We start from the raw sequence: 115343 nt of genomic DNA, 5'->3' as shown, positions 1-115343 counted from the left end.
GATTATTTTGTGGATTAGGAGTGTTTGTATGAATAAAAATGGCGAATGGAGCGCCGCACGTCGACTATTTATTATTTTGATGGACGTGATCGTTTATAATGTCTCCATCTACTTTAGTTTTTTGCTAAAATTTGGTGGAGAAATTCCAGTAAGAAACTTTCAAACGTTTGAAAGTTCTGCATTGTTTATTTCTCTTTTCTTTATTATATTGAATGTTTTACTAGGTGCTTATGTTTTCTATAATCGTATTGTGAGTGACATTGTCTTTGTAACAGTTATTGGCCAATTTCTTATGTCATTAGGGATTATGATCATTACCTTTGCGGGGCGGTGGTTTGCTTTTCCGAGAACTGTGATCTTGATTTCTTTTCTTTTAGGAACGATATTATTGATCATTTATCGTACGATTATCTATAAAGCGTATATGAAGCTAAGTTCAGATAAGAAAATTACTATCTTGGGATTCGAGAAGGATGTCGCACCGGCAATTCAAAATTTTGGCTCACAAAAAAACAATAAACATAAAGTGCAATCTATCGTGATAGATCATTTTTATGAGAATTTGGTTGAAATTATTGACGATGTAGATATCGTTTATCTAGCTTCGGATATTGAAGAATTAGAGAAGCTGAAAGTCTATCAGTTAGTCACTAAAAAAGAAAAGAAGCTATTCTTAAATACGACGTTTGAAAATTTAGTGACGATCAATCCTAACATCATGAACTTTGAAGATGAAAGCATCATTGAATCATCTGGCTTTAGAATCCCTTCTGAAGATGCGATGTTTAAGCGTATTTTTGATATTTTAGTTTCACTGATTTTACTAGTAATAGCCTCTCCATTCATGTTGGTTACTGCAATTTTAGTTAAAGTAACATCGCCTGGTCCAATTATTTATAAGCAAATACGAATTACTCAAGATCAAAGAGAATTTCCAATCTACAAATTTCGGTCAATGAGCGCGACGGCTGAATCAAAATCGGGTCCTGTTTTAGCTAAAAGTAACGATGCTCGGGTAACTCCGGTGGGCAAATTTATTCGTGCAGTACGTTTCGATGAATTACCTCAGTTGATCAATGTTCTTAAAGGGGATATGTCCATTGTCGGGCCTCGGCCGGAACGCCCATTTTTTGTGGAGCAATTTAATAAAGAGAATCCTTACTACTATTTACGCCATAACGTTCGTGCAGGAATCACGGGGTACGCTCAGGTTTATGGAAAGTATGCTTCGGACTACAACAGCAAATTAAAATTTGACTTGTTGTATATCAAGAAGTATTCTTTTATGCTGGATTTAAAAATTCTATTACAGACGATTAAGATTCTGTTCGATAAAGTTTCTTCGCAAGGATTAGAAGAAGAGGAAATATGTACATCATTAGATAAAATGGATTTTCCTAGAGAGAAGATCTTTAAATAAAAGGAGTGTTCTTTTTTGAAAAGCGTTGATATTAGTTTACTGATGTCCGTATATATAAAAGAAAAGCCTGAATATTTTAGGCAGTCATTGAAAAGCGCCTTAAATCAAACTGTTAATGTAAATGAAATAGTCCTAATTTTGGACGGGCCAATTACAGATGAGTTACAAGAGGTAATCATTGATTTTAAAAAAGATAATTTAGAAAAGCTAAAAGTTGTTCCTTTAGAAAGTAATGTTGGGTTAGGAAAAGCTTTAGCTGTAGGTGTTGAAGTATGTAAGTATGATTTGATCGCTAGGATGGATACTGATGATATAATGCTTCCAACAAGAATTGAAAAACAATATCTTGAATTTGTTAACGATCCTGAGCTAGCGATTATTGGTTCTAACATTGATGAGTTTTATGAATCACCAGGGAGTATTATCGGTAGAAGAGTAGTACCAGAATCTAATCTAGAAATTCGTAATTTCTCAAAAAAACGAAACCCTTTTAATCATATGACGGTAATGTTTAAGAAAAAGGCAGTATTAGATGTGGGAAATTATCAACCAATGGTGGGATTTGAAGATTACTATCTTTGGGTGAGGTTGCTAAAAGCTGGTTATAAAGGTAAAAATATTCAGGAATCTCTTGTTTATGCAAGAACAGGAGAGAATATGTACGCTCGTCGAGGCGGAAAAAAATACTTTTTAGATGGTTTGAAAGGTAGAAAAGCTATTTATCATTCTGGGTTAGGCTCTATTACAGATTTTCTAATTTCTTGTTCTGCACATATCGTAATTAGTCTTTTACCTAATAAAATTAGAGGACGAATATATGAAAGTAAGCTTAGAAAATAAAGTGAAGCTCTCTATAGTGATTCCAGTTTATAATGTTGAAACCACATTGGAAAGAGCTGTTAAGAGTTTGTTTGATAATAAATTTGGAAATATAGAAGTGTTACTTATTGATGATGGTTCAACTGATAACAGTGGTCAAATCTGTGAATCGCTGTCGAAAAAGTCAGAAAAAATCTATTGCTATCACAAGAAAAATGGAGGCTTATCCTCCGCGAGAAATTATGGATTAAAAAAAGCCACGGGTAATCTCATAGCTTTTTTAGATAGCGATGATTACTATTTGCCAGGCTGTATAGATGCGGTTATAAACGATTTTCAAGAACATAAACCCGATATAATTTGCTTTGGTTTAAAAAAAGGAAAAACTGAAGAAGACTCTGTTAGCTTGTCACACGAAGAATATATAGGATGTAGTAACATAGAAGCTATCAAGTTACTTTTTAAAAGTAAAGCAATTGATTTTTACGCTTGGAATAAAGTTTTTAAAAAAGAAATTATTGGTAACATTGAATTTCCAGAGGGGAAATTGTATGAAGATATGGTACCTATCTACAATGCATTCAAAATAGCGAAATCCGTGGATGTTCTAAATTTTTTAGGAATCTTCTATTTTCAAAATATAAATAGTATTGTGTATCAAAATTTCAATCCTAAACAATATGATAATATTATCCAAAGGGAAATTTTACTGGAAAATATAAAAGTAGATTTTCCTGAATTTTTAGATCTTGCCATGTCTAGATTAGTAGATGGATACCTATCTACAGGATTTAAAATAGGTCTTTCAAATAAAGAAAATACTGATCAAAAAAAGTATTATGAAATTTCAAAATTAGAAATCAAAAAATTGCTAATAGACATCAGGGGAAATAACGAGATTCCTATTACAAAAAAAATAGCATTACATTTATACCTAATTAATTCAAGCCTATACTCTATTTTATATAAGCAAATTTTAAGAAAATAAGGGAGTTGAATAGTATGATAACTGCAGTGATTATTGCCGGCGGAGTTGGTAAACGAATGGGTCAATCAATACCTAAACAATTTATTATGATAAATAATAAGCCAATTATCATTTATACTTTGGAGTCTTTTGAGCATCATCCATTAGTAGATAGAATTTTAGTTGTTTGTAAATCGGGATGGGAAGATACTCTTCAAGGATATATCAATGAGTTTGGTCTAAAAAAAGTTAAATGGATAATCGAGGGTGGGAGCATCGGTCAGGAGTCTATAAATAAAGGAGTTCAATTTTTAGATGAATTTTCTGAAGCAAATGATACAATTATTATACATGATGGAATTAGACCTTTAGTAGATGAGATAGTTTTATCAGATGTAATTGTTAAATGTCAAGAGTATGGAAATGCTGTAACTTCTTTACCATATAATGAGCAGATTTTTATCAAAGATACGGAAACAACTACCACCTCGTATATCGATAGAAATACTATTAGAAGAGTCTCAACTCCACAAGCATATAAATATGAAACTTTATTGTCTTCTTATAATCGAGCTATCGAAGAAAATATAGGTATGACTGATTCTTCCTATACTAATACAATGATGGTTGAATTAGGTGAAACACTATATTTTGCTGCAGGATCTGATAAAAATATTAAATTAACCACTACTGATGATTTAGAACTCTTTAAAGCTTATCTTAAAATGAATGATTAGGAGTTGAATTAAAATTGTTTCAATCCAATAAAGATTACACAAATGATATTTCAATAGTCTCTGAAGATTTTGCCAATTTGAATATAAGAAATAAGCGCTTTTTAATTTTTGGTGCCTCAGGATTGATTGGTCGTTTTCTAATAGATGTGTTAATGTATGCTAATAAAAAATACGACTTAAATAATATTGTGATTGGTGTGGGGCGAAATAGAGAAAAATTAGTAAAAATTTTTTCTAACTACGTTTTTGAAAATTCTTTTAGTATTTTAGAAATGGATATTAATCAAGAAATTTCAGACAAGATAACATGTGATTATATTTTACAAGCTGCAAGTAACACACATCCTAAACTATACGCTACAGATCCAGTTGGAACTATTACTACTAATATTATTGGTACTCAAAATATTTTAGAGTTTGCTCGAAAGAAAAAAGTTGAAAGAACAATTTTCTTCTCCAGCGTTGAAATATATGGAGAAAATAGGCAAGATGTTAAATATTTTGATGAAAGTTACATGGGATATATAGACTGCAATACTTTAAGAGCTGGATACAGTGAAGCCAAAAGAACTAGCGAGGCTTTGTGTCAAGCTTATATCTCGAAACATAATCTTGATATTGTTATCGCTAGAATTAGTCGAGTATTCGGTCCTACAGTTGATAGAGGGGATTCAAAGGCCTCAACTCAATTTATTTTTAATGGTGTAAACAATCAGAATGTCATTCTTAAAAGTAAAGGTGATCAGTTATTTTCATATAGCTATGTTGCTGATGTTGCGTCTGCATTATTGATGTTGATAGTAAAAGGAATCAGGGGTGAGGCCTATAATATTAAAGGTCTTAACGGCGATGTGACTCTGAAACAATTTGCTGAAAGTATTGCGTCCTACTCGAAAACAAAGGTTATATTTGAATTACCTGATGAGTTAGAAAAAAAGGGCTTTTCGACTGCTACTTTAGCTTTATTAGATGATAAAAAAATTAGAAGTCTCGGCTGGACGCCTAAATTCGACTTTAACGAGTCTTTAGAAAAGACAGTTATGATATTGAAAGAGGAGCTTTTTTAAATGGTTGTAGATACTAAGATTCAGTCATATATTGAACGATTTCGTTCATTCTATATTATTTATTTCGGGACGATTTTAATTTTGAAAGAATTTGGGCCATATGATTTCATACCCAAAATTTTAAATACAATTCTTGTTGTACCTGCTGGATTAGTTGGTGTACTTTTCATAGCATATGACTTATTTCAAATGCTTAAGGCAAGAAAATTTACATACAATATCCTCTTATTCCTATTTTTGATCATTATGGGAATCTCGAGTTTAATAAACTATCATTATGGTTTGAGTTCAAATATCAAGATTTTACTAAATGAAAGCATATATTTACTTGTAATATATGAATTTAGTCATTATAAGGATTCTTCTAAACGGATAATTGAATTGTTCGCTAAAATTCTAATTGCAATTTGGTTTTTATTAGTAACTATCTCAAATATCATGTTTGTTTTTCAGATTCAATACAGTATTAAATTACCAAATAGATTTCATCCTTTAAGACTTGGATTTTTAGAGAATAGACTTTTTGGGGTATTTTCAGACCCAAACTTTGCTTCAACAATCTGTTTAGTATCAATAATATTTTCATTTATGTTTTTATTCCAAAAACAAATAAAAGGTAAGATTCTAAGGATTTTCCTTTATGTAAATAGTTTTTTTTGCCTAAGTTTCATTTTGTTATCTGGCTCTAGAACTGGTTTAGTTGAAACATTGGCAGTTGTTTTTATTGCTGGATTTACTATAGTAAATCAATATTTAGTAAAAAAAGGGAAATCTATACCTTTAAGTTTATTGTTAAGTATTATATTTAGTATGACTGTTACAGGAATATTCTTTGTTTTTTTGAATATTTTAAAACAAGGACTGACTTTAATTCCGGATTTTATTTATGGTTTGAGAACAGAAACGACTAAGAAAAGTATTAATGCCAGCAATAAAGAAAAAGCAGTTAATTTGACTAGAAACGATGTATCAGATTCTGATGATTTATCAAATGGGCGTTTTGGGATTTGGAAAGCAGGATTTTTAATGTTTAAACAAAACTTTCTGTTTGGTGTGGGACCATCACGTGAAGGTATTGTGAGCTACGCTAAAGCATTTCTTCCTGAATCATATGTTGCTAAGACAGGGCTCTCACTTCATAGTTTTATAGTTCATACGCTTGCTGGAACAGGTATCATGGGCTTTATTACATTTTTTTCTTTCTATGTGACTAAAATTTTTGCAGCTATAAAGTCTGTTTTATTAGATAGAGATCTTTATAAGACAGTCTATTTTTATGACATTCTAATCATTGCAGCAATTAGCATCAATGCTGTTTTGTCATCAGAAATCATTTTGGTTAATAAGATTGGAGCTTTCATCTTCTGGTTATTATTGGGTCAATTGGTTCATCAATATTTTCCTAAAAAGAGGCCTAAGCATAGATTTACATAAGAAAGAAGTGTTTTTTTGGAATTAAAACTGAAATTAATTAGAACAGTCTTTTTAAGGATTTTTGATTATTCAATTTTCTATTTATGCTACCCTATTTTTATCTTTTTTCCTGTCAAAAAAAATAAAATAGTTGTGTCTAATTTTTGGGGAAAATCGTATGGAGAAAATCCAAAATATATTGTTAATTATTTACTGGAAAATTTTTCTAATTTAGATATAGTTTGGTTGTGTAAGACAGAAGTTATAGAGAATAAGCGAACTGAATTTCCAAGTGAGGTCCGTTTAATTGAGAATAATTCTTTTAAAGCATTATTAGAACTGCATACTGCAAAAATTTGGATTGATAATTGTCGAAAAAATTTTCATCCTAAGAAACGAAAAAACCAATTTTATATTCAAACCTGGCACGCGGGGTTTGGATTAAAGAGAATTGAACATGATATCGAGAGTTCTCTTAGTAAAAGATATGTAAGAATAGCAAAAAAAGATTCCCAAATGTGTGATTTGTTAGTTTTTGAACATTCAAGCCTATTTAGAAATTTACAGTATACATTTTGGTATTCGGGAGAATTTTATAGAAATGGAATTCCCAAGAACGACATTATTGTAAAAAATGATCTTTCAGTGATTGAAAAAGTCTATAGCTACTATGAAATTGATAAACAGAAAAAAATTTTACTATATGCTCCTACTTTTAGAGAGGATGGCAGCCTTAAAATTCAACCAGAAGTTCTAAAAAATATAAAAGAGACATCCGAGGCTAAGTTCAAAAATGAGATTATTATTTTGTTAAGGCTTCACCCTAATGACGTTAAGAAACACGCACCCTTAATTAACGAATTGACACAAATAGATTATATAATAAACGCAAATGACTATCCGGATACTCAAGAGTTATTGTGCGCATTAGAAATTTTAATTACCGATTATTCGTCTATTTTTGGAGAGATGTTAGTTTCGAAGAAGAAGTGTTTTTTATATGCTTACGATTATGATGAGTATATGAAAAGTCGTGGATTAGTGTTAGATTTAGAAGACTTACCATTCCCCGTTTCAAAAAATAGCAATCAGCTTATTCAACAAATTAGAACTTTCGATGAGCAAGATTATTTTACTTCAATTGAAAGATTCAATAAGAGGCTTGGAATTTTTGAATCAGGTATGGCTAGTAAAGAACTTGGTGATCGAATTATTATGGAAATGGACAATTAAAATTTTATAAGATAGGTTTGAAAATAATGGAATTAGCAAAACTAATTGAGAAAATAGCTCTCGGTACAATTGTATATCGTCCCAGACTTAAATACTCTAAATCTTTGGATGCAGATAGGCGAGCTTATAATGCATATAATTATTTAGTTAGAAGATACAAGCCTCAATATAAAAAAGAAGAAATGGAAATTAGTAATTATGTTTGGATTTGTTGGTTACAAGGTATCGAACAATCACCTGAATTAGTACGTACTTGTCTTCATTCTGTTAAAGAAAATTGCGAAGACAAAGATATTATTTTTCTGGATGAAAAAAATCTAGATAATTTTCTTCATCTTCCGGATTATATTATGAAAAAGTGGAAAAAAGGGATCATTTCAAATGCACAATTTTCAGATATTGTTCGTGCGGACTTACTATCTAATTATGGAGGTATTTGGATTGATGCGACGGTCTTATTAACAGGGCCTATAGAAAAGCATATTACTGATGCGGATTTATTTGCATTCAGGACTACTTTTAATGATAGTCAAGAGAGCCCCATTTTAATATCAAGTTGGTTTTTATCAGCAAAAAAAAATAACCCAGTTATTACTGAAACAAGGAGGTTACTTTTGGATTACTGGAAAGACCACAATATTTTAGTTAATTATTATCTTTTTCATATCTTCTTTAGTATAGTTGTAAGATGTTACAAGAGCGAGTGGAAAAAAGTACCCTTGCAAACCAACGGAAATTCGCATCTTCTTCAATTTCAGTTAAATGAGATGTACGAAGAAAATGAATTTTTACATTTATGTGAACTGACTAATATTCATAAGTTAACTTATAAAGAAGTTCAATATAGCTCAGGAACATATAGTGATTTTCTTGTAAAATCGTTCAACGGTTTAGGAGATGAAGAGTAATATGAAAAATATTGCAAAGAATTTTTTCTCAAATGCATTTTATCAAGTGTTCTCTATTATTTTCCCATTGCTAACAATGCCTTATATTGCTCGAATTCTCGGAGCAGAAAAGATTGGTATTTATAACTACACTTATTCTATTGCAATTTATTTTGCTCTAGTAGTCAAGTTAGGAGTAGACCATTATGGAAATCGATCTATAGCTAAGGTCGGAGAGAATATTGAAAAGCGAAGCATACTGTTTTTCGAAATTTTTGGGATACAATTGCTTAGTGGAATTTTATGTATAATTCTTTACTTTGTATATGTTTCCAATTTTGCTCGACAGTATCAAGATATTGCTTTACTTCAAGTATTTCTCATTGTTAGCTATATGTTAGATATAAACTGGTTTTTTTATGGAATTCAGCAATTTAATATTGTTATCGTTAGAAATATTTTGGTCAAGTTGTCAACTTTAATATTTATATTTCTTCTTGTTAAAAATCAGAGCGACCTTTGGATATATACTTTAATCATGAATGGAAGTGCGATTGTAGGCTTCTTGATTACTTGGTTTCAAATAAAAAATTATATTTTTTATAAAAAAATTAAGTTATCAGATGTAGCTAAACATTTTAAACCCTCTGCTATCTTATTCATTCCTATTGTCTCCGCAACCATATACACTAGTTTCACTTCAGTTTTCTTAGGAAATCTAAGTAGCATAAAAGACGTAGGATTTTATAATGCAGGTAGTCAAGTTTTGTCAATGCCTAAGGGAATAATAGCGGCGTTAGGAACAGTAATGCTACCTCAGATGGCAGCGATCTATGAAAAAAAGGACTCAAAAGATCAAGCTACAAAATATCTTAATTACTCTATAATTTTTGCGTTGTTTCTCTCAATAGCATTTGCTTTTGGTATTTTAGGTATTTCAAAAGACTTTATCCCATTATTTTATGGGAGAGACTTCAGTGCAAGTATATTAGTTCTTAATGGTTTGGCTTTGTATTTGCCATTCTATGCACTTGGAAATGTAATCAGGACCCAATATCTGATTCCACAATCCAAAGATAGGCCGTTTGTAGTGTCTGTTTTGCTAGGTGCCATAACCAGTATCATTGTTAACTTATTGTTAGTTAAACCTTTAGGCCTACTAGGTGCTACTGTAGCGACTTTTTTATCAGAAAGTGTGCTTGCAATTTATCAAATATATGCGGCTCGAAAAGAAATATCTTTTAAAATATTTGTCAGTCCATTTGTTGTATTTTTTGTATCAGGGATAGCAATGATGATTATGCTAAATAGTCTACCATTGGAAGCATTGTCAATATTTTTTAGACTTATAATAAAGATAGGTATAGGGATAATTTTCTATTTAGCCATAACTCTATTTTACTTTAGATATTCTAAAAATGAGATTATTCAGAGTTCAAGAAAATGGATTTTAAAAAGAGTTAAATAAAAGGGGGACTGTTTGTTGCATAACTATTTAATCACAGGCGGTGCCGGATTCATCGGCTCCACATTAGCGAATCATTTATCGAAAGAAAATTCAGTTACTGTAGTTGATGATTTATCTATGGGAAAAGAGGAGAACCTAATTAAAGGGGAAAACCTTACATTCATTAATGGATCTGTAACAGATGGCGAATTAATGGCAGATATCCTCTCAAATGATACGTTTGATTACATCTTTCATTTAGCGGCGATTGCTAGCGTTGCTGATTCAGTTGAGCGCCCAGTAGAAACACACCAGATTAACTTTGAAAGTGTTCTAATGTTGTTGGAATTCGTTCGAAAATATCAAAAAAATTTGAAGCGATTGGTTTTTAGTTCTTCAGCTGCAGTATATGGCGATGAACCAACGCTGCCAAAAAAAGAAGAATCGGTCATTCGTCCCTTAACACCGTATGCAGTCGATAAGTTCGCTGCGGAGCAGTATGTTTTGGATTATTATCGTCTATATGGCGTTAATACTAGTGCAGTGCGTTTCTTTAATGTTTACGGGCCCAATCAGAATCCCGAATCTCCTTATAGCGGTGTAATCTCAATTTTGGTTGATCGCTATAAGAAAATGCAACTTGGAGAGAATGCGCCGTTCACATTATTTGGTGACGGTTCTCAATCTCGTGACTTTGTATTTGTTGAAGATGTTGTCCAAGCGTTATTACTTGTCGCAAATAAAGAGGAAGCTCTAGGCAAGCAGTTTAATGTTGGAACAGGTGACGCGATTACTTTGAATGACTTGATTGAAGTCATTGATGAGGCATTAGGAATTGAGTTGACTGTGAAACATGAAGCTGAGAGGGACGGCGACATCAGAGACTCTGTTGCTGATATTTCTAGATTGAACGGATTAGGATATAAACCGTGCTTCAGTGTAAAAGAAGGCATGAAAAAATATTTAGTATCAGAAAAATTGGTTTAAATTAGAGACATTAACTAGAGAAATTTAAGTTAATGTCTTTTTGATGTCTTAAAATATTCAGTTAAATTTAGATTCCATTTTTAATTTATTTTTGGAAGGAATGGAAAAGCAGTAGAAAAAATTTTTCAACTCTTGTATTCTTGTATTAGTATTTATTTTTAAGGAGATTAGTGAAATGGAAAACAAAATAGCAGTACTGCTCCCATGTTACAATGAAGAAATGACAATAAAAAAGGTAATTAATGATTTTCAGAGAGAATTACCTGATGCGGACATTTATGTATACGATAATAATTCAACAGATGATACTTATCTAGTTGCAAAGGAGGAAGGTGCAATTGTACGGAGAGAACCTAGACAAGGTAAAGGGAATGTGATTCGTCAAATGTTCTTTGATATTGAAGCTGATTTTTATTTAATGGTGGATGGTGATGACACTTATCCTGCGGAATCATGCCATGAATTAATAAAAGCATTAGAGGAAAAACGTGCGGATATGGTTATTGGAGACAGACTCTCAAACGGGACATACTTTAGTGAAAATAAAAGAGCTTTCCATGACTTCGGAAATAACTTAGTCAAGAATTCGATAAATTGGCTTTATAAAGCAAATATAAAAGATGTTATGACAGGATATAGGGGATTTAATAGATTATTTGTAAAAAGCTTTCCCGTTATGAGTAGTGGATTTCAGATTGAAACTGAGTTTACAATCCATGCTTTAGATAAAAGATTCAAGCTAGTCGAAATACCCATAGATTATAGAGATCGTCCAGAAGGGAGCGAATCAAAGTTGGATACGTTCTCTGATGGTATAAAAGTATTGATGACTATCTTTAAAATGTGCAAAGATTATAAGCCGCTTTTCTTTTTTTCAATGTGGTTTGCTTTATTTTTTTTACTAGGATTGGTAGCAGGTATACCAGTAATTAGCGAGTTTATTCGTACGGGATTTATTGCTAAAATACCTTCTGCAATATTAGCTACAGGCCTTATGACATTGTCTTTATTATTGCTTGTAACAGGCTTAATCTTAGATACAGTTGTAACAGATGATAAGAAAAGTTATGAGTTGAATTTATACAAAATTTATGGTGAAAAAAATGTTAAAGATAAAGGGATTTAAGCATGAAGGAGTATTAATCCTACTATTGTCAATACTTACAGCTATTTCTTTTCCTTATATGCTTCCAGTATCAGATATTTCAATTATTAAATCTTCATTTATATGGATTCTTATAGTCATACCTATTTTTTTTTGGTATAGGTTTTCCATTAGAAAAGTAGAGAGAAAAGATTTCTTATTTTGTGTTTTTCCTGCAATACTTTTTTCTGTTTTTCTGAAGACTGGTAGAGATCTTTCTATTTATGGAGAACTTTCATATGGATTTCTAAGTTTATTAAAAAATTTGGTTGCAATCACGGGTATTTTTATTTTGATTTACTCATTATTAATTAGTCTATTAAAATTTAAGCCCCTTAAAACAAAACGGTATTTACTAAACAGACAGTATAATTTTCTTTTTCTATTTATTGTTTTTTTGATTGCATGGCTTCCTATATTATTAATTTTTTGGCCAGGTATTTATACTTATGATTCTGCGATGCAAATATATCAGCTACTAAATAATAGTATCACTGAACATCATCCAGTAATTCATACATTACTTCTTAACATGATAATTCTAGTAGGCAAATTAACTGGAAGCTATTATATTGGTACTATAGTTCAAACAGTTTTTCAAATGCTAATCTGTCTTAGCGTAAATGCATATATCTGTAGTAGACTCTCAAGTTTTAAAATAAATAAACTCTTATATTTTTCAATCATCGTTTACTATGCTTTATTCCCATTGAATATGTTAACGCCAATTTATATTACAAAGGATACTCTGTTCTCTACGTTTTTCTTCCTTTTGATTTTTAAGTTTTGTGAATACTACACATTAGAGAAGAAGGAATTGAGTAAAAATAAAGCAATTGAATTAATTATTATAATCGTCCTAGTGGGACTATTTAGGAATAATGCAATTTATGCTCTATTAGCTACAATTCCATTCTTGCTATTTATTAAAAATAAAAAAGTGCGAAGTAACTTAATTTTTATTTTTGCTTTAGGTAGCTTTTTTACTCTTGTTACTGATCAAGTGTTAGTAGTAATTACTAAAGCACAGCCTGGAATGCAAGGACAAATGTATAGTGTTCCATTACAGCAATTAGCGAGAAGTTATAATAATAATCAAAATTCTTTTACATTAAATGAAAAAAAGGAGCTTTTTAATTATGTTCCTGAAAAAAATATCAAGAATTACAACCCTAGAATATCCGATTACGTTAAAGGGCCGTTTACTTTAAAAAAATCTGGTAATTCAACTGGAGATTTTATCAAGTTATGGTGTAAAGTGGGCATAAAAAATAAAAAAAATTATACTGATGCTTTTTTGATGATGACTCAAGGTTATTGGGATCCAAATTTTCAATTTCCTGATAATTATTATAAAATTCCTATCGTAGAGGTAAACAGCAGAGAATCAGAAATATATGGGGAATTTGACAAAAGCAGTCGTTTTCCTAAAACGAGGCAAAAAATAATTAACGCGTTTTATAAAAATCATTTCTATAAAAATTTTTCCATTCTGTCATTGCTGTTTTCTCCAGGATTTACTGTTTGGATGTATATAATTTTATTCCTTTATTCTAAACATAAAAATTTAAGATCTAGCTACTTCATTTATATATTTTTATCCATGTATTACGGAACTTTGATTTTGGGTCCAGTAGCCTTAGTAAGATATATTTATCCATTTATGCTTTCATTTCCAATTATGCTTGTGTTCGTTCTTGATAGAACTAAAAGTCAAAATAAACTTTAACTATTCAATAAATACATTTCACTCCTCTTTTATTTCATGTATAATGGTTTAAGTTATGACATGAAGTAAGGAGGAGTTGTTTTTTGTCTGAGGATCAAAACCAACACTCAGAAGAAGGATCTTTTAAAGAGCAGATTATGCGGGCTTTAGAAGAGGGCAGAAAAAATCGTGAGACAGCGTCTCCACCAAAAAAAAGCACGAAACCTGAAGCTTCGAAAGCAAAAAAAGATACTCACGATGATGATGATTTGGCTTCATCCTATGAGCGCTTATTTGGCAATAGACAAAATAAGAAAGATACATCTCCCTCTGCGCAGAAGACTGAACCGACTGAGAAAGAAATTAAAAAAGAAGAAACGAAAAATAAAGCAGAAAAAGCTGAAACGACCCCATCAAATAATGAGAAAAAATCAGGGATACGTAAAGCAAGCACCGCTTCATCTCAAAGCATAGTTGATGAAGAAAAAGCGATTGAAAAGAAAGATCAAAAGACAGACCCTTCAAAAAAGGACACAATAACAACTTCAACGAAACATCCAAACTCTAAAAAGAGTTCGACGAAAGTAATTTCATCTATAACGGATAATCCGAAAGTTGAAAAAGAGTTAACACATGATAAAGAGGTTGAAGAAGAACCGTCGATCTTCCATAGAATCGGTGAGAAATTTGATGAACTTCGTCATATGGACGAAGAATTTGAAGGGGACCTAAGTGAGGAGAGCAACTTGAAACGAGCAGAACGTCGCAAAGAGGATCGAGTCGTCCGTAAAATTGTTTATATATTGACGATCGGTATTTTGATCGTTGCCGGGATTTTAGCCATCTCAGGATATAATTACGTGAGCGCTGGCTTAAAACCATTAGATAGAAATGACAAGAAACTAGTACAGGTTGAAGTGCCAAGCGGCTCATCGAATCGCCAAATTGGAGATATCTTAGAAGATGGAGATGTTATCCGAGATGGTATGGTCTTTAACTTCTATACAAAATTTAAGAATTTGACGAATTTCCAAGCGGGCTATTATCAATTTTCACCAAACATGACTTTGGACCAAATTAGTAAAGAGTTGCAGCAAGGCGGAAGCGCAGAACCATTGGATGATGCATCGAAATTGACGGTTCCAGAAGGTTACGATGTTGATAAAATTGCTAGTCTGATAGCTAAGAAGACGGACTTCAAGAAGGAAGACTTCATCAAAGTAATGAAAGATGAGAAATTCTTTGACCAATTGAAGAATCAGTACCCAGAGCTGTTAACAGACGCAGGAAACGCCAAGGATGTACGCTATCGATTAGAGGGATACTTGTTCCCAGCAACCTATAATGTTCACAAAAATAGAAGTCTGGAAGATTTAGTTACTCAAATGGTGGATACAACGAACCAAGTATTGACGCCTTACTATAGTAAGATCAAAGAAAAAGGATTGAATGTACAAGAAGTAATGACGCTGGCTTCCTTAGTTGAAAAAGAAGGGGTTACACAATCCGACCGCAAGAAAATTGCGCAAGTCTTCTTTAACCGGATCGATCAACAGATGCCGTTGCAATCGGATATCTCAATTCTTTATGCATTAGGTGAACACAAAGAAGTAGTTACGATCAAAGATACACAGGTGGATTCACCGTATAACCTATACACGAACGCTGGGTATGGTCCTGGTCCATTTGATAATCCGAGTCAAGAAGCGATCCTTGCTGTTCTTGATCCAACGGAGAATGATTACATTTATTTTGTTGCAGATATTTCGACAGGAAAAGTGTATTATGCGAAAACGTACGAAGAGCATATGGAGCTGGTCGAAAAATATGTGAATAAAGAGAAATAAACAATTTACATTATAGTCATTACGTGGTAATCTTTTGTGGATTAAATCTATAAAAGATTACCTTTCGTAATTTTGTTGATTGAAGGAGAAGAAAAATGGTAGAAAAGACTTATCCTATGACTCTAGAAGGAAAAGAAAAACTAGAGCAGGAATTAGAACAATTGAAAACAGTAAAACGTGGCGAAATCATTGAAAGAATTAAAATCGCTCGAAGCTTTGGCGACTTATCTGAAAACTCTGAGTATGAATCTGCGAAGGATGAACAAGCCTTTGTGGAAGGTCGTATCAATACATTAGAAAATATGATTCGCTTCGCTCAAATCATTGACAATGAAAATGTTGATTCTGATGAAATCTCAATCGGGAAAACGGTGACATTCGTTGAATTGCCGGATGACGAAGAAGAGGAATACACGATTGTTGGGAAAGCGGAAGCTGATCCTTTAACTGGGAAGATCTCAAATGATTCCCCCATTGCTCAAGCGTTAATTGGGAAAGTCGTTGGAGATGTCGTAACGATTGCGACGCCTGGCGGCAATATGCAAGTTAAAATTGTGAATGTAAAACAGAACTAAAAACACGAAAGAGGCGCTGGTCGCCTCTTTTCTTTTACGTTCGGAAGAAAAAAGGTTGCGACCTTAGACCGATAGTATTCAACGTATAAAAAAAGTAGAATAAGGTATAAATTAAAAATAAGTTGGGAGGAAAGATAAATGAAAAGTCCATGGCGCTTTTTCATTGTCATTGAAGCCTTACTTGCAATTTTCTTATTGTGGCAACTATCTTCAAATCCAGCGATGCTGATCATGTTGCTTTTTGGGGTATTAAATATCTATTGGGCGATGCATAAGCATCGGCGTGGGAAATTTCAGTTGATTTTAGGTTCTGTCATCTTGATCATTTGTCTGGTGAATAGTCCTGCAACGTGGCTGATGTTGATTTTTGCTGTGATCTTTCTTGGCCTTAAGGGCTTTGAGATTGCTGGTATTTCTATACCGAATCATTCCCTAAAGAATAAGAAAAGCATAGTAATGGTAGAAACGACAGATCCAACGAGCCACAATGGTGAGCGAAAAAAACAGAACTGGATCGGCAATGATCGAATCGGAACACAGGTTTTTGAATGGGACGATATCAATGTAGCGATTTTAGCTGGCGATACGATTGTTGATTTAGGCAATACATTGTTACCAAAAGAAGACAGTGTCGTAATCGTTCGTAAAGGATTTGGCCGCACGCGAATTTTAGTTCCCTATGGGATCGGAATTCTTTTTGAGCATGCGACATTATACGGAAAAGTGGATTTTGATGAAGATACACAAGTTCTTCGGAATGAAACGATTAAGATCTATAGTGAGGATTATGATGAAAGCCCCCGAAGATTGAAGATAGTGACCAATACATTGGTTGGGGACGTCGAGGTGATTCGTGTATGATGGGAAAATATTCTCGGTTACAAATATCCCTTTATTCAGGACTCATCTCTTTTTTATTGATTCTTACAACGCTGTTCTTATACATGTACGCGATCGGGAAAAAGCAAATGTTTGCGCAATTATTTGTCGCACGAATTTTTTATATTCCATTGTTCTTTCATATCCTTGTGATTTCTCTGACAGTAAGTGCAGTGGTTTATTTTTTGGTGACTATTTTAGAAAAGCGCCAATTAGGAAAGATTGAAGGGAAATTACAAAGTCTGGCTTCTGGAAACTATGATCAGCCATCTTTGGATGTGGCGATCTCACAAAATAAGGAAATGCTTTTAGTAGATCATGACATCAGACGGATCAAAGAAAAGCTGGTGAGTATGTCACGAGAGCTGCAGCAGCTAAGCAGTCTGCCGCAGATGGTCGATGGCACTGCTAAGGAGAAAATACTAGAAGAAGAGCGGCATCGTCTCGCAAGGGAACTTCATGATTCGGTCTCTCAACAGCTTTTTGCGGCGATGATGATGATGTCTGCGTTAAATGAGCAATCTCAACATTCAGAAGAGCTAGAGCCTTATAAGAAGCAGTTAGCCATGGTGGCGGATATCATCAATGCGGCACAATCAGAAATGCGGGCGTTGCTGCTTCATCTGCGACCAATCAGTTTGGAAGGCAAGAGCCTGCGTCAAGGAATCGAGCAATTATTAAAAGAACTGCAAACAAAAATTCAGATTCAATTGAAATGGGATGTGCAAGACATTCAAGTTTCCCCTAGTATTGAAGATCAATTATTTAGAGTAGTTCAAGAACTGTTATCAAATACATTGCGGCATGCCAAAGCGAATGAACTAGAAGTGTATTTAAAGATTGTTGGACAGAATATTCTGTTGCGCGTGATCGATGACGGTGTTGGATTTGAGGAAAAGGATGAACATGCAGGAAGCTACGGATTACGCAATATTCGTGAGCGGATTGCTGGAGTTGGCGGCTCCACTAAGATTATTAGCTTTAAGGGCCAAGGAACCAGCATTGAGATAAAAGTTCCAGTTGTAAAGGAAACGTCGCCAGCAGTAGAATGATAAAGTAAAGGCAAGCGCCAGTTTGAAGTATTTGATGTTATTAAAAAGGTGCTGTAAATGCCGATCATATTAAAATAGAAGCTAGGAGGCAGAAGATGATACGAGTGTTATTAGTTGATGATCATGAAATGGTTCGTTTGGGTGTTTCTTCCTACCTATCCATTCAATCAGATGTAGAAGTAGTAGGTGAGGCTGAGAATGGTGAGGAGGGCTATGAGAAGGCGATGGCGCTTCGACCAGACGTGATCTTGATGGATCTAGTCATGGAGGTCATGGATGGAATTGAATCAACGAAGAAGATTTTGAAGGAATGGCCTGAGGCAAGAATTTTGATTGTGACTAGCTTTATAGATGATGAAAAAGTGTATCCTGCCATTGAAGCGGGAGCATCGGGGTATTTATTAAAAACCTCTACCGCGCATGAAATTGCTAATGCCATTCGCAAGACCTACAATGGGGAGCGTGTGCTGGAACCTGAAGTGACGACAAAAATGATGGAGCAATTATCGAATCGAAACCGACATGTTCTTCATGAGGAATTGACGAATCGTGAACAGGAAATCTTATTGTTGATCGCTCAGGGAATGAGCAATCAAGAAATCGCAGATGAACTTTTCATTACATTGAAGACAGTGAAGACGCATGTGTCAAATATTTTAGCGAAATTGGAAGTCGAAGATCGTACACAAGCTGCTATATATGCCTTTAAACACGGGTTGATAAAATAGAGAGTCATTCTCTGTTTTATTAACCCGCTCTTTGTTATACTGAGAATGGGAGTTTTAATAACAAAATCAAGGTTTTTTATAAGAAATTACACTAGCAATACATGAGGAGAGACTATGAAACAAAGTTTTGTCATTATTGGTTTAGGGAGATTCGGCGGAAGTATTTGCCGCACATTAGTTGAATCAGGGCAGGAAGTCTTAGCAATTGATAGTAGTGAAGACCGTGTGAATGAGTACATGAACATTGCGACTCATGCGGTGGTCGCTAATGCACAGGACGAGATGACGTTGCGTTCTTTAGGTATACGGAATTTTGACCATGTGATTGTCGCAATTGGTGAGGATATCCAGGCGAGTATCTTAGTTACTCTCATGGTGAAGGAGATGGGTGTTCCAAACATTCTAGCAAAGGCCCAAAATGAATACCATGCTCGCGTGCTGGATAAAATCGGTGCGGACCGCGTGGTTCACCCTGAGCGTGATATGGGTCAACGGATCGCCCATAATCTCGTGTCTAAAAATATTTTGGATTACCTTGAGCTTTCTGATGAGTTCTCTCTGGCGGAAGTCAATGTGACCAATCGAAAGTTTTACGGGAAGACATTGGAGGAACTAGATTTTCGCCAGCGCTTTGGCTTGAACGTTGTAGCGATCCGGCGGGATAAACAAGACCCAATCGTGACACCTTCGGCAGAAGAAGTCGTACAAAAAAATGATCATTTAGTAGTGATTGGCCGCGATGAAGATGTCGATTACCTCGATGAGAAAATGAATGGATAGGAGACATTTAGATGAAATTAACAATAACACCCAAAGCACAAGAATGGTTCAAAAAGGAACTTGAATTAGCAGAGGGTCAAGGAATCAAATTTTATGGAAAAGTATACGGGAAAACACAAGTCCATGATGGCTTTTCAGTAGGAATGTCTGTTGACACACCAGACATTCCACTTGTAAAAACAAAAGGAGAGGATCAGCTCTTTTATATTGAAGAATCCGACGAATGGTTTTTCAAAGGGTATGATCTTGTTGTTGATTACGATACTGAACTGGACGAACCAAAGTATGATTTTAAGTAAGTTTAGGAGTGGATCGAATGATATCAGTGATTGTTCCTTGTTTTAACGAAGAGGAAGCGATTCCTCTTTTTTTTGTAGAAATGGAAGAAGTGAAAAAGAAAGTTTCTTATGATTTCGAATATATATTTATTAATGACGGTTCTGAGGACCAAACGTTGGACGTATTACGAAAGTTAGCTAGAGAATATAGTTTTGTACGATACCTTTCTTTCTCTAGAAATTTTGGCAAGGAGGCAGCTCTATATGCTGGTTTACAGGCTGCTAAAGGGAAACTTGTGGCTGTAATGGACGTGGATCTGCAAGACCCGCCGGAATTATTGCCGCAGATGATCGAAATGATTGAAACCACAGATGTTGACTGTGTAGGGACTCGTCGTGCTGATCGTAAAGGAGAACCAGCAATTCGTAGTTTCTTCGCGAAGAAATTCTATCAGTTGATAAATCGCATCAGTGAGACAGAGATGGTGGATGGTGCCCGTGATTATCGCTTAATGACGCGACAAATGGTGGATGCCGTATTGGAACTGACGGAGCATAATCGTTTTTCTAAGGGATTATTCAGCTGGGTTGGTTTTAAGACGGAGTATATCTCGTTTGAAAATCAGGAGCGTGTGGCTGGAGAAACATCGTGGTCTTTTTGGAATTTATTCAATTATTCAATTGACGGCATTGTCAATTTTTCGGATGCTCCGTTGAATATTGCTTCATTTGTCGGCGCATTTTCATGTGTAGTATCGGGAATTGCAATGCTGTTCATCATTGTGAGGGCCTTATTGTTTGGTGATCCTACTGCTGGCTGGCCTTCCTTGGTAACGATTATTCTTTTTATCGGTGGGGTACAATTGCTTTGCATCGGAATAATTGGTAAATATATTGGTAAAATTTTTATGGAAACAAAAAAGCGTCCCGTTTATATAATCAAAGAGACAGAAAAAAAGCTGGAGCAATAAGCTCCAGTCAAACTGTAGACAAAAGACGTCCCAAACTCGCAAGTTGAGTTTGGGACGTTTTTTTATCAATACCCGCGATCCAATTCTACTTGATTTACAGAGAGCTCTTTAGAGGCCACGTAACTTTTTAAATTTGCTAAAAAGATGTCCATGAATTTGCGTTGAAAGTCTACGGTCATTCCTGAAATATGAGGCGTGATCAAGACGTTTTCCATTTTCCATAAGGGATTATCGGTTGGTAAGGGTTCTTCCTCAAAAACATCGAGGGCAGCAAAAGCGAAATCTTTATTCTCGAGTGCTTGAGTCAATTCTTTGGTATGGACAGTGTCTCCGCGACCGACATTGATAAAAACAGCGGTTTTTTTCATATTTTCAAAAATATCGTTGTTAAAAATGTGATAGGTCTCATGGGTGCCTGGCAAGATACCCACGACGATGTCCATTTCATGAACGATTTTGGCTAAGTTTTTGATCGAATAGGTTTCGACAAATCCGTTTGCAGGATGGCCAGTAGTATTAATGCCGTAGACATTTACGCCGAGACTGCGAATGGATTTAGAAAGCTGCTGTCCAATGTGACCAGTGCCCACGACCAACAGATTTTTACCGGAGAGTTGATCATAGTGAATCGATTCTTGCCCCCAGATTTTCTTTTCTTGGTTTTTGACAGATTGGTTTAACCCGCGGTAATAGCCGAGCAAGACACCAATAATATGTTCACTGATTGAAAGGGCGTGGATGCCGCTGCCATTTGATAATAAAATATTTTGATTGGAGAAATCCTTTAATGGAAGATAATCGACACCTGCTGAGATCGACTGCACCCATTTTAATTGACTAGAAGAACGTAAGGACTCAGCCAGTTCTTTCGACCAGCCTACGGAGACTTCGACAGAGGATACCTCTTCATCTGTCAATTCTGTTTTGACTTGGTAATCTAGAGCAATCGCTTGAATGTTGTCGATAAATTCATCGCGAAAGGTTCGTTGTAAAAAGATAATTGGTTTTGTCATAAGAATCTCCTCTTTTCGATTTTTTCTAGGAATCTTCGCTTCATTCTAACAAAAATAGCAGAAAAAAACTGCTTACAGACTCGTAAGCAGTTACTTAGTAGGCAACTCGATTTTAGGGAAATACTGAGTAATACGTAAAAAGATGAATAAGCTGATAAAAGTAATCAAGATACTTGAATCAAAATTTGGCTGGAAGGGCAATATAAGGGTAGCCAATATTGTAGGGATCGTGGCGCAAAAGATCATTGTTTTGAAGCATTCAAAAAAGGTGATTCGTCGTAAGCGTAATTTAGCGACGATCATCCCTGCGATAGCTGCGAAGAGCAGGGTGACAAATAAATTGATAAAGGATGGGTATACACCGGCTAAGAGCATAACGAGCGGCGTCCAAACAGGCATCTTCAAATCTTTTAGGCCGGTCCGCAATTTATCACCAGTCAGTCCTTTTAGCGGTTCCTGTTTATAAGAGAATTTCAATACATTATCACCAAACATAGCGGAGCTGACACCGCCATAGTCAGGTAAGACGACTAAAGCCTGATCTTTTAGCATTCCGATACTGAAATAATTTCCAACGAGGTCCTTCTCGACGTCTTGCTGGGTGCGTTTGCCTTCAGGATCGAAAGTCAAAATGATAGAGTTTGTTTGATAAATGAATCCTTTTTCTGGTTTCGTTGTTTTGATCTCGCCATCTTCCACCTTAAAATCTGGAATTTTGTCTACGATTTTCAAACTGTCTGTTTTAATTTGATTCATTACTTGCAATGCTTGATAGACAGTTGGAATTGCTAGAAGGAGACTTAACCCGATGAGGTAGACGATAGACTTCCAAAAGGGGGTAGTTCTGGCATTTTTTAGATCCTCGAAACGAAAAAGTGATCCTTTGATTAATTGACGAAAAGTCATGTGATCGCTCCAATCTTTATATACAAGAGCCATTGTAGCGAAGTAAGCTTGAAATAACAAGATGAACTCTAAAAATGTAGAAAGAAAAAAAGAAAGAATTGACTATTAATAGCAGCTTCGCTATCTTACAATAGGTAGAGAAGAATAAGAAAGTGAGTCCTCATGAAAATTTATCGGATATTTAGAAATTATTTAGAACAAAAAAACCTTTGGGAAGTATTCATTTACTTGTTTTTCGGCGGATTAGCAACGATTGTAAACATCGTCAGCTTCACATTGGCTTATCAAGCATTTCATCTGAGCTGGCCGATCTCAAATGCGATTTCTTGGATATGTTCGGTTCTTTTTGCTTTTGTAACAAATAAAATCTGGGTCTTTCATTCAAAAACAGAAGGCATTTTAGCCTTGAGCTGGGAATTTGGGAAATTCTTTTTGGCACGGGTGGTTTCTTTTGGAATGGATATGGCTTGCATGTATCTGTTTATCGACATGCTGCATACAGGCAATTTGGTCGCTAAAATCATTACGCAAGTGGTCGTCGTGATCGCCAATTACATTTTCAGCAAGGTGTTCATCTTCAAAAAGGTTGAAATTATTGAAGATGAGGAAACGAATTCTTCGTCACACTAGGCATATGTTTTGAAGAACCGTGCATTGTTTGTTACTATTTTTATGTAAGAAAATTTAAGGAGGAATTTGAATTATGGCTTATACTTTACCAGATTTACCTTATGGCTACGACGCGTTGGAGCCTTATATTGATGTTGAAACGATGCACTTGCATCATGACAAGCACCATAACACCTACGTAACCAACTTAAACGCTGCAATTGAGAAATATCCTGAATTAGCAGAACAATCAGTAGAAGAGTTAGTATCTAACTTGAATGAACTTCCTGAAGACATTCGTACGGCTGTTCGTAATAACGGTGGAGGACATGCCAACCACAGTTTCTTCTGGAAAATCATGGCACCTAATGCAGGTGGCGAACCTACTGGCGCAATCAAAGAAGCAATCGACGACGCTTTCGGCAGCTTTGAAAAAATGAAAGAAGAATTCAAAACAGCAGCTACTGGTCGTTTTGGTTCTGGCTGGGCTTGGCTAGTGATGGCAAATGGCAAATTGGAAATCACTTCAACACCTAACCAAGATAGCCCATTAACAGACGGTAAAACACCGATTATCGGTTTAGATGTTTGGGAGCATGCGTATTACTTAAAATACAAAAATGTTCGTCCTGACTACATCGCAGCTTTCTGGGATGTTGTAAACTGGGATCAAGCAAACGAAAATTTAGCAGCTGCTAAATAAACTAGCGAAGCAATGAAACGGGAAAAACTGGTTTAATCAGTTTTTTCCGTTTTTTTTGATTTGTTAAATTCCTTCTCTCCTTCTGAAAAAATTCATAATTTTGTGATATAAATCAGGAAGTATGGGACAATTGGAATTATTATTTTTTTAAGTTTCTATTATATGAAATTAATTATTTTTGTGAGTGGTTGAACCCACGGCGAAACTATGAGAAAATGGAAAAACGTAAAAAACGTTGATAGAGGTGTGCTATGAGTCGGGGAAAGAAAATTTTCATAGGGTTATTGGTTTTGCTGAACTTGTTTATTGGCGGAATCACTTATTACGCTGTTCAAGTGACCAATGATGCCAGTAAAATGGTTGACAATATCCGTCAAACCGTGAAGCGAACAAGCTTGAAGAGAAAAGACGGAGAGCAGCCCAATATCGATAACGCAGAGCCTTTCTCCATTTTGCTCGCCGGAGTTGACACTGGTGACCTTGGTCGTTCAGATCAAGGCCGTTCAGATAGTATGATGGTGGTTACCATCAATCCGAAACAAAAGAAATCAACAATCGTCAGTTTGGACCGGGATATTTTAGCAAATATCGTCGGATATGGCACGGATGATAAGCTAAATCACGCATATGCCTTCGGTGGTGTTAAGATGTCGATGGATACGATCGAGACATTGCTAGACATTCCGATCGATCATTATGTCTCCATTAATATGCGCGGCTTGAAAGATCTGATCGATGCCGTTGGCGGAGTTGAAGTGAATAACAAAATTGATTTTACCTTGGACGGGATTCATGTTCCTAAGGGAAAACAAAAGTTGAATGGTGAAACGGGATTAGCCTATGCGCGTATGCGCTACGAAGATCCAGAAGGAGACGTAGGCAGACAGCGTCGTCAACGAGAAGTAGTTACGAAGATTTTACGCAAGGCGATGTCTATCAACGGTGTCGGGAATTATAAGAAAATCCTGAAAGCCGTTGAAAAGAACATGAAGACGGATCTAAGCTGGGATGACATGATGGATATCGGAACCAATTACTTGCCGGCTTTTGACACCATCAAGCAGAAACAACTGGTTGGTAAGAGTCAAATGATCGATGAAATCTATTATCAAATTCTAGGGACCCGCGAATTATTGGATATTCAAAATGTGTTGAAGAAACAGTTGGGCAAACCAACTGCGGAAACATTGCCGAACCTAAAAGAACAAAATGCCGACAGCTTGTTCTACGATGATTCTGATGGAAAAGCCAGCGAGGACACGAGCCAATTCGCACCAGGATATGACAACCCGAACAACTATGATACGAGCGGTGTATACGGAGATTCCTCAAATACTGGAAATGGCTATCCGCAGCAAAATGACGGATCGATTCAAAATAATCCAGGCAACACCGATCAAAATCAAAATGACCAGGGCTATATAGATCCAAATCAAGGGTATGGCGGAGCGACGGACCCGAATGCAGCACAGCAAAGTGATGCTTACGGACAGCCGGCAGCAGGATATTAATGCAATCAAAAGGCGTGACCATTTTCGGTCACGCCTTTTTCTTATTTTTTCGATAGTTTTACGACCACTTCACAGCGAGCTGTTTGCGGGAACATGTCCACCGATTGTAAATAGTCGACCCGGTATATTTTCGCCAGACTGACGAGGTCTCGTGCCAGTGTCGATACGTTGCACGAAATATAAACCATTTGTGGGCTAGGGGCCATTTGAATTGCTTTTAACAAGTGATCATCCAAGCCAGTGCGAGGTGGATCAACGATGATCGCATCTGGCGCAAAGCCTTCCTTCAACCATTTAGGTAATAAGCTTTCTGCCGTACCTACCTCATAGCGAGTATTTGTGAGCGCCATTGCTTCAGCGTTCTTCTTCGCGTCCTCAATGGCTTGCGGAATGATGTCCATTCCACGAACCTCTTTTGCTTGTTTCGCTAAAGAAAGTCCGATCGTTCCTACACCACAATAGGCGTCTACGATCGTTTTTGGTGTGGATAAATCCAATGCATCAATGGCTTCTTGATACAGAATTTTTGTTTGCTGAGGATTCAACTGGAAGAAGGCACGAGGAGAAAGCTCAAAGCTCACCTCATTTATTTTTTCAGTGATGACTTCTTTTCCCCAAAGATGTGTTGTCTCATCTCCCATGATTACCGATGTTTTCTTGTCTTGGACATTTTGCATGATTGACACGACTTCTGGCAGGCGACTGGTGATCTCGCGGATCAATGCATTTCCTTGCGGTAATTTTTTTGTTTTTGTGATCAAGACCAATTGAACCTCACCAGTTTCAATGCCGATCCGTACCATCAATGTACGGAGGATGCCTGAGTTGGTTCGTTCATCATAGATCGGCATATCGTATTTGGTTAATAAGTTCGTGACAGTGTTGATCACTTTTTGAGTCGTCGGTTCTTGGACTAAGCACTCTTTAATAGGAACAAGCTGATGCGACTCTGCTTGATAAAGGCCAGCCTCAACTTGATTTGTTTTTCTGTTTTTACGCAATTGAAATTGTGCCTTGTTTCGGTAATGCCAAGGATCATCCATACCGATCGTTTCTCTCAAGTCAAAGTGCTGATAGCCCTCAGGCTTGTATTTTTCTAGTGATTGCCGCAATAAATCTTTTTTAAAGTCTAATTGTTTACTATAGACAAGGTGTTGCAGCTGGCAGCCGCCGCATTCTTCGTACACTGGGCAAGGAGGGGTTATACGGTCAGGACTTTTTTTCGTAATTTTTACTAATCGTGCTTCAGCAAAACGAGGAGTGGCCTTCGTGATTTGCGCGACAACAGTTTCGCCAGGTAGCGCACCTGTAACGAAAATAATCAAGCGTTTATAATAAGCAATTCCTTCGCCATTAATGCCAAGGCGCTTAATTTTTAACGTTAAAGTTTGTTTGGGTGTAAGTTGAACAGCCATAATGAGCCTCTTTCTTAAATTAGTATTTTCGGCGCAATTCATTTTAGCATATTTTTATCGGTAGGTTGATTATCTATGATAGAATTAATTTTTGTGAAGGCAGTTTGAGCGTTGAGAATACTATACATACATGAATCGTAGCGAGATAAGGGGGAGTTCGTATGCTGACGGTAGTGAAGATCAGTCAGGGCCGCGGCCCATTTTATAAAGTAGAGTTTTCTAATGGGGAAAAATTACGCTTATCTGAAGATACAGTCGTTCGTCACCGGCTGCTGAAGGGGCAGGAACTAGAAGAGAAAACGTTAAACGAGATCAAACAAGAAGGCAAAGAAGATCTTGGGTTTCAGATGGCGTTAAATTATTTGAGTTATCAATTGCGCACGGAAAAGGAAATCCGTACTTATTTAAAGGACAATGAGATTGAAAGCGGGGACCGGCATAAAATCGTCGCGCGACTGAAGGAACTGAATTTGGTGGATGATCTTGTTTACAGTGAAAGTTACATTCGCACACAGATGCGTCTAGGGGATAAAGGGCCGCGTATTTTACAGCAAAAGTTGAAGCAAAAAGGTGTGAAAGAGCCCGAGATTGAACAAGCGTTGTATCTCTATGAATCCAATGATCAGTTTCAGGTAGCCCTGCATACAGCTCAAAAGGCTTTAAGAAAATACCATCATAGCAGTCAGCGGGAAGTTCGGCAGAAAATCCAGCAATTACTAATGACTAAAGGTTTCAACAGTGACATTAGCAAAGGGGTATTGGCTGAACTGGATTTTTCGGACATCCAAGAGCAAGAAACAGATGCGTTAACGATGCAAGGAAATAAATTATGGCGAAAGAATCAGCGGTTTGAACCAGCAAAGCGTCGGCAAAAGGTCAAACAAAGCCTCTATCAGAAAGGGTTTCAATTAGATCAGATAGATGCCTTTATCCAAGGGAAAGAGGATGAACATGAGTAAGCGTTGGGAACAATGGTCCGATTCAGAGATCAATCAATTCCAAGAAGATTTTCTTACTTGGTATCAACAGGAAAAACGAAATCTTCCTTGGCGGTATAATCAAGATCCTTACCGTATTTGGATTTCGGAAATCATGCTGCAGCAAACGCGAGTGGATACAGTGATTGATTACTTTTATCGGTTTATGGATCAGTTTCCGACGATCCAAGATCTGGCGAATGCACCGGAGGATAAGCTTCTGAAAGTATGGGAAGGGTTAGGCTACTATTCCCGTGCGCGGAATCTGCAAGCTGCCGCAAAACAAGTCATGGAAGAATTTAACGGAAAATTTCCGACAACGGTGGAAGACATCCGTACATTGAAGGGTGTGGGGCCTTATACCGCTGGGGCTATCAGCAGTATCGCTTTTGAGATTCCTGAACCAGCGATTGATGGGAATGTGATGCGGGTAGTCAGTCGTTTGTTTTGTATTGAAGCGGATATCGCCAAAGCCAGCAGTCGCAATACGTTTGATGAGGCAATGCGAAAAATCATCAGTCACGATCATCCTGGAGATTTCAATCAAGCAATGATGGATCTTGGCTCCAGTATCTGTACGCCAACCAGTCCACAATGTGAAATTTGCCCGATTCAACAATACTGTCAGGCATATAGTGAAAATCGACAGACAGATTTTCCAGTGAAATCAAAGAAGCAAAAACCTAAAGATGTGTATTACGTGGCAGGGATCATTGAAAATAACCAACAAGAGATCTTTCTTCAACAACGCCCCAAAACAGGCTTGTTAGCTAGTATGTGGTTATTTCCATTAGAGGAGATCAGTGCTGCGAGATTCAAAGAACTTCAGGAGCAATACGATGCGAGCCATTGGGATCTATTTTCAAGTTCACTGGTCGCTGAAGACAGTCCCGATTTTTTCTCGGGACAAGAGGTTGTATGGCAGAAAAAAATAGTTGGACAAGTGAAACATGTATTCAGCCATTTGCGTTGGCACATTCTAGTCTTTTATGGAAGAAACACGTCTCAGCTGACGTTAGAGGGACAGTGGGTAAATCCGAAAGAATTTCCAAACTATGTTTTTCCAAAACCACAGCAAAAAATGTTGGAAGTTTTTGAAAATAATGTCTCTGACGACAAAGATTAGTAGGCAATCTTTCATTTTATTGCTATAATAATTCTGATGTCGGTGTGATAACACCCAAACAAATGCGAAATTAGTTTCGCTGAGGGAAGGGTAGCTATGGGAGTTCCAAAAGAAGGAGAGTTTGTGACGATCAAAAGTTACAAACACGACGGCAGTTTGCATCGAACGTGGCGCGATACCATGGTATTAAAAACAAGCGAGTGTTCACTGATCGGCTTAAATGACCACACATTGGTCACAGAATCAGATGGCAGAAGATGGGTCACTCGTGAACCAGCGATCGTTTATTTCCATCAGAAATACTGGTTCAACATAATAGCAATGATTCGAGAGAAGGGAGTTTCTTATTATTGTAATCTAGCATCACCTTATGTATTAGATGACGAGGCACTAAAGTACATTGATTATGATTTAGATGTCAAAGTTTTTCCGGACGGCGAGAAACGTCTATTGGACGTGGATGAATATGAAGCCCATAGTCAGCAAATGCATTACTCAAAAGAAATTGATTATATTCTTAAGGAAAATGTCAAAATCTTAGTGGACTGGATCAACAATGAAAAGGGGCCTTTTTCTCAAGGCTATATTGATATTTGGTATGATCGTTACAAGCAATTGTCGCGGAAGTAGAAAGAAAAGGCTATACCAAACGCTTGGTATAGCCTTTTTTGCATGAATAACAGTCGTCAGCTTTGATGCACAGGAGTGTCTCAAAGAACCTTCTTCATATGTACATGATCGATGCCTGCATCTTGGAAAATTTCTCCGTAGGCCTGATAGCCTAACTTTTGATAAAAAGACTCAGCGGTTAATTGCGCACCTAGCTCGATTGTTGTAAATCCTTGCTGTTTCGCAAATACTTCAGCTTCAGCAACGATTGCAGCTCCAAGATTCTTCCCTCGATAGTCTTTCAAAACAGCCATGCGTTGTAATTTAAAAGTGTGACGATCTAATGGCAGCAAACGTACCGTGGCGGCAGGTTTTTCTTCTTCCGTATAAAGGACAAAGTGAACGGCGTAGGCTTCGTTTTCATCTATTTCTAGATTTGCGGGAACGCCTTGCTCTTGGACAAATACTTTTTGGCGGATGCGGACCGCATCGAGATAAATGTCGCTCATAGTATCCTTAGTAATTAAAATTTTCATAATGGCACCTTCCTCAAGGGGATTTTTCTCCACATGATGTATACTATAAACTAAATCTAGAAAAAGGAGTAGATGAATGTTTGAGAAAATTAAAAATTCAAAATTAATGTTCTGGTCAGTGGAACTGTTGGTCATAGCGACCTTGATCCTGGTGTCCTCACAGATTGATTTTGTTTTTCAACCGATCGGTACGTTTTTTACAACACTTTTTGCACCGATTCTCATTGCCGGCTTTTTGTATTATTTATTAAATCCATTAGTAAACTTGCTAGTGAAGATGGGTGTAAAACGATTGATCGCGATCGCGTTGATCTTTCTATTATTGATCGGCATTATCGTGTTGATCTTCATGAGCGTCATTCCGAATTTGGTGGAACAGTTGATCTCGCTGGCAAAAAATATCCCCAGCTTTGTCGACAACATGCAGCACTGGCTGCAAGATGCAGCGAATAATGCGACACGATTCCCGCTGTTCAGAGAATTAGATGTAGATAAATACATCAGCAATCTGGATGTTTCAGCCGGGACCATTATTCAGCAAACCTTGACGGGTGTGACGAACAGCTTAGCATCCATCATTGGAAAAATTACCACGGTCGTTTTATTACTGATCACCGTACCATTTATTTTGTTTTACATGTTGAAGGATGGAGAAAAACTTGTTCCGAATATCGAACGGGTCTTCCCAGAAAAACAGCGGGACAATATCAAGGGGTTGCTGGAACAACTAAATAAGACCTTGTCTGATTATATCAGTGGACAAGCAATCGAATGTTTGTTTGTCGGCACATTCACCTTCTTAGGGTATTTGTTGATTGGCGTGGATTATGCGTTCTTGTTTGGCGTGATTGCCGGCTTGACGAATTTGATTCCTTATTTAGGTCCCTATCTAGGGCTTGCGCCTGCATTGATCTACACCTTCTTTAATTCACCAACCCAAGCGTTGCTTTGTATCGTTGTTGTACTGATCGTTCAACAAGTCGACGGAAATGTCATTTACCCAAATGTTATCGGGAAATCTTTGAACATCCATCCATTGACGATCATCTTGATTTTATTAGTAGCAGGGAATTTGGCCGGTATTTTAGGTGTATTCCTGGGCGTGCCTGTCTATGCGATTTTACGGACACTGGTTGTGTTTGTAGTGAAAATAGTAAAACAAGGCAAGCAAGAAGAACGAGAAAAAGAGTTTCTAAATTAACTTACCGTGTTGTTTGTTTGATAAATATTGCATTAAAACAAGCGATGTGATACGATTTTAACGTGGCCTTTGTGCCACTTTTTTTACACTTTAAATTAAGGAGCGAATGCAATTATGAATGCTGACCCCGATAGTCAGTCGTTAATTTTACAGTTAGGTTTATTAGTAATTTTAACGTTAATCAACGGATTTTTAGCTGCGGCTGAAATTGCGGTGGTGTCGGTCAATAAAAACCGAGTAGAACAAAAGGCAGAAGAAGGAAACCTGAAATCAAAAAAATTATTAGAGGTCATCCATAACCCAAATAATTTTTTATCAACGATTCAGGTGGGAATTACATTAGTAAACATCTTGTCAGGGGCCTCTTTAGCTGATAGTTTATCTGCTCGATTAGCACCTTTTATAGGCGGCGGTGCGGCTGCACGTACAATTGCTGCGGTAATCGTTATGCTGTTATTGACCTATGTTTCAATTGTATTTGGTGAATTATATCCGAAACGAATTGCTATGACGAAGACGGAAGAGGTTGCACAATTTACCTCTGGCGTTGTTCGAAAATTAGGCGTCATTACAAAACCCTTCGTTTGGTTATTAACGGCTTCGACCAATTTATTGGCCAAAATAACGCCGATGACATTTGATGACGAAGATACGAAAATGACCCGCGATGAAATGCGCTATATGTTGGAAAACGAAGGCGTACTGGACAATGATGAAATCGAGATGCTTCAAGGTGTCTTCTCACTGGATACAAAAGTTGCTCGTGAGGTAATGGTTCCCAGAACGGATTCCTTCATGATCGATATCAATGATCCGGTACTTGAGAGCATTGATGAGATTTTAAATGAGAGCTATTCTAGAATTCCGGTTTACGATGAAGACAAAGACAAAGTAGTCGGAATCCTGCATACCAAAACATTATTAAAAGCGGCACGTCAATTTGGCTTTGAAAATGTCAATCTTCAAAAAATCCTCCAAGAACCATTATTCGTTCCTGAGACGATTTTTATTGATGACCTTCTTTATGAATTGAAGAAAACGCAAAATCAAATGTCTATCCTTCTTGACGAATATGGCGGAATGGTCGGTTTAGTGACTTTAGAAGACCTATTAGAGGAAATCGTCGGAGAAATCGATGATGAGTCTGACGAGGTTGAAAAGCTCTATGAAAAAGTCGGCGACAATGAATATTTGATCAATGGGAAGATGTTGATCGATGAGTTCAATGAAGAGTTTGATTTGAACTTGCATATGAGTGATGTCGATACAATGGCGGGCTATTTGATCACAGCATTAGGAACGATTCCTGACGAAGGAGAGAAGCTTTCTTTCGATGTAGACGATCTGACACTTATTTCTGAAGAAATGGAAGGATCAAGAGTCTTGACACTGCGTGCGATTTTCCATCCTGATGAACATGAAAATGTCGAACCAGAAGAGGAACGTCGTCTGTTTACTAAAGACTTCGAAGACGATGAGCCTCGACGTTAATAAGCAAAGCTTTTAGAAAACATTCTGCCGTGCAGAGTGTTTTCTTTTTGCAGTTTAAGTGAATCCGCTGGTCAAAAAAGGACAGCCTGCGATTGCCTTTATAAAAGCAGTCAGTCCGCCAGCTAGAAAAGTAAATCAACTTTCCATCAGAGTAAAATCCATGCTATACTGATTGGGTTGAAATTTGAATGATAATTCGAAAAATGAATGGAGCAATAGAATGAATAACCCTAATTTAAAACAACAAGTAGATAGTCGTCGAACCTTTGCGATCATTTCCCATCCGGATGCTGGGAAAACGACGATCACTGAACAACTACTTTTATTTGGCGGTGCGATTCGTCAAGCAGGAACGGTAAAAGGAAAGAAAACTGGGAACTTCGCAAAATCAGACTGGATGGACATTGAAAAGCAGCGTGGAATCTCTGTAACTAGTTCAGTCATGCAATTTGATTTTGATGGAAAACGCGTAAATATATTGGACACACCCGGTCACGAAGACTTTTCAGAAGATACGTATCGTACACTGATGGCGGTAGACAGTGCCGTAATGGTCATTGATAGTGCCAAAGGGATCGAGGCTCAGACAAAGAAACTTTTCCAAGTTGTCAAACGTCGGGGAATTCCGATTTTTACCTTTATTAACAAATTGGATCGTGACGGACGCGAGCCGCTAGAATTGTTAGAGGAATTGGAAGAATTGTTGGAGATCGAATCGTATCCAATGAATTGGCCGATTGGTATGGGAAAAGGCTTGGAAGGAATCTACGACATACACAATGAGCGCATCGAGTTCTACCGTCCAGAACAATACGAAGGGGAACGCTACGTTAAATTAACCAATGGTGAGATTTCGGGAGATCATCCGTTAAAAGAAAAATCTATTTATGAAGATGTATTAAGCGAAGTCGAGCTTGTTCGCGAAGCCGGGGACCAATTTAATCTTGAGAAAATTCAGCAAGGGAATCAAACACCTGTCTTCTTTGGTTCAGCTTTGACGAACTTCGGAGTCGAAACATTCCTTGAAACCTTTGTTGATCTGGCACCAAAACCTCACGCCCACAAAACTGAAGAAGGCGAACCTATCTCTCCGTATGAAGAAGAGTTCTCTGGTTTTGTCTTTAAGATCCAAGCAAATATGAATCCGAATCATCGAGATCGAATCGCGTTTGTACGGGTATGTTCAGGAACTTTTGAGCGCGGAATGGATGTCACTCTTGGACGTACAAGCAAGAAAATGAAACTAAGCAACGTGACACAATTTATGGCTGACGCTCGCGAAAATGTGGAAGAAGCTGTCGCTGGGGACATCATCGGAGTCTATGATACTGGAAACTACCAAATCGGAGACACGATCTATGAAGGGAAATTGAAAGTAGCCTATGAAGAACTACCTTCCTTCACGCCGGAACTATTTATGAAGGTAACTGCAAAAAATGTCATGAAGCAAAAATCCTTCCATAAAGGGATCTACCAACTGGTACAAGAAGGTGCGATTCAATTATACAAAACGTATTTGACAGACGAATACATCATCGGTGCGGTTGGACAGCTGCAATTTGAAGTCTTCCAACACCGTATGCTGAATGAATACAATGCGGAAGTTGTTATGACGCCAATGGGAAATAAAATTGCTCGTTGGATCGATCCAGAACAATTAGACGAACGCATGAGCTCAAGCCGTAATATTTTGGCGAAAGACCGTTTTGACCAACCACTCTTCTTGTTTGAAAATCAATTTGCAATGCGTTGGTTCGCGGATAAATACCCAGAAGTAGAACTGAAGAGCTTGATGTAAAATGCGAGAAGAAAGGGACCTTGATGCAGAAATTTAAAGGCGACACAGCGATTTATTTAAAGCGGCTCAAACAACCAAGCACTATGATCTTGCTGGTCGTCTTGATCGGGATGACCGTGTTTCGTTTCGTTTTGAGTGCCAAGGCCCCTTACTTTATTAATCTGTATGCCGGCTATGACGATCAGTTATTTATTCGGTATGGTCAAGAGCTGCTAAAGGGAAATTGGCTAGGAGAGTATTCGACCAAGACATTATCCAAAGGGATTTCCTATTCTCTTTTTATCGTCTTAGGCAACAAGTTACATGTATCTTACGGTGCTTTCCTTGGTCTTTTCAATATACTGGCAAGTAGTGTAGCTGCTTTAGCCTTACGCCCTTTGATACGCAATCGCTGGATTTTGACAGGTATTTATACCTTCTTTTTATATTCTCCAGTTTCACTTACGAGTGAATACAGTACGCGGATCTATCGGAATACACTTGTTGTTCCGGCAGTTTTGTTAGTCATTGGCTGTTTGGTGGGATTGTATTTTAGAAGAAATGAACAAGTGCGTTCCTTCGCCAGTTGGGGAGTAGGGTTGGCCCTGATTTTTCCTTTATACTGGTACATTCGTGAAGACTCCTTATGGCTGTTGCCAATCGTAACAGTAGGGATGATCGTTATTGCAGGTTCTGTTATTTTTGAAAATGATCCGAATTTCAAGCTAAAAACTCTTCGCAGCTCTATTAAGAAGTTTTATTTTACGAAAAAGCAATTAGTAAAATTAATCCTTTGTTTACTGCCTTTTGTCACTCTTTTTTCATTGACAAGCGGGCTAAAATATATGAATAAAGAAAATTACGGGATTGCTACGGTCAATGATCGGACAGGTGGTGCTTTCGCTCTTGTATCAAAGCAGCTCATTCGAATGGATGACGGAACTGACCTGAATCAAACGAATAGTAAAGTTTGGGTGTCGAGAAAGGCGCTTGAGAAGGCAGAATCCGTTTCACCTGCACTTCAGTCCATTAAGAAAAATATTGATTGGATTTATAATGGGAGCCCGTGGAGTGGTGGAGAAGATATCTCAGGAGACATTATCTTTTGGGCGCTGCGTGACGCGGCGAATCAAGCCGGCTACTATAAAGATGGAAAGAAAACAGAAGCGTTTTGGGAAAAAGTAGCTTCTGAATTATCGACTGCCTATGAAAAGGGCACGCTAAAAGAAAAAAGGGAGATCTATCTAACCGGTACGGGAGATGGAAAACTACTAAAGGATTTGCCGCTTGTCGGTGAATTTATGAAGAGTGGATTTGAGTACAATGTCTTTTATAAGGATTATGGACAGGGATCAGATGGAACGCTCGGACCTAAAGAAGATGTCTCAGAGGCAGAAAAGCTATTGAGACTTTCATTCTCAGAGAACTGGCAGGACATAAATGTGCCGCGAACTGAGCCAATAAAGCTTACCTCAACTGCCAAACTCTCAAACCGAATCATTCAAGTTTATAGAGACCTTACACCGTTGTGGTTATTGTTCTGCTTCGCGGGATTTTTAATTATTTGTGTAGGCAGTCTTTTTTCTAAAGCACAGTTAAAAACATTCAGAGGAATGCTGCTGATTCTTTTGGGACTGACACTTTCTTATTTGATTTTTCTGATCGGTGTATCCTGGTTTTGTTCATGGGCGCCAGAGCGGAAAGAGATGTTTATGATGATCTATACAGGGGCAGGGGTTCCAGTCATCCAATGGATCGAGGTTTTGGCTTTTGTAGGGATTTTTCAATTACCAATCATCGCTAATAAAGTAAATAAAAAATAGTTGAAGCATTTTCGCTTCAACTATTTTTTTGTTATTGACATTTCGATTAGGCCGGGAGATTCAAGATAGGAAATATTTGCAAAATCATAGGTTCCTTCATCCAATTTTCGCTTAAAATAATTATGTACGAAGTCTACTTCCGATGGCAAGATATTGCGATTGTCGTTTTTTAAAACAATCTCAGCATGCTTATAAGCATCGGTATAAATGACGGTAGTATTTCCTATAGTATAAATTTTTATCATATTCGCATCAGTGTTCTCCAGCTGATTATACACGAGTTGTGAATGACTATTCGTCACATTGATAAGTTTCATCCCGAAACACCTTCTTCCTAAAACCTTACTTCATAGTGTAATTATATAAGAAAGATTAAGAAAAAAGAAGGATGTTGCTCATTTTAATTAGAAGATTTAGAAAATTTGCATAAAAGAATAGGACCCTCGTATCTGACGAGGGTCCTAAAGTGTTATTTTTTATCTTCTTTTGCTAAACGTTCAGGTTTAGAAGTGATGACGATATGATCTTCCTTATCAAGTTTCGCTTTTAGCTCTGTAATGGTTGGATGATCTAAATAGAATTCGGCGATCCCATCTTCGATATTTTCTTGGATCGTACGACGAAGTGGGCGAGCACCCATTGCAGGATCGTAGCCAAGATCAACTAATTTCTCTTTCACATTATTCGGCACTTCAATGTGCAATTTTTGTGAAGCTAAAAGTTCATTTACATCATCTAACATCAATGAAACGATCTTCATAAGATTTTCTTTTGACAGCGAACTGAATTCGATGATCCCATCAAAACGGTTCAAGAATTCTGGGGCAAAGAAATCTTTCAATTGTCCCAATACAGAACGAGTAACGCCGTCACGAGCGGCACCAAAACCGACATTTGCTTCGATTTTACCAGTACCAGCATTACTTGTCATAATAATGATCGTATCCTTGAAGCTGACAGTCCGACCTTGTGAGTCCGTTAAACGGCCGTCATCAAGAATTTGTAAGAACATATGAAGAACATCTGGATGTGCCTTTTCAACTTCATCCAATAAAATCAAACTGTATGGATGACGTCGAACTTGCTCCGTTAATTGACCAGCTTCTTCATACCCAACATAGCCTGGAGGTGAACCAATCAATTTAGACACACTGTGTTTTTCCATATACTCACTCATGTCAAAACGAATCATAGAGTCGCTTGATCCAAAAAGTTCTTCTGCTAACTGACGAGCCAATTCTGTTTTACCGACACCTGTTGGTCCAACGAATAAGAAGGAACCGATCGGACGATTTTTTTTGTTTAAACCAACACGATTACGGCGAATGGCTTTCGCAACTTTTTCTACCGCTTCATCTTGTCCAATGACGTGTTGTTTCAAATCACTTGCAAGATTTTTCAATTGTGTTTGTTCTTTTTCTTTTAATTCACCGACAGGGATGCCTGTACGTTTCTCAACGATTTTCTCCATGTCCTTTTCAGTGATAACCGGTGTTTCTTCATCTGTTATCTGACGGTCTTTCATTTTTTGCAATTTGTTGATTTGATCGCGGTAGTAAGCAGCTTTTTCAAAGTCTTCTTCTTGAGAAGCTTGTGATTTTTGTTGCTCTGCTTCGGCCAATTTTTTATCGATCATTTTTGGATCAACAATTTGAATCGTTAAGTTTTTCTTCGACCCTGTTTCATCCAGCAAATCAATTGCTTTATCAGGTAAAAAGCGGTCTTGGATGTAACGATTTGATAACTCAGCCGCAGCTTTGATGGCATCATCCGTATATTTTACATGATGATAATCTTCGTAACGTGGTTGCAGACCTTTGAGGATCTCAATGGTTTCTTGAACAGAAGGCTCTTCCACGCGAACGGGTTGCATCCGACGTTCCAATGCAGCATCTTTTTCAATGATGCGGTATTCATTTAATGTGGTTGCACCGACCATTTGTAATTCGCCGCGAGCTAAAGCAGGCTTCAAAATATTCCCAGCATCCATATTGCCGTCTCCAGCAGCGCCGGCACCGACGATCTCATGAACTTCATCAATAAATAGGATGATGTTTTCAGCTTGACGAATCTCTTCGATTAATTTTTGCATCCGTTCTTCGAATTGTCCCCGAATACCTGTACCTTGCACAAGAGAAGCGACATCTAAACGAATGACTTCTTTGTCCATTAATTTTTGCGGAACATCGCCATCGACGATTTTTTGTGCCAATCCTTCAACGACCGCTGTTTTACCAACACCGGGTTCGCCAATTAATACGGGATTATTTTTTGTCCGACGATTCAAGATTTCAATGACTCGTTGGATCTCGTCATCACGACCGACTACGGGATCAATGTTTCCTTCACGTGCTTGTCCAGTAATATTGATACCATATTCATCCAATAGACCGCCGCCGCCATTTCCGCGAGGGGGTTGATTATTTATTCCATTTCCACCGCCGAATTGGGTTGGTGGTGTTTGATCTGCAGCTCCTTGTCGTTGTTGCATTTGTTGGGACATGGAACGGAACAAATCGTCTAAACTTCCAAAACCAAAAGGATCATTTCCTGCCATCTGTGGCGCACCTCCAGCTTGATTCTTTAATTTTTGATAACAACTCTGGCAATAATCTAGTTGCTTTCGTTGACCATTGACATTTGCATATAAATGAATCGTTGCTTCATTTTCATGACAATTTTGGCAAAGCATCTTTTTCACCCTTTCAATAGTTGATGTTTCTTCCATTGTACATCGAGTAAGCGAATCTCGTAAAAAGATACGCTGGTCAATTGTTTGACTATCACTGACCTTAGACATAATTATAACGAGATTTTTGATAAAAGCAAACAGTTTGTTTTTATTTTTAGCATTCGAACGCATCGAGTGCTAAAAAAATCGTTGCTGGTCTTTTTTAGGACGCTCCTTTGTTATGTAAAAAAAATGAAAACGGAAGAAATGGGGAAGTTGGACGGGTATAGCACATATTTTAAGAAAGGGCATACATTTTGCTTGAATAAATCGACTAAAATTGTTGTATCCACTGCAAAAAAATGGTAATCTAAGAAAATGAAGGGCCCAAAATGATGGACGTTATCATTAAAGCCCTAACATAAAAAAACATTTTTTTTTATAAAGGAGAACGGTCAATATGGAAAAAAAAGATTTTCACGTAGTAGCAGAAACAGGGATTCATGCACGTCCCGCAACTTTATTAGTGCAAGCTGCAAGCAAATTTAACTCTGATATTAACTTAGAGTATAAAGGAAAATCAGTTAACCTTAAATCAATCATGGGCGTTATGTCTCTAGGTGTTGGCCAAGGTTCTGACGTGACTATCTCTGCTGAAGGTGCTGACGAAAAAGAAGCAATGGAAGCAATCGTAGAAACAATGAAGAAAGAAGGATTATCTGAATAATGGTTGAATTACTAAAAGGTATTGCCGCTAGTGACGGAGTAGCCGTTGCAAAAGCTTATCTGCTAGTACAACCGGATTTATCTTTCAAACAAAATAATGTAGAAGACACTGCTGCCGAAGAAAAGCGTTTAGACGACGCTTTGGCGGCTTCTTCTGCTGAATTAGAAAAAATTCGGGATAAAGCAGCAAAAAGCTTAGGTGAAGAAGAAGCACAAGTTTTTGATGCTCATTTGATGGTTCTTTCAGACCCAGAAATGATTGGTCAAATCAAACAACATATACAAGATAATAAAGTGAACGCTGAAAGTTCACTTAAAGAAGTAACCGATATGTATATCGGCATGTTCGAGGCGATGGATGATAACGCTTATATGCAAGAACGTGCGGCAGATATCCGTGACGTTACGAAACGTGTAATGGCACATCTTTTGGGTGTGACTTTACCAGATCCATCAATGATCGATGAAGAAGTTGTCGTTGTTGCGCATGACTTGACGCCAAGTGATACTGCACAATTGGATAAAAACTTTGTAAAAGCCTTTGTTACTGATATCGGTGGACGTACGTCTCACTCAGCAATCATGGCTCGTTCATTAGAAATTCCAGCAATTGTTGGAACAAAAGAAATCACTGCCAAAGCAAAAGAGGGTGTTTTACTTGCGGTCAATGGGATCACAGGTGAAACAATCATTAACCCAACTGAAGAAGAAGCGGCTGAATACCAAAAAGCTGGCGAAGCTTATGCAACGCAAAAAGCTGAATGGGAAAAATTAAAAGACGCTGAAACAGTGACTGCTGATGGTAAGCATTTTGAATTAGCTGCGAATATCGGAACACCTAAAGACCTAGAAGGTGTTCACAATAATGGCGCTGAAGCGATTGGGCTGTACCGTACAGAGTTCTTATACATGGACTCATCTGATTTCCCAACAGAAGACGATCAATTTGAAGCTTATAAAGCCGTTTTAGAAGGCATGGGCGACAAACCAGTCGTTGTTCGTACAATGGATATCGGTGGGGACAAAGAACTTCCTTACTTGACGTTGCCTCATGAAATGAACCCATTCTTGGGCTACCGTGCATTGCGCATCAGTTTATCTGAATTGGGCGATGACATGTTCCGTACACAGTTACGTGCATTGTTGCGTGCGTCTGTTCATGGCAACTTGCGTATTATGTTCCCAATGGTTGCAACATTGAAAGAGTTCCGTGCAGCGAAGAAAATGTTCAACGAAGAAAAAGAAAAACTTGTTAATGAAGGCGTGAAGGTTTCTGACACGATCCAAGTCGGAATCATGATCGAAATTCCTGCAGCGGCTGTTTTAGCTGACAAGTTTGCCAAAGAAGTTGATTTCTTCAGTATTGGTACGAATGACTTGATTCAATACACAATGGCGGCTGACCGTATGAACGAACGCGTTTCTTACTTATATCAACCATATAACCCATCAATCTTACGTTTGATCAAAAACGTGATCGATGCAGCGCATGCTGAAGGTAAATGGGCTGGTATGTGTGGCGAAATGGCCGGCGATCAAACAGCAGTTCCGTTATTAATGGGTATGGGATTAGATGAGTTCTCTATGAGTGCGACATCTATTCTTAGAACACGCAGCTTAATGAAACGTTTAACAACGGATAAAATGGCTGAACTATCTGAAAAAGCATTAAAAGAATGCGATACAATGGAAGAAGTTCAAGCATTAGTTGAAGAATACGTAAAATAAAGCAAAATTCAAAACCGTCGTCCACTTGGACGGCGGTTTTTTTATGCGTAACAGCTAAAAATAATTCATACTTTCTGTGTGGACTTTCTGCATATTCCTTAAAATCAGACCATAGGTTGAGAAAAAGGTCAGACGCTTATGATATAATTGATTTGTTTTTGAGGAGGCGGGTTATGAAAGTATTACTTTATTTTGAAGGACAAAATGTTATTGGAAAATCCGGAATCGGCAGAGCCTTAAGTCATCAAAGAAGAGCACTGGATGCGGTGGGGATCGAGTACACATTAGATCCAAATTCGACCGATTATGATTTATTACATGTAAATACATATGGACCTAAAAGTCTCTATTTAGTTAAAAAAGCGAAAAAAATGGGCAAGAAAGTGATTTATCATGCGCATTCTACGGAAGAGGATTTCCGAAATTCGTTTATCGGCTCAAATCAGTTGGCACCTTTCGTAAAAAAATGGTTAGTGGCTTTGTATGAGCAGTCCGATCACCTGATTACACCGACACCTTATTCAAAAAAGCTGTTGCAACAATATGGTTTGACCCAGCCGATCGCTGCCATTTCAAATGGAATCGATCTAAAACGGTATTATCCAGATGAATACAAAGAAGCGGCTTTTCGCCGACATTTTCATTTATCGGAAACACAAAAAGTAGTGATTTGTGTGGGATTGTTTTTCGAGCGTAAGGGAATCATTGATTTTGTGGAGATTGCTAAAAAAATGCCCGAATACACATTTATCTGGTTTGGCAGTGTTCCGATGCTTTCTATACCAAGAGAAATTCGCAAAATCGTCAAAAAAGATCATCCTGAAAATGTTCTTTTTCCTGGTTATATCAATGGCGATCTGATTGAGGGAGCTTACTCAGGGGCGGATTTATTTTTCTTTCCTTCCTATGAAGAAACAGAAGGGATCGTTGTTTTAGAGGCGTTAGCCAGTCAACAGCAGATCTTATTAAGGGATATCCCTGTCTATGAAGGCTGGATGGAGAATCGCGTAAACTGTTATATGGGAACTACGAATCAGGAATTTGAAGGATTGATCCGACAATTGGTCAATCATCAATTGCCAAATCTTGCACTGACAGGATTTAAAACTGCGCAGGAAAAAAGTATTACGCAGATCGGGAAAGAACTAAAAGCGGTGTATCAAAAAGTTTTAGGTGTTCCCTATGATCATCAAGTCTATGGAAGAATCGCAAAGTAGTTTGGAGGAATTGACGTGCGAATTGGTTTTTTTACAGACACCTATTTTCCCCAAGTAAGCGGGGTTGCAACATCTATTAGAACGTTGAAAGATCAGCTTGAGGAACAGGGCCATGAAGTATTCATATTTACGACAACTGATCCTGACGCCGATGAGTTTGAAAAAGATATCGTCCGAATGCCGAGTGTGCCCTTTGTATCCTTTACGGATCGACGGATCGTTGTACGGGGCATTTGGTTTGCGTATCAAATTGCGAAAGAATTGAACTTGGATATCATCCACACCCATACAGAATTTGGTGCGGGCTTCTTAGGCAAATTGGTGGCGAACCGGTTGCGAATCCCAGTGGTTCATACGTACCACACGATGTATGAGGACTATCTTCATTATATTGCCAATGGAAAAGTGGTTCGACCGACACATGTGAAGCACTTTATAAAAATGTTTGTTAATCATTCTACAGGAGTCGTTTGCCCAAGTAAGCGGGTGGTGGATACTCTGCAGCGTTATGAGGTGGAGATCCCTATGCGGATTATTCCGACGGGGATCGACGTGAAGCATTTTGTTCGGCCGGATATTACCAAAGAGCAAACGGATCAATTGCGGCAGAACTTAGGAATTCAAGAGAACGAGCTGATGATTTTATCTCTCAGCCGTATTTCCTATGAAAAAAATATCCATGTCATCGTGCAGCAATTTACTGAGATTCTTATGAGTTTTCCGAAGGCGCGTCTTGTTATTGTTGGTAAGGGCCCTTATCGTGAAGATCTAGAAGAATTGGCGAGTGAACTCGGTATTGAGGAGTATGTTCAGTTTACCGGAGAAGTTCCTCATGAGGAAGTAGCGTATTATTACCATGCAGCGGATTACTTTGTCAGCGCGTCAACCTCAGAAACACAAGGTCTGACCTACGCTGAGGCGATTGCTTCCGGTACGCAATGTATCGTGGAAGGAAACGATTATTTAGAGCAATTATTGGATCATGAATCTTTAGGGATCACGTTTGAACGAGACAACGATTTTAGTGATTGCTTTGTTCGTTACGCGCAGCAACAGATCCCGGTAGATCCTGAAGTACAAAAAAATAAACTGATCGAGATCTCTGCCGAACGCTTTGGAAGTGAGATTCTTAAGTTCTATCAGGAAATGATTCTTTATTATGAACAAAATCATGTGGAAGTAAGGTCTCCCGCGCATACAGTTCAAAAAATGCGTGTCCGGATCAACTCCCTCAGAAATAGCGAAGATAAATAAAGCTGAAATCCATCTCTTCATGTATACTGGAGATGGATTATTTTTTATTTTGGAGGTAAAGCAGATGAAAATAGGATTTATCGGTACTGGCGTGATGGGAAAATCGATTGTAAAGCATTTTTTAGCAGCAGGATACGAGGTCGCTGTATACAATCGTACAAAAAGTAAAACGGATGAATTAGTTGCACACGGTGCAATTTGGCAAGATACGCCAGCAGAGGTGACGAATGCCAGCGAGATTATTTTTTCTATGGTAGGCTATCCTAGCGATGTTGAAGAAATCTATTATGGAGCGAAGGGTATTTTTTCAACAGAGGTGGCTGAAAAGATCTTGATTGATTTGACGACGTCGACACCGACCTTGGCAGAAAAAATTTATCAAACAGCTAAAGAAAAAGACGCGTCTTCATTAGATGCTCCTGTTTCGGGCGGTGACTTAGGTGCCCAAAACGGAACGTTGACAATCATGGTCGGCGGCGACCGCGGGGTGTATGACCGGGTGATACCGTTATTTGAAATAATGGGAAAAAGTTATTCTCTTCAAGGTGAAGCTGGTGCGGGACAACATACCAAAATGGCGAACCAAATCATGATTGCCGGAACAATGACCGGCATGACAGAAATGCTTGTCTATGCGAAAGCAGCCAATTTAGACGTTTCGAAAGTGTTAGAAACCTTAGGCGGCGGTGCTGCTCAAAACTGGTCCATGTCGAATTACGCACCACGTATTTTGAAATCGGACTATTCGCCAGGCTTCTTTGTAAAGCACTTTATCAAAGACTTGAAAATCGCCTTAGACGAGGCTGAGAAAATGGACCTTGATTTACCAGCAACTAAATTAGCCATAGAGCTATATGAACGCTTGGCAGACCAAGGATTCGAAAATGATGGGACGCAAGCGTTGATTAAATTGTGGTGGTCTGAATCTTAAGTTAGATTTAGTAAAAAAATCATAAATTTATTGATGAAAATCAATGCAAGATACGGTTGGATTTGATACAATAAGACAGAATTGAGAAGAAGGGGGGCATCTAGATGAAACATTCACAATTAGTTGCCATTATTAAACGCTTGGAAGCAATGACTGAATCAACGGATAATGAAGTACAATTGCGTCGTTTTGAAAAAGAAGGCGTAGAAAAATGTACTGTAACTTATGATAATACAACAGAAACATTTGAGCTGACTGAAAGCGACAGCAAACAATCTTATCAATTTGATAACATCGACATTGTTGCGATGGAAATTTATGATTTGATTCAATAAAACGGGGAAACCCGTTTTTTTTTGCGCTTTTTTTAGGAGCTGCACCGAACATTCAATGACAATTTTATGAGAAAATCCTATTTTTTGTCCAAACTCAGATCATATCTTTTGAACTAATGAACGTTTAGGAAGAATATATTGTGAGGGAGGCATGATTATGTTAGACAAAGAAGTATACAATCAATTATTTAAACCATCTTTTTCTAAAAAAACAGAAGTTACTTTTTGGGATGGTTCAGTGAAGGAATACGGAAATCCCGAAGAGGATACCGTCTTCAAGATTCTTTTCAACGAAAAAATTCCGGTGAAGGAATTAATGAACAATGCATCTCTCGCGTTAGGCGAAGCATACATGGAAAAGAAAATCGAAATTGAAGGCGATCTTCAGGCCTTGATCTACGATGTTTACAATCAATCAAATGGCTTTTTCCATAACACTAATTTCAAAAAGTGGATGCCAAAGGAAAAGCATACAAAAAAACAATCAGCACATGATATCCATAGCCATTATGATTTAGGAAATGAATTTTATGAATTGTGGTTAGATCGCACCTTGACCTATTCGTGCGCTTTTTTTGAAACGCCGGAAGATTCTTTGGAGCAAGCACAAATCAATAAAGTGCATCATATTTTAGATAAATTATTTATTCAGCCGGGTGAAACGTTGTTAGATATTGGTTGCGGCTGGGGAACGTTGATCTTAACCGCGGCTAAAGAGTACAAAGTGAAGGCTAAGGGGATCACGCTTAGTGAAGAACAGTACCAACACATTCAAGAAATCATTAAAGAGGAACATTTGGAAGAGAGCGTTTCTGTTGAATTGATGGACTATCGTGACTTGAAAGGGACCTTTGATCATATCACGAGTGTAGGAATGTTCGAGCACGTGGGTGCGGAAAATCTGCAAGAGTATTTTAAAGTCGTTGAAGGTCACCTAGCACCGAATGGGACAGCATTGATTCATGGAATCAGCCGTCAACAAGGCGGAGCAAAAAATGCGTGGATCAATCAATACATCTTCCCAGGCGGATATATTCCAGGCGTTACTGAATTGGTAGGACACATTACTGAAAATGACCTGCAGCTAATTGACCTTGAAAGCTTGCGTCGGGATTATCAATTAACATTAGAGCACTGGACTAAAAACTTCCATGAAGTAGCAGATAAAGTGATCGAGCAAAAAGATGAAGCTTTTTATCGAATGTGGGATCTTTATTTGCAAGCCTGTGCAGCGTCATTTCAAGCGAGCAATATTGATGTCATTCAATATTTGCTGGTTCATCCAAATAATAATGCAATTCCTATGCATAGAAATGTTTAATAAGCGGGCTTCCCGCTTATTTTTTTATTTCGACCAACAAAAGCATTTTACGAGTGGATGAAGTCTGTAAATTTCGAAGAAGGGGACAATCGGCAAGCGTCGTGTCATTATTTTCGAGCAAAAGAAAATTTTTGAGCAGCCACAGTTAAATGATCGGGCTGATAACAGCGCTTCTTGGAAAAGGGAAATTGATTAAGGACCTCTTTTTTTGAAAATATGATTTGATTATCAAAGTATTTCTGTTATTATTCAAGAATCGAAGCCCCCTAGTGATAATCATTAATTTTTGATTAACTGAAAAAATGTAGTTGCATTCAGAAAAAAAATAAGATATAGTTTGAACATCAAATGATTTGATAATCAAACTAATTAGGTGAGGACATGGAAAAAAACTGGGAAGAATTAAATACCTATTTAGTTTCTATTTTCAACGACGTTTTGTCGATTGAAGAAAACGAACTAAAAAAATCAAAATTCAGCGATTTGACGATTACAGAGATGCACACCATCGATGCGATCGGGATGTACAAAAAAAAGACGACGACGGAAGTTGCTAGAGAACTGTTAGTTACCGTTGGAACATTGACGACATCCATCAATCGTTTAGTGAAAAAGGGCTATGTAGAACGGATTCGGAGCGAGGATGATCGTCGAGTCGTTAAACTGGGTTTGACGAAAACGGGACGCTTAGTCTTTCGAGTTCATCAACACTTTCACTTGGAGATGGTGAAAAGTGCCATCAAAGACTTGAATACAGAAGAGCAAGAAGTTTTTCGAAAAGCTCTAGCGAATCTATATAGTTATTTAGAGGAGATCAAATGAGTATGAGCTTCGGAAAGATCATTGCAACAGCACGCTACTTACCTGAAAGAGTCGTTACCAATGATGACTTAGCTGAATGGATGGAAACGTCTGATGAATGGATTCAATCGAGAACGGGAATCAAACAACGGCATATAGCGGAAGTAGAAAATACTTCTGATATGTGCGCGCAGGTTGCGAAGAAACTGATCAGCAAGGCAACGATCGATCCAATGAGTTTGGATTTCATTATTGTTGCGACGATGTCTCCTGACTATACTTCGCCCTCGGTCGCTTGTCAGGTTCAAGGACAGATCGGGGCAAAGCAGGCGATGGCGTTTGATGTAACTGCTGCCTGTGCAGGTTTTGTGTACGCGGTAGCAACTGCCGAAAATTTTATTCGCGGCGGGATGAAGCGGGGAATCGTAATTGGCGGAGAAAAGATTTCTAAGCTGTTAGATTGGCAAGATCGTTCATCCGCTGTTCTTTTCGGAGATGGCGCTGCCGGTATTTTACTTGAGGCAAATGAAGAACCTTCTATTATAAAGCAGATGCTGCGGTCAGATGGTGAACGTGCAAGTTCTTTGACTTCAGGCTTCCGTAAAAACAGTAATATTTTCCATGAAGAACCAGAAACGAATACGGCCTTGGCAATGGACGGCCGCGGTATCTGGAATTTCGCACTAAACGACGTCACCAAAAGTTTGAAAGAATTTATCGGTGACGAGTCAGTTGATTATTATTTGCTGCATCAAGCAAACAAACGAATCATTGAGAAAATCGCTCGTAAAATGAACGAGCCGATTGAAAAGTTCCCTATGAATTTAATGAATTATGGGAATACTTCAGCGGCGAGCATCCCAATTTTATTGGATGAACTCGTTGAAGCAAATGTTTTATCTTTAAACAGCAATCAAAAAGTGGTATTGACAGGCTACGGCGGCGGATTATCGTGGGGCAACCTGCTTATCCAGCTATAAGCTTGTTAAAAATATAAAAATCAAAACTTAAAATTATCGGAGGAAACAACTTATGACATTCGAAAAAATTCAAGACATCATCGTAGAAGAGCTAGGAGTAGAAAAAGAAGCAGTTAAAATGGAAACAAACATCCAAGAAGATCTTGAAGCGGACAGCTTGGACCTATTCCAAATTATCAATGAAATCGAAGACGAATTTGATGTGAAGATCGAAACAGAAGATGGCATCACAACTGTTAAAGATTTAGTTGAATACGTTGAAAAACAACAAAACGCTTAATAAATAAAATTCTGGGAAAAGGCTAGGCGTGAGGCCTGGCCTTTCCTGTTATTAGGAGACGATCATGAAAACAGCATTCTTGTTCAGCGGGCAGGGCGCTCAATATGTCGGAATGGGCAAAGAGTTGTACCAGCAAGAAAAAGTCGTAAAAGAAACATTTGAAGAAGCCAGTGATTTACTTGGTTTTTCGATGGAGGAGCTATGCTTCGAAGATAACGACCAGATCAATGAAACAAAATTTACTCAGCCAGCTATACTGACTGTCAGTACAGCTTTTTTACGAGTGTTGACTGAGAAAGGGTTTCAAGCAGATGTAGTCGCAGGATTGAGTTTAGGTGAATATACAGCGTTGGTCGCCTCGGGTGCTTTGACATTTGAAGATGCGGTACAACTGGTTCACAAACGCGGACAATTCATGAGTGAGGCTGCGCCAACAGGCAGCGGGAAAATGGTAGCAGTAATGAATACTGCGTCAGAAGTAATTGAAGAGTGCTGTAGAGAAGCTTCTTCTATCGGAATTGTTTCACCAGCAAACTATAATACTCCGCAACAAATCGTAATTGGCGGTGAAGTCGCCGCAGTTGAAAAAGCGGAAGAATTATTGCAAGCGGCTGGAACAAAACGCATGATCCCACTAAACGTTAGCGGCCCGTTTCACACAGCCTTGTTAGAGCCAGCGAGTAAACGACTAAACGAGGTATTGCAAACGATCGTCTTCGGGGAAATGCACCTGCCAGTGATCTCGAATACCACTGCAAAAATAATGACGCAAGAAGACATTGTCTCTTTGTTGACGAGCCAAGTGATGTCTCCTGTCCGTTTTAGCGACAGCGTTGTAACGATGAAGGAGCTAGGTATCTCACGAGCGGTCGAGATTGGACCAGGAAAAACATTGTCTGGATTCATTAAAAAAATCGATCGTTCATTGGCGACTAGTCGGGTAGAAGATGAGAAAACCTTACAGGCTACGAGCGACTTCTTAGGACAATAGCGTCACTTCATTCTTTGGCGAAGGCAATAGAAGCGACAGAAATTTAAACATCCAGATACGAATAAATTTCTAACTACGACATGGGAGGTTCGAATGGAACTTACGAATAAAACAGTGTTTATCACCGGCAGCAGCCGGGGGATCGGCTGGGGAATTGCGAAAGCATTTGCTCAAGCAGGTGCAAATATCGTATTGAATGGACGAAAAGAGATTCCTGCGGAAAAAATCGCGGAGATCGAAGCGTTCAACGTGAAATGTATCAGCATTTGCGGAGATATCAGTTCCTTTGAGGATGCTGGTCACATGATCAAGGAATGCGAAGACACGCTAGGTACGATCGATATTTTGATCAATAATGCGGGCATCACAAAGGACCAATTGCTTTTACGTATGAAGCCGGAGGATTTTGATGACGTTATGGATATTAATCTGAAGGGGACCTTCAACATGACGCAGCAAGTATTGAAAAAAATGATGAAGAAACGTGCAGGCGCGATCATCAATCTTTCAAGTGTCGTTGGCTTGATCGGGAATGTTGGACAATGCAATTACGCGGCGAGTAAAGCAGGTGTTCTCGGCTTCACGAAAGCTGTAGCCAGAGAAGTCGCGCCTCGCGGCATTACCTGTAATGCTATTGCTCCTGGATTTATCAAAACAGATATGACAAATGAATTGAACGATAAAGTAAAAGAACAAATGGAAGGACAAATTCCGCTAAAAAGCTTCGGAACGGTAGAAGATGTTGCCAATGCAGCCCTATTTCTAGCTCAAAGCGAATACATCACGGGACAGGTATTGAACGTTGATGGCGGAATGGTCATGTAAAGAAAGGACGGATGAAAATGAATCGTGTCGTAATTACAGGCTTTGGTGTTGCTTCACCAATCGGAAACGATGAAGAAACATTTTTAACTAATCTAAAAGAAGGAAATCATGGGTTTGGCCCAATCACCCGTTTTGATGCAAGTGAAACAGGGATTACAGTCGCCGCAGAAGTAAAAGAGTTTCCTTTAGAAAAATATTTTGTCAAAAAAGATACAAAGAGAATGGAAACTTATTCCTTATATGCTATTTATTCTGCGCTGGAAGCATTGAAGATGAGCGGTATCAACACGGATGAAGAGGATATGGAGCGCTTTGGCGTAATGATCGGATCAGGTGTTGGCGGTCTCGGATCAATCCAGGATCAAGTACTCAAAATGGATGCTAAAGGTCCCGGACGTGTATCGCCAATGTTCGTACCGTTAGCGATTGTAAATATGGCAGCCGGAAATGTTGCTTTACGGATCGGGGCAAAAGGTATTTGTACCAGTACTGTGACAGCCTGCGCAAGCGGCACGCATTCGATCGGGGAAGCCTTCCGAAATATCAAGCACGGATATTCTGATGTGATCATTGCTGGTGGTGCGGAATCTTGTATCAATAAAATTGGTATTTCTGGGTTTGCTTCATTAACTGCCTTGAGTACCTCTGAAGATCCAGCACGAGCATCGATCCCATTCGATAAAGACCGCAATGGATTTGTTATGGGTGAGGGAGCCGGTGTCCTAGTTTTAGAATCCTTGGAGCACGCTCAAAATCGCGGTGCTGAAATTCTTGGAGAAGTCGTTGGATACGGCGCAACCTGTGACGCGTACCATATGACTGCACCTTCTCCAGATGGCGAAGGCGCGGCAAGAGCAATCAAAGAAGCAATCAAAGAAGCAGGAATTACTCCTGATGAAGTCAACTATGTAAATGCGCATGGCACTAGTACACAAGCAAATGACAAAGCGGAAAGCAAGGCGATCGAATCGGCATTGACTGAGAATGCATTTGTCAGCAGTACGAAGTCATTGACCGGGCACTTGCTTGGCGGAGCCGGCGGTGTAGAAGCTGTCGCGTCATTAATGGCTATTCAGCACCAATTTATTCCGCCAACCGCGAATATCCACGAAGTAGATCCAGAAATCAAAGCAAATGTTGTTGTGAATGAAGCAAAAGAGACAGCAGTCAATTACGCTGTAAGTAATTCTCTCGGTTTCGGCGGTCACAATGCTGTGATTTGCTTGAAGCGCTGGGAGGATTAAGAATGGAAATCAAAGAAGTCAAAGAACTAATGAGTCAATTCAACGATTCGAGCCTCACTGAATTCGATTTACGTGAAGGCAGTTTTGAATTGTATATGAATAAAAATCAAACAAGTCGCCAAGTTTCAGCGCCTGTACAAAAAGAAGAGCAGCCAGCAGAGACCATCGCTGCCCCTTCTAACCAGACAATTACTGAGCCTACAGCATCAGAAAGTGGCGCAACTGCTGAAAGCAAAAGCGGCGGACAAGTTATCACTTCCCCCATTGTAGGGATCGTTTACTTGCAGCCTTCGCCAGAACAAGAAGCATTTAAATCTGTTGGAGAAGCGGTAAGTCAAGGGGATACTGTCTGTATCATTGAAGCGATGAAGCTGTTGAATGAGATCACCAGTGAATTCGATGGGACGATCACCGAGATCTTGGTGGAAAATGAAGACGTTGTTGAATATGGACAGCCTTTGTTCCGCATCGGATAAAAAAGGTAAAACGACAAGTATGAAGAAACGAGGAGGAACGACATGTTAACAGTTGAAGAAATCAAAGAGATTATTCCGCATCGTTACCCGATGCTATTGATCGATCGTGTAGAGGAATTAGAAGCAGGGAAAAGCATCAAAGCGAAGAAAAACGTTTCTGTGAACGAACCCTTTTTCCAAGGACACTTTCCTCATGAACCTGTGATGCCCGGTGTTCTAATCGTGGAAGCGATGGCTCAAGCAGGTGCAGTTGCTTTATTGTCAATGGATGAATTTAAAGGGAAAACGGCTTATTTTGGCGGAATTGATAAAGCAAAATTCCGTAAGAAAGTGGTCCCAGGAGATACCTTAGTTTTAGAAGTAGAATTAACAAAAGTACGTTCGTCAGCAGGCTGCGGAAAAGGCATCGCATATGTCGATGGCAAAAAAGTAGCCGAGGCAGAGCTAACGTTTATGATTGGATAGAGGCCTATGTTTTCAAAAATTTTAATCGCTAATCGAGGCGAAATCGCTGTACGGATCATTCGTGCCTGTCGTGAATTAGGAATCCAGACAGTCGCTGTATACTCCGAGGCGGATAAAGAAGCGTTACACACAGAAATGGCCGATGAAGCGATTTGTATCGGACCTGCTCGTTCAAGTGAATCCTACTTAAATATGCAAGGCATCCTAAGTGCTGCGATCGTGACAAATGCAGAGGCGATCCATCCGGGTTTCGGCTTTTTATCTGAAAATAGTTTGTTTGCGACAATGTGTGAAGAATGCAACATCAAATTTATTGGTCCTAGTGAAAAAACAATTGATGCGATGGGAAACAAGATCCACGCACGTCAATTGATGCAAAAAGCAGGTGTTCCTGTTATTCCAGGCAGCGACGGCTCGATCGATAGTTTGGAAGAAGCCGAAAAACTAGCTGAAGAAATTGGCTACCCGGTGATGCTGAAGGCAGCGGCTGGCGGCGGCGGAAAAGGGATTCGTAAAGTTCCGACAAAGAGTGAATTAGAAAAGCACTTTTTATCAGCCAAGTCAGAAGCAAAAGCGGCTTTTGGTGATGATTCGATGTACATGGAAAAAATCATTTATCCAGCGCGTCATATTGAAGTACAGATTTTAGGGGATCAGCAAGGCAATGTCATTCATTTAGGAGAACGAGACTGTTCTTTGCAGCGAAACAATCAAAAGGTTTTGGAAGAGGCGCCTTCAGTCGTTATCGGTGAGGAAAATCGGAAGATGCTGGGAGATATCGCTGTCAAAGCCGGAAAAGCGGTTAACTATGAAAGTGCAGGGACGATTGAATTTCTTCGAGACGAAGAGGGTCATTTCTACTTTATGGAGATGAACACGCGGATTCAAGTTGAGCATCCGATCACTGAAATGGTAACGGGCATTGATATTGTAAAAAAACAAATAAAAATTGCAGCAGGGGAACCGTTAGGACTAGAACAATCGGATGTTACCTTCCATGGACATTCAATCGAATGCCGAATCAACGCGGAAAATCCGGCGTTTAACTTTGCTCCTTCGCCCGGTAAAATCAAAACGCTGTTATTGCCTAGTGGTGGTTTAGGGTTGAGAGTAGATAGCGCGATGTATAGCGGTGTGTCCATTCCGCCATACTACGATTCCATGATCGCGAAAATCATCGTGCACGGTGACGATCGCTTTGATGCCTTGATGAAGATGCAACGCGCATTAGGAGAATTCGTGTCAGATGGCGTTATCACGAATGTGGAGTTCCAAATGGATCTGATCAGCCATCCAAGTGTACTTTTTGGCGATTATGATACCAGCTTTTTACAAAAAACATTTTTACCTGAGTGGCAACAAAGCGAGTAGGAGGAATTTAAGTGGGACTTTTTAATAAGAAAAAAAACTACATTCGGATCAATCCTAACCGCGACACTATGCCAGCAACGAAACCTGCTGTACCAGACGATATGTGGGCGAAATGTCCAAATTGTAAACGTACATTGTATAAAAAAGAAATCGGTGCTGAAAAAGTTTGTCCTCATTGCGGTTACAGCTTTCGCATAAGCGCTTGGGAACGATTAGCATTGACGATCGATGAAAAGAGCTTTGTTGATTGGGACAATCAATTGGAACAAAAAAATCCGATTGATTTTCCTGATTATTTGACCAAAATCGACAATATGAAAGAAAAGACCGGCCTTGATGAAGCGGTCTTAACTGGAAAAGCGACGATCAATGGTCAAGAAGTGGCGATCGGTGTCATGGATGCAAATTTCATCATGGGCAGTATGGGAACAGTGGTTGGCGAAAAAATCACTCGCCTTTTTGAAAAGGCGGTTGTTGAAAAATTGCCCGTCGTTCTTTTTACTGCTTCGGGAGGCGCTCGAATGCAAGAGGGGATCTTCTCACTGATGCAAATGGCAAAAATCTCGGCGGCAGTGAAGCGTCACAGTAATGCCGGATTGCTCTACATTACGGTATTGACAGATCCGACGACTGGCGGTGTTACTGCCAGCTTTGCGATGGAAGGCGACATTATTTTAGCTGAACCGCAAACGTTGGTAGGATTCGCTGGCCGACGAGTAATCGAACAGACGATTCGTCAACAATTGCCTGAGGATTTTCAAAAAGCAGAATTTCTTTTGCAACATGGATTTATAGATCAAATCATTCCGAGAATGATGCTGAAAGATCGTTTGTCGGAATTCGTCGCATTTCATCAAGAGAAAGGCTGGTGTGACTAATGGGTCTTACTGCTGGAGAGATTGTTAAACTGGCGAGGCACCAAGATCGGTTGACCAGTCTGGATTATTTTGAGAAAATTTTTACCGACTTTCAAGAACTGCACGGCGATCGTCTCTTTGGTGATGATCCTGCCATCATTGGAGGAATTGCCAAACTTGCAGGAAAGCCGGTAACCGTCATTGGTATTCAAAAGGGAAATGATTTGAAAGAAAATATGGCGCGTAATTTTGGTCAACCCAATCCTGAGGGCTATCGCAAGGCACTGCGGTTAATGAAGCAAGCGGAGAAATTCAAACGTCCCGTGATTTGTTTCGTAAATACACCGGGGGCATTCTGCGGCGTGGAAGCTGAAGAACGTGGAGAAGGCGAGGCCATCGCCCGAAACCTGATGGAAATGTCCGATTTAAAGGTTCCGATCATTTCGATCGTCACTGGAGAAGGTGGCAGCGGCGGCGCATTAGCGTTGGCGTTAGCGGATGAGGTTTGGATGATGGAATATAGTATCTACGCGATTCTTTCGCCAGAGGGCTTTGCTTCGATTCTTTGGAAAGACGGCAAGCGCGCAGATGAAGCGGCGGAACTAATGAAGATAACTGCCGCTGAATTATTGGATCTGGCTGTCATTGACCGCGTGATTCCTGAAACGTTGAAAGGAAACAAACTCAGCGAAGAAAAAATCATCCGTATGATGAAGAAGTCATTGATTGAAAAAATCACAGAGCTTTCGAGCTATACGACAGAAGAATTAATTGAAAAACGATACCAGCGTTTCCGTAAATTTTAAGGTGTGCGCAGAAATAAAAAGTCAGAAGTTTGATCCCCGTGATCAGATTTTCTGGCTTTTTATTGTTCAAAGTCAGTGACAGAGAAGTGCCTGCTAGAAATATTTATTCATGATATCGTGAATATATACATAAAAAAAGACCTTATTTAAAGATAATTTAATATTTATACAATAAAATGCTTGTTTTATGAAAATTTCATGCTATAATAAATTCATTGAAAAAACCATTCAAAAAATAGGAGGAATTAGGATGAAAAAGATTACCGGCTTAGTAATGGCATTATCAGCACTATTTATTTTTGCAGCAGAGGTGGCAATAACACTTCAGACTCGTCTAATGCGAAATCAGAGGATCAGTTAGCAGCAATCAAAAAAGCAGGCGTGCTAAAAGTTGCGACGTCAGCAGACTACGCGCCTTTTGAATTCCATACAATGGTAGATGGAAAAGATAAGATCGTCGGTGCAGATATCGATTTGGTCAATGAAGTAGCTAAAGAATTAGGCGTTAAAGCGGAAGTTTCAGATATGAGCTTTAATACAGTTTTAGCATCCTTGAAAGAAGGCAAATCAGACATCGCGATTTCCGCGATTTCTGCGACAGAAGAACGGAAAAAACAATTCGACTTCACAGATAACTATTACAATCCACCGCAAGTTGTGATCATCAATAAAAAGAATCAAGATAAATTGACAAGCTTAGATGCATTGAAAGACAAAAATGTCGGTGCACAAAAAGGGTCGATTCAAGAAGATGTTGTAAAAACACAAATCAAAGACGCAAAATTGGTCTCAATCGAAAAAGTTCCAAACATGGTTATTGAAGTAAACAGCGGATCATTGGATGCGATGGTCGTTGAAAAAACGATTGCTGAATCGTATGTACAGCAAAATCCTGATTTAATGATTGCGAATATTGATTTGAAGGCCAATGAAGATGAAGCCTTCGCGATCGCTTTGCCAAAAGGCAGTGACGAATTGCAAACCGAAATCAATAAGATCATTAAAAAATTAAATGATGAAGGCAAAATTGATGAGTATGTGAAACAAAATCATGAATTAGCCGAAAAATCAGCAGAAGAATAGAGGAAACATGTTTTGGACTTTTCTTTCTTGAGTAAATATTTATCGTACTTTGTTTCAGGAGCGAGCATCACGGTCATTATCTCACTGGCGACTGTCTGTCTGGGTACACTGATCGGACTGGCAATGGCTTTGCTGAAGCTTTCTAAACACAAACCATTGAATTGGTTTGCGAACATTTACATTGAAGTGCTTCGCGGCACACCTATGTTGTTGCAGATTACGATCGGATTTTTGATTTTACAAGGCTTTTTCCCATCGAATGATTTAAATGTTGGGGTCTTGTCTGTCAGCATCAATCGTTTGTTCCCGGGTATGATCGTACTTTCCTTGAACTCTGGGGCTTACGTTGCAGAGATTATCCGTGGGGGAATCACAGCAGTGAACTTTGGGCAAACAGAAGCTGCTCATTCACTAGGGTTACGCCCTGCGCAAACCATGCGGTATGTGATTTTACCGCAAGCCTTGAGAAACATTTTGCCGCCTTTAGGTAACGAATTTATCACGTTGATCAAGGATTCTTCTTTGCTTGCCACGATCGGGATCAACGAATTGATGGGTTCTGCGCAAATCGTGGTATCAAATTCTTATATTCCTTTAGAACCGCTGATCGTCGCAGCCGCTTTGTATTTCGTGATGACCTTCATCACGTCTCGACTGCTTAATCTGTGGGAAAGAAAACTTGGAAAAGGTTACCAACGATAAGGAGCAGAGGTGAAAATAATGGCAGAAGCATTGATTCAAATTGAACATTTAAATAAGAAATTTGGCGATAACGAGGTATTGAAAGACATTTCCGCAGAGATTACGCCCGGAGAAGTCGTTGTCATCATTGGACCATCTGGTTCAGGGAAAAGTACGTTTTTACGTTGCGTCAATTTATTAGAAGTTCCTACATCGGGTACGATTCGGTTTGAAGGAACGGATATTACAGATAAGAAAAATGATATTTTCAAAACACGTGAAAAAATGGGAATGGTGTTCCAGCAATTTAACCTTTTTCCCAATATGACGGTCTTGGACAATATCACCTTGTCACCGATCAAGGTAAAGGGCTTGGCAAAAGCGGAAGCGGAAAAAATCGCAGAGGAATTGCTTGAAAAGGTCGGTTTGTCTGAAAAGGCGGATGCATATCCTCATTCTTTATCAGGGGGGCAGCAGCAGCGGATCGCTATCGCAAGAGCTTTGGCGATGCAACCGGACGTGATGCTGTTTGATGAACCAACATCAGCACTTGATCCTGAAATGGTCGGGGATGTTTTAGAAGTGATGCAGCAATTGGCAAAAGAAGGCATGACCATGATGATCGTGACACACGAGATGGGGTTTGCCAAAGAAGTTGGCGACCGCGTGATCTTTATGGACGGCGGAGTGATCGTTGAAGAAGGCACCCCAGAAGAAGTGTTTGACCATACTCAAAATTCTCGCACCATCGACTTTTTATCAAAAGTATTATAAAATTCTTGAGACTAGGCGGAGAAAGCCTAGTCTTTTTTTAAACCTTTGTACCCAAATGTAGAGTTTTCAACGTATTTGCGTTATAATCAGGTTTTGTAGATGTATAAAACAAAGATATGCAAAATAAGGATATAGGAGTTGCCATGTTAGACAAATACAAACCTACGTGGATGGTCGAAGCCATTTATCAAATAACCCCAGAACAATTAAAGGCACATGGATTCAAAGCCGTACTGACAGATCTAGATAACACGTTGATCGCTTGGAACAACCCTAATGGAACGAAAGAGTTGATTGATTGGTTAAAGATGATGGACGAGGCGGGCATCCCTGTCGTTGTTGTTTCAAATAACAAGGCTAGTCGTGTAGCAAAAGCTCTTGAAAGCTTTAAATTGGACTTTGTCTCTCGAGCAATGAAGCCTTTTTCGTTAGGAATTATCAATGCGCAGAAACAATTAGGCGTTTCAAAAGAGGAGATCGTCATGATCGGTGATCAAGTGATGACCGATATTCGCGGAGCAAGTGCAGCGGGTATTCGGAGTATTCTTGTGCGTCCGATCCTCGATACGGATGGCTGGAATACCCGGATCAATCGCTTTTTTGAACGTCGTGTGATGCACATTTTATTACGCAAAGATCCTGAGATGAAATGGAAGAGTGAACTATAAATGGAAGAAGAATTATTTTGTATCGGCTGCGGCGCGAAGATCCAGACAGAACACCCAAATGAATTGGGCTATACACCGCAATCGTCTTTAGAAAAAGGATTGGAAAACGGCGAAGTATACTGCCAACGTTGTTTCCGCCTTCGTCATTACAATGAGATCCAAGATGTTTCGTTAACAGACGATGATTTCTTGCGCTTGCTGAATGAACTTGGCAAAGCAGATGCTTTGATTGTTAATGTAGTGGATATTTTTGATTTCAATGGTTCATTGATACCTGGTCTACATCGATTTGTTGGAGACAATCCTGTCTTATTAGTAGGGAACAAGGTCGATTTGCTGCCTAAATCATTGAAGCGCGGAAAATTAACCCAATGGATGCGTGAACGTGCACATGAAGAAGGACTACGCCCTGTCGATATCTTATTGACCAGTGCACGGAAACCAAATGAAATGACGGAACTGCTAGAGAAAATCGAAGAATACCGCGACGGACGCGATGTGTATGTTGTTGGTGTCACCAATGTTGGAAAGTCTACATTGATCAACCAAATCATCAAGCAAACGGCGGGTGTTCAAGACTTGATCACCACCTCGCAATTTCCAGGTACAACATTGGATAAGATCGAGATTCCATTGGATGATGGTCAATTTATGTTTGATACACCAGGGATCATCCACCGCCATCAAATGGCCCATTATCTTGGAAAGAAAGACTTGAAGATCATTGCACCCCACAAAGAAATCAAGCCAAAGGTCTATCAGTTGAATGCTGGTCAGACACTGTTTTTAGGCGGTTTGGCTCGTTTTGATTTCATTCAGGGGGATCGTGCGTCTTTCATTACGTATGTTTCCAATGACATTGAACCGCATCGGACAAAGCTAGAGAAGGCGGATGCTTTTTATGAGAAGCATGTAGGCGGCTTGCTGCAACCACCACGTCCTGATGAAGTAGAGGATTTCCCAGCGCTTGTTCGTTTTGAGTTCTCGATCAAAGAAAAAACAGACATTGTTTTTGCTGGGCTAGGCTGGGTCACTGTATCAAAACCAGCAGTAGTTGCCGGCTGGGCGCCAAAAGGGGTCGATGTGCTGACCCGAAAAGCGCTGATTTAAAAAATTATTATCCAATTAAGGGGAGTATCAATGGAATTAAGAGGAAAACAAAAACGGTTTTTACGTAGTCAGGCCCATCACCTACAACCGATTTTCCAAATCGGTAAAAACGGGATCAATGAGGCTGTGATCGTTCAAATCAATGAAGCTTTGGAAAAAAGAGAATTGATCAAAATCAATTTATTGCAAAATACCGATGAGATCGCAGAAGATGTGGCACATGTATTGGAAGAAAAAATCCATTGTGACATCGTTCAGATCATTGGTCGTGTATTGGTTTTATACAAAGCGTCAAGCAAAGAAAAATATCAAAAAATATCAAAAGAGGTTAAAAGTATTTAAGCTTCTTTTTCAGAAAACAAGGGGGAATAACGGGTGTACCAAGATGTCTTAACAATTCCAAAAGTTGAACCAATGACGGATACTACTATGCCGAAAAAGCAGGTAGGACTGTTGGGTGGGAATTTTAATCCGATTCATCACGCGCACTTAATGATCGCGGAGCAGGTCGGGCAAAAGTTGGGATTCGATGAAGTGCATCTGCTACCAAGTTACCTGCCTCCACACGTGGATGAAAAGAAAACGATCGATAGCAAACATCGGTTGGCCATGGTCCAACGTGCGATCGAAGACAATGCTTTTTTGTCGGTTGATACAAGGGAATTGGCACGAAAGGGTAAAAGCTATACGATCGATACAATGCTGGAATTGACAACAGAAAATCCTGACACAGAGTATTATTTTATTATCGGTGGCGATGAGGTAGCATATTTACCAAAATGGCATCGAATCGAGGAATTGGTGCGGCTCGTGAACTTTGTTGGCGTGAAGCGTGCAGGGTTTGCGTTAGAAAGTCCCTATCCGATTATTTGGGTGGACGTTCCTGAGATTCAGTTGTCATCGTCGTATATCCGAAAACAAGTAAAACAGGGATGTTCGATTCGTTATCTTGTGCCTGACCGGGTTCGGGAATATATATCGGAAGAAGGATTGTATCTGGATGAAATATAGTAGAACCTATACAGCCATGGAACGGGAAGCATTGATGCAGGCCGTTCAGATGCGAATGAGTGAGCGTCGTTTCCAACATGTATTAGGTGTGGAGGAGACAGCGATTGCTTTAGCAGAGCGTTTCGGAGCTTCACTTGAAAAAGCGAGCATTGCTGCGTTGACCCATGACTATGCAAAAGAACGCTCGGATGAAGAATTTGAATTGGCAATTGATCAAGGAGACTATGAAGAGAAGGCGGAGCTGTTAAAATACGGCAATGCGATCTGGCATGGGCTTGTTGGAGCGGATTTTGTTCGTCAGGAGTTAAAGATCTCCGATGACGAAATTCTTACTGCGATTCGTCTTCATACGACGGGAGCGGCAGAAATGTCTTTGCTTGATAAAATCATCTATGTGGCAGATTATATTGAACCGGGCAGAAATTTTCCCGGGGTCGAAGATGCACGCGTGATCGCATTTAGCGACTTGGATCAAGCTGTTGCATTTGAGACAAAGCACACGTTGGCTCATCTAATTGAGTCAGAAACACCAGTTTATCCCAAAACGATTGAAACCTACAATCGCTGGGTCGCTGGTATACACTAAGTAATTAATGGTTTCGTTTGAATTATAAGGAGGAGAATTATCATAGATAGTAAGAATATGTTAGAAATCGCCGTGAAGGCAGCCGATGCAAAACGTGCGGTTGATATCGTGGCATTGAATGTTTCTCAAGTTTCATTGTTGGCGGATTATTTCTTGATTTGTTCCGCAAATTCTGATCGTCAAATCAATGCGATCGTCGATGAAGTTGTAGACAAGGAAGAAGAAGCGCACGTTGAAGTGAAGCGTGTAGAAGGAAAAGATGGCGGAAAATGGGTCTTGATCGACTTAGGCGATGTGATCGTCCATGTGTTTAGTACGTCAGAGCGTGAATTTTATAATTTAGAAAAATTATGGTCGGATGCACCACTTGAAAACATCGAGGCGTGGTTGGATTAATGGCGTATGAAACCTTTGCTTTTGTTTATGATGAGGTAATGGATGATTCTTTGTATCAGCAATGGTTGGATTTTTCATTGCGCCATTTCCCCGTCGCGACGAATCAAATTTTGGAGCTGGCGTGCGGAACAGGTGCGTTAGCTGTGGAATTTGCTCAAAAGGGTTTTGATGTGACTGGGTTAGACCTATCAGAGGAAATGCTGACCTTGGCTAGTGACCGTGGGCTTCAAGCGGGTGTCTCAGTTAATTGGATTGCTGGAGACATGCTGGATCTAACGGATATTGGCGAATATCAAGCAGTCACTTGTTTTTCTGATTCGCTGTGCTATATGCCAGATGCCGTGCAGGTCAAGCAGGTATTTGAAGGGGTCTATCAGTTATTGAAAGAATCAGGAACATTTATTTTTGATGTTCATTCTACCCATCAAGTGGATGACGTATTTCCTGAGTATAGCTTTCATGATCAGACAGAGGAATTTGCTTTTCTTTGGGATAGCTATCCGGGGGATTCGAGCCACAGTATTGAGCACTTTTTGACATTCTTTGTAAAAAGAGACGGTGAACTTTTTGAGCGTTTCGATGAATTGCACAAGGAGCGGACGTATCCGCTGGAAACGTACAAAAAAATGTTGACTGAAGTTGGGTTTAAAACAGAAGTCTTTGCAGATTTTACAGATGAAGAACCAAACGAAACAAGCAAACGCTGGTTTTTTGTATGTCAGAAATAACCGAGAGAGATCTCGGTTTTTTTTGACAATTCATTTGATAAAAGGCTGGATCAAAATACGGCTATAGTAAATGAAAGGGGGATGGAAATGCGAAGTTGTGGAATCGTGGTAGAATACAATCCATTTCATAATGGGCATCGGTATCATGCGGAAAAGGCACGTGAATTGAGCGGAGCAGATGTCGTTGTCGCGGTGATGAGCGGCAATTTTTTGCAGCGGGGCGAACCGGCGATCATGGACAAATGGGCGCGGGCCCAAGCAGCATTGGAAAACGGGGTTGATCTGGTGGTTGAATTGCCGTTTTCTTGGGCGGTTCAGTCTGCGGATTATTTCGCAAAAGGAAGCATCAAGTTATTGCATGCTTTGAAGTGTGATGCGTTATGTTTCGGTACAGACAGCGAGTCTGATTTTGATTATGCGGATTATGGCCGGTTCTTTATTGAGGAGAAAGCAAGCATCGATCGATTGTTTCATGAATTGCCGATTGGCTGGAGCTATCCGGAAAAAATGGCGGAAGTCGTTTCGCAGCTGTATCCGAAGGCCAAGAATTTTCCACCTAATCATATCCTCGGATTAAGTTACGCGAAGGAAAATGCGCAATACCCGCAGCCGATGGCGATTTTCCCGTTGGCAAGAAAAGATCAAGGCTACCACGAGGAGGCGTTGGTCGAAAATACCTTCGCTAGTGCTACGGGCATTCGACAGGCGGTTTTGGCGGATGAAGACGTCTCTTCTTTTGTCCCCGCGGCCACTTTAGAAGAATTAAACAAAACACGCATTTCCTGGTCCGATTTTTGGCCGTACTTAGAGTATCAATTGCGGGCCGATTCTTTAGACAGCCTTCGTGGGATCTATCAGATGCGTGAAGGGCTGGAGCATCGTTTAGTTGAGCAAAAAGTAGAAGATTTTTCGGAATATTTGCAGACCATCAGCACGAAGCGTTACACGCAACCGCGTCTGCAACGCCTATTGACCTACGTTCTGCTGCAAGTTAAAGAAGAAGAAATGCGAGCCGAGCAGGAACGATCCATGCTGCATATCTTGGGCTTTACTGAAAAAGGGCAGGCGTATTTGAATAAAAGAAAAAAAGAATTTTCCTTACCAGTAGCGGCCAAGATCGGACAGAAAGAGAAAGGTCAGCATTTTTTGACGTATCGAGCGGATCAAGTGTATCAACTGATTCACCCAATGGAACAGACGATCGGGCGATTTCCGATTCGCCTCTAAAAAAAACTTTTCAAAGTGCAGGTGAGTCGTTATAATGAGAAAGTATGAAATTAACGAAAGAGAAGTGAAAACATGGGACGTAAATGGGCGAATATCGTAGCAAAGAAAACTGCGAAGGATGCAAACAACAGTAAAATTTACGCTAAATTTGGAATCGAGATCTACGCGGCAGCAAAATCAGGTGAGCCTGATCCTCACGCCAATCAAAAATTGCGTTTCGTTATTGAACGGGCGAAAACGTACAATGTACCAAAACATATTATTGATCGAGCTATCGAAAAAGCGAAAGGTTCTGGCGATGAAACATTCCAGGAACTCCGTTATGAAGGCTTTGGTCCAAATGGATCAATGGTTATCGTAGATGCGTTGACGAACAACGTGAATCGGACAGCTTCAGATGTACGTGCTGCTTTTGGTAAAAATGGCGGAAACATGGGTGTGTCTGGTGCGGTCGCGTATATGTTCGACAACACGGCTTTGTTTGGCTTTGCCGGCGAAGATGCAGATGAAGTGTTGGAATACTTGATGGACAAAGAAATCGATGTTCGCGATGTTGTAGATGAAGAAGGACAAATCATCGTTTACGGCGAACCTGAAGACTTCAATGCGATTCAAGAAGCCTTGAAGGAAAAAGGCATTTCAGAATTCTCTGTTGCGGAAATGCAAATGATCCCGCAAAGTGAAGTCACCTTGACGGGAGAAGACCTAGAGAAATTTGAAAAAATGATCGATGTGTTGGATGAATTGGAAGATGTTCAACAAATTTATCATAACGTTGAATTAGAAGACTAAGAAATAGCCGCTTAAATCTTTTTAGATTTAAGCGGCTGTTTTTTTGTTTAGTCTAAAGCTTCTTGTCGATAGAGTGTTTCGGGAATCATTTCTAGTAATGGGCTTCTTTGACCGATAACGAGCAGGTTCAATTCGTGCATGGCCCGCGTGCAGACTGTATATAGGATCAATTTGTCCTGCTCTGTATGGTAATTTTCAGGAGAAATATTCCAAGCAAATACACGGTCAAATTCTAACCCTTTTGCCAAATAGGTCGGAATGATGATCAAACTCTTCTTCATGAAGTCTTCCTCATCCGTTAGCAGTTGAACCTGTGATTGCTGTTCAGGAGACAATTGATTGTACAGATCCTGACATTCCTCCACCGTTTTTGCGATGATGGCGGTTCGCCAATATTTTGCCATCTCTGCGGTTTCCTCGATTTGACGGATCAGGCCATCGACCATTTGTCGGGTTTCATTCGCATAATAAACTTTTGGCAGATCACCGACACGAGCAGTCAATTCCACCCGATTTTCCTGCGTTAAGAACTGATTGGCAAAATGAGTGATTTCTTCAGTGGATCGATAGCTGGTCGTCAATTCAAAATGGGTCAACGCTTGGTCTGGGAAAATCTGTCCTAGCGAATGGACCATACTTTCGTTTCCGAAAACCTTCTGATTCAAATCCCCACATAAGGTATAGGTTGCTTTTGGATACAGGTGACGCAGTAAGGCGACTTGAGCAGGTGAAAAATCCTGCATCTCATCAATAAAAATAAATCGCGCTTTTTGTTTCACCTCTAAAGGATGGATCGACTTCATCAATAGGAACATTAAGGTGCCGTCTTCCAGGCTAATATCTTTTTTCTTGAAATCTCCCAGTAATTCCTCGAGCATGGCTGTCCAATTCTCGTGAGTCAACTCGTATTTTTCTAACAAGTGTTTAGGCACACTTTGTAAAAAATGCAGGTATTGCTTGGCGTAATTCACGAAACCATAACGCGTGATCTGTCTGCGGATCGGACGCATTTTTTTGCGCACGACCTTTTGTGCCATCTGACGGCGCAGGCGGCGCTCGGCTTTTTCAGAATCTTCCATATCAGGATTGTTGACGAACAACGCATCGACTAATTCATCGGCCTCTTTTTTGACCCAGTCTTTTTTCATTTCGTCTTTTTCTAAGCCGCCGATTTTTTTTAAAAGTTTGGTTTGCAAAAGCTGCATCCGTTGATACATCGGCAACTCTGGATTGGCTTCTTGGTACCAGTTGCGAATTTGTTTTTTAGAGATCAAAACCTCTTGTTTTAGTTTGAGATCACGAAATAGCGGACCGAATTCTGTGATTCGTTCGACGTAACGATAAAGTTCCTGAACGACGGCAAAACTGCTTTTTGCGCGGAGGACCCGATCATCCTGACCAGAAAGAAAGACTTCTTCATGACTTTCCTCTGTGTGGATTTGATAGGTAGGAAGCAACGCGCTTAAAAAGGTTTTGAAGGTTTCGGTTGGAATCCCGCTTTCACCAAGAGAAGGTAAGACGGTCGAAATATAGTCAGAAAAAATATGGTTTGGAGAAAACAACAGGACTTGTTCGTTGTCCAACCATTTCCGGTTATGGTAAAGCAGGTAAGCGACACGTTGAAGCAGCGCAGATGTTTTTCCGCTGCCGGCGATCCCTTCAACAACTAATACTTTGCTTCTGGTGTCACGAATGATCTCGTTTTGCGAGCGTTGGATCGTCGCTACGATGTTCTTCATATGATTCGAAGAAGCCTCATCTAAAATTTCTAATAGAAAATCGTCATTGATGGCTTCGGAGGTATCGACCATGGAAAGGATTTGCCCTCCCCGAATTTTAAATTGTCGTTTCAATAGTAATTCGATAGGGATTATGGCATCGTGGGCTTCATATTCAGTCTGTCCCAGAGTTCCTTCATAATAAAGGTTGGCAATAGGTGCCCGCCAGTCGATGACCACTGTTTCCTCCTTCGTGTCTCGTAAAGAAGCAATTCCTAAATAAAGTGTTTCTTGTTCCTGATCTTCTTTGAAATCGATTCGCGCGAAGTAGGGATTGTTTCCCATTAATTTCAAAACTTTTTGGCGCTTTTCTTGTGAAGCAAATGTTTGATAGCGAACAAGTAATTCCGCTTCATGCTGTCTTGTTTCGGCCATTGTATCGGCTAATGCTTCGAAAGAGCCGCCTTGAATTCTTTGACCCGCATTTTCTAACATGTCAGAATCAAATTTTGATTTCGTCTCTTTCTTTTGGTTGTCCAAAAAAGCAATTTCTTGTTGGATCAAAGCGCTTGTTTGATGGACGTGCTCTTGTTCATATTCTCTTGCAGTCATTGAGCATCCCCCTTTGTTTTTCCCTCAACTGTTTATAACAGCATAATAGTATAGCACATAAGGGTAAAGAGACGCAAAAGGCTGATTTCACTAGAAATGAAATCAGCCTTTAATTTGAAGCACGCCCCACGCTTCTTTGGAAAATCGAAGAGGATATTTAATGGATCAAAGCGTTCCGTCGTGTGCACGCTTGATTTGAGCAAGATCAATCTTTTTCATTTTATACATTTCTTGTGTCGCTCGTCGCGCCTTTTCTGGATCGGGGTCATTGGTCCAGTCAAGCAAGTCTTGATTGACCGTTTGCCAATAAATCCCATAGCGGTCTTCCATCCAGCCGCATGCCCACTCGTTTCCTTCTGGAGTGATCGCCTCCCAGGCGTGGTCGATGTCGGATTGGTCTTTAAAATAGAAGTAAAAGGAATTGCCCATCGTAAAATCAAAGTCCTGTTTATCGGGGCTATCCATTATGATCAAGTCTTGCCCGCGAAGTTGAAAGCCAGAGGCCCGCAACCGTTCTTCTTTTCCCTTGATGACAAACGTTTGTTTTCCTCCGAAGGCCGCGATCCATTCATCAATCGCCGCCTGTGCCAAGCCATAATTGTCGTTGCCGAACAAGATGCAGGGAACGATCGTCTGTAAATTTTCCCCTAAACGAACTTGCCAAGAGAAGCCATACCGATCCGTCGTCCAACCAAACATGCCTAGCTCGGGATAGTCTGTCAGCGGCATCAATGTTTTTCCATCATGATTCAACTGCTGCCATACCGTCGTGAGCTGTTCTTCATTTTCACAGTTGACGACATAAGAGATTGCTGGCGTCGGCTTGAATGTATCGCCGCCGTTCAGTAATAGAAATTCGCAACCGGCCAATTCTACTGTCGCGGTCAATAAATCCCCGATCGTCCCATGTTCATCGGTGATGAAGTGCGTTTCGTTGAGGAGGGTGCTATCCTCAAAAATGCCTGTATAAAACAGTGCCGCTTCATGGATATGTCCATCAAACCACAAACAACACCCAAATTGCTGTTCCATGTGCAAGCCCTCCTTTCTTTAGCTATAAAGATTTATATGCCAATTGACGCCGTAGGAATCTTTGACCATTCCGTAAAGCTCTGCCCAAAATGTTTTTTCAAGAGGCAATAAAATAGCGCCGTTTTCAGAGAGCTTCATAAAAATCTCCGAGGCTTCTTCCGCGGTCTCTGCATCATAAACTAAGGCTACGTTATTTCCGATGGCGATCGGAGGCGCCATCCCTTTAGGACTGTCAGAGATCATGACGTTCGTACCGTTAATTTTCAAGTTCGCGTTGAGGACCAACTCTTTGATGGCTTCATCAACAGGATGTTCTTCATCATGGGGCATTTGACCAAATGTCATAATATTTGCAGGTTCCGTGTGAAAGACTTCTTCATAAAAGGCAATGGCATCGGCTGCTTGATCGTCAAAATGTAAGTAGATATCCATGTTCGTTCCTCCATTCTTATACTCTCACTTTACCACGAAGAAAGGGCTATCAATAACATTTTGTCTTGTAAAAAGGGAACACTTTATCGTTTTTATAAAAATGAGTTATACTCGGCTTGTTTTAAAATTGGAGCAGGGAATTCATCTAGTGGGATTTGGGAAAGTTTTGAAAATTAAAGATTACTTTAAACGTCCATTCATTGGGAGTTGTGATAAAATAAGTCGGAAGAAATAAAAAATAAAGGAGCGGTTTGCAATGCCATTCGTACACATCGAGCTAAAAGAAGGACGATCTGAAGAGCAATTGACTAAAATGGTGGAGGAAGTTACTGAAGCAGTTTCAAGAACTGCCGGCGCACCAAAAGAGAATATCCATGTGATCATCAATGAAATGCAAAAAGACAGATATGCCCAAGGCGGAAAATGGAAATAATAACAAAGATAATGCTTGCAATTCAAATCAATACGTGTTTATAATTACCTTGTAATTGATTGATGAAGAAAGACTTCTGAACTTGAAAGCTGTTTATCAGAGAGGAAAAGCATGGCTGAGACTTTTCCATACAAGCGCAAGGAATGACCACTTTCTGAGACTTCTGCACAAATGCAGAGGCGGACAGCGCCGTTATCGCTTGTGAGGAGCAGAAAACTCTGCTCAAAGATTAGGTGGAACCACGTTTATTCGTCCTAGTACCGTTACGGTACTAGGACTTTTTTTTATCAATCAAAACAAATAAGGGGGACCTATAGGATGGTAAAAATTTCATTTCCAGATGGATCAGCGAAAGAGTTTGACAAAGGCATTACCGGTTTAGAAATTGCAAAAAGTATTTCTAGTTCATTAGCTAAAAAAGCGTTGGCTGTTGTAGTAAACGGCGAACTTGAAGATTTAAATCGACCAATTGAAGAGGATGCAGCTTTAAAAATCGTGACAGAAAGTGACGAAGAAGCATTAGCGTTGGTTCGTCATTCAAGTGCGCATCTAATGGCGCAAGCGATCCGTCGTTTATTCCCGAATATGCATTTCGGCGTAGGTCCAGCGATCGAGTCTGGATTCTATTACGACACAGACAATGGAGATGGCGATCAACTCAGCGAAGAAGATTTCCCAGCGATTGAAAAAGAAATGAAGAAGATCATCAAAGAAAACTTACCGATCGAACGCAAAGTCATGAGTCGTCAAGAGGCCTTAGATTTCTTCAGCTACGACCCTTATAAGGTAGAATTAATTTCTGATCTTCCAGAAGACGAAGTGATCACGGCGTATACACAAGGCGAATTTACAGACTTATGCCGCGGACCACACGTACCATCAACAGGAAAAATCAAAATCGTGAAACTACTTTCAGTGGCAGGTGCTTACTGGCGCGGAAATTCTGATAACAAAATGATGCAACGTATTTACGGGACTACTTTCTTCAAACAAGACGAATTGGATCATTTCTTGAAAATGCGTGAAGAAGCAAAAGAACGTGACCACCGTAAATTAGGAAAAGAATTAGACCTGTTTATGATCTCGCAAGAAGTAGGTTCAGGACTGCCTTTCTGGTTGCCAAAAGGTGCAACGATTCGCCGTATCATCGAACGTTACATCGTGGACAAAGAAATCTCAATGGGGTATGAGCACGTCTATACACCTGTTTTAGCAGATACTGGTTTGTACAAGACATCTGGTCACTGGGATCATTATAAAGATGACATGTTCCCGATCATGGACATGGGTGAGGGCGAAGAATCCTTAGTCTTACGTCCAATGAACTGCCCACACCACATGATGATCTACAAAAACCATATTCATTCTTACCGTGAATTGCCTATTCGTTTAGCTGAACTTGGCATGGACCATCGTTATGAAAAATCAGGTGCATTGTCAGGCTTGCAGCGTGTTCGTGAAATGACGATGAACGACGCACATATCTTTGTTCGTCCAGATCAAATCAAAGAAGAATTCCGTCGTACATTAGACTTGATTTTAGAAGTTTACAAAGACTTCGGGTTCGAAGATTACCGTTTCCGTTTAAGCTACCGTGACCCTGAAAACACAGAAAAATACTTTGATGACGATGAAATGTGGGAAACTTCTCAAGGCTTGTTAAAAGAAGTAATGGATGAATCAGGCTTTGATTATTTTGAAGCGGATGGCGAAGCAGCGTTCTACGGTCCTAAACTAGATGTTCAAGTATTGACAGCTATTGGAACAGAAGAAACACTTTCAACGATCCAATTCGACTTCTTATTACCTGAACGCTTTGACTTAACTTACATTGGCGAAGATGGCAAAGAACACCGCCCAGTCGTTGTTCACCGCAGTGTCGTTTCAACAATGGAACGCTTCACAGCTTACTTGATCGAACAATACAAAGGAGCATTCCCAACATGGTTGGCTCCAGAGCAAGTCGCGATTTTACCAGTTTCTCCTGAACACCATGGCGACTACGCGTATGAAGTAAAAGATCGCTTGATTCGCGAAGGGGTTCGTGTGGAAGTAGATGACCGCAACGAAAAACTTGGCTACAAGATCCGTCAGGCGCAAACACAAAAAATTCCTTACCTATTAGTAATTGGGGACAAGGAAGTCAATGATGCAACGGTCAACGTTCGTCGCTACGGAAGCGAAGAACAAGAAGTGCAAGACTTGAATGTCTTTGTCGATGCTATTAAGGACGATATTGATAATTTGAGCCGCAGCTAAAAAAACAGAAAAAGTTCAAAAGATGCAACCTGTCTTTTGAACTTTTTTTTGTGGAATAAACGCTGGAGACAGTTATTTATTTAAAGAGCAGCGCAGTAAATATTTTAATCGCTTAAAAAAACAAAAAAAGAAGGGTAGATATTTTTAGAAATCCATAGATTTTTGCTTTCTTGAGAGTTATTTTGGAAGAGAGGAAACAAAAAGTATAACAAAATGAAAGCGCATTTTTATAATGGATAGAATGGAGTGGGTGAACAAATGGAATCAAAGCGATTAGGAACGCGGCAATTGCTAAATATGAAACGAGGGACTTTAGAAAAACGAGTAGTCAAAAACTATGAAGAAACGAAGGATCAGGCTTCTTTAGTCGAATATGCAGTGGCGATCATGATTCGAAACGCGTTGATCCTGGAGGACTTCTCTTGTTTGTTTCACGAGCTGCTGCGAGAGGTATTCTTGACTTCTGTCCCTTGTGAGACGATGCGTCGATTTTTACCACTTTTTGAAGCACTGTTTAGCCAAAGTGACTGGCAGCAGGTGATTCAACGATTGTTTGCTACAGAAAAGGATTACTATGAGGTCACCAAAGAGGCTCGTTTATATAAAGATTGCTTGAAAGACAAAGACCCCACTCGAAGGGACGCATTGGCGAGTCATTCATTTGTGCTCCATATGTTTTTTAAAGATGAACGTGGGAAGAAGCATGCCTGGATTTTGAAAAATGCGCATCCAACGAGGGATATGGAGGACATCCGAGGGGCGCTCCAATTGCTGACCATGTTGACGATCTTTGAGACCAACGGCATCCGAAAATTCACAGAGGTCTTGGATTTTGATCGGTATGGTCAAGTGGTCGACTTACAGTATCGAGCTTCTGAAGAGGACACTTCAGAGGACAATTCACCAGAGGAGCCTGAGAAGAAAAAAATAGAGGAGGCAAAGGATACTGCGAAAAGTCGCACAGTTCCTACTTTGGGGCAAGCAGGGAAAAACATTCTCCCTGTCGATAAACAGGTCGAGCTAAAGCAAAAGCGTGAGAAAAGCAATCCGGTGAATAACCAAAGCAAGACGTCTGATCAGTTTTTGATTATTCAACGAACGCATCATCCCGATACCTACATTCCTATTCCGAATGGGAAGAAACGAAACCAGTTGACCTATGACGAGATCCAACGTATCAGGGATGAGTATTTTGCAAACGTGGAAGAGAAGAAGCGTGAGAAGGTCGCAATAGGAACGGCTAGTGCTGAAGAACTTGAGAAATGGACGAAAGGTGCAGAGAAGAAAACAAGACGATCGTTGTTCGAACGTTTTTTTAACTGAAGCGCTGCGTAACTAACCGCTTTTTTTAGTCAATTTTTAGGTTTCTTGAGAGGGACTCGATTCATTTGTGGAAAACTTTTTAAAGAAAATGCGTAAAACTCACTGTTTAATTCGCCATAGTTTTCCACAGGCAGGCAGATAAAAGAATGTTTCACAGAAAATGAGGGTTCTATTATTTTAAAAACCATTTCCTAAGCTGATAATTTTGCTTGCTTAAAATTTCTTCATGGGCCCGTGAAACACTGGGTCGCATTTGGGAAGGAAAGTTTAAAGTTTTTAAACTATCGTAAAGGTCATAGGAATAATCCTTTTGAAAAAGTCCTTTTTCGGCTACAATAAGACAAGTAACTGTCAAAGTGGAAGGAAAAGATGAATGAAATTTACGAATCCATTTAAAAAACTATTTGAAAAATTAAAGCTTGCGGATGAAAAAGGACGCAATCAAAACAAAAGTCATATTCCTTTTCGTTTGAATTTCCTATTTTTTATCATTTTCGGATTGTTTGTTATTTTAGTGACAAGATTAGGCTACCTTCAGATCGTTGAAGGCGACAAAATGAAAGCTGAAATGAAAGCCTCAACGACCATTACTGTAAAAGAGAATGCTCCTCGTGGTGTAATATACGATGCCAAGGGAACGGCATTAGTCAATAATGTTCCGAATCCAGCGATCACGTTTACCCGTGGGAATAGTATGAAGGCGTCAGATATTCTGAAGCTGGCAACCGAACTCAATAAATTGATTGATGTAACAGCGGATGAAAATCTGACTGAGCGAGATAAAAAAGATTATTGGTTAGCCGATGAGGATCATTTGAAAGAAGCCGAAGAACGGTTATCCTTTAAAGAGAAAAACCTTGATACTACCAATGAGTATCAAAAATTGGTTGATAAAGTTACGGACAGCGAGATTCAATTAAATGAAGAGCAGCTAAAAGTTGCGACGATTTTTAAACGAATGAATAGCGCCTCTGAACTCAGCACGGTTTTTGTCAAGAATGAAGGAGTATCCGATGAAGAATTGGCTGTCGTTGCCGAACACGCCTCAGATTTGCCTGGGGTGTCTACAGGGACAGACTGGGATCGCTCGTATAACGATGCGTTGGACGGCTCTTTGAGAAGTATTTTAGGAAATATAACTACTGAAAAAGAAGGCTTGCCTGCGGAAGTGGCGGATGAATATTTGAAAAAGGGCTACGCGCGGAACGATCGTGTCGGAAAGAGCTATTTAGAAAAAGAATATGAATCTGATCTGCAAGGGAAAAAGGGCGAGTACAAAGTTACATTAAATCAACAAGGAAACATTGAGAAGCAACAGGAAATCAAAAAAGGCGAAAAGGGATCAAACATCGTCTTGACGATCAATTCCGATTTCCAGAAAAAAGTCGATGATATTTTACGGAAGCATTACCAAGGATTAGTAGACAGCGGAGTCGCCAAGTATTCACCGGGTGCTTATGCCGTCGCTATGAATCCAAATACCGGCGAAATTTATGCCATGTCAGGATTGTCTCATGACACCAACAGCAAAACGCTGCAAGAAAATACGCTAGGGACGATCACCAATGCCTTTGTTCCCGGGTCTGTCGTGAAGGGCGGAACGGTTACGGCGGGCTATGAAACCGGCGTGATCAGCGGAAACGATACGTTGATCGACCAGCCGATCAAATTGTCCGGTACGTCATTAAAAGGCTCTATTTACAATAAAGCAATAGGAAATCAGATACCTTTAAACACAGTGAAGGCACTGGAATGGTCATCAAATGCATACATGATGCAGCTTGTCCTGCGAATGTTAGGTGTGCAGTACCAGCAAAACATGACCTTGCCAGAAATTGCTTCGACAAAAGAATCGTATAACAAACTGAGAAATGCATTTGCTGAATATGGGATGGGTGTGAAAACACAAATCGATTTACCAAATGAGGCGACGGGGGTCGTGAATACTGAGTTTGGGAAAGAGAATGGCCCTGGAGGCGGGAACCTATTGGACCTTTCCTTTGGACAATACGATACGTATACCCCGATCCAGTTGGCGCAATATGCTGCGACTGTCGCAAATGGCGGGACGCGTATCTCTCCTCACGTTGTCAAAGGCATCTATGGGAATACCGATAGCGGTGGTTTAGGGGAACTTCAAAAAGAAATCACTGGTAAAAAATTGAACCAAGTGAATATTTCCACTGATCAAATGGGGATCATCCGCGAAGGGTTTTACCAAGCTGTTCATGGCAATGACCCTTACACAACGGCACGTGATCTAGCTTCTGCTAAGATCGACCCTGCTGCAAAAACGGGGACCGCAGAAACGGTACCTGAAGGGAATCCAAATGTAAGTACGATCAACAGCAATATCGTGGCATATGCACCTTACGACAAACCGCAAATCGCCATCAGTGTGATGTTGCCGAATTTAGATGAAGAACATGACGATACGAATAAGGCCATCGCAAAAGACATAATAAATGCATTTGCGGACACATATGGCGTACAATAAAGCGAGGGGACAATTGTCCCTTGGCTTTTTTTGTTCGGCTGCTTTATGGAGGCTATCTTTTTACTATGGCCATGTTAGTTTAACGAGCAAATGAATGGTTTCGCAAAAACTCGAGTAGTAAGTAAAAAATAAATAGATATTTTTATAAATAGGAGTGAAAATTATGACAGTTTATAATTTCGAAGTAAAACAGACAGACGGAACAGAGAAATCTTTAGCAGATTACAAAGGCGACGTGTTATTGATCGTCAATACGGCAACGGGCTGCGGCTTTACACCACAATACGAAGGTCTGCAAAACTTATACGACCGCTACAAGGACAACGGATTTGAAATCTTAGATTTTCCCTGCAACCAATTTGGCAATCAAGCGCCAGGGACAGATGTGGAAGTAGCTGAATTTTGTCAGTTAAATTATCAGACTACGTTCCAAACATTCGGCAAGATCGATGTCAACGGTGAGAAGGAAGATCCTTTGTACAGCTATATGAAGAGTGCGCAAGGTGGTTTACTTAACAAAGCCATCAAATGGAATTTCACAAAATTTCTTGTTGATCGTGAAGGAAACGTGATTAAACGCTACGCGTCCCAAACAAAGCCGGAAGATATTGCGAAGGACATTGAAGCCCAATTATAAAATCGTCAAGTAGAACTACTTAACAAAATTCGCAAAAAGACTAGTCAAAAAAATAAAAAGATGGTATGATATCAAAGTCTGAGAAATATCTTGGAAAACTGACTGCAACGAGGGAGGGAAAATCATGCGCGTAAATATCACTTTAGAATGTACTTCTTGTAAAGAACGTAACTACCTAACAAACAAAAACAAACGTAACAACCCTGATCGTTTGGAAAAAATGAAATATTGCCCACGCGAACGTAAAGTTACTTTGCATAAAGAAGTAAAATAATTACACTGATGAGTCAGCAATCTACAATGATTGCTGACTTTTTTTATATAATCCTCGCCTCTTTTTACAAATCTACATAAAATCTTCATAGATTCCTAAACAAAAGCTAACCTTCCAGTGATAAAACTAGTTATTAAGTAAAGCAATGAGAAAGGAAGGATCAGATGCGCAACGTGCCACCGATTTTAAAGCCAATTGCCCTTTTGACGTTGTCAATTTTGATTGCAACGACTACAGGAATCTTAAATAATTCTAGTTATCGTCAAGTGAAGTCACCGACACCGACCACTGAAACGACTTCGCAGACCAGTGATTCTTCTCGAGAATCCAACAGTGTTCCGAATGAATCCAGCACGGTCACTACCGAAGGCTCATCAAGTCAGGTAGTCCCTGAGACCAACAGCTCGGGTCAAGAAAGCTCTGCTGCGACGAATCAAAGGGAGTTCAACGGGGATTCAAAAGAGGAGACCCCTGTCGCTCCGCAGCCTTCTTCAACGGAAGAGTCGCAAACGACACCAACACAACAGCAGCCAGCGGCGAATCAACAACCGGCGGGTTCAGAAGCAGGTGAAAATCAATGACCATTTTGTTAGATATTATTAACGGGTTGAATAAATTTCTTGGGTTTTTAGATATTAGCCCCAAATATTCAAACCGTGCCTATACCTTATTAAGCATCATACCCACGGTCTATATTTTAAGAATCGTGTATGGGCTTTGGTTGAATCAGAATTATTTACAATTAGTGATCTATGGATTGGTTTTCCTTGGATTGGTCTATTTCTTTGTTTTAAATTTCTTTTACTACTTTTTAGATAAAAACGTAAAAGGAGATATCACGCAGCTATTTGTTAAATACTTGCCGGATGATGCCTTTAATATTCAAAACGAACAGCCGAAGAAAACGAAAAAGGCATTTGAACACGCGAAGGAATTGCCTGTGGATTTTGAGGAAGACTACCAATTAAAGCTAGTCGAAAATATTCAATCGTTAATTGATGAAAAAGAAATCAAGACAAGAGACCTGACAAAAGAAGAAGGATTCTTGATCGATGAAAATACGCTTTATCCCTACTATTATGTCAAGCAGATCAATGGGGATACCTATCAATTGCAGATCGGCAGAAATTACCGCGAGCTGGAAGTGATCGGAACGATCCGCCAAGCGGAACCATTGAATCCCATAGGGCTGTTTATCGTAGGCGGGGATTTTGTCAAAGGCGGGGTACGTTACCATGAACCGTATCGCTTGAAATTTCTTGTTAAGATACAAGCGCCGACACCTTCAAATACACGAACACGTCGAAGCAAAAAATAAATGCCGTCTGGTCTAAGAGTCTTCTAACAGGAAAGCTCTTAGCCAGATCGGCATTTCTTATTTTAAGGTATCACGAATGTTTTCAACCATTTTGGTATAGGCGATAGGCCCGTTGTATAACCAGCTGGAATTGCCATCAAATTCAAATAGCTGCTTGTTTTTGACAGCCGGAATGTTTTCCCACAGAGGGTCTTTGAACATAGCTGCACCAGAATCGCTGTTGACTAAGAAGAGATAGTCGGCATCTAGTTGCGAGAGGCTTTCTAAGGAAACTTGCGAAAAGTCAGCAGTGGCTTTTTCACTCACGTCTTTTGTCAGCTTGGGCACTTCAAAGCCTAATTCCTTGTAAAGCAGCTGCCCGCTTGAACGTGTATCAGCCACCATGAATGCGGAGTTGTTGGTCACCCATAAAACTGCCGCCGATTTGCCTTCGATCTTATCCTTCAACTCGTCTTTGGTCTTAGTGACAAGGGCATCGTAGTTTTTCTCTACTTCTTTCGCTTGGTCCTTTTTATCTAAAACGTTCCCGATGTCTTCTAATTGGTCACGCCAAGTCACGTTGTCGCCATTTTTTACGACATAGGTTGGGGCGATTTTGGCGTACTCTTTGTATTTTCCGCCTTCAAGAGACCCATTGGAACCAATCAACAATAGATCAGGTTCAAATTTTAAAACATCTTCATAGGGCAGGTCATAGTTGATAGTGGGAATGCCTTTCAGGTCATCCTGTAGATAGTGCTGAATCCGTCCTTCACCAACGGTCCATTGAGCCACCGGCTTTTCATCCAGCGCCACAAGATAATCCTCGAGGTACGAAGCGATGATTTTTTTTGGTTTCTTGGGAATTTTTACCTTATGATCTTGCGCATCGGTCAGGGTCCGAACGTCAGTTGTGCTATCTTTACTGTCGCTGCTTTGCCCGCAAGCAGCTAAACTGAATAGTGCGAGAAGCGAAACAGTTCCTAAAACGATTTTTTTATACATTTGAAAACTCCTTCAAATTTAATTGAGAAATATTCTCAATTAACATTATTACCGAAAGCACAAAGGGTGTCAACACTCATTTTTCTTTAATAGACAGTTGACGATGGTGGAAAATAGCGTCATAATTGAGAACGATTATCAGAGAAATGAGGAAGATCTATGACAAACTTACAGACAACTGATCTTTCAATCGGCTACGACAAAAAAATTGTTGTGAACGATATCACAGTAGAAATACCGAAAGGGCAGATCACCAGTCTTATTGGCCCGAATGGAAGTGGAAAATCAACTTTCTTGAAAGCGTTGGCGCGAATTCTCGAACCAGCGAAGGGAGAGGTGTTTATCGATGGGGAGAACGTTCAACGATTGGATACCAAAACGGTTGCTCAAAAAATAGCATCCTTGTCACAAAGTACCAATCAAATCAGCGGATTGACTGTCGAGGAGATCGTCGCTTATGGCAGGTTTCCTTATCAAAAGGGCTTCTCAGGCTTAAAGGAACAGGACCATCAATTGATTGCTTGGGCGTTGCAGGCGACTAATTTAATGGATCTAAAAGACCGGACGCTGACCACCTTATCCGGCGGGCAGCAGCAGCGCGTCTGGATCGCGATGGCGCTAGCTCAAGACACAGATATCTTGATTTTGGATGAGCCGATCACCTTCTTAGATCCGGCGCATCAATTAGAGATTTTAGAATTGCTGCAGGAAATCAATCGTCAAGGAAAAACGATCTTGATGACGATCCATGATTTAAATCATGCTTCGCGTTTTTCTGATTATTTATTAGGAATGAAGAAGGGGGAGCTGGTCTTTCAAGGAACCCCAAAAGAGATGTTCACGGCGGACACATTGCTCAATCTTTTTGATATTCAAGCGACCTTCGCGACGCTGCCCAACAGTGATAAACCGTTAGTGATCGCTTATGATCTAGTAAAGGAGCATTGAGGGATGACTAAACGACAGTATTTTTTTCCAATTGTAGTGATCGTGCTTCTCGCCGCGATGTTTTTGTCTTTGCGGTATGGAGCAGTCACCAGCAAATGGTCAGATGTCACACAGGCGTTGTTTCAGTTTGATCCGAGTAATCAAGGTGAACAGCTGGTTCGTTATCTACGTTTGCCGCGAATGATCGGAGCGGTACTGGTTGGAGCGGCCTTTGCGATCTCAGGCGCGTTGATCCAGGGGATCACTTCCAACCCGATTGCGGATTCAGGCTTGTTGGGGATCAATTCAGGTGCAGGCTTGGGGCTGGCATTGGTCTTTGCGATCACTGGCAATCCTTCTCCTGCTGCTGGCGTGATCGGTTCCTTTATTGGTGCCTCTGTTTCGATCGTGCTGATCTATCTTGTTTCTTCCAGAGTCTCCTTCGGGTTGTCGCCGATCAAGATCGTGTTGCTGGGAGCCGCGCTGAGTTCTTTCTTTGCGGCGATCAGTCAAAGCATCAGCTTGTTGTTTGATTTGAATCAGGATATGACCTTTTGGTTCATCGGAGGGACCGCCAATCTTACATGGCCGCAGCTGCAGACGATTTTTCCATTGATTTTGATCGGGATTCTCGGAGCTTTTGCCATCAGTCCTCAAGTTACCTTATTGAGTATGGGGGATGAAACGGCGATCTCCTTGGGGAAAAAACCAAGTCGTATCCGTCAGTTGAGCATGCTGCTGGTTCTATTGTTGGCAGGAAGCTCGGTGGCGTTAGTCGGAACGATCAGTTTTATCGGGTTGATCGTTCCCCATGTTGTCCGTTATTTTGTCGGACACGATTATCGGTACGTCATTCCAGCTTCGGGGTTGTTCGGCGCACTCTTTTTTGTAGTCGCGGACAGCTTTTCTCGATTGATCGCTCCTCCTTTGGAAACGCCAACGGGTGTGATCATTACAATCATCGGCGTGCCGTTTTTACTTTTACAAATTAGAAGGGGAAGCTTATGAGGAAAAGAATAGGATGGCTAAGCTTGTTTCTTCTGCTTGTTACGGGAATCGTTTTAAGTCTTGTGGTGGGAACGATTCCTCTGACGGTGACGGATCTCTTGCAGGCGTTTCAAGGGACGGCTTCGCCAAGTCGACAGCTGATTATTTTTGATTTTCGTTTTCCTCGACTGCTGGTTTCGATCTTAGCGGGTATGGGGCTGGCTGTGTCGGGATACATCTTTCAGACCATCACCCACAACGAGTTGGCAGACCCGGGGATTTTAGGGATCAATGCCGGAGCGGGGTTGACGGTTTTGATTTATCTAGGCTTTTTTGCGACTGGAGAAAGTCGCTGGTACCTGCCAGTGATTGCCTGTGGAGGAAGCTTTCTTGCCACTGCGCTAGTGTATTATTTCGGCAGACAGTCGGAAAGAGTCACACCGAATCGGCTGCTGCTGTCAGGGGTGGCTGTCAATGCTGGGATCTCGGCATTGACGGTGATCGGAACGATCCGTGTCTCGAAGGACAATTACCAATTTGTGACGGCGTGGCTTGCGGGGACGATCTGGGGAACCACCTGGCATCATGTGTTTTTATTGCTCCCGTGGCTAATCATTTTGATTCCTTTGATCCTGTTAAAAGGGCGTTCGTTGGAGGTTTTGGAGCTGGGGGATGACATTGCTGTCGGATTAGGCGTCAAATTAAAACGAACCCAATTGTTCTTTTTAGTCTGTGGGGTTTGTTTGGCAGCGGTAAGTGTCTCTGTTGCAGGAAGTATCAGCTTTATCGGATTGATCGCGCCTCACATCGCCCGTCAGTTGACGGGAAGGAAAAACAATCAAACCTTGATGATGGCCGCTTTGATCGGCGGGATTTTATTGCTGTTCAGTGATGTCTTAGCGCGTGTCCTGCTACCCAATGGCGAGATGGCTGCAGGGATCATCGTTTCATTGATCGGTGCGCCGTATTTTATTATACAATTGCTGAAAAAGAGCAAGTAAGGAGAATTCAGATGAATTGGACGACGATATGGAGTCATGCACATCGCGGGATTGCCGGACACAGCCCATCAGAAAGGGCGGTTCATTTAACGTTGCGGCAAATTGCTCCAGTAAAGAGCCTTCGTTTTGTGTTTGCGAATACCTATGGCAGTCATACCCAGCAGATTCAAGAGCTGACGGTGATCACCAATGAGCAGCAGCAGCGTATTCCTGATTTTTCTCTTTCCCCTGGTGAGGTAGTGACGACAGCTCCCGTGACGATCGACTCTTCAGCAAGAAAATGGCAGCTTCATTATCGAACGAATAGGAGTGAGAGCGGCTTTCCGACAATCGACGCGGACTTTTTAGCAAGCCCTGAGTCAGCCGATTTTTGTTCAGGACTCGCGGCAATCGAAGCAGTGGTCGAAGGCACCTGTGTCCTTGCCTTGGGGGATTCCTTGACCGAGGGGGCAACTTGGACGACGCCCTTGCAGCGCACCTTGCGGAAGCAGAATATTTTTCTCGTCAATCAAGGAATCAATGGCAATCGCTTGCTGGAGGCGGCCAGCGATCAGCCTACAACGGAAACGCAGCGGCTGTTTTACGGGTTCGCCGCGATGCAGCGGTTGCGTGCTAGTTTGGCGAGTCACCGGAATGTAAGTAAAGTGATTTTGTCCATAGGGATAAACGACTTGATCAATGGCGCGCTCACGTTGGCTTCCTTCCAAAAAGGGATCGGTGATTTGATTCAGCTTTGTCAGGAGCAAAATTGCGCGTATCAGCTATGCACCTTGATGCCCTGCTTAGGGTATCCTGGAATGGATCAAAGAAAAGAAGCGGTGCGCCAAGAGATCAATCGCTGGCTGTTGGCAAATTATACCGATGTGTGGGATTTTTCAAGCATGGTTGAAAACGGTCAAGGCCAGCTAAATCCAATGTATGACAGCGGGGATCATTTGCATGTGAATGCGATCGCCGGCTTGACGATCGCACGGCAAATTTCTAGTGATTTTGTTAAAGGGGTGTAATCCCCTTTTTATTTTGTGCTGAGTTTGTTAGTATTTCTAGATAAGAAGGTGAATGAATGGAAAAAGAAAAACTTCGGCAGCGTGCTATCACGCGTTTGCAGGTCCTTGCGACGAAGGAAGAAAGACAGGCGCAAATCGAGCGGATCTACGAGCAGTTTTTCCGCAGCGACAGTTGGAAAACGGCTAAAAGTATCGGGGTCACGATGGCGACACCCTTTGAGTTTCCTACCGCGCTAGTGATCCAACGGGCGCTTGAAGCGGAGAAACGAGTCGCTGTTCCAAAGTCTTTGCCTAAAGGTGAAATGGTCTTTCACTGGATTACGTCAGATTCGTCCTTTTACACGACCAATTTTGGTGTTGATGAACCCGCTCACGACGCAGTCGCAGAATCTCATGAGCTGGATCTATTGATCGTTCCCGGGCTAGTATTCAATCGGGCGGGGTATCGAATTGGCTTCGGCGGCGGGTACTATGATCGGTATTTGGCGGAGTATACAGGAAAGACATGCAGCTTCGTCTTTGCGGAGCAATTGATGGAAGAGTGGCAGACCGAGTCCTTCGATCAGCCCATTCAGCAATTATTTCTTGCCTAGTTCGTTCCATTGAGAATCACAAAATGAGAGAGGTTGGTATATGAAAAGAGAGAAACCTTATGTAATGTATACCCTTTTTGCAATCAATACGGTTGTTTTTTTAATGCAATACCTGCTGCCTGGATTAGCGATCGAAAATCAATTGGGGATGTTTTCCCCGTCCATCGTTTTCCAGCATCAATATTGGCGGTTTGTGACCCCGATGTTCATCCATTTCGGCTTGACGCATTTTGCCTTGAATGGGGTCGTCCTCTATTATATGGGTCAGCAATGTGAAGCGATTTTTGGTCATGTCCGTTTCGCGATCGTTTACCTGTTGAGCGGCGTGATGGGGAACTTCGCAAGCTTCGCCTTCAATCAGCCGACCACCTTGTCAGGCGGCGCGAGCACGGCGATCTTTGGTTTGTTTGGTGCTTTTTTGGTCATCGGAATGCACTATCGCGACAACGGAGCCGTTCAAGCACTAACACGGCAATTTGCTTTGTTTATTTTGATGAACCTCGTCTTCGGGTTATTTGATTCAACGATCGATATTTGGGGACATCTAGGAGGAATCATCGGAGGGGCGCTGACAGGCTGGGCTGTTGCTGTGCCACACGCCCAAGACCGTTTTTCTACTCGAGCACGGGTGACGTCCGGGATGTTCTTCATTTTTGCGATCGTCCTGTTTGTCTTTTTCGGGCTAAGAAAATTTAATCTATTTCTATGAAGACTGGCGGGCAGAAATGTCCGCTTTTTTTATGAAAGAAGGCGTAGTGTATGAGATATCTAGCATTGTTTCGCGGGATCAATGTAGGTGGAAAAAATAGTGTCAAGATGCAGGAATTGAGAGAACTATTCTTAGAGCTGGGCTTCAAAGACGTTCGCAGCTATATCCAAAGCGGGAATATCGTCTTTCCAGTGACAGTGAATTGGAAAAGATTTCAGAGGACGTGAGCGAAGGCTTTTTAGAACGGTTCGGTTTTTCTGTACCTGTCATTTATCGCAGAGCAGAAGAAATGTCCTCGCTGGTACAAAAGCTCCCCTTTACAAAAGAAGAGATCGCGGCAGCGGAAAGTACAGATCCAAAGGTAGCCCATCTCTATGCTTATTTTTCCGGGTCAGACATGGGAAATCAAACGCTGACAGACGTGGGGGAAACTGCGGTGATTTCAGCGAAGGATGGCTATTATTTAACAGAAAAGAGTATTCGTTTTTCAAAATTGGTGTCAAAATTGCAGCGTCTATCGGACGATCTGACCGCACGAAATTGGAGGACGATCGTCAAATTGGCAGCGATGCTGGAGGAATGAGCAGGCTTCGATTTGCGAGGGAGGACACAATGCTATAAAATGGAACAGGAATTGTCCTTTAAGAAGAAAGAAACAAGGAAAATAAAAATCGGACTATAAAAAAGGAAGATTTTTCTGTATAATATTAGGGATGTGGTTTGATGGAAAGTTTATACGATGTGCAGCAGCTGCTAAAACAATTCGGGATCTATGTTTACGTAGGCAAGCGGATCTACGATATTGAATTGATGCAGATCGAATTAAAAAATTTATATGAAAGTCGCGTGATTGATCGTGACACGTATTTACGAGGTTGGGCCATTTTAAAACGAGAACATCACATTGAAGAAAGTCGAGAAGGTGACTAGAGTGGATAAAAAATTATTAGGTATTGACCTAGGCGGGACAACCGTAAAATTCGCTATCTTAACAGAAGCTGGCGAAATTCAGCAAAAATGGAGTATTGAGACAAACATTTTAGATGACGGTTCGCATATCGTGCCGAACATCATTGATTCAATCAACCATCATTTGACTTTATATGGAATGACACCAGAGCAATTTGAAGGGATCGGCATGGGAACACCCGGCAGCGTCGATATCGAGGCGGGAACAGTCATCGGTGCCTATAATTTGAACTGGACCACCTTGCAGCAAGTAAAACGTGAAATCGAAAAAGGAACAAAGATCAAATTCAGTATCGACAATGACGCCAATGTGGCAGCATTGGGCGAACGCTGGAAAGGCGCTGGCGACAACGAACCTGACGTGATCTTCATCACATTAGGAACAGGTGTTGGCGGCGGGATCGTTATGAACGGTCAGTTGCTTCACGGAATCGCTGGCTGTGCCGGTGAGATCGGACACGTCACAGTGGATCCTAACGGTTTTGAGTGTACGTGTGGCAAGCGCGGCTGTCTGGAAACTGTAGCAAGCGCAACCGGCGTGGTACGTGTAGCACGTCAATTGGCGGAGGAATACGCAGGCGGCTCACAATTAAAAGCGCGTCTAGACAATGGGGAAGACATTACAAGTAAAGATGTTTTCGAGTTGGCTGAAAAAGAGGGCGATGACCTTGCATTAATGGTCGTTGATAAAGTGACATTTTATCTAGGTCTGGCTTGTGGGAATCTTGGAAATACACTGAACCCATCAACGATCGTTATCGGCGGCGGCGTTTCTGCGGCAGGCGAATTCTTGCGCAGCCGCGTAGAGAACTATTTCAAGGAGTTCACGTTCCCGCAGGTGCGTGAAAGCACGAAAATCAAGTTAGCAGAATTGGGCAATGAAGCCGGAGTCATCGGCGCTGCTTCATTAGCTAAATAGATAAAAGGGTAGAGGGGAATCAAGTTATGTCAATTTGGTGGAAAATCAATATCGTATTAATCGCGGTACTTGTTTTATTTGGTCTGTATGAGCTGGTCGTTCGAATCATGATGCGACGTTCCGCAAAAATCATCACGCAAGAAGAATTTCAAGCAGGAATGCGTAAAGCGCAAATCATTGATGTCCGTGAACGAGATGAATTCAATGCAAAGCATATTTTAGGCGCGCGCAGCTTCCCATTCAGTATGTTTAAAGAAACGTATGCCTCTTTGCGAAAGGATCAACCGATCTATATTTATGATCAAAACAAAGCAGTCAGTGCCCGTGCGGCAAATCTGCTTCGTAAAAAAGGGTACACAGATCTTTACATTCTTAAAGGCGGTATTCAAGAGTGGACTGGGAAAGTGAAACAGAAAAAAGTGGATTAACAACAAACGGCTGACCAAGTGTCCAGCCGTTTTTTCACGTTTATCAGTGGTAGAGGATACGGCTGATTCAATTGACGAGGCATTGTTTTATGCTTATTATGGAAGTTGAGAAACTTCTCATGTAAGTATCTTGAAAAGTTTGCTGTATAGAAACATCAAATAAATGTCTGTAAAAAGCACTGCGGACAATTTATCAACAGGTTAGGAGAGAATTATGAGTATAAAATTGGTTGCGATAGATTTAGACGGAACATTGCTGAATGACCACCACGAGATCAATCAGCCTGTAGTGGCGAGCATCAAGGCAGCTCGAGAAGCAGGGATTTATGTCGTTCTTTCAACCGGCCGCCCGTTATCCGGAACAAGAGCGCAACTCGAAGTTCTAGGACTAAATCAGCTGGATGATTACATCATTACCTACAATGGTGCGTTAGTATTGAACACCAATACTTGGGATGTGGTAGCTGAACACAATTTAACGCGAGAAGATTATTTGGAAATTGACTATTTGGCACGGTCACTCGATGTGCATTTGCATCTTGCAGATAAAGAGTCGATGTACACAGCCAACCGCGACATCAGTCCTTACACGATTTTAGAGTCGTATTTAGTAAATATGCCGCTTCATTATCGGACACCTGAAGAAATCGCGAAGAACGTGCTGGCTGTAAAAATGATGATGATCGATGATCCAGAAATTTTAGGCGAGGCCTTCAAAAAAATTCCAAAAGAATTATTTGAAAAATATACGATCGTTCGAAGCACGCCGTATTTCATTGAAGTATTGAATGCAAATGCCAGCAAAGGCATGGCATTGAAAGAGTTAAGTGAACATTTAGGCCTTGAGCCTTCAGAAGTGATGGCCATCGGGGATGCAGAGAATGATCTGTCTATGATCGAATTCGCCGGCACGGGCGTGGCGATGGGAAATGCCAGTGAGACAGTGAAGGCCGCTGCGGATTACACAGTAGCAACGAATTTGGAAGACGGCGTGAAAGAAGCATTTGAGCGCTGGGTATTAAAATAAGTCATGCAGCTTCTGATGATTCCGTCACCAGAAGCTTTTTTAATTTGCTTATTTCCCCATTTTTCACTACTCTAAAAGAAAGGAATCTATCGAAAAATGAGGAATGTGTATGAAAAGAATCGCAATTATCGGGGCAGGCCCTTACGGCTTGATCGTTTTGGACCGTCTGATCAAGCAAGCACCCAAAGAAGAAAAAGTAGAACTGCTGCTATTTGATCCTGATGGCCCCGGAGGAAATATCTGGCGCAAAAATCAAAGTGATCAAGTAATCATGAATACCGTCATGCAGCATGTCACCTTGTTTTCTGAAGACGAAGGCCCAAATTTAGCAGAGTGGAACAAGACAGAAGCACCGGAGTATCTCTCTTCTTTTGATGAAGAGCACTCTTTTTCAGCAGAGAGGGCACTTGGAAAGAATGACTATTGCCAACGGCGGTACTATGGTGTCTACCAAAGCTGGTTTTTCGACCAGCAACAGAAGCATTTACCGGAAAGCGTTACGGTTACTTTGATCAAAGAGCGGGTGGTTGATCTGACTGAGGAGGAGACGGGGATTTCGTTGACAGCAGATCGTGTCTATCACGTCTCGGATGTGGTCTTGGCAACGGGACATTCTGCAAATTCCCTCAATGAGGAGGAGGCGGAAAATAAAACTTACGCGCAAGCACACGGACTCTTTTACCAAGAACCGGGGAACCCCTCCGACACCCCGCTTGAAGAGCTTCCCACGAGTGATTGTGTGATCCTTCGAGGGTTAGGATTAAGCTTTTTTGATTATATTGCTTTGTTTGTCGCTAAATGGGGCGGCCGCTTCATTGAAGAAGAAACGGGATTGAACTATGAACCTACGGGAAAAGAGCAGCAGCTGATCGTTGGTTCAGGCAGAGGCTTGCCTTACCATGCGCGTCCCGATAATCAAAAGGAGCCTGGCGAAGATGCGCAGCCGCAGCTATTGACTCAACCGTTCATGGAAGACTTTGACGGCGGCGTGGAGGCTCTGGTTGATTTATTACGAAAAGAAGCCGAATTGGCGTATTATGAAATAAAATTAGCTGACACGGCAATCGATGAAACGACCTTTTTACGGGAATACCGCAAAGGCGATCGGGAAGCTGTTTTAACGAAGTATCAAATTCCTGATGCGCTTCGATTGGACTGGTCCTCGCTTTTTGATCCGGCAAAAGAAGTCTCAGCGACAGAATTTCCAGCGTTTATCCAAACCTATTTAAAAAAAGACATTGAAGAAGCGGAGTTGGGCAATGAAACAGGCGCCATCGCCAAGGCGATAGATACGTACAAAGAAGTGCAAGAGCCCTTCAACGATATGCTGGATCAAGAAAGATTTTCACCAAAGGACTACTATGAAGAATTTTTCGGCCGCTTCAATCGGAACTACAGTTTCTTGACGATCGGTGCGCCCGTGATTCGCCAAAAGCAGTTATTGGCATTGGTGGAAGCCGGCGTGGTGACATTTTTAGCGCCTGAGATGGTCGTGGAAAGAAAGAACAAGAAATTTATTACCTACAGTAAGAAGGACCCTGAGCGGACGTTTGTCGGAAGCAGCTTGATCGAGGCGCGGTTGCCTGCAACGAGCTTCACACGCACGAAAAATCCGCTGCTGATCCAAATGCGTGAAAAAGGCTATTCGGCGCCACATCAAATAAGCTTTGACGGGAAAGACCATCCGACTGGAGCGATCAAGGTTCAACGCCAGACACATCAACTCATCACTCAAAGCGGGCGGGTCATGTCTTGTATTTATTGCTACGGCATCCCGTTGGAAGGCTTGGACTGGCTGAATGCGACCTCGCCGCGTCCTAAAAGCGACGACCGCATTTTCAAATTAGCGAATCGCATCACACGATCAATCTATAAATAGAAAAAAGAAAGCCGATTTGGCTTTCTTTTTTTTAACGAGCGATTCGTTTTCTACGTGCTTTTTTACGATTTTCATCGATTTTTGTTTCTTTTTCTTCGATCGGGTCGATCACTTTCTTTTTCACACCCATCACCACGCCTGCAACTACTGCCGCCGCAGCAAAAGTACCAGTAACGAATCCTGAAGCAAATTTACGCATCGTTTCATCACTCCTTTCTCAGTTATAAGGAATGTACTTCCCACAGAGAAATACATTTGCTTTTCACATTAGACGTCCATAAACTGTCGTTTTCGATCAGGTTCTTTTACCGAGAAGAATCTCTAAAGGAGCCTCTAAAGAATCAAAAAAGTCAGCGCTCTTTTAACAAAAGAGAACGTCTTCTTCCATACCTCCATTATGAAGCAAAATCAAAAAAATAGAAAGTTTAATGAATGGGAGATTCACTTGCATTTATTTAGTAAACAAACTATAATTTGTTTACTAAATAAAAATGACAGGAGACAATCAAATGGCAATTTTAGTTTTAGGCGGTGCAGGATACATCGGTTCTCATACAGTGGATAAGCTGGTTTCTCAAAATTATGAGGTTGTCGTAGTAGATAATTTATTAACGGGCCATCGCAAGGCAGTCCATCCAAAAGCAACATTCTATGAAGGTGATTGCCGCGACAAGACGTTTATGCGAGATGTTTTTACGAAAGAATCGATCGAAGGGGTCGTTCATTTTGCCGCAAGCTCGTTAGTTGGCGAGTCAGTGGAAAAGCCATTGAAATATTTTAACAATAATGTGGTGGGCATGGAAAGCTTATTGGAAGTGATGGAAGAATTCAAAGTGAAAAACATCGTCTTTTCTTCTACAGCAGCGACCTATGGTGAACCCGGTGTCTCACCGATCACAGAAGAAGTAGCCACAAATCCAACCAACCCTTATGGCGAAAGCAAGCTGATGATGGAAAAAATGATGAAATGGTGCGACAACGCTTATGGGATGCGGTATGTGGCATTACGCTATTTCAACGTCGCTGGCGCAAAAGCCGATGCAAGCATTGGTGAAGATCATGATCCGGAAACGCATTTGGTACCGATCATTTTACAGGTGGCACTGGGCCAGAGAGACCATTTGACGATCTTTGGCGAGGATTATGATACGCCGGACGGTACGTGTATCCGTGACTATGTGCAAGTAGAAGATTTAGCGGCTGCTCATATTTTAGCGTTAGAATACTTAAACGCTGGAAATCCAAGTAATTTCTTCAACCTTGGTTCGAACAATGGCTATTCTGTCAAAGAAATGTTGGATGCCGCTCGCGAAGTGACCGGAAAAGAAATTGCTGCGGAGGTTGGTCCACGTCGAGCAGGAGATCCAAGTCGTTTGGTGGCTTCAAGCGAGAAAGTCAAAGAAACATTGGGCTGGAATCCAGAATATACAGATATCAAAGCGATCATTGAGACCGCGTGGAACTGGCATGTCAGTCATCCACATGGCTATGAAGACTAGGAGGAAGTCACGTGTCGATCAGTCAAACAATTAGAGATTTTACCACATTAGCTATTCAGTCAGGCGGATGGATGGAGATGGATCGTTACTATTTAGAAAACCGTGTCATCGCCATGATCGGTGAGGAGTCCCTTGCCAAAGCGGAACTGCGCAGTGTTTCAACAAGCGCAGTTCCGCTAGTCGATCGCCTGCTGATCCAAGCAGAGAACAATCAAGTAATCACAGACCATCAGGCGGAGCGAGATATGCTAGAGGCACAACTGATGGATCTGATGACACCGCCGCCGTCTGTCGTGAATGCGTATTTTGCTCAATATTATTCGAAAGATCCTGTCCAAGCGACAGATTATTTCTTTAAACTCAGCAAAGACAACGACTACATCAAAACGCGGGAGATCGCGCGGAACATCATTTTTCCTGCGAAAACGGAATATGGCGAGCTAGAGATCACGATCAATTTGTCAAAACCAGAAAAAGACCCAAAATGGATCGCCGCGGAACGGAAGCTGAAGAAAGTCGGGTATCCGGAATGCATGTTGTGTATGGAAAATGAAGGCTACAAGGGCCGATTGAACTACCCGGCACGAACCAATCACCGGATCATTCGAATGAATCTCGATGGCGAAAGCTGGGGATTCCAATATTCGCCGTACGCTTATTATGACGAACACTGCATCATTTTGTCAGAAGAACACCGTCCGATGAAAATCACAAAGGCGACCTTCCAGCGATTGTTAAAAATTACAGAAGTCCTGCCTCATTATTTTGTGGGATCAAATGCCGACCTGCCCATCGTTGGCGGATCGATCCTCTCTCATGACCATTACCAAGGCGGACGTCACACATTCCCTATGGCGGTGGCTGAGATGGAACGGACGATTGAATTGTCAGCTTTTCCAACTGTTACGGCAGGAATCGTCAAGTGGCCAATGTCTGTGATCCGTTTGCAAGGGAAGAGCCAGCGTGACTTAGTTGAAGCCGCTCAAATGATTTTTGAGAAGTGGCAAGTGTATTCGGATGATGCCTTGCAGATTACAGCAGCATCAGAAGATGGCACACCGCATCATACGATTACTCCGATCGCGCGCCGAAAAGAGGGGCTTTTTGAAATCGATCTGGTTTTGCGGGACAACAATGTTTCTGAGGAATATCCAGAGGGGATTTTCCACCCGCATCCTGATGTACAGCACATCAAGAAGGAAAACGTCGGATTGATTGAAGTGATGGGTCTTGCTGTGTTGCCGCCACGTCTGGAACCAGAGCTTAAAGAAGTAGAAAAGTATTTATTAAATGAGGCGAATGAAATCGCCGAGTATCACGTGGCGTGGGCGGATGAATTAAAACGCGTCAATACGATCACCCAAGAAAATGTTACAGACGTCGTTCAAAAAGCAGTTGGCGCTGCGTTTGCCCGTGTATTAGAAGATGCGGGTGTCTTTAAACGAGACGTTGAAGGACAAGAAGGCTTTACCCGCTTTATCAATACGTTGTAGAAGGGAGCCGCGATGGCAACTATTCGAGATATTGCAAAGCTGGCTGGTGTGTCACCGGCCACCGTTTCCCGTGTATTAAATTACGATCAAGAATTATCCGTCGCTCACGAAACGAAGCAGCGTATCTTTGAGGTGGCGGAGGAATTGAACTATACCAAGCACAAACGCGCCAACAAAATAAGCAAATCGGTGATTCGGCTGGTCCAGTGGTACGATGAGGCCGAAGAGCTTGCGGATCTTTATTATTTATCCATTCGATTAGGCATCGAAAAAAAAGCCGAAGAATTAAACATTCAGATTCGGCGAGAGGCGCTGACAGAATTATCAGATGCTCAGGTTACGGGAACGATCGCTCTTGGAAAGTTTGATGCAGAGCAGATACGACAGTTGAAGAATTTAGATGAGAATTTATTGTTTGTGGATTTCGATGGAATGACTCAAGGACTCAATTCGCTCGTCGTCGATTTTGATCAAAGCGTGGATCTGGTGATTGATTCATTTGTCCAACGCGGGCATCAAAAAATCGGTATTCTTTCTGGCGAAGAGCAGACCAAGCATCATTTTCAGCCGATCGAGGACCCGCGGCTGCGTGCATTTAAAACAAAGATGCAGCAAATCAATTTGTACAAGCCGGAATTTACGATGACGGCCGCCTTTTCAATGGAAGCTGGAAAAGCCGCGATGACGACTTTTTTAGCTGACAACCAAGAGTTTCCAAATGCCTTGTTTGCTTCAAGCGATGCTTTGGCTGTAGGGGCGATGCAAGCGATCCAAGAATTTGGACTGCGGGTCCCAGAAGACATCTCGGTGATCGGGTTCAACGATGTCAGTGTTGCAAAGTATGTTTCTCCCGCGTTGTCGACGGTGAAGGTAGAGACAGAGTGGATGGGGGAATTGGCGGTAATGACCGTCTTGGAGTTAGCTAGAGAGGGTGCGCCTGTCCCAAGAAAGATCATGCTGGGGACAAAGCTGATTCAACGAGATTCGACCAACTAGCGTTTCATCAAATTTGCTTCAACGAAATGGCTATTACAAATGGAAAGTCAAACGCCTTTTTACTATCTTTTTAGAAAGTAAAATAGCTGTTTGGCTTTTCATTTGTAAAGTTTTTTATTAAAAGACTTTTCAAATGTTTTTTGCTGTTTAAAAATCTAAGGAAAGCAAATCGGGTTTGTGTTAAAATATGGCTATCTTAAATGCGAGGAAATGAACTTTTATGAAATTACTAGCGATGGATACATCGAATCAAACATTAGCCGTAGCGGTCTTAGAGGACGAGAAAGTACTGGCACACTTTCAATTGAACCGAAAAATGAATCACAGCTTGACTTTGATGCCAGCGATCGAATCGGTCATGCAGGCAAGTGGACTGACGCCCGCTGATTTGGATCGAATCGTTGTAGCAAAGGGACCAGGTTCTTACACAGGTATCCGAATCGCGGTAACGACTGCGAAAACACTGGCAGAAACATTGAAAATCCAGTTGACGACTGTGTCGAGTCTGGCAGTTATCGCAGGAAATGTTCAAACCGAAAAAGTGATCATTCCTCTGATCGACGCCCGCCGGAACAACGTGTACGCAGGCGCCTATCGCTGGGAACAAGGAAAATTAATCTCTATTATGGCGGATCAGCATATGTCATTGACGGACTTATTACAGAAGATTCAGGAACCGGCATTTTTTGTCGGTGAGACAGCTAAGTTTAAACAAGAAATTAACGCCGCATGGCCGACTGCGGAGGTTTCTGAATCAGACGAGCAAAATCTTCCAAGCGGGATCGTACTTGGAAAATTAGGCTTTCTCGCAAAACCCGTTGACGATATTCATGGATTGGTACCAGAATATCTGAAGCGCGTGGAGGCGGAAGAAAAATGGCTAGAGACACATCAACCTGAGGATGAGGACTATGTTGAAAAAATTTAGCGGATTCGTTAAGACGATTTTGTACGGGAAACAATATCCTTTTACTTCAAAGTACGTGAAGTTGAAGGAGGAGGAATACCTGCTGCGAAAAATTAACGACCAGGACATCAAAGAGCTGATTGCCTTGGAGCGAGATGTTTATTTTGGCGAGACGCCATGGACGAAAAGTGCATTTCTGTCAGAGATCCATTCACCGATCCCACATCTATATATTTGTATTGTAACGAAGAAAGAGGAGCTTGCCGGCTTTATCGGCAGCCGATTGATCGGAAATGATACGCATATTACAAACATCGCAGTTGGAACATCTTTTCAAAATCGCGGGATCGGAATGCTGTTGATTGACGAAGTAGAAAAATTCGCTATAATGAACGATTGTGAAACACTCTCACTGGAGGTGCGTTTAAGCAATACAGATGCGCAGCGATTGTATCGTCGGTTGGGTTTTTCTGCCCGGAACATTCGCAGAAACTATTACACCGAGAATAATGAAGATGCGCTGGATATGATCAAGCGGTTGGAAGTGGGATAAAGATGAACGAGTTAGCAAACGTATGTTGGGAAATCAGCCAGGCGGCCTATACATTTGATTCGCCGTGGTCAGCAGACCAATTTGCCAGTGATATGATGCAACCTCATAGCCATTATTTTACTGAAGGAACGGAAGTCCTCGCATTCTTGGGCTTTCACCAGGTGTGTGATGAAATCGAGATTACCAATATTGCTGCGAAAGTAAAAGGTCAAGGTCTCGGACGTCGCTTGATGACACGTCTGATCGCCCACGCAGCAGCAGAAAATATAGCGAGTATTTTTTTAGAGGTGCGTGCTTCGAACCAAGAGGCGCGTCTTTTTTATGAAACATTTGGCTTTCAAGAAATAGGAAAGCGGAAAAATTATTATCAGCACCCCCAAGAGGATGCGGTGCTGATGGCTTTGAAAGTAGGAAATGCAGATGAATGAAACGGAATTGATTCTAGCGATCGAGAGCAGCTGTGACGAAACCAGTGTCGCAGTGATTGAAAATGGTGAAACCATTCTATCAAATATTGTGGCTTCGCAAATAAAAAGTCACAAACGTTTTGGCGGTGTCGTGCCTGAAGTTGCCAGCCGGCATCACGTGGAGCAGATTACGATTTGTATTGAAGAAGCGCTGAGTGAAGCAGGCGTTGAAGCGAGCGACCTTCGAGCCGTAGCGGTTACTTATGGACCAGGGCTAGTCGGCGCGCTGTTGATCGGATTAAGTGCAGCGAAAGCTTTTGCTTGGGCGAATGGTTTGCCTTTACTGCCGATCAATCACATGGCGGGACACATTTATGCTGCCCGTTTGGTCGAACCGCTGGTATTTCCTTTGATGGCCTTGCTTGTTAGCGGAGGACATACCGAGCTTGTCTATATGAAGGAAGACGGGTCTTTTGAGATCATTGGTGAAACACGCGATGATGCTGCTGGGGAAGCCTACGATAAAGTAGGGCGTGTACTAGGATTAAGTTACCCGAGCGGAAAAGAAATAGATGAATTGGCGCATCAAGGAGAAGACACCTATGACTTTCCCCGTGCAATGCTGAAGGAAGATAATTTTGATTTCAGCTTTAGCGGGTTGAAAAGTGCATTTATCAATTTGACTCACAATGCAGAACAACGCGGCGAAGTGCTGGATCACCAAAATCTAGCAGCAAGCTTTCAAGCAAGTGTGGTGGAGGTGCTTGTTTCAAAAACGATCAGAGCCTGCAAAACGTACCCAGTCAAGCAATTGATTGTAGCTGGTGGCGTGGCGGCGAATAAAGGCCTTCGCGAGCAGATGGCTGCGGCGATTGAGAAAGAGCTGCCTGATGTGAAATTGATCGTGCCGCCGCTGCGCTTATGTGGTGACAACGCCGCGATGATTGGTGCTGCTGCACATGTGGAATTACAAAAACACCACTTTGCTGGGATGAGCTTGAATGCCAATCCAAGTTTGGCTTTTCAGCATATCTAGATTTTCTAAGTCAAGCTTTCCCATAGAAAAGGATTTGGATCAAGGAGCAGGCAGTCCCTCTAGTCTTTCAATAGAGAAAAAATCAGTCAGTGAAGTTCAAATGAGAAGTCTTTTTAAAAAATACTTTACAAATGTAAAGCCAGACCGTTTTTTACTTTCGATTTGAAAAGTAAAAACAGGTTTGGCTTTTTTTATAGATAGAGGGAGAATCAAGGTGTTTTAACGATCGTTAATGATTATAGCGAAGCTGATAATTTTTTTAAGGTGTTGTTGCAAATGCAGTGACCTGTAAATTAAATCGAATCAAACTGTCACAAGTGAAATAGAAGTAAGGCTTCCTCAAAAATGCTTGAGGAGGGTTTTTTTATGGAAGATGCTCAGAATGTGGTTGTAATTTCATATTTATTCAGTTATCATGAATAAAAATAATATTTATCAGATGATATCGAATGAATATTCAAAAATGGAGGAGTTAAGATGGAAAATATTTTTCAAGGGAAAAGCTTTTTGAAAGAGATTGATTTTACTAAAGATGAATTGCTCTATTTGATTGATTTCGCCGCGCATTTAAAAGAATTGAAGCAAAAGAATTTGCCGCATACTTATTTAGCGGGAAAGAACATTGCCTTATTGTTTGAAAAAACATCTACACGAACACGTGCCGCCTTCACAACAGCTGCTATCGACTTAGGCGCGCATCCTGAATATTTAGGGAAAAATGATATCCAATTAGGGAAGAAAGAGTCCGTCGAAGATACGGCGAAGGTTTTAGGAAGTATGTTTGATGGGATCGAGTACCGCGGCTTCTCTCAGGAGGCGGTGGAAGCATTAGCCGAACATTCAGGCGTCCCTGTGTGGAATGGATTGACAGATGAATGGCACCCGACGCAAATGCTGGCTGACTTCTTAACGATAAAAGAACATTTTGGCACATTAGAAGGATTGACGTTGGCTTATGTAGGCGATGGGCGCAACAATGTCGCAAATTCGCTGCTGATCACCAGTGCGATCTTAGGAGTGAATATTTCGATCGTCACACCAGAGAAGCTATTTCCTGAACAACAATTGATTCATCTTGCTGAGCAGTATGCCGAAGCATCGGGAGCGAAAGTTCTTGTCACGGCTGATACAGATCAAGGCGTGGCACAAGCAGATATTATTTACACGGATGTTTGGGTATCCATGGGTGAGGAAGAGGCCTTTGAGGAGCGCATTGAGTTATTGCTGCCGTATCAAGTCAATCAAGAATTGATGGAAAAAACACAAAAAGCAGAAACGATTTTTCTGCATTGTTTGCCAGCGTTTCATGATATAGAAACCGAAGTAGCAAAAGAAATCAAAGAAAACTACGGGTTGGCTGAAATGGAAGTGACGGACGAAGTCTTTCGCGGAAAGAAGGCCTACCAATTTCAACAAGCTGAAAATCGGATGCATACCATCAAATCGGTGATGGCTGCCACTTTAGGAAATCTATTTATTCCTAAAGCATAAAATCTCCCTCTCGACTAGTCAGATGACGATTTTTCTGTTAATATGAATGCCAGATAAATCATTCATCAATGAAAAAAGAGAAGTCTATGGTCTGTTTTTCAGCGAGTTCGGGTAGGTGGGAGCCGAATAGACAAAAATAGAGGGCGCACTTTTGAGATGAAACGGCAGCTACCGTTATAGCCTAAGCTGGTCGCATGCGACAATAAGAGTGGTACCGCGGGAATTCTCGTCTCTGATGTATTTTATACATCAGGGACTTTTTTTGTGAGCATCACTTTTAATGGTTAAAGAATACGATGTCTTAATGATCGATCCAGACTTATTTTTGTGAATAAATCCAAGCATACAGAATATATTAGGGGGAATTTTGGATGAATAATAAAGAAATCGTCGCACAAGCTGTTTTTGAAGTAGTGAAAGAAAATCTCACGTTGCCGGAAGTAGAACGTTTATTGGAAAATCCTAAATCAGTTGACCACGGAGATGTGGCATTTCCAACATTCGCCTTGGCGAAAGTGTTTCGTAAAGCGCCGCAGCAAATTGCGGCAGAGCTAGCTGAGCAAATCAATCCTGATGCTTTTGAAAAAATTGAGGTCGTAGGTCCGTATCTAAACTTCTTTATGAAAAAGGAAGTTATTTCAAGCATGGTCTTGAAACAAATCGCCAAAGAAGCACATCATTTTGGGGACAGCAATATTGGAAATGAAGGCAACGTAACGATCGATATGTCTTCTCCAAATATCGCAAAACCTATTTCAATGGGACACTTGCGCTCCACTGTGATCGGAAATTCCATCAGTTTGATCTTGGGCAAGATCGGGTATAACCCAATCAAAATCAATCATCTTGGTGACTGGGGTACACAATTCGGTAAATTGATCGTAGCCTATAAAAAATGGGGTTCAGAGGAAAAAGTGAAAGCTGAACCGATCAATGAATTGCTGCGTCTATATGTAGAATTCCACGAAAAAGCAGAAGAAGAGCCTGAACTAAACGATGAAGCACGCGCTTGGTTCAAAAAATTAGAAGAAAACGACGAAGAAGCATTAGATTTATGGACATGGTTCCGCAGCGAGTCGCTAAAAGAATTTAATAAGATCTACGGAATGCTGGAAGTTGATTTTGATTCTTACAATGGAGAAGCTTTCTACAACGATAAGATGGATGAAGTTGTAACGATGTTGGAAGAAAAGCACCTGCTGCAAACCAATGAAGGGGCAGAGATCGTAGACCTTGAAAAATATGACTTGAATCCAGCCTTGATCAAAAAATCAGATGGCGCGACATTGTACATTACGCGTGACTTGGCAGCTGCTCTTTACCGTAAACGTGAATACAATTTTGTTAAGTCCCTCTATGTGGTGGGAAATGAACAAAGTGGTCATTTTAAACAATTAAAGGCTGTTTTAAAAGAAATGGATTTTGATTGGTCAGATGAAATGATCCATGTACCATTTGGTTTGATCACTAAGGATGGCAAAAAATTATCTACCCGTAAAGGCAAGATCGTTCTATTAGAAGAAGTGCTGAATGAAGCAAATAGTCTTGCTTTGAACCAAATTCAAGAAAAAAATCCGGATCTTCCAAATAAAGAGGAAGTGGCACACCAAGTGGGCGTTGGCGCTGTGATTTTCCACGACTTAAAGAATGACCGCTTAAACAACTTCGACTTCAGTTTGGAAGAAGTGGTTCGTTTTGAAGGGGAAACAGGCCCATACGTACAATACACACATGCGCGTGCAATGACTGTTTTGGAAAAAGGAAACTTCGCCATTGATACGGAGGCTGTTTATGCCTTGAATGATAAAGATAGCTGGGAAATCATCAAGCTGCTGCAAAGCTATCCAGAAGTAGTCATGCAAGCGGCGGATCAATACGAACCATCCGTGATCGCAAAGCACTCGATTCGATTGGCTCAAGCATTTAATAAATACTACGCTCACACAAAAATTCTAGTGGAAGACGATCAAAAAGAGGCACGGCTTGCATTGGTACACGCGGTGACTGTCATTTTGAAAGAAGATCTGCGTCTATTAGGTGTTCATGCCCCAAATAAAATGTAATTTTTTATCTCTCCAGATGAGACAGTACCGTTAAAATGAATGATGAACGAATAAAAAAGCCAAACACTCTTTTTCTTTCTAACTTGAAAGTAAAAAGTCGTTTGGCTTTTTTTGTCACGTAGTTATCTAAAATAAGGGTCCATTTGATTTAACTAAAAATGGAGGTGTTTGTCGGATCTTGTAAAAAAGCAGTGACTTGTTGAGCGTCTTCAGCGGTTCTAGAAATAATAATGATCGTGTCGAAGCTGGCCATCGTTGCGACGATCAACTCACTAGAAAGATCGTCTAATACGGAAGCTAACAAGTGCGCATTGTCTGGCAATGTGCTGACGATCGTCATGAATTGAACCGTATCGACTTTGACGATGACTTCTGTGGTCATCCGAATCAACCGTTTGATATCGTCATCATCCGTAGAAACCTGTTGTTCTTGAAACAATTCAAAACGCGGCTTTCCAGATTCATCAATGGTCTTTACGATTTTTAGATCGCGGATATCACGCGAAATAGTCGCTTGAGTCGCTGAAACCTGGTGGTGCTGCAGGTGATCCATCAATTCATTTTGATTGCGAATAGGATTTTCTGTAATGATTTTTTTAATTAATTCATGTCGGTCTTTTTTGCGCATAAAAAAACTCCTTAGTTATATGTAATGAAGGAACGTTTCTAAAGCTTTCCAGCTCCAGCAGCCTATAAGCCGCAAGAAGAGGGATGTTCAGAAAAAAAATTTAGAAAAGAGCATCGATAAAATGATAATTATGCACTCAGTATAGCAGAAAAAGCTTTTTTAAGCAGTATTCCTTTATAAATATTAATTCATGGAGTACTAAATAAAAAAGATTGATTTATCAAAAAGAGTCTTGTATAATTACTAATTGTGTGTGGGCGACTATGCACATAAAATCCACATTCTGACTTGATTTGTAAGGCGGTGCTGCTTGTCAGTTCCTTATAAAGAAGAGAGCAGGAGAGGAAAACAAAAAACCAATTGGAGGAAACACAAATGTCAGTATTGTCTATGAAACAATTACTAGAAGCCGGCGTACACTTTGGTCACCAAACACGTCGCTGGAACCCAAAAATGAAGAAATATATCTTCACAGAAAGAAACGGAATCTACATCATTGACTTGCAAAAAACAGTCAAATTAGTAGATGCAGCTTACGACTACATGAAAGATGTTGCTGAAGACGGCGGCGTTGCATTGTTCGTAGGTACAAAAAAACAAGCTCAAGAAGCAATCAAAGAAGAAGCTGTCCGCGCTGGTCAATACTATGTAAACCACCGTTGGTTAGGCGGAACTTTAACTAACTGGGACACTATCCAAAAACGTATTGCTCGTTTGAAACAAATCAATGCAATGGAACAAGACGGTACTTTTGAAGTATTGCCTAAAAAAGAAGTTGTCGGTTTGAATAAAGAACGTGAACGTTTAGAAAAATTCTTAGGCGGTATCGCTGATATGCCTCGCATCCCTGATGTTATGTATATCGTTGATCCTCGTAAAGAACGTATCGCTGTTCAAGAAGCACACAAATTAAACATTCCAATCGTTGCTATGGTTGATACAAACTGCGACCCAGATGAAATCGACGTAGTAATCCCTTCAAACGATGATGCGATTCGTGCCGTGAAATTGATCACTGCTAAAATGGCTGATGCGTTCATCGAAGGTAACCAAGGTGAAGATCAAGTAGCTGAAGAAGACTTCGTAGCTGAAGATGGCGGACAAGCCACTTCAATCGAAGAAATCGTTGATGTAGTGGAAGGCGACAACGCTTCTACTGAATCAGCTGAATAATTTCGTAGCATATGCTGCTTCAAAGTAAATATATTCCTTTGAAGCAGCTTTTTTAGAAAAACTAAGGAGGCCCTTAAAATGGCAGACGTAACAGCTAAAATGGTAAAAGAACTACGCGACATGACCGGCGTAGGTATGATGGATGCAAAACGTGCATTAGTAGAAGTAGAAGGCGACATTGAAAAAGCTGTTGATCTTTTACGTGAAAAAGGTATGGCTAAAGCAGCGAAGAAAAATGACCGTATTGCCGCTGAAGGTTTGGCTTCAGTTGCGATCCACGGAAATACTGCTGCAATCGTAGAAGTGAACTCTGAAACAGACTTCGTTTCTAAAAATGAAATGTTCCAAGACCTAGTGAAAGAAATCGCAGCATTAGTTGCTGAACACAAACCAGCTGACATGGATGCAGCAATGAAATTAACAAACGCTAAAGGCGAAACGTTAGAAGCTGCTCTAATCGAAGCAACACAAGTAATCGGTGAAAGAATCAACTTCCGTCGTTTTGAAGTTGTTGAAAAAGACGATAACGCAGCATTTGGCGGCTATTTACACATGGGCGGACGTATTGCTGTTTTAGCTCTATTAAACGGTACAACTGACGAATCTGTTGCAAAAGACGTTGCGATGCACGTTGCTGCAATCAACCCTCGTTATGTAAACGAAAGCCAAATCCCTGATTCAGAATTAGAACACGAAAAAGCTGTTTTAACTGAACAAGCATTGAATGAAGGCAAACCAGCAAACATCGTTGAAAAAATGGTGATTGGCCGTTTGAACAAATTCAAAGCAGAAATCGCTTTGGTTGACCAACCATTCGTTAAAGATCCTGACATGACTGTTGAAAAATATGTATCTTCTAAAGGTGCGACAGTTGAAAGCTTCGTTCGTTTCGAAGTTGGCGAAGGTATCGAAAAACGCGAAGATAACTTTGTTGAAGAAGTTATGAACCAAATCAAAAAATAATTCTGTTTTTAAAACAGTCGGGAACGCACGAACGATGTGCGCTCCCTTTTTTTAAGCAAATTCAAATTTGGCTCGCTTCAAAGACAGAGTATGCTAAAATATCATTAGAGTGACAGTGGAGGTATTGAGATGAATGAACCAAAGTATAAACGTGTAGTATTGAAACTAAGTGGAGAAGCCTTAGCAGGGGATGAAAAATTTGGGATCAATCCACCCGTGATCAAGGAAATCGTTGAAGAAATCAAAGAAGTTCATGATCTAGGAATCGAGATGGCCATCATCGTCGGCGGCGGAAACATTTGGCGTGGACAGATTGGTGCCCAAATGGGAATGGAACGTGCACAAGCAGATTATATGGGAATGTTAGCGACTGTAATGAATGCATTAGCTTTGCAGGATGCATTGGAAAATATTGACGTACCGACTCGTGTTCAAACATCGATTGAAATGCGTCAGATCGCAGAACCATATATTCGCCGTAAAGCAGAACGCCACCTTGAAAAAGGCCGGATCGTGATCTTTGCAGGTGGAACGGGGAATCCTTACTTCTCAACGGATACAACTGCGGCATTGAGAGCAGCAGAAGTCAATGCTGACGTCATCTTGATGGCAAAAAATAATGTCGATGGTGTTTATTCAGCTGATCCAAAACTTGATGAGAATGCAGTGAAATTTGAAGAATTGACGCATTTGGATGTCATTTCTAAAGGCTTACAAGTGATGGATTCAACCGCTAGCTCGTTAAGCATGGACAATGATATTCCGCTTGTTGTCTTTAATTTGAATGAACCAGGAAATATTAAACGTGTTGTACTCGGTGAAAACATCGGTACGACTGTGAGGGGGAAATAGCATGGCAGATGAAGTAATGAACGCAGCAAAAGACAAAATGAAAAAGGCACAAGAAGCCTTGCAACGTCAATTAGGTCAAATCCGTGCAGGACGCGCGAACGCAAGCCTACTTGATCGCATCACTGTTGATTATTATGGTGTGCCGACACCTGTGAACCAAATGGCTTCCATCACGATTCCAGAAGCCCGCGTCTTAATGGTGACACCATTTGACAAAAATATGATCACTGACGTGGAGAAAGCGATCATGGCGAGCGATATTGGCTTAAATCCAGCGAATGACGGAAATGTTCTTCGTCTAGTGATTCCACAATTAACGGAAGAACGTCGTAAAGAATTAGCAAAAGAAGTAAAGAAAGAGTCTGAAGGTGCGAAAGTCGCTGTTCGTAACATTCGTCGTGATGCGATGGATGAGTACAAAAAGCAACAAAAAAATGGCGATTTGACAGAAGACGATTTGCGCAGTGTTGAAAAAGACATCCAAGCGTTGACGGATGACAACATCAAAGCGATCGATTCAATCGTGGCTGAAAAAGAAAAAGAATTGTTAGAAGTTTAATTCTCAAAAACCTGAAGAGTCTTTCTTCAGGTTTTTGTTGTGTACATAGACAGATAACTAGTTGGAAATTCATTGAAAAACCCTAAAGGTATTTAATTTTCATAGGAATACCCGCATTTTATTGTTATAATGGCAGATGACTTTTCAAAAGTATTTTTAATTTGTTAACTCAATAAAGGAGGAAAAAAACATGGTGTTACGATTTTTTCCACAAAAGCAAAAATACACACCAGAGGAATCGTCCTTCGTTTTCGATCCAGAAGGAGCTGTCCCAAAACACATTGCGGTTATCATGGACGGCAATGGCCGATGGGCGCAAAACCGCCGTTTGCCGCGGATCGCTGGTCATAAAGAGGGTATGGAAACAGTAAAAAAAATTACAAAGCATGCCAATCGGTTGGGTGTAAAGGTTTTGACACTCTATGCTTTTTCAACGGAAAATTGGAAACGTCCTGAAGAAGAAGTGAGCTTTTTGATGCAGCTGCCGGTAGATTTTTTTGATACATTTGTGCCAGAATTAATCGAAGAAAATGTCCAAGTCCACGTAATGGGCTACGAAGAATACTTGCCTTCACATACGCAAGACGCAGTGAAGCGTGCCATCGAACAAACTGCGCAAAACGACGGGCTTGTTTTAAATTTTGCCTTGAATTATGGGAGCCGCGCGGAGATCATTACGGCAATTAAACAGATGGCAAATGAGGTCAAAGAGGATGAATTGGACATCGAAACCATTGATGATGATGTCGTAGGCGAACATCTAATGACCGGTTTTCTGCCAAAAGAATTAAGAGATCCCGAGCTGGTTGTTCGAACAAGCGGTGAAGAGCGGATCAGCAACTTTTTATTGTGGCAGTTGGCGTATAGCGAATTGTACTTCACAAAAGCACTATGGCCAGATTTTGATGGCGACCATTTAGAGGCAGCGATCGCTTCCTTTCAGCAAAGAAATCGTCGTTTTGGCGGATTGAATAAGGATATTCGTACCACGTGATCATTCAGCTCTTTAGCTGAAGAAGGTACCGTGGCAAAAAAATTATTATTTTAATAGAAACAAGGGGGATGAACAATGAGACAGCGAGTCATTACAGCGGTCGTCGCATTAGCGATCTTTATACCGATCTTGTACGTTGGCGGGATCGCCGTAGAATTAGCGGCAGCAGTACTAGCTGGGGTAGGTGTCTATGAGCTATTTCGAATGAAGGGTCTTGCGATCCTAAGTTTTGAAGGAGTACTTTCTATTTTAGGCGCAGTCTTTTTAGTTTTACCAGCGGAACGCTGGATGCCATTTTTAAGTGGTTCTAACAGCAACTTTTTATTATTTTATTTAACAGTGATGATTATCCTAGGATTTTCTGTTGTGTCTAAAAATACCTACACGATCGATGAAGCGGGTTTTCCGGTCGTCGCTAGTTTATATGTAGGTGTTGGGTTTCAGAATCTAGTCACGGCTCGTGCGGATGGTCTGCCTATTCTGCTTTTCGCATTCTTTGTTGTTTGGGCAACAGATATTGGGGCATATATGGTAGGACGCCAAATAGGAAAGCATAAACTTTGGCCGGATATTTCACCAAACAAGACGATTGAAGGCGCGCTTGGAGGGATTGCCAGCGCAGTGGTCGTCGCTGTTGTTTTCTTTTTAGTCCAACCAAATATATTCCAGCACAATTTAGTGACGATGATCCTCTTTACAATTGTATTCTCAGTTGTGGGTCAATTTGGCGATCTTGTTGAATCAGCGATCAAACGTCATTACGGAGTAAAAGACTCAGGAAACATCTTGCCAGGACACGGTGGAATTTTAGACCGGTTCGACAGCATGTTGTTTGTTTTTCCGATGATGCACTTATTAGGGGTATTTTAAAAAGAGCGGAGACGCTTTTTTTTTCGTGCTTGAATATATGAAACGATTCAAAGAAGCTCAGTTGTTAATAATCCCGCAAGGCAAAAAATAAAAAGCTGTAGATGATTTGATAAGCAAGTCTTGAGTTATTCACGGACTTTTTTTAAATTTTCTATGAAATGATCGGGAAAGGAATATCTTTTTGACAGACTATGATAAACTATTTCTAAGAAACTAGTGAAGGTAGGAAAATTATGCGTACGATTATTACATTTTTAATCGTTTTTGGTGTCCTGGTGATCGTTCACGAATTTGGACATTTTTTCTTTGCGAAACGTTCAGGTATTTTAGTTCGAGAATTTTCAATCGGTATGGGACCAAAACTGATTGCTCATATGGGAAAAGACGGGACCACTTATACATTGCGTTTATTGCCAATTGGCGGATACGTACGAATGGCTGGACTGGAAGACGAAGAGACTGAATTAAGTCCGGGTATGCCGTTATCGGTTGAGCTGACACCGAAAAACGAAGTAAAACGAATCAACGTCAGCAAAAAGATCCAATTGCCTAACAGCATCCCGATGGAGCTTATTTCAGCCGATTTGGTGGATGATTTGACGATCAAAGGCTACATCAATGGTGATGAAAGCCGAGAGACTACGTACCAGGTGCAACATGATGCGACAGTCATTGAAGAAAATGGGACAGAAGTTCGGATCGCTCCGAGAGATGTTCAATTTCAATCAGCGAAATTAGGCTCGCGTATTTTGACCAATTTTGCAGGACCAATGAATAATTTCATTTTGACGATCCTGTTGTTTATTGTATTGGCCTTTTTACAAGGCGGCGTGGCTGACTATAGCACTAACCAAATCGGGACGGTTCAGGCAGACAGCCCCGCAGCTGTTGCCGGGGTAAAAGATCACGATGCGATCGTATCTGTGGACGGCAAAAAGATTTCTTCTTGGGATGATCTGACGGACACTGTCACGAAAAAACCAGGAAAAGAGTTGGCTGTTGTCATTGAACAAGACGGCAAAGAAAAAACCGTGCATATGACACCGAAAAGTGTAGAGAGTAATGGACAAAAGGTCGGTCAGATCGGTGTGAGCCCCTTCATGAAGACTGGGGTTGGCGATAAGATCGTTGGCGGATTCACTCAATCTTGGGATTTAATGAAGCGTATTTTTGGCGCTCTAGGCTCACTTTTTACTGGTTTTAGTCTGGATAAGCTTGGCGGACCTGTGATGATGTATCAAATGTCAGCAGAAGCGTCACGTGCCGGAGTTAAAACAGTCATTTACTTAATGGCGCTGCTTTCAGTCAATTTGGGTATCGTCAACTTGCTGCCGATCCCAGCTTTCGATGGCGGGAAGATCCTCCTGAATATCATTGAGGGACTTCGAGGGAAACCACTCGATCCAGACAAAGAAGGACTGATCACCATGATCGGCTTTGGGTTTATTATGCTTTTGATGATTTTGGTCACATGGAATGACATTCAACGTTTCTTTTTTTAAATGAAAGGATCGAAATTTTTTCGATCCTTTTTCTAATGCAATCATAAAAAAAAACAGGTATACTGAAACATACTTGAAAAAGTGAAGGAGATGTCCTTTTGTCTAAAAATCGTGAATTATTTGAAAATTTACTACGACAAATTGAATTGGCAGAGTCGGATCAGCAACACCCAATGATCCAAGCGTCAGAGATTAAGGAAGTGATCGTTCACGAAAAGTCTCGTGTGTGGGAGTTTTTCATCCAGACACCGCAAATTCTACCAGCAAAGCTATTTTATACGTTCTATCAAAAGCTGCAACTTGCCTTTCAATCTATAGCGAAAGTGAAAGTACATATTGTTCCGGAAGAAAATCAGTTTGAAGAGGAACTGTTGCAGAATTATTGGCAATTGGCCTTAGGAGAACAGGATTGCGATACCCCGCTAGTGAAGCAGGTATTGAGCAAGCCCTTGCCGTTGATCCAAGGAAAACGGATCGTTTTATTGATAGATAACGAAACCGTTATTCCATTTTTGAGACAGCAATATTTGCCATTGATTGAAGAAAATCTAGTTTCTTATGGATTCCCACATCTGCGGGTAGATCCAGAAGTAGATAAAGAACAGGCAGATAAGAAGTTACAGGAATTTGAAGTACGAAAACAAGAGCAGGCCCAAGCCATGCAAGAACAAGCGGCAGCCAGCTTAGCGCAATATGAATCAAAGAAAAAAGAACAGAAGGAACAAGCCGCTCATTTTGACGGTCCGATCCAAATGGGGCGCAACATTCCCTCAGACGAAGCAATTACACCAATGGGCAACATTATTGAAGAAGAACGCCGCATTACTATTGAAGGGTTTATTTTCGATAAAGAAGTTCGTGAATTACGCTCAAAACGTAAAATCTTGATTTTGAAAATGACAGACTACACCTCTTCTTTTGTGGTGAAAAAATTCTCTAATGGTGAGAAAGACGAGGCGATCTTTGAGGCAATCGCTAATAAGAGCTGGATTCGTGTTCGAGGAAGTGTGCAAGAGGACACGTTTATGCGTGACCTCGTTATGAATGCGCAGGATATCCAGGAAGTGAAGCATCCTGAACGTCAAGATACGGCAACTGAAAAACGATCAGAATTGCATTTGCATACCAATATGAGCACCATGGATGCCATCAACAGCGCCAGCGATTTAGTCGCTCAAGCAGGAAAATGGGGACATCGAGCAATCGCCATCACCGATCATGGGGGCGCGCAGTCTTTCCCAGATGCCCATGCGGCAGGGAAAAAAGCAGGCGTAAAGATTCTTTACGGCGTGGAAGCTAATGTCGTATCTGACGGTGTTCCGATTGCTTATAATGATGCACACGAATCATTAACGGATGCCACCTATGTCGTATTCGACGTAGAAACCACCGGGTTGTCTGCCGTCTACGATACGATCATCGAGTTAGCCGCTGTCAAAATGCACAAAGGAAATGTCGTTGAGACCTTTGAGGAATTCATTGATCCAGGACATCCGTTGTCAGAAACGACCATCAACTTGACGGGGATCACGGACGAAATGGTTCGAGGGTCTAAGCCAGAAAAAGAAGTCATGGAATTGTTTGAAAAGTTCTGTGAGGGTGCGATTTTAGTCGCCCATAACGCAACCTTCGATATCGGCTTTATCAACACGACGTATGTTCGTCATGATATGCCGGAAACACCAAATCCAGTTATTGACACGTTAGAGCTGGCACGTTTCTTATATCCTGAATTTAAGCGTTTCGGTTTAGGGGTTCTAACAAAGAAATTTGGTGTGAATCTGGAGCAACATCACCGAGCAGTGTATGATGCGGAGGCGACAGGCCATTTAGCATGGATCTTTGTCAAAGAAGCGATTGAGAAGCATGAGATGACTTATCATGATCAATTGAACGACCATGTTGGGGAAGGCGATTCTTACAAACGCGCCCGTCCTTTCCATGCGACGATTTTGGCAAAAAATCAAGCAGGATTGAAAGACCTATTCAAATTGATCTCTATGTCCAACATCGAATATTTTGAACGGGTACCGAGAATTCCACGCTCTCAATTAAATAAATTACGAGAAAATTTATTGATAGGGTCTGCTTGCTCGCAAGGAGAGATCTTTGAAGCAATGATGCAAAAGGGAGTCGAAGAGGCGAAAAACCGCGCGGCATTCTACGATTATATTGAAGTTATGCCCAAAGCAGTTTACGCACCGTTGATTGAACAGGAACTGGTGAAAAATGAAGCGGACTTAGAAGATATCTTGCGGAATTTGATCCAAATCGGAAAAGATCTTAATAAGACGGTCGTGGCAACAGGGGATGTCCATTACTTGAATAAAGAAGATGCGATCTATCGGAAAATCTTGATTAGTTCGATGGGGGGCGCAAACCCGCTGAATCGTCATAGCTTACCGGATGTCCATTTCCGAACGACGGATGAAATGCTGCAGGCGTTTAGTTTCTTAGGTCCTCAATTAGCCAAAGAAATCGTCGTTGATGGACCCAACGCCATCGTAGACACCTGCGAAGAGATTGTTCCAGTTAAGGACGATCTATATACACCGAAGATCCCTGGTTCGGAAGAAGAAATCAAAAAATTAAGTTATGACCGTGCGCGGGAATTGTACGGTGATCCGTTGCCAGAGATCATTGAAAAACGGTTGGAAAAAGAATTGACTTCGATCATTGGAAACGGGTTTTCGGTTATCTATTTGATCGCTCAAAAATTGGTTCATAAGAGTAATGCGGATGGGTACTTAGTTGGTTCTCGTGGTTCCGTGGGCTCTAGTTTTGTGGCGACCATGACAGGGATTACTGAGGTGAATCCTTTGCCGCCTCATTATTATTGCCCTGAATGCCAATACTCTGAATTCTTTGAGGATGGTTCTTACGGGTCCGGCTTCGATATGCCTGAAAAGGCGTGTCCGAAGTGTGGCGCGCGCTTGAATAAAGACGGCCATGATATTCCTTTTGAAACATTCTTAGGTTTCCATGGAGATAAAGTTCCCGATATTGATTTGAACTTCTCAGGTGATTATCAACCTGAGGCCCATAACTACACGAAAGTTCTGTTTGGGGAAGAGTATGTGTATCGTGCAGGTACGATCGGTACGGTCGCTGATAAAACAGCCTTTGGATTTGTTAAAGGGTATGAACGAGATCACAATTTGCATTTTCGGAATGCGGAGGTTGATCGGTTGGCAAAAGGCGCTACAGGCGTCAAACGTACGACAGGTCAGCATCCGGGCGGGATCATCGTAATTCCGGATTATATGGATGTGTATGATTTTACACCGATCCAATACCCGGCGGATGATCGGAATTCAGAATGGAAGACGACACACTTTGACTTCCACTCGATCCATGACAATGTATTGAAGCTTGATATCCTGGGCCACGATGACCCAACGGTTATTCGGATGCTGCAAGAATTATCAGGTATTGATCCGAAAACGATCCCGACAGACGATCCTGAAGTAATGAAGATTTTTGCTGGCCCGCAAGTCTTGGGTGTTGAATCTGATCAGATTTACTCTAAAACCGGGACACTAGGTATTCCTGAGTTTGGAACACGTTTCGTTCGGGGAATGTTAGAAGAAACGGGACCAACGACGTTTGCTGAGTTATTGCAGATTTCTGGGTTGTCTCATGGTACGGACGTTTGGTTAGGAAACGCTGAAGAATTGATCAGCCGCGGCGAAGCCAACTTGGCAGAAGTTATCGGCTGTCGTGACGATATCATGGTTTATTTAATCCATGCAGGACTTGATAGCGGAATGGCCTTCAAGATCATGGAAACAGTACGTAAAGGGCAATGGAATAAAATTGACGACGAACTTCGTGAGACCTATCTGACAGCGATGAAAGAGAACAATGTGCCGGACTGGTATATTGATTCCTGTTCGAAGATCAAGTATATGTTCCCGAAAGCCCATGCGGCCGCCTATGTACTGATGGCGCTGCGGGTTGCTTATTTCAAAGTCTATTATCCGATCCTTTATTATTGTGCATATTTTTCTGTTCGTGCGGACGATTTCGATCTCGTTGCGATGGCAAAAGGGAAAGATGCAGTCAAAGCGGCGATGAAAGCTATCACTGACAAAGGAATGGATGCGTCAACGAAAGAAAAGAACCAATTGACTGTCTTGGAATTATGCAACGAGATGCTAGAGCGGGACTTCCATTTTGGCATGATCGACCTGTATAAATCAGATGCTCAAGATTTTGTCATTGACGGGGATACCTTGATCGCACCGTTCCGTGCTGTGCCTGGTCTTGGTCTGAACGTGGCAAAACAAATCGTTGAAGCTCGTAAGGATGGCATTTTCCTCTCTAAAGAAGATTTAGCCTCGCGCGGGAAGGTATCCAAAACATTGATCGAATACATGGATACTCATGGTGTATTGAAAGATTTGCCTGATGAGAATCAGCTTTCATTGTTCGATATGTAAAGAAAAAGATAAATTCAACCTTCGAATGAAAGAAAATTCCAGCATGAAAATGATGCGGTTGAATTTTCAGTAGATTTATGCTACTATAACAATGTAATCATAGACTGATGGTGAGTGAGCGGATTTTTCGCTCACTCTTTTTAATGGATTAAAGGAGGCTGACAGTTTGAGCAGTGTAGTCGAAACAGTGACTGACTTAGTAACACCAATTTTGGATGAACAAAACTTCGAACTAGTCGAAGTAGAGTTTATTAAAGAAGGAAAAAGCTGGTTTTTAAGAGTATTTATTGATAAAGAGGGCGGTATTGACATTGAAGAATGTGCCTTCGTCAGTGAAAAACTCAGCGATAAATTAGATTCGATCGATCCTGATCCAATCCCTCAAGCTTATTTTTTAGAGGTTTCTTCGCCAGGGGCCGAACGTCCATTGAAAAAAGAAGAAGATTACCAAAACGCGATGGGACAATACATCAATGTTTCCCTTTATCAAAATATTGATGGAGAAAAGCAGTATCAAGGCTTTTTAAAGGAATTGACTGAAGATGAATTGACATTGACAGTGAAAATTAAAACGCGCACCAAAGACATGGTCTTTGAGCGGAAAAATATCGCGAAAGCCCGTTTTGCGATCGAATTTTAATTAATAAAATGGTATGCGTACGAGATTCTCTGGAATTTTTACGTTAGAAAAATCCATACGTTATTAACGAGCTAGCCTTTATATTTAGTAAGCGAACTAAATAATATGTATAGCGAATTTTAAGAATAGATATATTAGTAGGAGGAAAGTTAAAATGAGTAAAGAAATGCTGAATGCGTTGGATACTCTAGAAGCAGAAAAAGGTGTTTCGAAGGAAATCGTGATCGACGCGTTGGAAGCAGCATTAGTATCTGCTTACAAACGTCATTATGGTCAATCTCAAAACGTTGAAGTGGAATTCAACGAAAAAAAGGGAGACATTCATGTTTATGCCGTGAAAGAAGTTACGGAAGAAGTAATGGATTCACAATTGGAAGTTTCACTGAAAGATGCGATGGAAATCAACCCAGCGTATGAAATCGGTGATACGATCCGTTTTGAAGTAACACCCAAAGACTTCGGTCGAATTGCTGCTCAAACAGCCAAGCAAGTAATCTTGCAACGTGTTCGTGAAGCAGAACGCAGCATTATCTATAACGAGTACAGCGCCTATGAAAAAGATATTATGCAAGGTGTAGTAGAACGTCAAGACAATCGTTACATCTATGTGAATTTAGGGAAGATCGAAGCTGTTCTTTCAAAGCAAGATCAAATGCCGAATGAACATTACAAACCACATGACCGTATCAAAGTGTATGTTTCTCGTGTAGAAAATACATCAAAAGGACCGCAAGTTTTTGTAAGCCGTAGTCATCCAGATTTACTGCGTCGTTTATTTGAACAAGAGATCCCTGAAGTTTATGATGGAATCGTGGAGATCGTCAGCATCGCACGCGAAGCTGGAGATCGTGCAAAAGTGGCTGTTCGTTCTACGGACCCTAACATTGATCCAGTCGGAACCTGTGTTGGGCCAAAAGGACAACGTGTTCAAGCTATTGTAAATGAATTAAAAGGCGAGAATATGGATATTGTTGAATGGAATGAAGACCCAGCGGTATTTATCGCAAACTCTTTAAATCCAGCGCAAGTTGAAGATGTCATCTTTGATATCGACAATCCAAAAGTTTGTACCGTCGTAGTTCCGGATTACCAATTGTCATTGGCTATCGGTAAGCGCGGTCAGAATGCGCGTCTTGCTGCTAAGTTGACCGCTCATAAGATTGATATCAAATCTGAATCGGACATGGAAGAATTTTATGCAAACTATGACGAAACAGAAGTAGAAGAAATCGTAACTGAGGTAGAAGAAATCACTTCTGAAGTGGAAGCAATCGAAACGGAAGTAGAAGACATCGAATCAGAAGCGGAAGTTACAGTCGATGACATGATCGAAGACGAAGAAAATATCCCTTCCGATCAAACGGACCAATAATTCATTAGGAGGACAGCAAATGAAAAAAAGAAAAGTTCCTTTGCGAAAATCGGTTGTATCCGGTGAAATGTTCCCCAAAAAAGAATTGATTCGTATCGCCAAGTCCAAAGAAGGAGAAGTTTCGATTGATCCTTCCGGCAAAAAACCGGGACGAGGTGCCTACGTTGCGTTAGAACCGGCGGAAGTCGAGGAAGCGTGGAAAAAGCACATCTTAGATCGGACATTGGGAACCGAATTGAGTGATGATTTTTATCAAGAATTGCTTGATTATGTGAAACACCAAAAAGCCAGAAAAGAGCTCTTCGGCAATGAATAAACAGAAGGCCTTGAACATGTTAGGCCTTGCAATGCGTGCAGGCAAACTGATCACAGGAGAAGAAATGACAATCAATGAGATCCGGAAACACAAAGTGGCTCTCGTGATTGTTACCACTGATGCGAGTGAAAATACTCAAAAGAAAGTATCAGATAAAAGTAAGTACTATCAAGCGGCATATGTTGTCGAATTTACGCAAGGAGAGATTTTAGGTGCGATTGGCAAACCTCGCAAAGTTATCGGGGTTTTAGACCAAGGGTTCGCCAACAAAATTATGACGTTAATAACAGGTTAGGAAGGTGATTGCATGGGAAAAAAGAGAGTATACGAATTTGCCAAAGAAGTGAATCAATCGAGTAAGGATGTTGTAGAAAAGGCACAAACTTTAGGGATTGATGTGAATAATCATATGGGTTCATTATCCGGGGATGATGAATCAAAATTGAAACAAGCTTTTTCTAGCAAGCCGAAACCAACTACTCAAGCAAAACCATCAGCTAACCAGCACGAAAAACCAAAATTCCATGGAAAGAGCTCGAAGAACAACCCAAATTTCCAGAATAGAAAAGGGAATAAAGACTTGACACAAAATAATAGACAGAACAACTCAGCGAACGTAAACCGTTCAAACCAAGGACAACAACGTCCAACTCAAAGCAATACAAACAATGCGCAGCGTCAAAACCAAGGACATCAACGTCCAGCGCAAGGCAGTGGGAACAACAACGCACAACGCCAAAACCAAGGCCAACGCCCAGCACAAGGCGGAGCAAACAACGCACAACGCCAAAACCAAGGCCAACGTCCGGCACAAGGTAATGCGAACAATGCACAACGCCAAAACCAAGGCCAACGTCCAGCACAAGGCGGAGCAAATAATGCACAACGTCAAAATCAAGGCCAACGTCCGGCACAAGGCGGAGCAAACAACGCGCAACGCCAAAACCAAGGCCAACGTCCGGCACAAGGCGGAGCAAACAACGCACAACGCCAAAACCAAGGCCAACGTCCAGCACAAGGCGGAGCAAATAATGCGCAACGTCAAAATCAAGGCCAACGTCCGGCACAAGGCAGCAATCAAGGCCAAGGACAAGCGCAACGTTCAAACCAAGGCGGATCAGGATCAACTCAAAGCAACAACCAAAACCGCAATAAAAATAACTATGGCAACCAAAACCGCAACAACAGTTTTGGCGGCAATCAAAACCGTAATAAAAACAGATTCAACAAAAAAGGAAAAAAGGGCAAACAGCAACAAAGCAACAAGCCTGCTGTACCGCCACGTAAATTCCGTGAATTGCCAGAAGTATTGGAATATACAGAAGGCATGAACGTAGCGGATATCGCTAAAAAAATCTATCGCGAACCAGCTGAGATCATCAAGAAATTATTCATGATGGGTGTGATGGTCAATCAAAACCAACCATTGGATAAAGATACGATCGAACTGTTAGCTACTGATTACGGGATTGAACCCCAAGAAAAAATCACGATTGATATTGCGGATATTGACCGTTTCTTTGATGCGGAAGACGCAAACGAAGAAAATCTAGTCTCTCGTCCACCAGTAGTTACGATCATGGGGCACGTTGACCATGGTAAAACAACGTTGCTTGATACATTACGTCATTCACGCGTAACAAGCGGCGAA

Annotated in this window: 111 protein-coding genes and 3 pseudogenes (1 of these 114 only partly in view); 102 read left to right on the top strand and 12 right to left on the bottom strand. The window is 40.8% G+C overall.

Annotated elements, in window-relative coordinates; genetic code table 11:
- Positions 1-28 precede the first annotated feature (28 nt).
- From I592_RS10350 to I592_RS10255, 20 genes are all read left to right on the top strand, one after another.
- Positions 29-1420 carry a sugar transferase gene (locus tag I592_RS10350; RefSeq protein WP_010780261.1) on the top strand — a complete coding sequence of 464 codons (1392 nt, stop codon included), beginning with the start codon at positions 29-31 and terminating at the stop codon, positions 1418-1420.
- Between the two features lie 15 nt (positions 1421-1435).
- Positions 1436-2260: a glycosyltransferase gene (locus I592_RS10345; RefSeq protein WP_010780262.1), complete on the top strand. Its 825-nt coding sequence runs from the start codon at positions 1436-1438 to the stop codon at positions 2258-2260.
- Positions 2238-3227, top strand: a complete 990-nt coding sequence (locus I592_RS10340) for a glycosyltransferase family 2 protein (protein ID WP_010780263.1) — start codon at positions 2238-2240, stop codon at positions 3225-3227. Before I592_RS10345 ends, I592_RS10340 begins: the two co-directional genes overlap by 23 nt.
- Positions 3228-3241: 14 nt before the next feature.
- Entirely contained in the window at positions 3242-3943 is a 702-nt protein-coding gene (locus I592_RS10335) for an IspD/TarI family cytidylyltransferase (RefSeq protein ID WP_010780264.1), read from the top strand.
- Between the two features lie 14 nt (positions 3944-3957).
- A complete protein-coding gene (locus I592_RS10330; protein WP_010780265.1) occupies positions 3958-5010 on the top strand; it encodes an NAD-dependent epimerase/dehydratase family protein in 1053 nt (350 codons plus the stop codon).
- A complete protein-coding gene (locus tag I592_RS10325; protein WP_010780266.1) occupies positions 5011-6444 on the top strand; it encodes an O-antigen ligase family protein in 1434 nt (477 codons plus the stop codon).
- A gap of 15 nt (positions 6445-6459) precedes the next feature.
- Entirely contained in the window at positions 6460-7656 is a 1197-nt protein-coding gene (locus I592_RS10320) for a CDP-glycerol glycerophosphotransferase family protein (RefSeq protein ID WP_010780267.1), read from the top strand.
- 26 nt (positions 7657-7682) lie between these two features.
- Complete coding sequence (locus I592_RS10315; protein WP_010780268.1) at positions 7683-8564, top strand: capsular polysaccharide synthesis protein; 882 nt, start codon at positions 7683-7685, stop codon at positions 8562-8564.
- A 1-nt stretch (position 8565) separates the two neighbouring features.
- Positions 8566-10011 (top strand): oligosaccharide flippase family protein, encoded by a 1446-nt coding sequence (locus I592_RS10310; RefSeq protein WP_010780269.1) that lies wholly within the window; start codon positions 8566-8568, stop codon positions 10009-10011.
- Positions 10012-10026: 15 nt separating this feature from the next.
- Positions 10027-10977 carry an NAD-dependent epimerase/dehydratase family protein gene (locus tag I592_RS10305; protein ID WP_010780270.1) on the top strand — a complete coding sequence of 317 codons (951 nt, stop codon included), beginning with the start codon at positions 10027-10029 and terminating at the stop codon, positions 10975-10977.
- Positions 10978-11152: 175 nt separating this feature from the next.
- Positions 11153-12103 (top strand): glycosyltransferase family 2 protein, encoded by a 951-nt coding sequence (locus I592_RS10300; RefSeq protein WP_010780271.1) that lies wholly within the window; start codon positions 11153-11155, stop codon positions 12101-12103.
- Positions 12069-13850, top strand: a complete 1782-nt coding sequence (locus tag I592_RS10295) for a DUF6020 family protein (protein WP_010780272.1) — start codon at positions 12069-12071, stop codon at positions 13848-13850. Before I592_RS10300 ends, I592_RS10295 begins: the two co-directional genes overlap by 35 nt.
- Positions 13851-14533: 683 nt before the next feature.
- Complete coding sequence (gene mltG / locus I592_RS10290) at positions 14534-15676, top strand: endolytic transglycosylase MltG (protein ID WP_044926532.1); 1143 nt, start codon at positions 14534-14536, stop codon at positions 15674-15676.
- 95 nt (positions 15677-15771) lie between these two features.
- Positions 15772-16251, top strand: a complete 480-nt coding sequence (gene greA, locus I592_RS10285) for a transcription elongation factor GreA (RefSeq protein WP_010780274.1) — start codon at positions 15772-15774, stop codon at positions 16249-16251.
- A gap of 138 nt (positions 16252-16389) precedes the next feature.
- Positions 16390-17112 (top strand): cell wall-active antibiotics response protein LiaF, encoded by a 723-nt coding sequence (liaF, locus tag I592_RS10280; RefSeq protein WP_010780275.1) that lies wholly within the window; start codon positions 16390-16392, stop codon positions 17110-17112.
- Complete coding sequence (locus tag I592_RS10275) at positions 17109-18182, top strand: sensor histidine kinase (RefSeq protein ID WP_010780276.1); 1074 nt, start codon at positions 17109-17111, stop codon at positions 18180-18182. Before liaF ends, I592_RS10275 begins: the two co-directional genes overlap by 4 nt.
- 95 nt (positions 18183-18277) lie before the next feature.
- Entirely contained in the window at positions 18278-18910 is a 633-nt protein-coding gene (locus tag I592_RS10270) for a response regulator transcription factor (protein WP_010780277.1), read from the top strand.
- A gap of 114 nt (positions 18911-19024) precedes the next feature.
- A complete protein-coding gene (locus I592_RS10265; RefSeq protein WP_010780278.1) occupies positions 19025-19690 on the top strand; it encodes a potassium channel family protein in 666 nt (221 codons plus the stop codon).
- Positions 19691-19701: 11 nt separating this feature from the next.
- Positions 19702-19989 carry a HesB/YadR/YfhF family protein gene (locus I592_RS10260; RefSeq protein WP_010780279.1) on the top strand — a complete coding sequence of 96 codons (288 nt, stop codon included), beginning with the start codon at positions 19702-19704 and terminating at the stop codon, positions 19987-19989.
- Positions 19990-20006: 17 nt separating this feature from the next.
- On the top strand, positions 20007-20939 hold the full coding sequence (locus tag I592_RS10255; protein WP_010780280.1) for a glycosyltransferase family 2 protein: 933 nt from the start codon (positions 20007-20009) through the stop codon (positions 20937-20939).
- Between the two features lie 65 nt (positions 20940-21004).
- Here the strand turns inward: I592_RS10255 and I592_RS10250 are convergent, their stop codons facing one another.
- On the bottom strand, positions 21005-21952 hold the full coding sequence (locus I592_RS10250) for a phosphoglycerate dehydrogenase (RefSeq protein WP_010780281.1): 948 nt from the start codon (positions 21950-21952) through the stop codon (positions 21005-21007).
- Between the two features lie 90 nt (positions 21953-22042).
- On the bottom strand, positions 22043-22858 hold the full coding sequence (locus I592_RS10245) for a DUF1189 domain-containing protein (protein WP_010780282.1): 816 nt from the start codon (positions 22856-22858) through the stop codon (positions 22043-22045).
- 162 nt (positions 22859-23020) lie between these two features.
- On the opposite strand from I592_RS10245, the gene I592_RS10240 reads away from it, so the two are divergent.
- From I592_RS10240 to I592_RS10230, 3 genes are all read left to right on the top strand, one after another.
- Positions 23021-23488 (top strand): GtrA family protein, encoded by a 468-nt coding sequence (locus I592_RS10240; protein WP_010780283.1) that lies wholly within the window; start codon positions 23021-23023, stop codon positions 23486-23488.
- A 73-nt stretch (positions 23489-23561) separates the two neighbouring features.
- Entirely contained in the window at positions 23562-24170 is a 609-nt protein-coding gene (locus I592_RS10235) for a superoxide dismutase (RefSeq protein WP_010780284.1), read from the top strand.
- A gap of 251 nt (positions 24171-24421) precedes the next feature.
- Positions 24422-25681, top strand: a complete 1260-nt coding sequence (locus I592_RS10230; RefSeq protein ID WP_010780285.1) for an LCP family glycopolymer transferase — start codon at positions 24422-24424, stop codon at positions 25679-25681.
- A gap of 41 nt (positions 25682-25722) precedes the next feature.
- On the opposite strand, the gene rlmD is transcribed toward I592_RS10230, so the two are convergent.
- Positions 25723-27096: a 23S rRNA (uracil(1939)-C(5))-methyltransferase RlmD gene (gene rlmD, locus I592_RS10225; RefSeq protein ID WP_010780286.1), complete on the bottom strand. Its 1374-nt coding sequence runs from the start codon at positions 27094-27096 to the stop codon at positions 25723-25725.
- Between the two features lie 161 nt (positions 27097-27257).
- Between rlmD and recX the strand changes: the two genes are divergently transcribed.
- From recX to ntdP, 3 genes are all read left to right on the top strand, one after another.
- The gene (recX, locus tag I592_RS10220) at positions 27258-28055 is read left to right on the top strand and encodes a recombination regulator RecX (protein WP_010780287.1); all 798 of its coding nucleotides are present in this window, start codon (positions 27258-27260) and stop codon (positions 28053-28055) included.
- A complete protein-coding gene (mutY, locus tag I592_RS10215) occupies positions 28042-29199 on the top strand; it encodes an A/G-specific adenine glycosylase (protein WP_174293642.1) in 1158 nt (385 codons plus the stop codon). Before recX ends, mutY begins: the two co-directional genes overlap by 14 nt.
- A gap of 96 nt (positions 29200-29295) precedes the next feature.
- Positions 29296-29829, top strand: coding sequence for a nucleoside tri-diphosphate phosphatase (gene ntdP, locus I592_RS10210; protein WP_010740416.1), 534 nt, complete (start codon positions 29296-29298; stop codon positions 29827-29829).
- An 80-nt stretch (positions 29830-29909) separates the two neighbouring features.
- On the opposite strand, the gene I592_RS10205 is transcribed toward ntdP, so the two are convergent.
- Positions 29910-30344: a GNAT family N-acetyltransferase gene (locus tag I592_RS10205; protein WP_010780289.1), complete on the bottom strand. Its 435-nt coding sequence runs from the start codon at positions 30342-30344 to the stop codon at positions 29910-29912.
- A gap of 76 nt (positions 30345-30420) precedes the next feature.
- On the opposite strand from I592_RS10205, the gene I592_RS10200 reads away from it, so the two are divergent.
- The 4 genes from I592_RS10200 (at position 30421) to I592_RS10185 (ending at position 36636) form a co-directional block, all read left to right on the top strand.
- On the top strand, positions 30421-31545 hold the full coding sequence (locus I592_RS10200; RefSeq protein ID WP_010780290.1) for an AI-2E family transporter: 1125 nt from the start codon (positions 30421-30423) through the stop codon (positions 31543-31545).
- A gap of 114 nt (positions 31546-31659) precedes the next feature.
- Positions 31660-33036: a hemolysin family protein gene (locus I592_RS10195; protein WP_010780291.1), complete on the top strand. Its 1377-nt coding sequence runs from the start codon at positions 31660-31662 to the stop codon at positions 33034-33036.
- Between the two features lie 220 nt (positions 33037-33256).
- Entirely contained in the window at positions 33257-34834 is a 1578-nt protein-coding gene (locus I592_RS10190) for a peptide chain release factor 3 (RefSeq protein WP_010780292.1), read from the top strand.
- 23 nt (positions 34835-34857) lie between these two features.
- Complete coding sequence (locus I592_RS10185) at positions 34858-36636, top strand: hypothetical protein (RefSeq protein ID WP_010780293.1); 1779 nt, start codon at positions 34858-34860, stop codon at positions 36634-36636.
- A 20-nt stretch (positions 36637-36656) separates the two neighbouring features.
- On the opposite strand, the gene I592_RS10180 is transcribed toward I592_RS10185, so the two are convergent.
- Together I592_RS10180 and I592_RS10175 are read right to left on the bottom strand one after the other, a co-directional pair.
- Positions 36657-36953 carry a DUF1827 family protein gene (locus I592_RS10180; protein ID WP_010780294.1) on the bottom strand — a complete coding sequence of 99 codons (297 nt, stop codon included), beginning with the start codon at positions 36951-36953 and terminating at the stop codon, positions 36657-36659.
- A 152-nt stretch (positions 36954-37105) separates the two neighbouring features.
- Positions 37106-39328, bottom strand: coding sequence for an ATP-dependent Clp protease ATP-binding subunit (locus tag I592_RS10175; RefSeq protein WP_010780295.1), 2223 nt, complete (start codon positions 39326-39328; stop codon positions 37106-37108).
- A gap of 439 nt (positions 39329-39767) precedes the next feature.
- Between I592_RS10175 and I592_RS10170 the strand changes: the two genes are divergently transcribed.
- The 30 genes and pseudogenes from I592_RS10170 (at position 39768) to I592_RS10025 (ending at position 64971) form a co-directional block, all read left to right on the top strand.
- Positions 39768-40034 (top strand): phosphocarrier protein HPr, encoded by a 267-nt coding sequence (locus tag I592_RS10170; RefSeq protein ID WP_010740408.1) that lies wholly within the window; start codon positions 39768-39770, stop codon positions 40032-40034.
- A complete protein-coding gene (gene ptsP / locus I592_RS10165; RefSeq protein ID WP_010780296.1) occupies positions 40034-41761 on the top strand; it encodes a phosphoenolpyruvate--protein phosphotransferase in 1728 nt (575 codons plus the stop codon). The genes I592_RS10170 and ptsP overlap by 1 nt, the downstream gene beginning before the upstream one ends.
- A gap of 173 nt (positions 41762-41934) precedes the next feature.
- The gene (locus I592_RS10160; RefSeq protein WP_010780297.1) at positions 41935-42978 is read left to right on the top strand and encodes an LTA glycolipid anchor biosynthesis glycosyltransferase, IagA/BgsA family; all 1044 of its coding nucleotides are present in this window, start codon (positions 41935-41937) and stop codon (positions 42976-42978) included.
- Positions 42979-42993: 15 nt separating this feature from the next.
- Positions 42994-44232, top strand: coding sequence for a glycosyltransferase family 4 protein (locus tag I592_RS10155; RefSeq protein ID WP_010780298.1), 1239 nt, complete (start codon positions 42994-42996; stop codon positions 44230-44232).
- A gap of 19 nt (positions 44233-44251) precedes the next feature.
- Positions 44252-45163, top strand: coding sequence for an NAD(P)-dependent oxidoreductase (locus tag I592_RS10150; protein ID WP_071875834.1), 912 nt, complete (start codon positions 44252-44254; stop codon positions 45161-45163).
- A gap of 104 nt (positions 45164-45267) precedes the next feature.
- On the top strand, positions 45268-45498 hold the full coding sequence (locus I592_RS10145) for a YkuJ family protein (protein ID WP_010740403.1): 231 nt from the start codon (positions 45268-45270) through the stop codon (positions 45496-45498).
- A 157-nt stretch (positions 45499-45655) separates the two neighbouring features.
- Positions 45656-46819, top strand: a complete 1164-nt coding sequence (locus I592_RS10140) for an SAM-dependent methyltransferase (protein ID WP_010780300.1) — start codon at positions 45656-45658, stop codon at positions 46817-46819.
- Positions 46820-47200: 381 nt separating this feature from the next.
- Complete coding sequence (gene fabT, locus I592_RS10135; protein WP_010780301.1) at positions 47201-47641, top strand: fatty acid biosynthesis transcriptional regulator FabT; 441 nt, start codon at positions 47201-47203, stop codon at positions 47639-47641.
- Positions 47638-48600, top strand: coding sequence for a beta-ketoacyl-ACP synthase III (locus tag I592_RS10130; RefSeq protein ID WP_010780302.1), 963 nt, complete (start codon positions 47638-47640; stop codon positions 48598-48600). The genes fabT and I592_RS10130 overlap by 4 nt, the downstream gene beginning before the upstream one ends.
- Before the next feature lie 52 nt (positions 48601-48652).
- Complete coding sequence (locus tag I592_RS10125) at positions 48653-48880, top strand: acyl carrier protein (protein WP_010740399.1); 228 nt, start codon at positions 48653-48655, stop codon at positions 48878-48880.
- Positions 48881-48944: 64 nt separating this feature from the next.
- Positions 48945-49871, top strand: coding sequence for an ACP S-malonyltransferase (gene fabD / locus I592_RS10120; RefSeq protein WP_010780303.1), 927 nt, complete (start codon positions 48945-48947; stop codon positions 49869-49871).
- Between the two features lie 93 nt (positions 49872-49964).
- Positions 49965-50696: a 3-oxoacyl-[acyl-carrier-protein] reductase gene (fabG, locus tag I592_RS10115; RefSeq protein ID WP_010780304.1), complete on the top strand. Its 732-nt coding sequence runs from the start codon at positions 49965-49967 to the stop codon at positions 50694-50696.
- A 17-nt stretch (positions 50697-50713) separates the two neighbouring features.
- Positions 50714-51940, top strand: coding sequence for a beta-ketoacyl-ACP synthase II (gene fabF, locus I592_RS10110; RefSeq protein ID WP_010780305.1), 1227 nt, complete (start codon positions 50714-50716; stop codon positions 51938-51940).
- A gap of 2 nt (positions 51941-51942) precedes the next feature.
- Complete coding sequence (gene accB, locus I592_RS10105; RefSeq protein WP_010780306.1) at positions 51943-52416, top strand: acetyl-CoA carboxylase biotin carboxyl carrier protein; 474 nt, start codon at positions 51943-51945, stop codon at positions 52414-52416.
- 42 nt (positions 52417-52458) lie between these two features.
- On the top strand, positions 52459-52881 hold the full coding sequence (gene fabZ, locus I592_RS10100) for a 3-hydroxyacyl-ACP dehydratase FabZ (protein ID WP_010780307.1): 423 nt from the start codon (positions 52459-52461) through the stop codon (positions 52879-52881).
- A 6-nt stretch (positions 52882-52887) separates the two neighbouring features.
- A complete protein-coding gene (locus I592_RS10095; protein WP_010780308.1) occupies positions 52888-54252 on the top strand; it encodes an acetyl-CoA carboxylase biotin carboxylase subunit in 1365 nt (454 codons plus the stop codon).
- An 11-nt stretch (positions 54253-54263) separates the two neighbouring features.
- A complete protein-coding gene (gene accD / locus I592_RS10090; RefSeq protein ID WP_010780309.1) occupies positions 54264-55130 on the top strand; it encodes an acetyl-CoA carboxylase, carboxyltransferase subunit beta in 867 nt (288 codons plus the stop codon).
- Complete coding sequence (locus tag I592_RS10085; protein ID WP_010780310.1) at positions 55130-55915, top strand: acetyl-CoA carboxylase carboxyl transferase subunit alpha; 786 nt, start codon at positions 55130-55132, stop codon at positions 55913-55915. Before accD ends, I592_RS10085 begins: the two co-directional genes overlap by 1 nt.
- Positions 55916-56165: 250 nt before the next feature.
- A pseudogene (locus I592_RS10080) lies at positions 56166-56998 on the top strand (transporter substrate-binding domain-containing protein).
- Positions 56999-57010: 12 nt separating this feature from the next.
- Positions 57011-57700, top strand: a complete 690-nt coding sequence (locus tag I592_RS10075) for an amino acid ABC transporter permease (protein ID WP_010780313.1) — start codon at positions 57011-57013, stop codon at positions 57698-57700.
- An 18-nt stretch (positions 57701-57718) separates the two neighbouring features.
- Positions 57719-58453 carry an amino acid ABC transporter ATP-binding protein gene (locus I592_RS10070; protein ID WP_010780314.1) on the top strand — a complete coding sequence of 245 codons (735 nt, stop codon included), beginning with the start codon at positions 57719-57721 and terminating at the stop codon, positions 58451-58453.
- A 143-nt stretch (positions 58454-58596) separates the two neighbouring features.
- The gene (locus tag I592_RS10065; RefSeq protein WP_010780315.1) at positions 58597-59121 is read left to right on the top strand and encodes a YqeG family HAD IIIA-type phosphatase; all 525 of its coding nucleotides are present in this window, start codon (positions 58597-58599) and stop codon (positions 59119-59121) included.
- On the top strand, positions 59122-60231 hold the full coding sequence (yqeH, locus tag I592_RS10060) for a ribosome biogenesis GTPase YqeH (protein WP_010780316.1): 1110 nt from the start codon (positions 59122-59124) through the stop codon (positions 60229-60231).
- A gap of 30 nt (positions 60232-60261) precedes the next feature.
- Positions 60262-60573, top strand: coding sequence for a ribosome assembly RNA-binding protein YhbY (gene yhbY, locus I592_RS10055; protein WP_010780317.1), 312 nt, complete (start codon positions 60262-60264; stop codon positions 60571-60573).
- A 72-nt stretch (positions 60574-60645) separates the two neighbouring features.
- A complete protein-coding gene (locus tag I592_RS10050; protein WP_044926531.1) occupies positions 60646-61242 on the top strand; it encodes a nicotinate-nucleotide adenylyltransferase in 597 nt (198 codons plus the stop codon).
- Positions 61232-61828, top strand: coding sequence for a bis(5'-nucleosyl)-tetraphosphatase (symmetrical) YqeK (yqeK, locus tag I592_RS10045; protein ID WP_010780319.1), 597 nt, complete (start codon positions 61232-61234; stop codon positions 61826-61828). Before I592_RS10050 ends, yqeK begins: the two co-directional genes overlap by 11 nt.
- 39 nt (positions 61829-61867) lie before the next feature.
- A complete protein-coding gene (gene rsfS, locus I592_RS10040) occupies positions 61868-62224 on the top strand; it encodes a ribosome silencing factor (protein ID WP_279625399.1) in 357 nt (118 codons plus the stop codon).
- The gene (locus I592_RS10035; protein ID WP_010780321.1) at positions 62224-62952 is read left to right on the top strand and encodes a class I SAM-dependent DNA methyltransferase; all 729 of its coding nucleotides are present in this window, start codon (positions 62224-62226) and stop codon (positions 62950-62952) included. The genes rsfS and I592_RS10035 overlap by 1 nt, the downstream gene beginning before the upstream one ends.
- A gap of 87 nt (positions 62953-63039) precedes the next feature.
- Positions 63040-64179 (top strand): nucleotidyltransferase, encoded by a 1140-nt coding sequence (locus I592_RS10030; protein WP_010780322.1) that lies wholly within the window; start codon positions 63040-63042, stop codon positions 64177-64179.
- 72 nt (positions 64180-64251) lie between these two features.
- Positions 64252-64971, top strand: a complete 720-nt coding sequence (locus I592_RS10025; RefSeq protein WP_010780323.1) for a YebC/PmpR family DNA-binding transcriptional regulator — start codon at positions 64252-64254, stop codon at positions 64969-64971.
- A 47-nt stretch (positions 64972-65018) separates the two neighbouring features.
- Here the strand turns inward: I592_RS10025 and helD are convergent, their stop codons facing one another.
- The 3 genes from helD to I592_RS10010 form a co-directional block, all read right to left on the bottom strand.
- Positions 65019-67301 (bottom strand): RNA polymerase recycling motor HelD, encoded by a 2283-nt coding sequence (gene helD / locus I592_RS10020; protein ID WP_010780324.1) that lies wholly within the window; start codon positions 67299-67301, stop codon positions 65019-65021.
- A 165-nt stretch (positions 67302-67466) separates the two neighbouring features.
- Positions 67467-68333, bottom strand: a complete 867-nt coding sequence (locus I592_RS10015; protein ID WP_010780325.1) for a VOC family protein — start codon at positions 68331-68333, stop codon at positions 67467-67469.
- 18 nt (positions 68334-68351) lie between these two features.
- Positions 68352-68765, bottom strand: a complete 414-nt coding sequence (locus I592_RS10010) for a VOC family protein (RefSeq protein ID WP_010780326.1) — start codon at positions 68763-68765, stop codon at positions 68352-68354.
- 256 nt (positions 68766-69021) lie between these two features.
- On the opposite strand from I592_RS10010, the gene I592_RS10000 reads away from it, so the two are divergent.
- The 8 genes from I592_RS10000 (at position 69022) to I592_RS09965 (ending at position 77506) form a co-directional block, all read left to right on the top strand.
- Positions 69022-69198: a 2-hydroxymuconate tautomerase gene (locus tag I592_RS10000; protein ID WP_010780327.1), complete on the top strand. Its 177-nt coding sequence runs from the start codon at positions 69022-69024 to the stop codon at positions 69196-69198.
- Between the two features lie 318 nt (positions 69199-69516).
- Positions 69517-71457, top strand: a complete 1941-nt coding sequence (gene thrS, locus I592_RS09995) for a threonine--tRNA ligase (protein ID WP_010780328.1) — start codon at positions 69517-69519, stop codon at positions 71455-71457.
- Between the two features lie 258 nt (positions 71458-71715).
- Positions 71716-72780 (top strand): hypothetical protein, encoded by a 1065-nt coding sequence (locus I592_RS20720; RefSeq protein ID WP_010780329.1) that lies wholly within the window; start codon positions 71716-71718, stop codon positions 72778-72780.
- A gap of 373 nt (positions 72781-73153) precedes the next feature.
- Positions 73154-75277: a peptidoglycan D,D-transpeptidase FtsI family protein gene (locus I592_RS09985; RefSeq protein ID WP_010780330.1), complete on the top strand. Its 2124-nt coding sequence runs from the start codon at positions 73154-73156 to the stop codon at positions 75275-75277.
- 163 nt (positions 75278-75440) lie between these two features.
- Positions 75441-75914: a glutathione peroxidase gene (locus I592_RS09980; RefSeq protein WP_010780331.1), complete on the top strand. Its 474-nt coding sequence runs from the start codon at positions 75441-75443 to the stop codon at positions 75912-75914.
- A 124-nt stretch (positions 75915-76038) separates the two neighbouring features.
- Positions 76039-76188: a 50S ribosomal protein L33 gene (gene rpmG / locus I592_RS09975; protein ID WP_010740369.1), complete on the top strand. Its 150-nt coding sequence runs from the start codon at positions 76039-76041 to the stop codon at positions 76186-76188.
- 164 nt (positions 76189-76352) lie between these two features.
- On the top strand, positions 76353-76769 hold the full coding sequence (locus I592_RS09970; RefSeq protein WP_010780332.1) for a hypothetical protein: 417 nt from the start codon (positions 76353-76355) through the stop codon (positions 76767-76769).
- On the top strand, positions 76766-77506 hold the full coding sequence (locus I592_RS09965; RefSeq protein ID WP_010780333.1) for a DUF6681 family protein: 741 nt from the start codon (positions 76766-76768) through the stop codon (positions 77504-77506). The genes I592_RS09970 and I592_RS09965 overlap by 4 nt, the downstream gene beginning before the upstream one ends.
- A 57-nt stretch (positions 77507-77563) precedes the next feature.
- Here the strand turns inward: I592_RS09965 and I592_RS09960 are convergent, their stop codons facing one another.
- Positions 77564-78490: an ABC transporter substrate-binding protein gene (locus I592_RS09960; protein WP_010780334.1), complete on the bottom strand. Its 927-nt coding sequence runs from the start codon at positions 78488-78490 to the stop codon at positions 77564-77566.
- 159 nt (positions 78491-78649) lie between these two features.
- On the opposite strand from I592_RS09960, the gene I592_RS09955 reads away from it, so the two are divergent.
- The 12 genes and pseudogenes from I592_RS09955 (at position 78650) to I592_RS09900 (ending at position 88936) form a co-directional block, all read left to right on the top strand.
- The gene (locus tag I592_RS09955) at positions 78650-79438 is read left to right on the top strand and encodes an ABC transporter ATP-binding protein (RefSeq protein WP_010780335.1); all 789 of its coding nucleotides are present in this window, start codon (positions 78650-78652) and stop codon (positions 79436-79438) included.
- Between the two features lie 3 nt (positions 79439-79441).
- Positions 79442-80425 carry a FecCD family ABC transporter permease gene (locus I592_RS09950; protein WP_010780336.1) on the top strand — a complete coding sequence of 328 codons (984 nt, stop codon included), beginning with the start codon at positions 79442-79444 and terminating at the stop codon, positions 80423-80425.
- Entirely contained in the window at positions 80422-81405 is a 984-nt protein-coding gene (locus I592_RS09945; RefSeq protein WP_010780337.1) for a FecCD family ABC transporter permease, read from the top strand. Before I592_RS09950 ends, I592_RS09945 begins: the two co-directional genes overlap by 4 nt.
- Positions 81406-81416: 11 nt before the next feature.
- Entirely contained in the window at positions 81417-82412 is a 996-nt protein-coding gene (locus tag I592_RS09940; RefSeq protein ID WP_010780338.1) for a GDSL-type esterase/lipase family protein, read from the top strand.
- A gap of 56 nt (positions 82413-82468) precedes the next feature.
- Positions 82469-83005 carry a 5-formyltetrahydrofolate cyclo-ligase gene (locus I592_RS09935; RefSeq protein WP_010780339.1) on the top strand — a complete coding sequence of 179 codons (537 nt, stop codon included), beginning with the start codon at positions 82469-82471 and terminating at the stop codon, positions 83003-83005.
- Positions 83006-83045: 40 nt separating this feature from the next.
- Positions 83046-83714, top strand: a complete 669-nt coding sequence (locus I592_RS09930) for a rhomboid family intramembrane serine protease (protein WP_010780340.1) — start codon at positions 83046-83048, stop codon at positions 83712-83714.
- A 50-nt stretch (positions 83715-83764) separates the two neighbouring features.
- Positions 83765-84297: pseudogene (locus I592_RS09925) on the top strand (DUF1697 domain-containing protein).
- Between the two features lie 140 nt (positions 84298-84437).
- Positions 84438-84644: a YqgQ family protein gene (locus tag I592_RS09920; protein ID WP_010780343.1), complete on the top strand. Its 207-nt coding sequence runs from the start codon at positions 84438-84440 to the stop codon at positions 84642-84644.
- A gap of 1 nt (position 84645) precedes the next feature.
- A complete protein-coding gene (locus I592_RS09915) occupies positions 84646-85602 on the top strand; it encodes an ROK family glucokinase (protein WP_010780344.1) in 957 nt (318 codons plus the stop codon).
- Between the two features lie 26 nt (positions 85603-85628).
- Positions 85629-86030, top strand: coding sequence for a rhodanese-like domain-containing protein (locus I592_RS09910; protein WP_010780345.1), 402 nt, complete (start codon positions 85629-85631; stop codon positions 86028-86030).
- A 214-nt stretch (positions 86031-86244) separates the two neighbouring features.
- The gene (gene yidA / locus I592_RS09905; protein ID WP_010780346.1) at positions 86245-87057 is read left to right on the top strand and encodes a sugar-phosphatase; all 813 of its coding nucleotides are present in this window, start codon (positions 86245-86247) and stop codon (positions 87055-87057) included.
- A 109-nt stretch (positions 87058-87166) separates the two neighbouring features.
- Positions 87167-88936, top strand: a complete 1770-nt coding sequence (locus I592_RS09900) for an FAD/NAD(P)-binding protein (protein WP_010780347.1) — start codon at positions 87167-87169, stop codon at positions 88934-88936.
- A 31-nt stretch (positions 88937-88967) separates the two neighbouring features.
- Here the strand turns inward: I592_RS09900 and I592_RS20995 are convergent, their stop codons facing one another.
- Positions 88968-89135: a DUF3042 family protein gene (locus tag I592_RS20995; protein WP_010780348.1), complete on the bottom strand. Its 168-nt coding sequence runs from the start codon at positions 89133-89135 to the stop codon at positions 88968-88970.
- Between the two features lie 310 nt (positions 89136-89445).
- Between I592_RS20995 and galE the strand changes: the two genes are divergently transcribed.
- The 9 genes from galE (at position 89446) to argS (ending at position 99381) form a co-directional block, all read left to right on the top strand.
- On the top strand, positions 89446-90435 hold the full coding sequence (galE, locus tag I592_RS09895) for a UDP-glucose 4-epimerase GalE (protein ID WP_010780349.1): 990 nt from the start codon (positions 89446-89448) through the stop codon (positions 90433-90435).
- A gap of 11 nt (positions 90436-90446) precedes the next feature.
- Entirely contained in the window at positions 90447-91928 is a 1482-nt protein-coding gene (galT, locus tag I592_RS09890; protein ID WP_010780350.1) for a UDP-glucose--hexose-1-phosphate uridylyltransferase, read from the top strand.
- 12 nt (positions 91929-91940) lie between these two features.
- Positions 91941-92924 carry a LacI family DNA-binding transcriptional regulator gene (locus I592_RS09885; protein WP_010780351.1) on the top strand — a complete coding sequence of 328 codons (984 nt, stop codon included), beginning with the start codon at positions 91941-91943 and terminating at the stop codon, positions 92922-92924.
- 220 nt (positions 92925-93144) lie between these two features.
- On the top strand, positions 93145-93852 hold the full coding sequence (tsaB, locus tag I592_RS09880; protein WP_010780352.1) for a tRNA (adenosine(37)-N6)-threonylcarbamoyltransferase complex dimerization subunit type 1 TsaB: 708 nt from the start codon (positions 93145-93147) through the stop codon (positions 93850-93852).
- The gene (gene rimI / locus I592_RS09875) at positions 93836-94384 is read left to right on the top strand and encodes a ribosomal protein S18-alanine N-acetyltransferase (RefSeq protein WP_010780353.1); all 549 of its coding nucleotides are present in this window, start codon (positions 93836-93838) and stop codon (positions 94382-94384) included. Before tsaB ends, rimI (I592_RS09875) begins: the two co-directional genes overlap by 17 nt.
- A 2-nt stretch (positions 94385-94386) precedes the next feature.
- Entirely contained in the window at positions 94387-94812 is a 426-nt protein-coding gene (rimI, locus tag I592_RS09870) for a ribosomal protein S18-alanine N-acetyltransferase (protein WP_010780354.1), read from the top strand.
- Positions 94805-95827, top strand: coding sequence for a tRNA (adenosine(37)-N6)-threonylcarbamoyltransferase complex transferase subunit TsaD (gene tsaD, locus I592_RS09865; protein ID WP_010780355.1), 1023 nt, complete (start codon positions 94805-94807; stop codon positions 95825-95827). Before rimI (I592_RS09870) ends, tsaD begins: the two co-directional genes overlap by 8 nt.
- Before the next feature lie 477 nt (positions 95828-96304).
- The gene (gene argF / locus I592_RS09860; protein ID WP_010780356.1) at positions 96305-97318 is read left to right on the top strand and encodes an ornithine carbamoyltransferase; all 1014 of its coding nucleotides are present in this window, start codon (positions 96305-96307) and stop codon (positions 97316-97318) included.
- Positions 97319-97689: 371 nt separating this feature from the next.
- On the top strand, positions 97690-99381 hold the full coding sequence (gene argS, locus I592_RS09855) for an arginine--tRNA ligase (RefSeq protein ID WP_010780357.1): 1692 nt from the start codon (positions 97690-97692) through the stop codon (positions 99379-99381).
- Between the two features lie 148 nt (positions 99382-99529).
- On the opposite strand, the gene I592_RS09850 is transcribed toward argS, so the two are convergent.
- Complete coding sequence (locus I592_RS09850) at positions 99530-100009, bottom strand: arginine repressor (protein WP_010780358.1); 480 nt, start codon at positions 100007-100009, stop codon at positions 99530-99532.
- A 375-nt stretch (positions 100010-100384) separates the two neighbouring features.
- On the opposite strand from I592_RS09850, the gene rpsB reads away from it, so the two are divergent.
- The 13 genes and pseudogenes from rpsB to infB form a co-directional block, all read left to right on the top strand.
- On the top strand, positions 100385-101182 hold the full coding sequence (gene rpsB / locus I592_RS09845) for a 30S ribosomal protein S2 (RefSeq protein WP_010780359.1): 798 nt from the start codon (positions 100385-100387) through the stop codon (positions 101180-101182).
- 78 nt (positions 101183-101260) lie between these two features.
- Positions 101261-102145, top strand: a complete 885-nt coding sequence (gene tsf, locus I592_RS09840; RefSeq protein WP_010780360.1) for a translation elongation factor Ts — start codon at positions 101261-101263, stop codon at positions 102143-102145.
- A 129-nt stretch (positions 102146-102274) separates the two neighbouring features.
- Positions 102275-102997: a UMP kinase gene (pyrH, locus tag I592_RS09835; protein ID WP_010780361.1), complete on the top strand. Its 723-nt coding sequence runs from the start codon at positions 102275-102277 to the stop codon at positions 102995-102997.
- Between the two features lies 1 nt (position 102998).
- Positions 102999-103556, top strand: a complete 558-nt coding sequence (frr, locus tag I592_RS09830; RefSeq protein WP_010780362.1) for a ribosome recycling factor — start codon at positions 102999-103001, stop codon at positions 103554-103556.
- A 193-nt stretch (positions 103557-103749) separates the two neighbouring features.
- A complete protein-coding gene (locus tag I592_RS09825; RefSeq protein ID WP_044926529.1) occupies positions 103750-104550 on the top strand; it encodes an isoprenyl transferase in 801 nt (266 codons plus the stop codon).
- A gap of 75 nt (positions 104551-104625) precedes the next feature.
- Positions 104626-105420, top strand: coding sequence for a phosphatidate cytidylyltransferase (locus I592_RS09820; protein ID WP_010780364.1), 795 nt, complete (start codon positions 104626-104628; stop codon positions 105418-105420).
- 233 nt (positions 105421-105653) lie between these two features.
- Positions 105654-106922: an RIP metalloprotease RseP gene (gene rseP / locus I592_RS09815; RefSeq protein WP_010780365.1), complete on the top strand. Its 1269-nt coding sequence runs from the start codon at positions 105654-105656 to the stop codon at positions 106920-106922.
- A 98-nt stretch (positions 106923-107020) separates the two neighbouring features.
- A complete protein-coding gene (locus I592_RS09810) occupies positions 107021-111364 on the top strand; it encodes a PolC-type DNA polymerase III (protein WP_010780366.1) in 4344 nt (1447 codons plus the stop codon).
- Positions 111365-111530: 166 nt separating this feature from the next.
- Entirely contained in the window at positions 111531-112004 is a 474-nt protein-coding gene (rimP, locus tag I592_RS09805) for a ribosome maturation factor RimP (protein WP_010780367.1), read from the top strand.
- Between the two features lie 154 nt (positions 112005-112158).
- Positions 112159-113260 (top strand): annotated as a pseudogene (gene nusA / locus I592_RS09800) (transcription termination factor NusA); the annotation flags it as partial.
- A gap of 135 nt (positions 113261-113395) precedes the next feature.
- Positions 113396-113692: an RNase P modulator RnpM gene (gene rnpM, locus I592_RS09795; RefSeq protein WP_010780369.1), complete on the top strand. Its 297-nt coding sequence runs from the start codon at positions 113396-113398 to the stop codon at positions 113690-113692.
- Positions 113685-113987 (top strand): L7Ae/L30e/S12e/Gadd45 family ribosomal protein, encoded by a 303-nt coding sequence (locus I592_RS09790; RefSeq protein ID WP_044926207.1) that lies wholly within the window; start codon positions 113685-113687, stop codon positions 113985-113987. The genes rnpM and I592_RS09790 overlap by 8 nt, the downstream gene beginning before the upstream one ends.
- 12 nt (positions 113988-113999) lie before the next feature.
- A protein-coding gene (gene infB, locus I592_RS09785) for a translation initiation factor IF-2 (RefSeq protein WP_016250192.1) crosses the window boundary here: on the top strand, positions 114000-115343 show its 5' portion. 1407 nt of this gene lie beyond the right edge of the window; 1344 of the gene's 2751 nt are visible here — the first part of the coding sequence; the start codon lies at positions 114000-114002; the stop codon falls past the right edge of the window.

It is taken from the genome of Enterococcus gilvus ATCC BAA-350, assembly GCF_000407545.1.
In the GTDB taxonomy this organism is placed as follows: domain Bacteria; phylum Bacillota; class Bacilli; order Lactobacillales; family Enterococcaceae; genus Enterococcus_A; species Enterococcus_A gilvus.
This window is presented reverse-complemented; position numbering and strand designations above follow the sequence as displayed.

What these genes read in the sequence shown, in the direction of transcription:
- I592_RS10265 (WP_010780278.1), top strand. Translation starts at nt 19,025, where the DNA reads ATGAAACAAAGTTTTGTCATTATTGGTTTAGGGAGATTCGGCGGAAGT.
- I592_RS09940 (WP_010780338.1), top strand. Translation starts at nt 81,417, where the DNA reads ATGAATTGGACGACGATATGGAGTCATGCACATCGCGGGATTGCCGGA.
- argF (WP_010780356.1), top strand. Translation starts at nt 96,305, where the DNA reads ATGGAAAATATTTTTCAAGGGAAAAGCTTTTTGAAAGAGATTGATTTT.
- rnpM (WP_010780369.1), top strand. Translation starts at nt 113,396, where the DNA reads ATGAAAAAAAGAAAAGTTCCTTTGCGAAAATCGGTTGTATCCGGTGAA.
- yqeH (WP_010780316.1), top strand. Translation starts at nt 59,122, where the DNA reads ATGGAAGAAGAATTATTTTGTATCGGCTGCGGCGCGAAGATCCAGACA.
- rlmD (WP_010780286.1), bottom strand. Translation starts at nt 27,096, where the DNA reads ATGGCTGTTCAACTTACACCCAAACAAACTTTAACGTTAAAAATTAAG.
- recX (WP_010780287.1), top strand. Translation starts at nt 27,258, where the DNA reads ATGCTGACGGTAGTGAAGATCAGTCAGGGCCGCGGCCCATTTTATAAA.
- liaF (WP_010780275.1), top strand. Translation starts at nt 16,390, where the DNA reads ATGAAAAGTCCATGGCGCTTTTTCATTGTCATTGAAGCCTTACTTGCA.
- tsaD (WP_010780355.1), top strand. Translation starts at nt 94,805, where the DNA reads ATGAATGAAACGGAATTGATTCTAGCGATCGAGAGCAGCTGTGACGAA.
- I592_RS09820 (WP_010780364.1), top strand. Translation starts at nt 104,626, where the DNA reads ATGAGACAGCGAGTCATTACAGCGGTCGTCGCATTAGCGATCTTTATA.
- I592_RS09955 (WP_010780335.1), top strand. Translation starts at nt 78,650, where the DNA reads ATGACAAACTTACAGACAACTGATCTTTCAATCGGCTACGACAAAAAA.
- I592_RS10160 (WP_010780297.1), top strand. Translation starts at nt 41,935, where the DNA reads ATGAAAGTATTACTTTATTTTGAAGGACAAAATGTTATTGGAAAATCC.
- I592_RS10095 (WP_010780308.1), top strand. Translation starts at nt 52,888, where the DNA reads ATGTTTTCAAAAATTTTAATCGCTAATCGAGGCGAAATCGCTGTACGG.
- I592_RS10205 (WP_010780289.1), bottom strand. Translation starts at nt 30,344, where the DNA reads ATGAAAATTTTAATTACTAAGGATACTATGAGCGACATTTATCTCGAT.
- I592_RS10255 (WP_010780280.1), top strand. Translation starts at nt 20,007, where the DNA reads ATGATATCAGTGATTGTTCCTTGTTTTAACGAAGAGGAAGCGATTCCT.
- I592_RS10145 (WP_010740403.1), top strand. Translation starts at nt 45,268, where the DNA reads ATGAAACATTCACAATTAGTTGCCATTATTAAACGCTTGGAAGCAATG.
- I592_RS09945 (WP_010780337.1), top strand. Translation starts at nt 80,422, where the DNA reads ATGAGGAAAAGAATAGGATGGCTAAGCTTGTTTCTTCTGCTTGTTACG.
- ptsP (WP_010780296.1), top strand. Translation starts at nt 40,034, where the DNA reads ATGGTTGAATTACTAAAAGGTATTGCCGCTAGTGACGGAGTAGCCGTT.
- mltG (WP_044926532.1), top strand. Translation starts at nt 14,534, where the DNA reads ATGGACGAAGAATTTGAAGGGGACCTAAGTGAGGAGAGCAACTTGAAA.
- I592_RS10240 (WP_010780283.1), top strand. Translation starts at nt 23,021, where the DNA reads ATGAAAATTTATCGGATATTTAGAAATTATTTAGAACAAAAAAACCTT.
- I592_RS09980 (WP_010780331.1), top strand. Translation starts at nt 75,441, where the DNA reads ATGACAGTTTATAATTTCGAAGTAAAACAGACAGACGGAACAGAGAAA.
- rimI (WP_010780353.1), top strand. Translation starts at nt 93,836, where the DNA reads ATGTTGAAAAAATTTAGCGGATTCGTTAAGACGATTTTGTACGGGAAA.
- galE (WP_010780349.1), top strand. Translation starts at nt 89,446, where the DNA reads ATGGCAATTTTAGTTTTAGGCGGTGCAGGATACATCGGTTCTCATACA.
- I592_RS10190 (WP_010780292.1), top strand. Translation starts at nt 33,257, where the DNA reads ATGAATAACCCTAATTTAAAACAACAAGTAGATAGTCGTCGAACCTTT.
- rimI (WP_010780354.1), top strand. Translation starts at nt 94,387, where the DNA reads ATGAACGAGTTAGCAAACGTATGTTGGGAAATCAGCCAGGCGGCCTAT.
- fabG (WP_010780304.1), top strand. Translation starts at nt 49,965, where the DNA reads ATGGAACTTACGAATAAAACAGTGTTTATCACCGGCAGCAGCCGGGGG.
- I592_RS10000 (WP_010780327.1), top strand. Translation starts at nt 69,022, where the DNA reads ATGCCATTCGTACACATCGAGCTAAAAGAAGGACGATCTGAAGAGCAA.
- I592_RS10180 (WP_010780294.1), bottom strand. Translation starts at nt 36,953, where the DNA reads ATGAAACTTATCAATGTGACGAATAGTCATTCACAACTCGTGTATAAT.
- yhbY (WP_010780317.1), top strand. Translation starts at nt 60,262, where the DNA reads ATGGAATTAAGAGGAAAACAAAAACGGTTTTTACGTAGTCAGGCCCAT.
- rpmG (WP_010740369.1), top strand. Translation starts at nt 76,039, where the DNA reads ATGCGCGTAAATATCACTTTAGAATGTACTTCTTGTAAAGAACGTAAC.
- rpsB (WP_010780359.1), top strand. Translation starts at nt 100,385, where the DNA reads ATGTCAGTATTGTCTATGAAACAATTACTAGAAGCCGGCGTACACTTT.
- I592_RS10200 (WP_010780290.1), top strand. Translation starts at nt 30,421, where the DNA reads ATGTTTGAGAAAATTAAAAATTCAAAATTAATGTTCTGGTCAGTGGAA.
- I592_RS10185 (WP_010780293.1), top strand. Translation starts at nt 34,858, where the DNA reads ATGCAGAAATTTAAAGGCGACACAGCGATTTATTTAAAGCGGCTCAAA.
- mutY (WP_174293642.1), top strand. Translation starts at nt 28,042, where the DNA reads ATGAACATGAGTAAGCGTTGGGAACAATGGTCCGATTCAGAGATCAAT.
- I592_RS10230 (WP_010780285.1), top strand. Translation starts at nt 24,422, where the DNA reads ATGAGTCGGGGAAAGAAAATTTTCATAGGGTTATTGGTTTTGCTGAAC.
- I592_RS10065 (WP_010780315.1), top strand. Translation starts at nt 58,597, where the DNA reads ATGTTAGACAAATACAAACCTACGTGGATGGTCGAAGCCATTTATCAA.
- I592_RS10310 (WP_010780269.1), top strand. Translation starts at nt 8,566, where the DNA reads ATGAAAAATATTGCAAAGAATTTTTTCTCAAATGCATTTTATCAAGTG.
- I592_RS10030 (WP_010780322.1), top strand. Translation starts at nt 63,040, where the DNA reads ATGCGAAGTTGTGGAATCGTGGTAGAATACAATCCATTTCATAATGGG.
- I592_RS10150 (WP_071875834.1), top strand. Translation starts at nt 44,252, where the DNA reads ATGTATACTGGAGATGGATTATTTTTTATTTTGGAGGTAAAGCAGATG.
- I592_RS10085 (WP_010780310.1), top strand. Translation starts at nt 55,130, where the DNA reads ATGGGTCTTACTGCTGGAGAGATTGTTAAACTGGCGAGGCACCAAGAT.
- argS (WP_010780357.1), top strand. Translation starts at nt 97,690, where the DNA reads ATGAATAATAAAGAAATCGTCGCACAAGCTGTTTTTGAAGTAGTGAAA.
- I592_RS10315 (WP_010780268.1), top strand. Translation starts at nt 7,683, where the DNA reads ATGGAATTAGCAAAACTAATTGAGAAAATAGCTCTCGGTACAATTGTA.
- I592_RS10170 (WP_010740408.1), top strand. Translation starts at nt 39,768, where the DNA reads ATGGAAAAAAAAGATTTTCACGTAGTAGCAGAAACAGGGATTCATGCA.
- I592_RS10015 (WP_010780325.1), bottom strand. Translation starts at nt 68,333, where the DNA reads ATGGAACAGCAATTTGGGTGTTGTTTGTGGTTTGATGGACATATCCAT.
- I592_RS10325 (WP_010780266.1), top strand. Translation starts at nt 5,011, where the DNA reads ATGGTTGTAGATACTAAGATTCAGTCATATATTGAACGATTTCGTTCA.
- I592_RS10250 (WP_010780281.1), bottom strand. Translation starts at nt 21,952, where the DNA reads ATGACAAAACCAATTATCTTTTTACAACGAACCTTTCGCGATGAATTT.
- I592_RS09790 (WP_044926207.1), top strand. Translation starts at nt 113,685, where the DNA reads ATGAATAAACAGAAGGCCTTGAACATGTTAGGCCTTGCAATGCGTGCA.
- I592_RS10010 (WP_010780326.1), bottom strand. Translation starts at nt 68,765, where the DNA reads ATGGATATCTACTTACATTTTGACGATCAAGCAGCCGATGCCATTGCC.
- I592_RS10175 (WP_010780295.1), bottom strand. Translation starts at nt 39,328, where the DNA reads ATGCTTTGCCAAAATTGTCATGAAAATGAAGCAACGATTCATTTATAT.
- I592_RS10025 (WP_010780323.1), top strand. Translation starts at nt 64,252, where the DNA reads ATGGGACGTAAATGGGCGAATATCGTAGCAAAGAAAACTGCGAAGGAT.
- I592_RS09985 (WP_010780330.1), top strand. Translation starts at nt 73,154, where the DNA reads ATGAAATTTACGAATCCATTTAAAAAACTATTTGAAAAATTAAAGCTT.
- fabT (WP_010780301.1), top strand. Translation starts at nt 47,201, where the DNA reads ATGGAAAAAAACTGGGAAGAATTAAATACCTATTTAGTTTCTATTTTC.
- I592_RS10125 (WP_010740399.1), top strand. Translation starts at nt 48,653, where the DNA reads ATGACATTCGAAAAAATTCAAGACATCATCGTAGAAGAGCTAGGAGTA.
- pyrH (WP_010780361.1), top strand. Translation starts at nt 102,275, where the DNA reads ATGAATGAACCAAAGTATAAACGTGTAGTATTGAAACTAAGTGGAGAA.
- I592_RS10070 (WP_010780314.1), top strand. Translation starts at nt 57,719, where the DNA reads ATGGCAGAAGCATTGATTCAAATTGAACATTTAAATAAGAAATTTGGC.
- I592_RS09970 (WP_010780332.1), top strand. Translation starts at nt 76,353, where the DNA reads ATGCGCAACGTGCCACCGATTTTAAAGCCAATTGCCCTTTTGACGTTG.
- tsaB (WP_010780352.1), top strand. Translation starts at nt 93,145, where the DNA reads ATGAAATTACTAGCGATGGATACATCGAATCAAACATTAGCCGTAGCG.
- I592_RS10140 (WP_010780300.1), top strand. Translation starts at nt 45,656, where the DNA reads ATGTTAGACAAAGAAGTATACAATCAATTATTTAAACCATCTTTTTCT.
- I592_RS10275 (WP_010780276.1), top strand. Translation starts at nt 17,109, where the DNA reads ATGATGGGAAAATATTCTCGGTTACAAATATCCCTTTATTCAGGACTC.
- frr (WP_010780362.1), top strand. Translation starts at nt 102,999, where the DNA reads ATGGCAGATGAAGTAATGAACGCAGCAAAAGACAAAATGAAAAAGGCA.
- tsf (WP_010780360.1), top strand. Translation starts at nt 101,261, where the DNA reads ATGGCAGACGTAACAGCTAAAATGGTAAAAGAACTACGCGACATGACC.
- I592_RS09850 (WP_010780358.1), bottom strand. Translation starts at nt 100,009, where the DNA reads ATGCGCAAAAAAGACCGACATGAATTAATTAAAAAAATCATTACAGAA.
- fabD (WP_010780303.1), top strand. Translation starts at nt 48,945, where the DNA reads ATGAAAACAGCATTCTTGTTCAGCGGGCAGGGCGCTCAATATGTCGGA.
- accB (WP_010780306.1), top strand. Translation starts at nt 51,943, where the DNA reads ATGGAAATCAAAGAAGTCAAAGAACTAATGAGTCAATTCAACGATTCG.
- I592_RS10260 (WP_010780279.1), top strand. Translation starts at nt 19,702, where the DNA reads ATGAAATTAACAATAACACCCAAAGCACAAGAATGGTTCAAAAAGGAA.
- thrS (WP_010780328.1), top strand. Translation starts at nt 69,517, where the DNA reads ATGGTAAAAATTTCATTTCCAGATGGATCAGCGAAAGAGTTTGACAAA.
- rseP (WP_010780365.1), top strand. Translation starts at nt 105,654, where the DNA reads ATGCGTACGATTATTACATTTTTAATCGTTTTTGGTGTCCTGGTGATC.
- I592_RS10350 (WP_010780261.1), top strand. Translation starts at nt 29, where the DNA reads ATGAATAAAAATGGCGAATGGAGCGCCGCACGTCGACTATTTATTATT.
- fabF (WP_010780305.1), top strand. Translation starts at nt 50,714, where the DNA reads ATGAATCGTGTCGTAATTACAGGCTTTGGTGTTGCTTCACCAATCGGA.
- I592_RS10245 (WP_010780282.1), bottom strand. Translation starts at nt 22,858, where the DNA reads ATGACTTTTCGTCAATTAATCAAAGGATCACTTTTTCGTTTCGAGGAT.
- I592_RS20995 (WP_010780348.1), bottom strand. Translation starts at nt 89,135, where the DNA reads ATGCGTAAATTTGCTTCAGGATTCGTTACTGGTACTTTTGCTGCGGCG.
- I592_RS09920 (WP_010780343.1), top strand. Translation starts at nt 84,438, where the DNA reads ATGGAAAGTTTATACGATGTGCAGCAGCTGCTAAAACAATTCGGGATC.
- I592_RS09885 (WP_010780351.1), top strand. Translation starts at nt 91,941, where the DNA reads ATGGCAACTATTCGAGATATTGCAAAGCTGGCTGGTGTGTCACCGGCC.
- helD (WP_010780324.1), bottom strand. Translation starts at nt 67,301, where the DNA reads ATGACTGCAAGAGAATATGAACAAGAGCACGTCCATCAAACAAGCGCT.
- I592_RS09900 (WP_010780347.1), top strand. Translation starts at nt 87,167, where the DNA reads ATGAAAAGAATCGCAATTATCGGGGCAGGCCCTTACGGCTTGATCGTT.
- I592_RS10035 (WP_010780321.1), top strand. Translation starts at nt 62,224, where the DNA reads ATGGCGTATGAAACCTTTGCTTTTGTTTATGATGAGGTAATGGATGAT.
- I592_RS20720 (WP_010780329.1), top strand. Translation starts at nt 71,716, where the DNA reads ATGGAATCAAAGCGATTAGGAACGCGGCAATTGCTAAATATGAAACGA.
- I592_RS09960 (WP_010780334.1), bottom strand. Translation starts at nt 78,490, where the DNA reads ATGTATAAAAAAATCGTTTTAGGAACTGTTTCGCTTCTCGCACTATTC.
- I592_RS09930 (WP_010780340.1), top strand. Translation starts at nt 83,046, where the DNA reads ATGAAAAGAGAGAAACCTTATGTAATGTATACCCTTTTTGCAATCAAT.
- I592_RS09950 (WP_010780336.1), top strand. Translation starts at nt 79,442, where the DNA reads ATGACTAAACGACAGTATTTTTTTCCAATTGTAGTGATCGTGCTTCTC.
- I592_RS10050 (WP_044926531.1), top strand. Translation starts at nt 60,646, where the DNA reads ATGACGGATACTACTATGCCGAAAAAGCAGGTAGGACTGTTGGGTGGG.
- I592_RS10340 (WP_010780263.1), top strand. Translation starts at nt 2,238, where the DNA reads ATGAAAGTAAGCTTAGAAAATAAAGTGAAGCTCTCTATAGTGATTCCA.
- ntdP (WP_010740416.1), top strand. Translation starts at nt 29,296, where the DNA reads ATGGGAGTTCCAAAAGAAGGAGAGTTTGTGACGATCAAAAGTTACAAA.
- greA (WP_010780274.1), top strand. Translation starts at nt 15,772, where the DNA reads ATGGTAGAAAAGACTTATCCTATGACTCTAGAAGGAAAAGAAAAACTA.
- I592_RS10270 (WP_010780277.1), top strand. Translation starts at nt 18,278, where the DNA reads ATGATACGAGTGTTATTAGTTGATGATCATGAAATGGTTCGTTTGGGT.
- yidA (WP_010780346.1), top strand. Translation starts at nt 86,245, where the DNA reads ATGAGTATAAAATTGGTTGCGATAGATTTAGACGGAACATTGCTGAAT.
- yqeK (WP_010780319.1), top strand. Translation starts at nt 61,232, where the DNA reads ATGAAATATAGTAGAACCTATACAGCCATGGAACGGGAAGCATTGATG.
- I592_RS09965 (WP_010780333.1), top strand. Translation starts at nt 76,766, where the DNA reads ATGACCATTTTGTTAGATATTATTAACGGGTTGAATAAATTTCTTGGG.
- I592_RS09910 (WP_010780345.1), top strand. Translation starts at nt 85,629, where the DNA reads ATGTCAATTTGGTGGAAAATCAATATCGTATTAATCGCGGTACTTGTT.
- I592_RS10300 (WP_010780271.1), top strand. Translation starts at nt 11,153, where the DNA reads ATGGAAAACAAAATAGCAGTACTGCTCCCATGTTACAATGAAGAAATG.
- I592_RS10195 (WP_010780291.1), top strand. Translation starts at nt 31,660, where the DNA reads ATGAATGCTGACCCCGATAGTCAGTCGTTAATTTTACAGTTAGGTTTA.
- I592_RS10335 (WP_010780264.1), top strand. Translation starts at nt 3,242, where the DNA reads ATGATAACTGCAGTGATTATTGCCGGCGGAGTTGGTAAACGAATGGGT.
- fabZ (WP_010780307.1), top strand. Translation starts at nt 52,459, where the DNA reads ATGTTAACAGTTGAAGAAATCAAAGAGATTATTCCGCATCGTTACCCG.
- I592_RS10130 (WP_010780302.1), top strand. Translation starts at nt 47,638, where the DNA reads ATGAGTATGAGCTTCGGAAAGATCATTGCAACAGCACGCTACTTACCT.
- I592_RS09935 (WP_010780339.1), top strand. Translation starts at nt 82,469, where the DNA reads ATGGAAAAAGAAAAACTTCGGCAGCGTGCTATCACGCGTTTGCAGGTC.
- I592_RS10295 (WP_010780272.1), top strand. Translation starts at nt 12,069, where the DNA reads ATGGTGAAAAAAATGTTAAAGATAAAGGGATTTAAGCATGAAGGAGTA.
- I592_RS10235 (WP_010780284.1), top strand. Translation starts at nt 23,562, where the DNA reads ATGGCTTATACTTTACCAGATTTACCTTATGGCTACGACGCGTTGGAG.